This window comes from Pseudoxanthomonas sp. YR558 (assembly GCF_900116385.1).
Taxonomy (GTDB): Bacteria; Pseudomonadota; Gammaproteobacteria; order Xanthomonadales; family Xanthomonadaceae; genus Pseudoxanthomonas_A.
Window position 1 is genome coordinate 57,672 of sequence record NZ_FPCI01000001.1, and the last position, 115,343, is coordinate 173,014.

Here is a 115,343-nt window from a genome sequence, read left to right on the forward strand (position 1 = left end):
TGTTGAACAACGATCTCGAGACGCCGTACTCGGATCAGTTCTCCATCGGTATGCGTAACAGCATCGGCGAATGGAATACCTCCGCTACGCTGGCCTATATCCACAGCAAGGAAGGTTTCGTCTTCACGCTGGGCAACCGGTATCCCAACGGTGATTTCTTCCAGAACGGCAGCCAGCCGTGGGGTCACACGCCGCCGGGCTTCGGTGCGTTGATCATCGGCAACAACGGCATCGAGACGAAGACGACCCAGCTGCTGCTGTCCGCGGAGAAGCCCTATACCAAGGAGAGCGGTTGGGGCTTCACGGCCGCTTACACGTTCTCGCATGCGAAGGGCAACCGAGGCGGCGACGAGCATTACGCGTTCGATGCCGCGACGATCGAAGACTATCCGTTCATCGACCTCAAGGCCGTTCCGGAACATCGTCTGGTCATGACCGGTATCTACGATCTGCCTTGGAACATCACTGCCTCTGCCAAGGTGACGCTGTCTTCGGCGCCGCCGCTGAACGAGATCGTCGGGTTCTACAACTACGGTGCACCTAACACCGTGGTGCCGCGCCCGGTGGCGCTGGACGCGCCGCAGACCTTCGGTGTCAAGCAGCTCGACCTGTCGCTGTCCAAGGACATGTTCGTGACCGAGAACGTGACCGTACAGGTGCGGGCCGATCTGATGAACGCGCTGGATAACGACAACCTGAGCGGCTACAACATCAACTGGGGCGGCAACAACGTCTATAACCCGGTGGTGACGCAGCAGCTTTACGGTTCGCAGTTCACCCAGCCGCGTGCGTTGTTCCTGAGCGCTCGCGTCATCTGGTAACCGCACGTCCGTAGGCGACAAAGGACAAGACCCGCGCAGGCGGGTCTTGTCTTACACAGGATCAGATGCGTGGATTGGTGCGGGGCACTTGATTCAAGCCGTGACCGACCATGGGTGAAAGGCGCAACTAATGAGCGAACACGCGATCAAGACGGTCGTCATCGTCGGCGGCGGTACGGCGGGGTGGATGACCGCGGCGGCGCTGTCGAAGGTGTTGGGCGAAAGCTGCGACATCCGCCTGGTCGAGTCTGAAGCGATCGGCACCGTCGGCGTGGGCGAAGGAACGATTCCGCATATCCGACTGTTCAACAGTTTGCTCCAGATCGACGAAGCGGATTTCGTCCGCAAGACCCAGGGGACGTTCAAGCTCGGCGTTCAATTCAACAACTGGGGACGCATCGGCGAGACCTATGTCCACGGCTTCGGCAATGGCATCGGGCAGAGTGTGGGACTCCTGCCATTCCATCAGTTCTGGATCAAGGCGGCGCGCGCCGGCAAGGCCGAGGGTATCGGCAGCTACGTCCTGAGTTCACAGGCGGCTCCGCAAGGGAAGTTCATGGTGTCGGCCAATGACGTGCCGCAGACGTCGCCGCTGGCGAATATTGCGTACGCCTATCATTTTGACGCTGGTCTGTACGCGCGTTACCTGCGCTCTTATTCCGAATCGCGTGGGGTGAAACGGATCGAGGGTATCGTTACGCGCGTTGCCTTGGATGCGGAGTCCGGTCACGTCGATGCGATAGAACTGGACAGCGGCGAGACCATTCGTGGCGACCTGTTCGTGGACTGCTCTGGTTTCCGCGGTCTGCTCATCGAGGAGGCGCTTGGGACAGGTTACGTGTCCTTCAAGCATTGGCTGCCATGCGACCGCGCGCTGGCGGTGCCTTGCGAGAATGTCGGCCCTCCTACGCCTTACACGCGCGCGACCGCACGCGAGGCGGGCTGGCAATGGCGGATCCCTTTGCAGCATCGCACCGGCAATGGATATGTGTACTCCAGTGCGCACATAAGCGACGACGAGGCGGCCGCGACACTGTTGAAGAACCTGGACGGACGGGCGTTGGACGATCCGCGCCCGTTGCGCTTCGTCACGGGCAGGCGCAAAAGGTTCTGGAACAAGAACGTGGTCGCGATCGGATTGTCCAGTGGCTTCGTCGAGCCCCTGGAAGCGACCAGTATCTACTCGATCCAGTCGGGCATCATGCGGTTGCTCAGCCTGTTCCCGCGTGACGGCTTCAATCCGACACTGATTGATCGTTACAACGCGCAGATGGTGTTCGACTTCGAGCGCATCCGCGATTTCCTGATCCTGCACTATCACGCGACGCAGCGTGACGATACTGCGTTCTGGCGGCAATGCCGAGATATGCCGATCCCGCAGGAACTGGATGATGTCATTGCCCTGTTCCGCGACAGCGGCAGGTTCTACCGCAACGGCGAGGAAATGTTCGCCGAGATGAGCTGGGTGCAGGTGATGCTGGGGCAGGGGATCGTGCCGCAAAGCTATCACCCGCTCGTGGATCAGCTTTCGGATGAGGACCTGAGTGGTTTTGTGTCTGGCGTAGGTCGCGTAGTGGCCAACTGTGTCGACGCCATGCCCAGCCATCAAGCCTTCATCGACCGCTACTGCAAGGCGGCTCTGATGTGAACGCGCGCGGCGTTCCTCGCCGCGCTGAACATGAACCAGAGGGTTGAATATGGCTTCCCACCTATTTCGACCTCCAATGTAAACGATTACATTTCAAGACGATGACCAGTCCAGCCATTCGAGTCCCCAGAATTTCCAGCGTTGTCGCCCTGGTCTTGACCATGGCGATCGCCGCTTGCCAGAAAACCCCGGAGCCCGCGTCCAAGCCCGAGGCCAAGCCGGCGGCGCCCGCCGTCGCCGCCAAGCCCGAGCCGCCAGCCAAGCCGGAACTGCCGCCGCTATTCCGCGATATCGAGCGTCGTACGTTCCAGTTCTTCTGGGATACGACCAACGAAGTGAATGGACTGACGCCCGACCGTTATCCGTCGCGTCCCTTCGCCAGCATCGCCTCGGTCGGTTATGCGTTGACGGCGTATCCGATCGGCATCGAGAACGGCTGGGTCAGCCGCACCCAGGCAGTGGACCGCACGCTGACTACGCTGAAGTTCCTGCGCGACGTGCCGCAGGGCGCGCAGAAGGAAGGGCGGGGTGGCTACAAGGGGTTCTACTACCACTTCCTCGACATGGACACCGGCCAGCGCTTCAACAGCTGGGTCGAACTCTCCAGCGTGGACACGTCGTTGCTGATGATGGGCGTGCTATTCGCGCAGTCGTACTACGACCGCGATGACGCGCGCGAGAAAGAGATTCGCGAGATCGCCGATACGATCTACAAGCGCGTGGACTGGACGTTCCTGCAGAACAACAAGCCGCTGATCTCGATGGGCTGGTTCCCCGAAAGCGGCACCATCCCGCACGACTGGAAGGGCTACAACGAAGCCATGATGGTCTACGTGCTGGCGATGGCGTCGCCGACGCATCCGGTGGGCCAGGACGCATGGGAAGTCTGGACGCGCAGCTATGGCGAGTTGTGGGGTGTGTTCCAGGGACAGGAGTACCTGACCTTCGCGCCGCACTTCGGCCACCAGTACAGCCATGTCTGGATCGACTTCCGCGGCATCCAGGATGCCTACATGCGCGAACGCGGTATGGACTACTTCGAGAACAGCCGTCGCGCGACCTACGCCCAGCGTGCCTACGCCACCGAGAATCCGATGAAGTGGAAGGACTACGGCGAAAATGTCTGGGGCCTGACCGCCTCGGATGGTCCGCAGCAGACCTTGCAGGAATACCGCGGCGAACAGCGCCAGTTCCGCCACTACTCTGCGCGTGGCGCCGGCTTCCGCGAGAACTTCGACGACGGCACCATCGCGCCTACGGCGGCGATCGCCTCGCTGCCGTTCGCGCCCGAGATCGTGATTCCCGCCACTGAAGAGATGCATCGCCGCTACGGCGACTATCTCTACTCGAGCTACGGCTTCCTCGATTCGTTCAACCCGAGCTTCGACTACGACATCCCGCTGAAGACCGGTCGCATCGTGCCGGGCAAGGGCTGGGTGGCCAGCGACTACATCGGCATCGACCAGGGCCCGATCCTCGCGATGATCACGAATTACCGCAGCGAGTTCGTCTGGAACGTGATGAAGAAGAACCCGTACATCCGGGACGGTTTGAAGAAGGCCGGCTTCGAAGGCGGATGGCTGGATGCGAAGACCGAGCAGGCAGCGCAGACCGCGCCGACGGCGCCCACCGCGCCGCCGGATCTCGATGCGGCCGCCGCACGTGCGTTGGGCACCGCGGAATCGCGCGCGAACCAGGCCGCACAGCCCGAGGCGGCGCGTCCGCAGCAGCCAGAGTAAGCTGCACGCATGGTCGAGCGCGTGCCAGCGTCGTTCTCTCCAGCACGCATCAGGGCCGCCTTCGTTGGAAGGCGGGCCTTGATGCGCTGCTGTTCCCTGCTCGCGATCGTCGGCCTTGTCCTGACGTTGGCAGGCTGCACGCGCACGGAAGACACGCGCACCACGGTGCGCTTCTGGGTGATGGGTTACGAAGGCGAAGTGGTGGCGAAACTGCTGCCCGAGTTCGAGCGCCAGCACCCCGACATCCATGTCGACCTGCAGATCGTGCCGTGGCTGTCGGCGCACGAAAAATTGCTGACCGCCTTCGCGGGCGACTCGCTGCCCGACGTGTGCCCGATCGGCAACACATGGATCCCGGAGTTCGCCGCACTCGGTGCGCTGGATCCGCTGGACGACCAGATCGCCGCCACGCCCGGCTTCGATCAGGCGGATTTCTTCCCCGGTGTCTGGGACACCGGCGTGATCGACGGGCGCGCATACGCGGTGCCGTGGTATGTCGAGACCCGCCTGCCGTTCTACCGTCGCGACATACTCGCGAAAGCCGGGGTGAAGACGCTGCCCACCAGCTGGGCCGAGTGGCGTATCGCCTTGCGCAAGGTCAAGCAGGTGGCGGGCGAGGGCAACTACTCGATCCTGCTGCCGCTCAACGAATTCGAACCGCTGCTGAGCTTGGCCATCCAGCAGCCCGAGCCGCTGCTGCGCGACGGTGGCCGGTACGGCAATTTCCGCAGTGAAGGTTTCCGCCAGTCGCTCGGCTTCTACAAGGAGATGTTCGATCAGCAGTGGGCGCCGGTGGTGACCAACAACCAGATCTCGAACGTGTGGGACGAATTCGGCAAGGGCTTCTATTCGTTCTACATCTCCGGTCCCTGGAACATCGCCAAGTTCAAGGAGCGCCTGCCCGCCGCGCAGCAGGACGACTGGATGACCATGCCATTGCCCGGCCCGAACGGCCCTGGCGCCTCGCTCGCCAACGGCACCAGCTTCGTGGTGTTCAAGAACTCGCCGAACAAGGCCGCAGCCTGGAAGCTCATCGCCTGGCTGTCGTCGCCGCAGGTGCAGACCGAATTCCATGCGCTGACGGGCGATCTGCCGCCGCGCCGCTCTCCGTGGCTGACCCCGGCGCTGGCCGATGATCCCTACGCCAAGGCCTATCGCGAGCAGCTGGAACGCGCCGTGTCGACGCCCAAGGTGCCCGAGTGGGAGCGGATCGCCACGGAAATGCGGCTGGTCGGCGAGCAGGTGGCCAACGGGCGCCTGACGGTGGACCAGGCGGTCGAGGAACTGGATCGTCGCGCTGACCGCATCCTCGAGAAGCGTCGCTGGATGCTGGACCACGCCGACAAGGCAGGGGCCGCGCCATGAGGTCGACCCACGCGCTCGCAGGCTGGTTGTTCGCCGCGCCGGCATTGACCGTCATCGTCGTGTTCTTCGGCCTGCCGGTGCTGGCCGCATTCGTGCTGAGCCTGACCGACTTCGACATCTATGCGCTGGCCGACATCGGCAACCTGCGCTTCGTCGGCTTGGACAACTACGTCGGCCTGCTGCAGAACCCGTTGTTCTGGAAATCGCTGGGCAACACGGTCTACTTCGTCGTCGTCGGCGTTCCGCTGTCGGTCGCGGTGTCGCTCGGTGCAGCGCTGCTGCTGCATTCCAAGCTGGGACGCTTCAAGGGCTTCTTCCGCACCGCGTTCTTCGCGCCGGTGGTCACTACGGTCGTCGCGGTCGCGGTGATCTGGCGCTATCTCTTCCATACCAAGTACGGCCTGGTGAACTGGGGACTGTCGTGGGTGGGCATCGATCCGGTGGACTGGCTGGGCGATCCGACCTGGGCGATGCCGACCATCATCCTGTTCGCCGTGTGGAAGAACTTCGGCTACAACATGATCATCTTCCTCGCCGGCCTGCAGAGCATCCCCGAAGACCTCTACGAAGCCGCGCGCATCGACGGCGCTTCGCGCTGGGCGCAGTTCCGCCACGTGACCCTGCCGCAGTTGGGCCCGGTGCTGCTGCTGGTCGGCATCCTGACCATGGCCGGGTATTTCCAGTTGTTCGCCGAGCCCTACGTGATGACCCAAGGCGGGCCGCTGGAGAGCACCAAGAGCGTGCTCTACCTGATGTACGAAGAAGGCTTCAAGTGGTGGAACCTGGGCAATGCATCGGCGGTGGCGTTCCTGCTCTTCATCCTGATGACGGCCGTCACCAGCGGCCTGCTGTGGTTCGCGCGCAAGCGGGGCGTGGAATGAACCAGCGCCTCGCCTCGATCGTCGTCAACGGCTTGCTGGTCGCGCTGGCCGTCCTCAGCCTGGGTCCGCTGCTGTGGATGCTGTCGGTGTCCTTCATGCAGACCGGCGAAGCGGGGCACTTTCCGCCGCCGCTGTTGCCAGCGGCCCCCACGCTCGACAACTACCGCGACCTGTTCGTGCGCGCCGGGATGGGCCGCTACCTGATCAACAGCTTCATCGTCTCGACCAGCGTGATGCTGCTGTCGCTGCTGTTCAACACGATGGCGGGCTATGCGTTCGCCAAGTTGCGCTTCAAGGGCCGCGACAGCACCTTCCGCGCGCTGCTCGCCGCGCTCGTCATCCCCGCGCAGGTCGCGATGATGCCGTTGTTCCTGCTGCTCAAGCAGATGGGCCTGGTGAACACCTATGCCGGCGCCATCGTGCCCGGCATGGCGGCGATCTTCGGCATCTTCCTCGTGCGCCAGTACGCGCGCTCGATCCCCGACGAACTGCTCGAGGCCGCGCGCATCGACGGCGCCAGCGAGGCGCGCATCTTCTTCCAGATCGTGTTGCCGGGCCTGAAGCCGATCCTGGTGACGCTGGCGATCTTCAGCTTCCTCGGGGCTTGGAATGACTTCATGTGGCCGCTGATCGTCCTAAGCGACGACGCGCTGCAGACCCTTCCCGTGGCGCTGGCGGCGTTGTCGCGCGAGCACGTGATGGACTACGAACTGATGATGGCCGGCTCGGTCGTCACCATCCTGCCGGTGCTGCTGCTGTTCCTCGTGCTGCAGCGCTACTACATCCAGGGCTTGCTGCTGGGCAGCGTGAAGGGCTGAGCCCGTCGCGCTGTCGCCCTCCGACGGAGATCACAACATGGTGTCGACTTTCGCCCGCCTCACGGCCGGATGGACAGCGCTCGCGGCGGTCTGCGCCAGCGCCCACGCAGCTACGCCGGTACGCGTGCTGGATGCGTTCGATGACGCGTCCACGTGGCGCGTGGTCACCTCCAACCAGGTCAGCGGCGTGCTGCGGACCGTGGAGGGGGTCGACGGCAAGGCGATGTGCCTGGATTACGATTTCAACGGTGTGTCGGGCCATGCGGGCATCCAGCGCGACCTGGTGCTCGAGTATCCACAGAACTACCAGTTCGGCTTCCAGCTCCGTGGCGATTCGCCGCGCAACGACCTGCAGTTCAAGGTCATCGATGCCAGTGGGGACAACGTGTGGTGGGTCAACCGGCCGAAGTACGATTTCCCGACCGCATGGACGCCGGTGCGCTACAAGACGCGCCACATCGACAAGGCCTGGGGTCCCGATCCGGACCGCGTGCTGCGCAAGAGCGTCAAGCTCGAATACACCATCTACAACAATGTCGGCGGCAAGGGCTCGGTCTGCTTCGACCAGCTGACGTTCCAGCCGTTGCCTGTCGATGACGGCGCGCCGCTGACCGGCAAGGCGAGCGCGAACGTCGCGTTCCCGGCCGGTGCCGCGTCGCTGGCGGTGGATGGCAAACCCGATACCGCGTGGTCCGCGGACCTGCACGGCAACCAGGACCCGCAGCTGACGCTGGACCTGGGCAAGGTACGCGAGTTCGGCGGCCTGGTACTCGACTGGAAGGCGGGTCAACACGCCTCCGACTACCTCGTGCAGCTGTCCGACGATGGTGCGCGCTGGCGCGACGTACGCACGGTGGTCGACGGCAATGGCGGGCGCGACTACCTCGCGCTGCCGGAGTCCGAAGCGCGCTACGTGCGCATCGTGATCGGCGACGGCCCGGGCAATGCGTTCGCCCTCGCCGGGCTGGAGGTGAAGCCGCTGGCGTTCGCCGCGCATCCGAACGACGTGATCAAGGCGATGGCGGCCGATGCGCCGAAGGGCTGGTTCCCGCGCGGATTCAGCGGCGAACAGCCGTACTGGACCATCGTCGGCCTGGATGGCGGGCGCGAGCAGGGCCTGATCGGCGAAGACGGCGCGATCGAGATCGCGAAGGGCGGCATCAGCGTGGAGCCGTACGTGCAGGTGGACGGCCACTGGGTCGGCTGGTCCGACGTGCAGGCGGCGCAGTCGCTGCAGGACGGCTACCTGCCGATGCCGACGGTTACCTGGACGCATCCGTTGTTCTCGCTGTCCACCACGGCGTTCGCGGCCGGCGCGCCGGGCGATTCTCGCGTGGTCGCGCGCCATCGCCTGACCAACACCGGCACCACGCCGCGCGACTATGCGATCGCCCTCGCCGTGCAGCCGTGGCAGGTCAATCCGCCCAGCCAGTTCCTCAACACCACCGGCGGCTTCAGCCCAATCCAAGCCATCGCGCTGCGGGATGGGGTGGCGAGCGTGAACGGGCGCGACAGTCTGCGCTTCGCTACGCCGGATGCCGTGCTGGCGTCGCACTTCGATGAAGGCATGGTGCGCGAACGTATCGAAGACAGCGACGCATCGAAGGCGACCACCGCATCGGTCGACGGCGACGCGACGGGCCTGGCCTCCGGCGCGGTGCTTTACCGCTTCACGCTGGCGCCGGGCGAAAGCCGGGAGATCGACTGGGTCGCGCCGCTGGAAGGCGCGTTGCCGACACGCATCGATGCGGCGCGCGACCAGCAGGCGATGGCGGGCATCTGGCGAAAGAAGCTCGACGAAATGAAACTGCAGGTGCCGGCCGAAGGCCAGCCGGTCGCCGATACGCTGCGCACCGCGCTCGCGCACATGCTGATCTCTCGGATCGGGCCGCGCCTGCAGCCGGGCACGCGCTCGTACTCGCGCAGCTGGATCCGCGATGGCGCCATGATTTCCGAAGGCCTGCTGCGCCTGGGTCGTCCGGAAGTGGTGAAGGAGTACGTGGAGTGGTACGCGCCGTACCAGTTCAAGAACGGCAAGGTGCCGTGCTGCGTCGACGATCGCGGCAGCGATCCGGTGCCGGAGAACGACAGCCACGGCGAACTGATCTTCAACATCGCCGAGTACTACCGCTATACGGGCGACAAGGCGTTCCTGAAGGCGATGTGGCCGCACGTGCAGGGTGCGTTCGCCTACATGGAAGAACTGCGTCTCAGCGAGCGCACCGAGGCCAACCGCGCGGTCAACGCGGCGTTCTACGGAATGATGCCGGCGTCGATCAGTCACGAAGGCTACTCGGCCAAGCCGATGCATTCGTACTGGGACAACTTCTGGGCGCTGCGCGGCTACAAGGATGCCGTCGAAGTGGCCGAAGCGCTGGGCGAGGCGGGCGAAGCCAAGCGCATGGCCGCATCGCGCGACCAGTTCCGCGACGACCTCTACGCCTCGCTGCGTGCGGCCACCGAGCGCAACAAGATCGACTACCTGCCCGGGGCGGCCGAGATCGGCGACTTCGATCCGACCTCGACCACCATCGCGCTGGCACCGGGCGGTGAGCAGGGCAAGCTGCCGGCCGACCTGCTGGATAACACCTTCCAGCGCTACTGGCGCGAATTCGTGCAGCGCCGCGATGGCCAGCGCGAGTGGAAGGACTACACGCCGTACGAGTGGCGCAACGTGGCCGCGTTCGTGCGGCTGGGCTGGCGTGAACGGGCGTGGGAGGTGCTGGACTTCTTCTTCGACGATCGCGTGCCGCAGGCCTGGAACCAGTGGGCGGAAGTGGTGTCGCGCACGCCGCGCAAGCCGTTCTTCGTCGGCGATCTTCCGCATGCGTGGGTCGCGTCGGATTTCGTGCGCTCGGCGCTGGACATGTTCGCCTACACCCGCGAAGCCGACGACAGCCTCGTGTTGGCAGCGGGCGTGCCGGCGGCGTGGCTGGACGGCGAGGGCATCGCCATCGACGGGCTGCGCACGCCGAACGGCGTGCTCGGCTACCGGCTGCGAAAGACGGACGGGCAGCTCCAGCTCGACGTGAAGGCGGGCATGAAGCTGCCGGCCGGTGGGCTGGTGCTGCCGTGGCCGTACGCGAGCGAGCCGGGCGAAACCCGTATCAACGGCAAGCCGGCGCAGTGGAAGGACGGCGAGCTGCGCATCACCACGCTGCCCGCGAAGGTCAGCATCCGCGCGCGTTGAGCGCGCGGCGGATGGGGATAGAGTAGGCGCGGCTCCTGCTTGCGCCTCTCGCCATGACCGCCGATGACGCCCGAATGCCGCTCTGGCCGCTGCCGCTGCTGATCGCGCTGCTGTTCCTGGTCGCGGCGCATGCGGCCTACCTGCTGTCGATCCAGGCCGGGCATGTGCCGGCCTGCGTGCCGTATCTCGAGGGCTGCGTGTCGATCAGCCGCGCCGCCCGCCATGGCGACGGCAACCACATGTTCCGCCTGCTGGTGATCCCGTGCGCCGTGCTGCACGCGCTGGTCTGGTGGCTGGCCCGCCACTGGCTGCGCGGAGGCCGGCTGATGCTCGTGCTGGGCGTGATGTCGGCGATTGCGCTGGCGGTCTACGCCACTTTTCTCGGCACCGAAGGCGAGGCCTACCGCTTCCTGCGCCGCTACGGCATGGTGGTGTACTTCGGCTTCGGCTATCTCGCGCAACTGGCGCTGATGCGTCGCGCGTCGCGCATGCAGGCACTGCCAGCGAGCGTCATCGCGTGGATGTCGTGGATCGCCGCCGCGATGCTGGGGCTGGGCATCGCGAATGTCGTGGCGGGGCTGGCCGTCGCGGATCCCCTTGCGAAAGACCGCTGGGAAAACATCTTCGAGTGGTGGCTCGGCCTGCTGATGGTCGGCTGGTATGGCGTGTTGGCCTTCAGCTGGCGGCGACAGCGTGTCGCTGTGACGCTGTCGGCAAATACATAGCGTAATCCTTCGCCGAAAGGATGATGGGTCGCTAAGTGTTATCGATCCATAAGATGTGGCCAAAGCCGACGCGACGAATACCCTCCGAGAATTCCCAGCGGAAGCCGGGAACGAACGTGGCGACATCCTGCTTGGGGACCACGAAAACACAGGTCGCCTCACATGTTTCGCTTGGTGCTAGCCAGTCGATGTCGATGAAATCGATCTGCCCAAAGACGTAATAATCTCTGCCGGGTAGACGATGATTTGGACGTATACCGGAGCCAAATCCAGGTCGACCGAACATCGCGCTTTGATCGAGTGAAATTTCAGCGCGAAACGTCAGTGTCTCGTATGCGTTCTCTTCCATCTCGACGGCTAACACTTTGGCTGCCTCAGTCGCGCACACCTTTGACGATGGCGGCGGCCTTGGCCGAGCTGGCGGTGACCTTGTCCCACTCGCCGTTGTCGAGCCAGCCCTTCGGCACCATCCACGAACCGCCGATGCAGACGACGTTCGGCTGCGACAGGTAATCGGCCGCGGTGTCCTCGGTGATGCCGCCGGTGGGGCAGATCTTCAGCTCCGACAGCGGACCGGCCAGCCCCTTCAGCATCGCCAAGCCGCCGACAGCGGTGGCGGGGAACAGCTTGCAGACGCGGAAGCCACGGCCCATCAGCGACAGCAGTTCGGTCGGCGTCGCGGCGCCTGGCACCACCGGGATGTCGGCAGCGGCGAGCGCATCGGCGAGTGCCGGCGGGGTACCAGGCGTCACGAGGAAGTCCGCGCCCGCATCGATGGATTGCGTGATCTGTTCGGTCCTCAGCACGGTGCCCGCGCCGATCACGATGTCCGGCAGTTCCTTCTTCAGCATCGCCAGCGCCTCCATCGCCACCGGCGTGCGCAGCGTCAGCTCGATTGCCGGCAGCCCGCCTTTCAACAGGGCTTCGGAGACGCGACGCGCCTCGTCCAGCGTGTGCACGGTGACGACCGGCAGGATGCCGGCGGCGCGGAGGAGGGATTCGGCTTTCTGCTGGCGGGCTTCGATAGTCATGCGGAGAGAGTCGGGAAGAAGGAGGGCTCAGGCGTCTTTGGCTTCGTGCGGTGCGTCGGCGGCATGCGCAGCATCGCCCAGCTCGTACTCCGCATCGTATTCCCACGTGCCGTCATGGAAGGGCAGGCCGCAGGATACCGACATGCCGCCGCGGTCCGCCGGCGTCACCACGTCGCGATTGATCGCGAACAGGTTGCGGCCCAGGTCGAGCGCGGCCGGCGAGGTGTTGGGCGCGATCTCGCGCGATGCCCATTCGGTGGCGTCGACGAGCGCTTCGAGCGTGCCGGCTTCGGCATCGAGGCGGAGGATGTCGCCTTCGCGCAGCTTCGCGAGCGGGCCGCCGCGGGCGGCTTCCGGCGTCAGGTGGATGGCGGCGGGAATCTTGCCCGACGCGCCTGAGAGGCGACCATCGGTGACCAGCGCGACGCGGCGGCCCTGGTTCTGCAGCAGGCCCAGCAGCGGCGCCAGCGAATGCAGTTCCGGCATGCCGTTCGCGCGCGGGCCCTGGTATCGGACGACGGCGACGAAATCCTGCGGCAGCGCGCCCGCAGCATGCAGCTTGTTGAGCGCGCGAGGGTCGTCGACGACGACGGCCGGCGCTTCGATGAAGCGGTACTCCGGCTTCACGGCCGAGGTCTTGATCAGCGAGCGGCCGAGGTTGCCGCGCAGCAGGCGCAGGCCGCCCTGCGCTTCGAACGCGCGCGCGACCGGGCGCACCACGTCCTCGTCGGCGCTCTGCGCGATGCCGGGTGCATAGGCGAGGCCGCCGTCCTGCAAACGCGGCTCGTCGCAGAACGCGCGCATGCCGCCGGGCACGATCGTCGGCAGGTCGTGCATCAGGCCCGCGTCGAGCAGTTCGCGGAAGACGAACTGGGTGCCGCCGGCCGCGGCGAAACGGTTCACGTCGGCTTCGCCGTTGGGATAGACGCGCGCCAGCAGCGGCACGGTCTGTGCGATCAGGTCCATGTCGTCCCACGTCAGCACCACGCCGGCCGAACGCGCGACCGCGATCCAGTGGATCGTGTGGTTGGTGGAACCGCCGGTCGCCATCAGCGCCGCCATCGCGTTGACGATGGCGCGCTCGTCGATCAGTCGCCCGATCGGCCGGTAGTCGTCGCCCAGCGCGGTGATGCGCAGCGCGCGCTCGGCGGCGGAGCGGGTCAGCACGTCGCGCAGCGGCTGGTCGGGATTGACGAACGACGTGCCCGGCAATTGCAGGCCCATCGCTTCCAGCAGCACCTGGTTGGAATTCGCGGTGCCGTAGAACGTGCAGGTGCCGGCGGCGTGGTAGCTCGCGGCCTCCGCTTCGAGCAGTTCTTCGCGCGTGGCCTGGCCAGCGGCGTAGCGCTCGCGCACGGCGGCCTTTTCCTTGTTGGGAATGCCGGGCGTCATCGGGCCGGCCGGTACGAACACCGCGGGCAGATGGCCGAACGCCAGCGCGCCGATCAGCAGGCCGGGCACGATCTTGTCGCACACGCCGAGGTAGAGCGCGGCGTCGAACATGTCGTGGCTCAGCGAGATCGCCGTGGCCTGCGCGATGACGTCGCGCGAGAACAGCGACAGTTCCATCCCGGGACGGCCCTGGGTCACACCGTCGCACATGGCCGGCACGCCGCCGGCAACCTGCGCGGTGGCGCCGAGGTCGCGCGCGACTTGACGGATGATCTCGGGGTAATGCTCGAACGGCTGGTGCGCCGACAGCATGTCGTTGTAGGCGTTGATGATGCCGAGGTTGGGCGTGGCATCGGCGCGCAGGCGGCCCTTGTCGGTCGGTCCGCAGGCAGCGAACGCGTGCGCCAGGTTGCCGCAGCTCAGTCGCTCGCGCTGCGGACCTCCGTGGTGCGCGGCGTCGATGCCTTCAAGATAGACGCGGCGCAACGGGGCGCTGCGTTGGCGGATGCGTTCGGTGACTTCCTGGATGCGGGGGTGCAGGCTCATGGGCGTAGGGCTAGGCTGCAGATGTGGGAATTCTGCATGTCGTGGCGGAAAAGGTCGTGAGAAGCGCGCCGCACCCGGGGCTCCACGTGCGGAGCGGCAGGACGGAGGAAGACGGCGACGGCATGCTGCTTTCTACCGCCTTTGACGCAGGCGCGAAAGCGACCAAAGCCAGACCAGTCTTGATGCGCGCCGCTGCATCGTGCTGCGATGCAGCGCGCAAATGCGCGAAACCTCAGGCGCGCGCGGGTTGTCCCGAGCCGAACAACTCGACGGCGTACGCCGCCGCGCCGAGCAGGCCGGGACGCGGGTGCACGTTCGCGAGCGTCGGCACGCGGCCCATCGCCGGCGAGAACCGGCCCTTGTGTTCGAAGCGTTGGCGGAAGCCGGAATGCTGCAGCGACGGCAGCAGCTTTGGCACCAGTCCACCGGTGAGAAACACGCCATCCCATGCGCCGGTGGTGAGCACCAGATCGCCTGCGATCGCACCGAACACCGCGCAGAACACATCCAGCGTGCGCACGCAGCGCGGATCGCCGGCGGCGGCGCGCGCGGTGACGTCTTTCGGCTCCAGCGGACCACCCGGATCCTCGCCCGCGATTTCGCTGAGCGCGCGATACAGGTTGACCAGGCCGGGGCCGCAGATCAGGCGTTCGTTCGACACGCGGCCGAACTGTGCGGACAGGATTTCGAGGATGCGGATTTCTTCCGGCGTGCCGGGCGGAAAACTGACATGGCCGCCTTCGGTTTCCAGCGGGTAGGCGCGGCCGTCGCGGATCACCAGCGCGGCGACGCCCAGCCCGGTGCCGGGGCCGATGACGGCGTACGTGCGTGGCACCGACAGCGGTGCGGGGTTCCAGCGTGCGCCGCCAATGGCGACCACATCGCGCGGTGTCAGCAGCGACACGGCCATGGCCTGCGCGGCGAAATCGTTGACCAGCTTCAGGCCTTGGAAACCGAGCGCCTGGCGCGTGCGGTTCACCGAGATGACCCAGGGATGGTTGGTGATGCGGGCTTCGTCGCCATCGACGCGGCCGGCGACGGCGAACACCCCGTTCTGCGCAGTGGCGCCGGTCTCGTCGAGATAGTGCTGCGCGGCATCGGCAAGCGACGGGAAATCGGCCACCACGAACTCGCGCACGCTGTCGTCGAGCAACGGCACGTCGGCATGCGGATCGGCCAGCGCGAAGCGCGCATTGGTGCCGCCGATATCGGCGAGGAGGACGCGATCAGCGTTGCTCATGCGGGAAACATCCTGTTCGCTGCAGTGTGGCTTCCGAAACTGGTCCGCTGCATTCGCCTGGTCGATCCTGTGTTGCCGTGGAGTGGCCACGTCGCGTGGGCGGCGCATGATAGCGCGCACCTGCGCCGCGGGGATGTCGCGATGCTCGCGTATGCGACATGCGTATACGTATGCGCGATTCCGGCATACGCGGGAACGGGGGCGAGCGTGCGGGGCGAAGAAGAACGCATGGGCGGCAGGATGTGCGGTGGGGACTTCAGGACATCGGCGCCGAGGCCGCTTGCGCTGTGAAAACGGTTACATGGCAGAATAGCGCAACTTCCCCGCCCACGGAACGGGAAGCGAACACGTCGCCCGCGAGGGTGGCGGCTGCGACCGGGAGGGGCCCGGCGGCGGCAACCCAGTAGACGGGCGATGCCCGACCGGAGCAGTGATGGCCAGTGTCCAACTCGACCGCGTGCGCAAGGTGTACGACAACGGCCAAGTCGCCGTGCACGGGGCCAGTTTCGAGATCGCCGACGGCGAACTCATGGTGCTGGTGGGTCCGTCCGGCTGCGGCAAGTCGACGCTGCTGCGGATGATCGCCGGCCTCGAGGACATCACCGACGGCAACCTGATGATCGGCGGTCGCCGCGTGAACGACGTGGCCCCGAAGGACCGCGACATCGCGATGGTGTTCCAGAGTTATGCGCTGTACCCGCACATGACCGTGGCCGAGAACCTCGCCTTCGGACTGAAGCTTCGAGGCGTGGCGCGTGCGGAGATCGACCGGCGGGTCAACGCCGCGGCCGACACGCTCGGCATGACCCACATGCTGGGCAAGCTGCCGCGCGAGATGTCCGGCGGACAACGCCAGCGCGTTGCGCTGGGGCGTGCGCTGGTGCGTGAGCCGTCGGTGTTCTTGCTCGACGAACCGCTGTCGAACCTCGACGCCAAGCTGCGCCATTCCGTGCGCACCGAGATCGGGCGGCTGCATCGCCAGTTGGGCGCGACGATGGTCTACGTGACGCATGATCAGGTCGAAGCGATGACGCTGGGCCAGCGCATCGTGGTGTTGAAGGATGGCGAGATCCAGCAGATCGACACGCCGATGGCGCTGTACGACCGGCCCGCGAACCTGTTCGTCGCCGGCTTCCTGGGCAGCCCGGCGATGAACGTCCTGCAGGGCACGCTGCAGCAGGATGAAGGGTTGCGGTTGGTGCTCGACGGTGGTGCGGCCGTACCGCTGGGGCCGGCGCCGGTCTCCAGCGCGTGGCTCGGACGCCGCGTGGCGATGGGACTGCGACCCGAGCACCTGCAGCCAGCCGGTATCGGCAAGCCGGCGTTCGAAGCGCAGGTCGAGCTGATCGAGCCGGTGGGCAACGAGGTCTTCGTCAATCTGTCCTATGCCGGCCAGGCACTGGTTGCGCGCATGCCGCCGCAGCACCTGCCCGAACCCGGTCACGCACTGCGCGTCACGCTGGAGAATGCCGTGCCGCATTTCTTCGATCCGGACAGCGGCATGCGGCTGGGGTGAACGAAAAAGGGAGGCCGAAGCCTCCCTTTTCTTTTACACGGCCTCTTTGTCGTCAGCGGCGGCTGACGGTGTGGACGGCCTGTGCGACGTAGTCCAGGTTCTGCTGGTTCAGCGCGGCCACGCAGATGCGGCCCGTGCCGACGGCATAGATGCCGAACTCATCGCGGAGGCGATCGACCTGCGCCTTGCCCAGGCCGGAATACGAGAACATGCCCGCCTGCTGCTGGATGAAGGCGAACTCCGGCGCGCCCAGCGCCGCCAGCTTGTCGACCAGGCCGGCACGCAGGGCATGGATGCGCTCGCGCATGCCGCCGAGTTCGATCTCCCACAGCGCGCGCAGCTCCGGGCTGGCCAGCACGCCGGCCACCAGCGCGGCGCCGTGCGTGGACGGGCTGGAGTAGATCGTGCGGATGATGCGCTTGACCTGCGACTGCACCGCCTTGGCGGCGGTGGCATCGGGAGCGACCACCGACAACGCACCCACGCGCTCACCGTAGAGCGAGAACGACTTCGAGTACGAGTTGGCGACGACGAAACTGTCGATGCCGGCCTCGGCGATGATCCGCACGGCCGCGCCATCTTCGGCGATGCCCTTGTCGAAGCCCTGGTAGGCCATGTCGATGAAGGGGAACAGGCCGCGTTCTTTCAGCACGCCCGCCACCTGCTTCCACTGGTCGACCGTCAGGTCGGCGCCGGTGGGGTTGTGGCAGCACGCGTGCAGCAGTACGACGGTGCCCGGCTTGAGTTGGCCGAGGTCGGCGAGCAGGCCGGCGAAATCCAGGCCGTGGGTGGCCGCATCGAAGTAGGTGTAGTCGACGATGTCGAAGCCGGCGGCGCCGAATACCGCGCGATGGTTCTCCCAGCTCGGGTTGCTGATGGCCACGGTCGCGTGCGGCAGCAGCTTCTTCAGCAGGTCCGCGCCGACACGCAGCGCACCGCTGCCGCCGACGGTCTGGGTGGTGGCCACGCGGCCGGCGGCGACCAGGGCCGATTCCTTGCCGAAGACCAGCTCGCGGGTCGCCGCGTCGTAGGCGGCCAGGCCGTCGATCGGCAGGTAGCCGCGCGGTTTGGCGGCGGCGGCCAGCGCCTGTTCCACCTGGCGCACGCAGTCGAGCAGGGGGATGCGACCCTGTTCGTCGTAATAGATGCCGACGCCCAGGTTGACCTTCTGGGTACGCGGATCGGCGTTGTAGGCCTCGGTCAGCCCCAGGATGGGGTCGCCGGGCACCAGTTCGACGGATGCAAAAAGAGACACGGAATGTGGGCCGTTGGTGTGGGAGGGGGGAGGGGTGGAGCGGCCTGCGATGCTAACAGGCGCGGGCCTTTCCCGTACTTCCTGGCGGGGGCGGCGTACGGCGACCGGAGGCCCGGGCACGGCGTGGCGGGGGCCGCTATACTCATTCGTTGGTGCGCCGTTGGGCGTATTCGATTGCCATATGAATCAATAGATTGGCAATCAAAGCTGATCCCTTTACATACTTGCGGCAGCGCGTCGGCACGGTCCGGTCGCGATGCCCGGAAGACACCGCCGCATGCGCCTTTCCACCATCAAGCTGTCCGGTTTCAAATCGTTCGTCGATCCCACCGTGCTCCACCTGCCGACCAACATGACCGGCGTGGTCGGGCCGAACGGGTGCGGCAAGTCGAACATCATCGACGCGGTGCGCTGGGTCATGGGCGAGAGCTCGGCCAGCCGCCTGCGCGGCGATTCGCTGACCGACGTGATCTTCTCCGGCAGCTCCGCGCGCAAGCCGGTCAGCCAGGCGACCGTGGAACTGATCTTCGACAACAGCGACCACGCCATCAGCGGTGAGTTCGCGGCGTTCAACGAAATCTCGGTCAAGCGCCAGGTCAGCCGCGACGGCCAGAGCAACTACTACCTCAACGGCACCAAGTGCCGCCGCCGCGACATCACCGACCTGTTCCTCGGTACCGGCCTGGGCCCGCGCAGCTACTCGATCATCGAGCAGGGCATGATCAGCCAGATCATCGAGGCCCGCCCGGAAGACCTGCGCGTGTACCTGGAAGAAGCCGCCGGCATCTCCAAGTACAAGGAGCGCCGCAAGGAAACCGAGACCCGCATCCGCCACACCCGAGAGAACCTGGATCGCCTCAACGACCTGCGTGAGGAAATCGGCAAGCAGCTCGAGCACCTCAAGCGCCAGGCCAAGCAGGCCGAACAGTACAAGGCGCTGCAGGAAGAGCGCCGGGTGAAGGACGCCGAATGGAAAGCGCTCGAGTACCGCGGCCTGGACGGCAAGTTGCAGGGCCTGCGCGAGAAGCTGGCCCAGGAAGAAACCAAGCTGCAGCAGCTCATCGCCGAACAGCGCGAAGCCGAGCGCCTGCTGGAAACCGACCGCGTGCGTCGCGAGGAAGCCGCCGACGGCCTCAACAAGGCGCAGGGCGAGGTCTACCAGGTCGGCAGCACGCTGGCCCGCGTCGAACAGCAGATCCAGCACCAGCGGGACCTCGCCGAGCGCCTGAAGAAGGCGCGCGACGAAGCCCACAACGCCCTGCAGGAACTCGGCCAGCACATCAGCGGTGACGAAACCCGCCTGAACGTGCTCCGCGATTCGGTTGCCGATGCCGAACCGCAGCTCGAGCAGCTGCGCGAAGAAGACCTCATGCGCCAGGACGCCCTGCGCGAGGCCGAGACAGCATTGGCCGACTGGCAGCAGCGCTGGGAAACCCATAGCCGCGAGACGGCGGAAGCCTCACGCGCCGGCGACGTGGAACGCACCCGCGTCGATTACCTCGACCGCCAGGCCTTCGAGGCCGACCGCCGCCGCGAAGCGCTGGCGAACGAGCGCACCGGGCTGGATCTCGATGCACTGGCTAGCGCGTTCGAACAGCTGCAGCTGCAGCACGACACCCAGAAGGAATCGCTGGAGACGCTGACCGAGCAGGTCGAGACGCGCAAGCAGGGTGCCGCTGACGTGCAGGAGCAGCAGCGCGGCACGCAGACCGAATTGTCCGACGTGCGCAAGCGCGCGCAGGAAGCCCGCGGCCGCCTGTCCTCGCTGGAGACGCTGCAGCACGCCGCGCTCGGCCAGGAGCAGGGCGCGGCGATGAGCTGGCTGCAGGCGCGCGGCCTGGACAGCGCGGCGCGCGTGGGCGAGAAGCTCACCGTCGAGCCGGGCTGGGAGAACGCCGTGGAAGGCGCGCTGGGCCAGCTGATCGAAGGCGTGCTGGTCGATGCGCCCGAATCCCTGGTCGACGCGCTGGGCGAACTGGGCGAAGGCCGCATCGCGCTGGTGTCGGGCGAAGCGGGCGAGGTCGCCTTCTCGCCGACTTCGCTGGCCGCGAAAGTGCAGGGCCCGGCCGCGATCCGTCGCTTGCTGGCCCGCCTGCATGTCGCCGACGACCTTGCCGAGGCGCGTCGCCTGCAGGCGCAGCTGCCCGACGGTGATTCCGTCATCACTCGCAACGGCGAACGCCTGGGCAACGGCTGGGTGCGCGTGCTGCGCTCGGGCGCGGCCAAGCAGGGCGCGCTGCTGCGCGAGCGCGAGATCCAGTCGCTGCGCGGCGAGATCGAAACGCTGCAGGCCCGTGAAGCCGAACTCGAAGAGCGCCTGGCCAGCCTGCGCGACCAGTTGCTGGCCGCCGAGCAGCAGCGCGAAGACGCCCAGCGCACGCTGTACATCGCCCACCGCGGCGTGTCCGAACTGGCCGGCCAGTTGCAGAGCCAGCAGGGCCGCGTGGACGCCACCCGCACACGCATCGAACGCATCGACGGCGAGATCGCCCAACTCGTCGAAACCCTCGACGCCAGTCGCGAGCAGGCCCGCGAGGCCCGCGCGAAGCTGGAGGACGCCGTCGGCCGCATGGGCGATCTGGAGTCTGCCCGCCAGGCACTGGAAGGCGAGCGCCGCGAACGCGTCGACGCCCGCGACCAGGCCCGCGAAGCCGCGCGCACCTCGCGCGACACCGCGCATGCGCTGGCATTGACGCTGGAATCGCAGCGCGCCCAGATCGTCTCGCTGAGCCAGGCCCTGGACCGCATGGGCGGCCAGCGCGGCCAGCTGGATTCGCGCCTGGAAGAACTCACCCTGCAGTTGAACGAAGGCGATTCGCCGGTGCAGGAACTGGATGCCCAGCGCCAGGCCGCGCTGGAGCATCGCGTCACCGCCGACCGCCAACTGGCGGAAGCGCGCGCGCTGCTCGACGGCATCGACAACGAACTGCGCCAGTACGAACAGACCCGTCAGCAGCGCGATGAGCAGGCGCTGGCCCAGCGCGAGCGCATCTCGCAGCGCAAGCTCGACCAGCAGGCGCTCGCGCTGAAGGCCGAGCAGCTGTCCGAGGCGGTCGTGACCGGCGGCTTCGTGCTGGAAGACGTCGTCAACACGCTGCCGGAGGTCGCCGACATCCGCGAGTGGGAGCAGGCCGTCACCCAGATCGACGGCCGCATGCGCCGCCTGGAGCCGGTCAACCTGGCCGCCATCCACGAATACGGCGAAGCCAGCCAGCGCTCGGAGTACCTGGAGGCGCAGAACGCCGACCTGACCTCCGCGCTGGACACGCTGGAAGAAGCCATCCGCAAGATCGACCGCGAGACCCGCGGCCGCTTCAAGGACACCTTCGACCGCGTCAACGCCGGCGTGCAGCAGCTGTATCCGCGCTTGTTCGGCGGCGGCCACGCCTACCTGGAACTGACCGGCGAAGACCTGCTGGATACCGGTGTGTCGATCATGGCGCGCCCGCCGGGCAAGCGCGTGTCGAACATCTCGCTGCTGTCCGGCGGCGAGAAGGCGATGACCGCGGTGGCGCTGGTGTTCGCCATCTTCCAGCTCAACCCCGCGCCGTTCTGCCTGCTGGACGAGGTGGACGCGCCGCTGGACGAAGCCAACGTCGGCCGCTTCACCAACATGGTCAAGGAGATGAGCGAGAAGGTGCAGTTCCTGTTCGTGTCCCACAACAAGGCCACGATGGAAGCCGCACACCAGCTCAGTGGCGTTACCATGCGGGAACCCGGTGTCAGCCGCCTGGTGTCGGTGGACCTCGAAGAGGCCGCCCGCCTGGCCGGCGCCGCCTGACCCTGATCGATCCCAACCTGCCGGAGAATCCCCTGTGTCCGACATGGCCATGCTTCGTATCGGAATCCTCGTCGCCGGCGTCCTGCTGCTGGCGGCGATCTTCCTGTTCGGACGTCCCAAGAAGCCCAGCCAGGGCCGTCGCATCGAAACCACCGAGCGCGACACCGCGCGTGTAGAACCCAGCATCGCCGGCGACGACACCAGCGAGCAGGTGCAGGACTACAGCGGCGAACGCGTCAGCCAGCCGCAACTCGGCCTGGCCGGCGGCACGCCGGTCGCCGGCGTGGACAGCGACCTGGGCAGGCGCCCCAGCCAGGATTTCGACAAGATCGTCTCGCTCTACGTCGCCGCCAAGGCCGGCCACGTGCTGCGCGGCGAGGACATCGTGGTCGCCGCCGAGAAGACCGGCCTGACCTTCGGCCACATGAACGTATTCCACCGCCTGGTGGAAGGCCACCCCGAGCGCGGCCCGGTCTTCAGCATGGCCAACATCATGCAGCCGGGCAGTTTCGACATGGCCACCATCCGCGAGCTGGAAACCCCGGCCATCGCGTTCTTCCTCACCCTGCCGGCGCCGATGACCGCGCTGGAAGCGTGGGAAAAGCTGGTCCCCAATGTCGAGCGCATGGCCGAACTGCTGGGCGGCGTGGTCCTCGACGACAGCCGCAATACGCTCGGCCGCCAGCGCATCCAGCACATCCGCGAAGAACTCCGCGCGTACGACCGCCAGCACGAAGCGCCGCCGCTGACGAAGGCGCCGCGGTGGTGAGATCAAGGGTGGTTAGGCGATAGGCATTCTTATGGGGAGATTTGAATGCGATTACCGTTCTACGTCACGTTCTTCATACTGCTGAGTGCGTCCTTATTGTCTTACGCGAAGCCTCCTGTTTCTCAAGCGAGGGAGAGTGTTGTCGCTTCTCGTGTTGCGGCTTCGAGCTCGTCTCAGCAGCAAGATTTGCGCGAGCAGAATTTATTGCTTAAGCAGCAAGTAAAGCTTCTGGAAGACTCTCACGATTCAATCTTGGCAACGACCCACTGGGCGCTCGGTGGTGTGTTCACCATGGCCTTCCTCTTGGCGGGCTTCTCATGGTTGAACAACAACAAGCTTTATTCGGCGGACAAGCAGCGATTGAAGGAGGAATTGGAGGCCAATATAAGTAAGGCGATCGCAGATCTTCAGCTAAGTGAGCAGGATCAGCGAGGGAACTTGTTTTTGGCGGTCGATAAAAAACTTGAAGTTCAGAACGTTCGACTTGATGACAGTGTTTCAGCTATTCGGACGGTCATTGATGACTTTCGAAAGCAAGAGTCTGGCCGGCGAGATGAGTTGCTGAGATCCGTGGAGAGTCGAATTGAGTCTCTAATTGGTCGAACAAGTGGCGAAATATCAGAGGTCAGATCTCGTAATGAGGAGTTGAGATCTAGGATCGACTCTTTGAGTGAAAAGCTCGGAGCTCTTCAAGATGTTCTGAGTAGTAATTCATCAAGAATTGATAAGGAGCTGCAGCAGGGAGCAGCCATTGCTCGAGAGATTGAGGAGCATATATGGAAGTTGAAGAAAATCCCTTCGAACATCTTAATAACTCAGCTGCAGGGCTTGAGTGCGAGCCTTGCTGCTGATGATGAGTGGGGTGTGAAGAGAGTTCTGGCTCGAATGAAGTCTACGATCAATGATGAATTCGTTTCTTCTGGTCTTAAGATTCAAAAAAGGATGAAGGGTCTTTTCGAAGATTCCCTCGCACAAGCACAAAAGATTGTGGCTGTTGAGGCTTCCGAGGTTTTACAGCTAATACTGGATAATTTGGAAGAGGACGCAGAGCCCTAATGTGGGTGGTTGCGATATGCAGCACCGGAGTGCATAGGTTGGGGTGAGCGAAGCGAAGCCCAACGTCGCACGCATTGGTCAGGCGCCTGCATCGGATCGAGGTCGCGTGTTGGGGTTCGCTTCGCTCACCCCAACCTATGAGATCCTCGCCGGGCGCAATGCAGTGGAGTGCTTACGATGCCGCACCGCATCTTCACCACCTCTTTCGCCAGCGTGTATCCCATGTACGTGCAGAAGGCCGAACGCAAGGGTCGGACGAAGGCCGAGGTCGATGAGCTCATCCGCTGGCTGACCGGTTACGACCAGACCGGGCTCGAACGGCAGATCGACGAGAAAAAGGATTTCGAGACCTTCTTCGCCGAGGCCCCGCAACTCCATCCGCATGCCTCGCTCATCAAGGGCATGGTCTGCGGCGTCCGCGTGGAGGATGTGGGCGACCCGCTGATGCAGAAGATCCGCTACCTCGACAAACTGGTGGACGAGCTGGCGAAGGGGAAGGCAATGGCAAAGATCCTGCGGTAGGGCCTGGGGACATCTTCTTGGACACACTCACCCTCCTGCTGCCGGCGCTCTTCATCGCCGGGTTCATGCACCACATCGTCTTCTGGCTGCTCTTTTTCTTCGTCGTCAAGGTGCGGATCGCCGACAAGGCGCTCGTGGTCGATGAATCGCCGAGGTTCTCCTTCCTGTGGACGAAGTGGCCGCACGAGGAGATGCGGGCGTACCGGCGGAGCCTCAGCGATGAAGAGAAGAAGCGGTGGATCAACCGGTACCTCTGCAACGCGAATTTCCTTGGGCTGTTGCTGATGGTGCCTTTCCTGCTGGGCGTGTTGTTGATGGTCGTCGCCGGGGATTGAGCCGACGTCGGGCCCTTGGCCCACCCCCTCGCCATCCCGCACACTGCGTCCATGCCCCGCAATGTCCTCTTCATCTGCACCCAGAACCGCCTGCGCAGTCCGACGGCGGAGCAGGTGTTCGCCGACTGGCCGGGGATCGAGACCGCGTCGGCCGGGCTGGGCCATGAAGCCGGCACGCCGGTCTCACCGGAGGTGCTGGCGTGGGCGGACCTGATCTTCGTGATGGAGAAAGCCCATCGCAATCGCCTCGCGAAGCGGTTCCGCGCGCACCTCAACGGCAAGCGCGTGATCTGCCTGGACATCCCCGACGACTACGACTTCATGGATCCCGTGCTCATCCAACTGCTGAAGCAGAAGGTCACGCGGTTCCTGCCCGTGGGTTGACCATGCGGCCTTTGCCTTCAACCCCTTCAGGGAGGTCTCCCGTGGAGCGAACCATCAACAGTTCGTGGCGCGTGTTCTTGTTCCCATCCGCACTCATCAGCGTGTTTCCGGTCTTCCTGATGTACATCAACTGGGGAGATGCCGACGCCCGTCAGGCTCCCGTCATCGTGTCATTGATCTGGTTGTCGATCCTGATCCACGCCGGTCGTGGATGGGCGAGGGTCCGGGCAGCACACCGCGTTCAACCCATCCTGGTCACAGACAAGCAACAGATTCTTTCCCTGCTGAAGGGCCCCCGCCGAGCGAGGATGATCTGGTTCTCGGTGACGATGGCTGCCGCCATCGTTTCGGCAGTCGCTCTGGGAGTCACGGGGAGGGTGGGATGAGCGCGGGCGTTCCTGTCCCTCTGCGCCTCACCGACGTCCGCCCCTTCATCGGCAGCAAGGACTTCGACGTCTCCCGGTCCTTCTACGAGGCCCTCGGCTGGACGACGCACTACCTCGACGAGCAGCTCGCCCTGATGACGAACGGCGTGCACCGCTTCTATCTGCAGCGCTATTACCAGAAGGACTGGCTGGAGAACACGATGCTGCACATCACCGTGGCCGATGCCGCCGCGTGCCACACGCAGATCGCTGCGGTGTTGGCCGGCGGCGCGTTCGGCGAGGCCCGTGTCGCGCCGCCCAAGCACGAGGATTACGGTGCCTGGGTGACTTATGTATGGGACCCGGCGGGCGTGCTGCTGCACCTGGCGCAGTGGGACGAGGCATGACCCGCCCCCTGCAGACCTGGACCGGCAGCTGCCACTGCGGCGCGGTGCGCTTCGAGATCGACACCGACTTTCCCGAGCTGACGCAGTGCGACTGCTCGATCTGCCGCAAGAAGAACGCGCTGATGGTGAAGGTTCACGAAAGCGCCTTCCGCCTGCTGGCCGGCGCCGACGTGCTCGCCGACTACCAGTTCCACACGCACACTGCGCACCATCATTTCTGCAAGGTGTGCGGCATCTACCCGTTCCACCGCAAGCGGGTTACGCCGGACTACTACGGCATCAACGTCTATTGCCTGGACGGGTTCGATCCGGCCGGCATTCCGGTGAGGATGACGGTGGGCGCGGGCATGCCGTGACCGCCGGCCCGACATTGGGTGGCGGGCTGCTGTGACATTGAAGGTTGGGGATCGGACTCCGGACCCCATCGACGGCGCTCCAAGCTTCGCGCGCAAGGCTCGACATCCCAACGATGGGGCACGGGAGCTCCATCGATGGCAATCCGAAAACCATCGATCGCCCGCAAAGCCCCATCAATCACGTTCCGAGCTCCATCGATCGAGCTCCCCAGCCCCATCGATCACACGCCGAAAGCCATCGGTGGCATGCCCGAGCTCCAACGATCGCGTTCGGAAACCCATCGATGGCATTCCGAGCCCCATCGATCGCACTCGTAGCCCCAACGATGGGGCTCCTGAGCTCCATCGTTGGGATTCCGAGCCTTGCGGACGGTCCGGCGGCTGAAGGCACGCGATGCGTCGGAGGACAGGGACGGCCCTCGACCCGCCCGGCTTGCATCTCCCGTCACGGCCCGCGGCCTTAGAATTCACCTATGACGCCGCCGACCCCCGCTGCCCGCATCGCCGACCTCCGCCGCCAGCTGGAGGACGCCAACTACCGCTATCACGTGCTGGACGAGCCCAGCATCCCGGACGCCGAGTACGACCGCCTGCTGCGCGCGCTGGACGAACTGGAAGCAGCGCACCCCGAGCTGGTCACCGCCGATTCGCCCACCCAGCGCGTGGGCAATGCGCCGGCCGGCAAGTTCTCCGAGGTGCGCCACGCCATCCCGATGCTGTCGCTGGGCAATGCCTTCAGCGACGAGGAAGTGCAGGACTTCGTCCGCCGCATCGCCGACAAGCTCAAGCGCCCGGCGTTGCGCTTCTCGGCCGAACCCAAGCTCGACGGCCTAGCCATCAGCCTGCGCTACGAGAACGGCGCCTTCGTGCAGGGCGCGACGCGTGGCGATGGCGCCACCGGCGAGGACGTCACCCTCAACCTGCGCACCATCAAGGCCATCCCGCTGACGCTTCGTGGCACCGGCTGGCCTGCCGTGCTGGAAGTGCGCGGCGAGGTCTACATGCCGCGCGCGGACTTCGAGAAGTACAACGAGCACGCGCGCAAGCACGGTGGCAAGGTGCTGGCCAACCCGCGCAACGGCGCGGCTGGTTCGCTGCGCCAGCTCGACCCGCGCATCACCGCGCAGCGGCCGCTGGCGTTCTTCGCCTACGGCACCGGTCTGGTCGAGGGTGGCGAACTGCCGGATTCGCATTCGGCCACGCTGAAGCAACTGCGCGGCTGGGGGTTCCCGGTCAGCAGCCTCAGCGACGTGGTGGAAGGCGTGGACGGCCTGCTCGGTTACTACCAGCGCATCGGCGAAGCGCGCGACGGCCTGCCGTTCGACATCGATGGCGTGGTCTACAAGCTGGACGACGGGGAAGGGCAGCGCGAGATGGGCTTCGTCTCGCGCGCGCCGCGCTGGGCGATCGCGCACAAGTTCCCGGCGCAGGAACAGATGACGGTGCTGGAATCGATCGAGGTCAACGTCGGCCGCACCGGCGCGGTGACACCGTGGGCGCTGATGCAGCCGGTGCATGTCGGTGGCGTGACCGTCACCCGTGCCACCCTGCACAACGCCGACCAGGTGGCGCGCCTGGACGTGCGCAACGGCGACACGGTGATCGTGCGCCGCGCCGGCGACGTGATCCCGGAAGTGGTCGGCGTGGTGCCGGAGCGGCGTCCGGCCGGCACCGTGCCGTGGCAGATGCCTACCGAATGTCCGGTGTGCGGCTCTGAGATCGTCCGCGAGGAAGGCGAGGCCGTGTGGCGCTGCAGCGGTGAGCTGACCTGCCCGGCGCAGCGCAAGGAGTCGATCATCCACTTCGCCTCGCGCCGCGCGATGGACATCGAGGGCCTGGGCGAGCGCTTCGTCGAGGACCTCAGCGACCTCGACTTCGTGCAGAACGTGGCCGACCTCTACAAGCTGACCGTCGACGACCTGCTCGAGATGAAACGCCGCGTGGACGAGCGCGACGGCACCACCCCGCTCGCACTTACTAAGAGCGGGGTCAAGGCCGGCAAGGTGGCGACGAAGTGGGCCGAGAACCTGATCGAGGCCATCGACCGCAGCCGCCAGACCACGCTGGAGCGCTTCCTGTTCGGGCTGGGCATCCAGCACGTGGGCGAAAGCACGGCCAAGGCGTTGGCGCTGTGGTTCGGCGACCTGCAGCTGATCCGCCGGCTGCCGTGGCCGCTGTTCAAGCGCGTGCCCGACATCGGCGGGGAAGTGGCGCGTTCGCTGGGCCACTTCCTCGACCAGCCCGGCAACCAGCAGGCCATCGACGATCTGCTGGCGCGTGGCGTCGTCATCGGCGACACGCATCCGCCGTCGGGCAAGCTGCGCGCGACGCTGGACCTGGCGACGCTGCTGGTCGACCTGGAGATTCCCAAGGTCACCCGCGTGCGCGCCGAACAACTGGCCTCCGCGTTCCCGTCCGTGCCGGCGTTGCTTGATGCACCGGTGCACAACTTCGTCACCGCCGGCCTGCCCAGCGATTCGGCCAACGCCTTCGCCGCCTGGCTGGAGGACGAGGCCAACGCGCAGCTGCTGTCGCGCAGCGGCGCGGCACTGGAGACCTTGCTCGAGGTCACGCCCGAAGACGTCGCCACCGCCACGGGTCCGCTCGACGGCAAGACCGTCGTACTCACCGGAGGTCTTGCCGCGATGAGCCGCGACGAAGCCGGCGAGAAGCTCGAAGCACTCGGCGCCAAGGTCGCCGGCAGCGTGTCGAAGAAAACCCATCTGGTCGTGGCGGGCGAAGCTGCCGGCTCCAAGCTGGCCAAGGCGCAGGAGCTGGGCATCGAGATCTGGGACGAGGCGCAGCTGCTGGCGTTCCTGGCGCAGCACGGGAGCGGTGCGTGAGCCGCTGGCGACCGGGACCCGGCTGGAGCGAAGGCGTCGCCGGCCTCGACTGGGCACCGTCCGGCTCGCGCGATGCGTTGCGCCTGCGCGCCTGGGTCAACCGGCTGGTGCGCGAATTCTTCTTTGCGCGCGACGTGCTGGAAGTGGAAACGCCGATGATGTCGCGCGCGGGCAATACCGACGCCAACATCGCCTCGTTCACGCTTGAGTTCTCCGGCCGCACCGACGGCGCGTCGCGCACGCGCTGGCTGCGCACCTCGCCGGAGTTTCCGCTGAAGCGCCTGCTCGCCGCGGGCGTGGGCGACTGCTTCGAACTGGGGCGGGTGTTCCGCGATGGCGAGGCGGGCGGGCGGCACAACCCGGAGTTCACCATGCTCGAGTGGTACCGCGTGGGCTGGACGCTGGAACCGCTGATGGACGAGACGGTGGCGCTCGTGCAGGCGGCGTTGTCGATGATCGGGCGGGAGGCGACCGTATCGCGCGTGAGCTTCCGCGATCTGTACCGGCAGCACCTGGGCTTTGATCCGATGACGGCCGACCTGGATACCGTGCGCGACGCCGCGGCCGGCATCGCCATCGACGGCGAGGGCCTGACCCGCGACGACTGGTTGGACCTGCTGATGACGCACCGGCTGCAGCCGATGTTCGGCCGCGACGAGATCCGCGTGGTGCACGATTACCCGGCCAGTCAGTGCGCGCTGGCCAAGGTGGTGGAGCGCGACGGCGTGCCGGTGGCGGAGCGTTTCGAGCTCTACCTGGGCCCGCTGGAGCTGGCCAACGGCTACCACGAGCTCACCGATGCGGCGGAGCAGCGCCTGCGCTTCGAACGCGACGTGGCGACACGCAGCACGCGGGGCGAGGACGCGCCTGACATCGACGAAGGCCTGCTCGCCGCGCTGGCGCACGGCATGCCGGCCTGTGCGGGCGTCGCGCTCGGCGTGGACCGGCTGCTGATGGCGATGCTCGATACGCCGCGCATCGCGGACGTGGTTGCCTTCGATTTCGCGCGCGGCTGAAAGCCAGCCAAACACGCCACGCGCGTGGCTCGGACTGCAAACGATTACGTGGGCGCGCGTTCATGATCGCTGCGTAGATTGCGTTCCAACACCCACGAGGACGCACGCCATGGAACGCTCTCTGATCGCAACGCTGGTGCTGGGCACCGTCGCACTGTTCGGCGCCGTCGCGGCGAAGGCCGCACCGCAGTACGACGATCGCTATTACGGCAGCGGCCAGGTGGTGCGCTGCGACTCCAACGACAACCGCTACCGCGAGTGCCGCCTGGATACGCGTGGTAGCGTGCAGATCGTGCGGCAGGTTTCCAAGACGCGCTGCGAGGAAGGCCGCACCTGGGGCCGCACGCGCGACGGCGTGTGGGTCGACCGCGGCTGCCGCGCCGAGTTCGCCAGTGGTCGCAATGGGGGTGGTTACGGCAATGCCCAGCGCATCCGCTGCGAATCCAACGATGGCCGTTCGCGTACGTGCGCCATCAACGGCCGCGGCGACGTGCGCCTGGTCCGCCAGTTGTCCAAGGCGCGCTGCACCGAGGGCTACAGCTGGGGCCAGGACCGCAACGCGATCTGGGTGTCGCGCGGCTGCCGGGCCGAGTTCGAGGTGTACGGCCGCGGTAATGGCTGGAATGGCGGCGGCTGGAACAACGGCGGCTACGACAACGGGTACGGCAATGGCCAGACCTTCCGCTGCGAATCCGAGAAAGGCCGCACGCGCACCTGCGGCGTGGACGGCCGCGGTCGCGTGCAACTGGTCCGCCAGCTCTCCAATGCGGCCTGCATCGAAGGGCGCACCTGGGGCCAGGATGCCCGCGGCGTCTGGGTGACCGACGGCTGCCGCGCCGAGTTCCGCAGCTGGTGATTCCGCAGGTGTGAGGAGAGGCGGGGAGGGGCCGGTACAATGGCCCCATGACCGACCCCATCGATTACGCCCGCTACGACCGCATCCGTCCCATCCGCTGGACCGGGAGCGCGCTGGAACTGCTGGACCAGCGCAAGCTCCCGTTCGTGGTCGAGTACCTGAGCTGCACCACCAGCGACGAGGTGGCCGCGGCCATCCATGACCTGGCCGTGCGCGGTGCGCCGGCGATCGGCATCGCCGCCGCCTGGGGCGTGGTGCTGGCTTCCCGCGAGGTGATGGCCGCCACGCCGGCCGAGGCGATGGAGAAGCTGGAACCCGCCCTGCAGCGCCTCAACGCCGCCCGCCCCACGGCCGTGAACCTGGCCTGGGCGCTGGCCCGCATGCGCGCGGCGTTGAAGACCGCCGGCAGCGACTGGCGCGGCGTGCTGGAACTGGAAGCGCTGGCGATCGCCGAAGAAGACCTCGCCGCCAACCGCCACATGGGCGAGCTGGGCGCGGCGTTGATCGGCGAGGGCAGCGGCGTGCTGACCCACTGCAATACCGGCTCGCTGGCCACCGCTGGCTTCGGTACCGCACTGGGCGTGATCCGCGCCGGCGTGGCCCAGGGGCGCATCGGCAAGGTCTACGCCGGCGAGACCCGACCCTGGCAGCAGGGCGCGCGGCTGACAGCGTGGGAGCTGCAGCAGGACGGCATTCCCGCGACGCTGATCGCCGACTCGGCGGCCTCGCACCTGATGAAGACCGGGGCCGTGCAGTGGGTGGTGGTCGGTGCGGACCGCATCTGCGCCAACGGCGACACCGCCAACAAGATCGGCACCTACCAGCTGGCGATCGCCGCGCGCCACCACGGCGCGAAGTTCATGGTCGTGGCGCCGTCGTCCACGGTCGACATGGCCACGCCGAATGGCGACGCGATCCATATCGAAGAGCGCGACCCGGCCGAACTGCTGGGCATCGGCGGCACCCGCATCGTGGCCGAGGGCGTGGCCGCGTGGAATCCGGTGTTCGACGTCACCCCGGCCGCGCTGATCGACGCCATCGTCACCGAGAAGGGCGTGATCGAGCAGCCCGACGAAGCGCGCATGCGCGCGGCGTTCGGCGGATAGGGCTCGCCATGGGGGAAGGGCACGGGGAGCCTGAAAACGACGCAACGCGTCAGTCGGACGCGGCCCGGAGCCGCGCCCGATGAGGCGCCGGCGCCGTCGAAACCCTGCTGCGGCGGGCGCGAGCCCGCTGGCACGGGAGTTGCACCGCCTGGGTGACGTTGGCCAGGAATCGCGCATGCGCGCCCGCTCTCTTCCCGCTTCGCCCGTGGTAGCGCCCGGCATGCTGCGCAGTCTGCGTGGCCTGCTTGCGCGCGACTCCACGCGGGGCCTGAACGCAGCCGAGCGCGAAGACCTGACCCAGGCGCAGCTGCGCGCCACCCGTCCCATCGTCAGCGGTGTGCTGCTGTGCGGCGCGGTGCTGTTGGCGATCATCGCCGCATTCGAAGTGGTGGGCCTGACCCCGACGATCGGCTATCCGGCCTGGCTGCAGCTGGTGGTGGCGGGCGTGGTAGCCGCCTGCGCCGCCGGCGTGGCGCGCCTGACCCAATGGCAGCAGCGCCTGATCCTGACTTTGGTGGCGACACTGCTGACGGGCATCTTCATGAGCATGCCGCTCCCCGGCGCGACCGGGCAGCTCGCGCTGCGCACGGGTTTGTTCCAGTTGCTGCCGCTGGCGCTGATGGCGCTGATGGTGCGTCCGGTCTCGCTGCTGGCATTCGCGCTGCTGATCGTGGTGATGGCGCAGCTCCGCATCGTGCTGCACGGCGCGCCGGGCACGGGGAGTGCGCTGTACTGGCTGTACACGCTGACCACCATCGGGTTCGGCCTGGTGTTGGCCGGCTACCGCACCGACTTCGCCGTGTCGGCGTGGCAGATGCGCCGCCGCCTGGTGGAGCAGGCGCACACCGATGCATTGACCGGCCTGCTCAACCGCAACGGCTGGAGCGAGCGTGCCGATGCCGCGCATGCACGCGCCACTGCGGCTGGCGTGCCGGTGGCGTTGGTCGTGCTGGACATCGACTTCTTCAAGCACATCAACGACCGTCTGGGGCATGACGGTGGCGACGCTGTGCTGCAGCGGCTCGGAGCGATCATGCGCGCCCGCACCGGTGGAGACGAAGGTTGCGCCGCGCGCATCGGCGGCGAGGAGTTCGCCGTGTTGCTGGAGGGCGACGATGCGCTGTCCGCGCGCGCGTTCGCGGAGCGTGTGCGCGGCGAGTTCGGCAAGGAGCACGACGGTGTGGTCGCCACGCTGTCGGCCGGCATCGCCGAGCACGTGGCGGGCGAATCGCTGCGCGAACAGATGCGGCGCGCCGACCAGGCGCTGTACGAAGCGAAGCGCGAAGGGCGTGACCGCGTGTGCGTGGCACCACGTTCCTGAACGCCGAGGCTGAACGGTCGGCCTTCATTCCCAACATGACCATCCTGCGCTAGCATCCCTCGACGTTTCCGCGCGGGGACTGTCGGAGTCTCCCGCGCGTTCATCTGATGCCAGGGGACCATGAACGACGACCGCGCCCGCATGATGTGGGGAAAGTGGCGCCTGCCTTTGTTGGGGCTGGTGATCCTGTTGATCGTCGTCGGCCCGGTGATCCTGCTGCAGCAACTGGCGCGGTCCACGCAGAAGGCGGCGGACGAGGTCATCCATACGCACGAAGTCGAAGCCACCGTGCTCGGCCTGGCGCTGGATGTCCGCGAGATGGAAAGCTCGGCCATGCTGATCGCGCTGGGGGCGGACCACCCGCTTGCGCGCGCGCGACTGACGGCAGGCCGGACATCGCTACCTGAACGCTTCGAGTCGCTGGCGCGCCTGACCGCGGACAACCCCGAGCAGCTGGTGCGGGTGGGACGCCTGCGCGAGCTTGTCGATGCGCGCATCGAGGTGGTCGACCAGTTGCTGGAGGCGCCGGATGCGTATCGCGGATCGGTGGTGGCGCCGCTGGCGACCCGGTTCCCCATCCGCGGCCTGCTGAGCGAGATCCTCGCCGATGAGCGCGCGCTGCTGGAACGGCGCAGTACGGACGCCACACAACAGCGCCAGCGCATGGAGTGGATCCGGATGGCCGCGCTGGGGGCGCAGTTGTTGTTGCTCGCGCTGGTGGTGATGTCGCTGGGTCGCCAGATCGCGAAGCGTTTGAACGCCGAGAAAGAGACCGTTCGCGCAAGTCAGCGGGCGCTGGTGATGCTGGACACCGTGCGCGAGCCGATCGTGCTGCTGGACGGCGATCAGCACATCCAGATGCACAATATGGCCTTCGCGGAGCTGTACGGCATCGAGAAGGGGCGCGTGGTGGCCAGCCTGGACGACCTCGGCGACGCCTGGGGCGACAAGGTGATGCGCAAGCGGCTGGACGACGTGCTCGCGCGCGGGCGCGAGCTGTGGGATTACGAGCTCCAGCAGGACACCGCCGATGGCTTGCGCCGCACGGTGCTGCTCAATGCGCGACGCATGCCGTTGCCGGACAAGGACGATCACGCGGTACTGGTGACGGTCAGCGACATCTCGTTGCAGAAGACGGCCCAGCAGGAGATCGCCGCGCTGAACCGGCAGCTGGAGGGTAAGGTCGAGCAGGTGTCGGAAGTGAACCGCGAGCTGGAAGCTTTCAGCTATTCGGTGTCGCACGACCTGCGCGCGCCGCTGCGCCACGTGGCCGGCTTCTCGGACAAGCTGGGCCGGCACCTGGGCGAGGACATCGACGACAAGAGCCGCCATTACCTGTCCGTGATCGGCGATTCCGCGCGCCGCATGTCGCAGCTGATCGACGACCTGCTGGTGTACTCGCGCCTCGGACGCAGTGCACTGCGCCTGCAGGCGGTGGACATGCAGTCGCTGGTCGCCGAGGCGCGCGCGATGCTGGACGCCAACGAAGGCGACGGGCGCGCCGAACGGGTGGAGTGGCGGATCTCGCCGATGCCCATCGTGCTCGCCGACGACAATATGATGCGCCAGGTGTGGAGCAACCTGCTTGGCAACGCGATGAAGTACAGCAGCCAGCGCGACTGTGCCGTCATCGAGGTCGAGCACCGGAAGCAGGACGATGGCAGTCACCTTTTCAGCGTGCGCGACAATGGCGCCGGCTTCGACATGGCGTACGCCGGCAAGCTGTTCGGCGTGTTCCAGCGCCTGCACAAGGCCAGCGACTTCGCCGGTACCGGTATCGGTCTGGCCAGCGTGCGCCGCGTGTTGATGCGCCACGGTGGTCGCATCTGGGCCGAATCGGCGCCCGACCAGGGCGCGACCTTCTTCTTCACCCTTCCCGCGGCGCTCGATGCGCCATCTTCCAGAGAGAAAGACGCATGAGCGCCATCCGCACCATCCTGTTGGCCGAGGACAGCCTGGCCGACGCCGAAATGGCGATCGACGCCCTGCGCGAGGCCAACCTGGCCAATCCCATCGTGCACGTCGAGGACGGCGTGGAGGCGCTGGACTACCTGCTGCGCCGCGGTGCGCACGCCAACCGCGAGGAAGGCCTGCCGTCCGTGCTGCTGCTGGACATCAAGATGCCGCGCATGGACGGCCTCGAGGTGCTGAAGAACATCCGCAACCACGAGCAGCTCAAGCACCTGCCGGTGGTGATCCTGTCGTCCTCGCGCGAAGAGAGCGACCTGGCGCGCAGCTGGGACCTCGGCGTAAACGCCTACGTGGTGAAGCCGGTGGACATCGACCAGTTCTTCCAGGCGGTCAAGACGCTGGGCACGTTCTGGGCCGTTATCAACGAAACACCGGCGCAGGGCTGATCCATGCCGCGTACGGGAACACCGCTGGGGCGGGTGAGGATCCTCCTGGTCGAGGATTCCGAACTCGATGCCGAACTGCTCGTCGAGCAGTTGCAGGAGGCCGGGCTCGACGCCGAGTTCGTGCGCGTCGACGACGCGCCCAGCATGGCGGCGGCACTGGCGGGCGAACCGTTCGACCTGGTGGTGTCCGACATGGAGCTGCCGGGGTTTTCCGGCTATCAGGCCCTGGAGATCGTGCGCTCCCACGACGGGCGGCTGCCCTTCGTGTTCTTCTCCGGCACCATCGGCGAGGAAGCCGCCGTCAAGGCGCTGCAGGAAGGCGCCAGCGACTACGTACTCAAGCACAGTCCGGTGCGCCTGCCGTCGGCGGTGGCACGCGCCATCCGTGAAACCCGCCTTGAGCGCGAGCGCGAGTACGCGGAACGCGAACTGATGCGCTCGCAGCGGCTGGACTGCCTGGCGATGCTCGCGGCGGGGCTCAGCCACGACTTGCGCAACATCCTGCAGCCGCTGCTGATCGTGCCCGACCTGCTGTCCACCTACAGCGACGACCCGAAGATCCTGCGCCTGGGCGCGGTGATATCGGAAAGCGGCAAGCGCGGCCACGAGATGGCCGACTCGATGCTGTCCTTCGTCCGTGGCTCGCGCAAGGCGAGCGAGCGCATCGAAGTGGCGGCGTTGTTCCAGGCCGTCCAGCTGCTGCTGCAGGGCTCGCTGTCGAAGCGCGTGCGCCTGCTTATCGAGCCGCCGGAAGACGGGTTGCTGATCGAAGGCAACTACACCGAGTTCCAGCAGTGCCTGATCAACCTGTGCCTCAACGGCATTCAGGCGATGGCAGAGCAAGGGGGCATGCTGACGCTGTCGGCCCGTCGCGCGAGCGATGCGGACGGGCGCGACCATGTGGTGATCCGCGTGGCTGACGAGGGCAGCGGCATGGATGAGGCCACGCGCAGCCAGTTGTTCACCCCGTTCTTCACCACCAAGTCCAGCGGCACCGGTCTGGGCCTGATGTCGTGCAAGCGCATCGTCGAGTCGGTGCAGGGCCGGATCCAGGTCGAGAGTAGTGTGGGCCACGGGACGAGTTTCGAACTGTGGCTGCCTGCGGCGGCGTCGCTCGAATGGAGTGCTCCCGAAGGTGCCGTCTTCCACGACGGCGAAGGCCGTCGCATCCTGCTGGTCGATGGCGATGCCACGCGGCTTTCGCTGCTGGGCAACGCCTTGGCGGCGCAAGGCTACGACCCGATGATGGCGCCCGACGGTGCTGTCGCCCTGCAGCAGATCGCCCGCATCGGACTGCCGGCGTTGGCGATCCTGGACGACGACATCCTGTTGCTGTCGGCGGCGGACGTGCTGGCGGTATTGCAGGAGGCGGGCTTCGACGGTCCGGTGATCCGCCTGCGCGAACCCGGCACGCAGGAGGATCGCCACGATTGCGCGGCGGTGGTCACCAAGCCGGTGCAGATCCAGTCGCTGTTCGCCGCGCTCGAACACGCCCTCGGCCTGGGCGCCTGACCGGCGGTAGGTCGCGTCGCTTCAGACGTGGCCGACGGTGGCAGGTTTCAGCCGCTGCCACACGGCCCGCATGATCGGTTGTGCGCGGTACCAGCCGATCGGTGTGTCGGGGCAGTAGCGCTGCAGACGATCGCGCAGCGCCGGCGCGATCTCGTCGAACTCGCGCTGGTGATGCAATAGATACGCGTCGTAGCCCACCTTCAGACACTGCTCAAGATCACCGACCGTGGCGCCGACGACCTGGAAGGTGTCTTCGTTCAGACGTGTCTTCCAATATGCGAGCTCGGCATCGATATCGACGATCTGCGCGGTGGCGTGGGCGTTGCGGTGATGCAGACTGGCCATGGTGATCCCCGTGTCGTGAGGTGGTCTGACACGGCGAGTGTTGGATCGCCAGAGTGATGCTTAAGTGAAATAAAGAGCGTTTTAACCCGCATTTAACCGCGCGAGCGCGTTTTGATTCACCTTTGCATGCCTCGCGTGAATCTTATCGCTGGCGCATCGCCGCAGCCAAAATCGCGCGCTCGTCCATCAGGGCCGCTGGCGAGGGCGGGAACAGCGGTGGATCGTCTTCCAACGGTGCGTTGAGCCGTTCCCACACGCGTTCGATGACGGCCTGTGCGAGTGGCCAATCCAGCCGGACGCCGCGCACGATGCCCACGTGGTAGCGCGCAGGGAGGCTGGGTAGCAGTTCCTGCAGCGACTGCCGGTGCGAGAGCAGGTAGACGTCGTAAGCGAACTTCAGCGTGGGCACGTAGTGGCGGAACGGCGTGCCGGGCCGATGAAAGGGCTGACTGGCATAGGTGTCGGCCCAGAAAACCATTTCGGCGTGGATATCGATGACGGCACAGGGGGCGTGCGCGTCCGACCAGGCCGGGGCGATCGGTTGATGAAGGCATGACATGCGGTCCACTCCATGGCGCAAGGCCTGGCGGAGCATGGATCCGCTGGATGAAACACGGCTTACCGAGGCATGACAGCCGCGTTCCCGTCCCCGCCGCGCATCCGACAGCGCGACCCCCTGTGGCAACTTTCCCATCTGCGTCCTCACGGGCACGCAGTCCATGATCTGCCGGTTCTTGTTCTGGTTTTTCAGCCCCTGCAGACAGGAACACGGTGCGCCGCGCGCACGACGGCCAACCGTTCGTCGTCAAGTCACGTTAAGCATTCAATGCAAGCGGGCGGACGACGGTTCATGTTCGTCGAGCCAACGCCATGCTTCGCGCAGCAGCGTGCGCGCGATCGGCCAGTCCGGCCCGCTCTCGCCGCGAAGGCGCTCCCAGTGGTCTTCAAGTTCAAGTTCAGTGTCGAGATCCAGGTGCTGTCCGCCGTGATCCGCGTGGGAAGCCGCAGCGAAAGCGTAGGCCCGGCAGGCGTCTTCCCACGCGACGTCGGGGTGCAGCCGACGTCGGCGGCCGTAGTCGTAGGCCGTGAACGCGGCGAACGCGTCGTCGGCCCGATCGGGCGAACGGTAGGGTGTCTGGCGCAGGGTATCGAGCTGCTCGCGGTAGAGGTGTCGATTCATGGGCGGGCGCTTCCGGCGGGGGTGATGCCGTGGTAACCCGCCGCGCGTTACCGGTGGGTGACAAATCCCTTCAAACGCTGATCACAAAGCTGAGATGCGCCCGTTCGATCAGCCACTGCTCAGTCTCAGCGGTTGAGACGCACGCATCGTTTCATGGCGCGATCCCGCAACGAGATGCGCCATGCCCGCCCAGACCTCGCTCGTCCGCCATTACGCCCGCGATGCAGCGGTGTTGCCCGCGGAGCCTGGCGACGGCAACGCGCTGGCCGAGCGGCTGGCGGGCAAGTATCACGACCGCGTGACGGGGCGATTCGTCATTCCAGGACGCGAGGGACGCTACGAGGGACTGCCTGATGATCTTCCGCCGGCACTCGCCGCCGCACTACGCGCGCGTGGCATCGGCCGGCTGTATTCGCACCAGGCCGAGGCGTGGACGGCGGCGCAGGCGGGCAAGCACCTCGCGATCGTCACGCCGACCGCTTCGGGCAAGTCGCTGTGCTACACGATGCCGGTGGTGGCGTCGGCGCTCTCGCGCAAGGGCAAGGCGCTGTACCTCTTCCCGACCAAGGCGCTGGCGCAGGACCAGGTGGCCGAGTTGCTCGATCTCAGCCGCGCCGGCGATCTCGGCCTGAAGGCGTTCACTTTCGATGGCGATACACCGGGCGATGCACGCCAGGCGATTCGCCTGCACGGCGACATCGTGGTCAGCAATCCGGACATGCTGCATCAGGCCATCCTGCCGCACCACACGAAGTGGGCGCAGTTCTTCGAGAACCTGCGCTACGTGGTGATCGACGAGGTGCATACCTACCGCGGTGTGTTCGGCAGCCATGTCGCCAACGTGCTGCGTCGTCTCAAGCGCGTGTGCGCGTTCTACGGCGCAGACCCGCAGTTCATCCTGTGCTCGGCCACCATCGGCAATCCCAAGACGCATGCCGAGGCGTTGATGGAGGCCGATGTCGAAGCGATCACCGAATCCGGTGCGCCCACCGGCGACAAGCACGTGTTGCTGTGGAATCCGCCGGTGGTCAATCCCGATCTCGGCTTGCGCGCATCGGCGCGGTCGCAGAGCAACCGGATCGCGCGGGTGGCGATCAAGGCCGGGCTGAAGACGCTGGTGTTCGCGCAATCGCGCACGATGGTGGAGGTGCTGACGAAGTACCTGAAGGACGTGTTCGACCATGATCCGCGCAAGCCGGCGCGCATCCGTGCCTACCGCGGTGGCTATCTGCCCACCGAGCGACGGGAGGCCGAGCGTGCGATGCGCGACGGACGCGTGGACGGGATCGTGTCCACCTCCGCGCTGGAACTGGGCGTGGACATCGGCAGCCTGGATGCGGTGGTGCTGAACGGCTATCCGGGTTCGATCGCCGCGACCTGGCAGCGCTTCGGTCGTGCGGGTCGTCGCCAGCAGGCGTCGCTGGGCATTCTCGTGGCCAGTTCGCAGCCGCTGGACCAGTACGTGGTGCGGCACCCGGAGTTCTTCGCCGACAGCCCGCCCGAACATGCACGCATCGCGCCGGACCAGCCGATGATCCTGCTCGACCACATCCGCTGCGCCGCCTTCGAGCTGCCGTTCCTGGCCGGCGAGATGTACGGGCCCGTCGATCCGTCGCCATTCCTGCAGCTGCTGGATGAAGACAGTGTGGTCCATCGCGAGGGCGATCGTTACGAATGGATCGCCGACAGCTATCCGGCCAACGCGGTCAGCCTGCGCTCGGTGGCGGACGGCAATTTCGTTGTGGTCGACCGCACCGATGGGCGCCAGGTGATCATCGCAGAAGTGGATTTCAGTGCTGCGCCACTGACCCTGTACGAGGGCGCGATCCACATGGTGCAGTCCACGCCCTACCAGGTGGAACGGCTGGATTGGGAAGGCCGCAAGGCCTACGTCACCCGCACCCACGTGGACTACTACACCGACGCCATCGACTACACGAAATTGAAGGTGCTGGAGCGCTTCGATGGCGGCATCGCGGGGCAGGGCACCTGCCACCACGGCGAGGTGCATGTGGTGCGACGCGTCGCCGGCTATAAGAAGATCCGCTACTACACGCACGAGAACATCGGCTACGGGCCGGTGAACCTGCCGGACCAGGAGATGCACACCACCAGCCTGTGGTGGCAACTGCCGCCGCAGGTGCTGGAAACCTCGTTCGGATCGCGGCAGGAGGCGCTGGATGGCTTCCTTGGCGCGGCGCATGCGCTGCACATCGCCGCGACCGTCGCGGTGATGGCCGAGGGTCGCGACCTGCAGAAGGCGGTGGGCGATGGCGACGGCGCGTGGTTCGCGCTGCCGGATACGCAGGGCAGGGGGCAGTTGCGCGGTGGTGAAGGCCAGTTGCTGTCGCCGACGTCGGGGGATCGCTTCGTGCCGACGGTGTATCTGTACGACAACTATCCTGGCGGCATTGGCCTGAGTGAGCCGCTGTGGCGACGCCAGCAGGAGCTGGTGCGCCGCGCGGCGGACCTGGTGGACCGTTGCGACTGCAAGGCCGGTTGCCCCGCCTGCGTGGGCCCGGTGCTGGCCGCCGACGAAGACGCCGAGACCACGCCGCGTGCGCTCGCCAGGCGCGTGCTGCACCTGCTGGATGCTGCATGAGCATCAGTCTGGAGACCCTGCAGCGGCTGCGGCGGCAGGCAGGCCATGCGGCGGCGCCGGCACCGGTGGCGCGCATCGCGGAGTCGGTCCTCGAGCCCGAACCGATCGCGGCGTTGCGGCGCATGCTGGGTATCCGCGAGCGCGCGCGCCCGGCGCTGCCTGTGCCCGCGCGCGACCGCCACCTGCCGGGCACCGAAATCGCGCCGGGGCTGTTGCTGCTCGAAGACGTGCTTCCGTTCGACAACGTACCGGATGACGTGGACGGCACGTTCGCACGCACCGGCCCGTTGCCCACTGCCGGCATGCTGTTCTTCGATACCGAAACGACGGGGCTGTCCGGCGGTACCGGTACGCGTGCCTTCATGGTGGGCGCGTCGGATTTCGTGCCCGGCGGACTGCGCGTGCGTCAGCTGCTGATCACGCACCTATCGGCCGAGCCGGCGATGCTGCGCGAGTTCTCGCGCTGGCTGGGGGAAGATACGCGACTAGTCAGCTACAACGGCCGCTGCTACGACGCGCCCCTGCTGGCCACGCGTTACCGGCTGGCGCGGCAGGGCACGCCACTGGCCGGACTCGAACACCTGGACCTGCTGTTTCCCACGCGACGTCGGTATCGCGGCGTATGGGAGAACTGCCGCCTGGGCACCATCGAGCGCCATGCGCTCGGCATCGTCCGCGAAGACGATCTGCCGGGTTCGGAAGCGCCGGGCGCGTGGCTGCAGTACCTGCGGGGCGGCGATGCCGGATTGCTGCGACGCGTGCTGCTGCACAACTTCCAGGACGTGGTGACGCTGGCGCGGCTGCTGATGCATTTGTCGGCACCGGATGCCAGTGCGGCGGAAGAGGGAAGCGTGTTTACCTGCGCGTCTTCTTGACCGCGCAGGTAGGCAGGCGGATGCTGGCGCCGTCGGAGTCCACGAAGACGCACTGCCTGTCCGCCCTGCCACAGGAGCCGTCCCATGCACCGTTCCGTTGTCCTCTGCCTGCTGCTCGCCGGCGCATCGTCCACCGTCGCCGCAAAAGACGCGTTGCCGGCCGTCGATCGCTTCCACATCGGTGCGGGACGTTACTGGGCCGACCACGATCTGGACACGCGGTGGGATGCCAGCGACGGGTCGCTCGGCACCCATGTCAATTTCCAGCGCGATCTGGGATTCATGGACCGCCAGGATGCACTGACCTGGACCATCGGCGGCAGCCTGGGGGAAGAACGCCGGCATGCGTTCGAAGCGTTCGGCTACGACTACGACGATGACACGGTCCGCCTGTTGGACCGCACGCTGCTGATCGGCGACAACGCGTATCCGGTGGATGCGGCGTTCACCGGTCGCCTCGACCTGAAGATCACCGGCGTCTCGTACACCTGGTTCTTCCTGCAGAACGGGCGACGGGCCGCCGGTGTGGGCCTCGGCGCGATGCGGTACGACATCGAGGCCGACCTCGACGCCACGGCTACCGTGGCCGGATCCCCGGTGGCGTATGCGAACGATCTGTCCGAGGCGGAATGGGCGCCGATGTTGCGCGCCGAGTACGCACAGTCGCTCTCGGCGCATTGGCGCTGGGGCGCCTCGCTGGCGTACACGCGGAAGAACAGCGGTAACGTCACCGGCGACGCGCTGGATGCGCAAGTGGAACTGGAATACTTTCCCTGGGAGCATTTCGGCTTCTCGCTGCGCTACAACTACAACGACGTGGACCTCGATTTCGAGCGTTCCCGCTTCGACGGCAATCTCAACCTCAACAACCGCGGACCGCAGTTGCTGGGGAAGTTGCGCTTCTGACATGCCGCGCTGTCGGGGATCCACCGACAGCGGAGTGTGAAGCGCTGCGCACTACGCCACATCGCCGTTCAAGAAGCGGCAGGGGCGGCCGACATCCTTGCTAGATTTCATCCCGTCCGTGCCCCGCAACCGCGTGGCACGCATTGAACCTGCAAGAAAAAAGGGGCCGTGCCTTGCGCATTCTGTACGTTGGCGATACCGCCTGCCTGCCTGACGACCTGGCCGACTACATCGGCGACATGGGAGACGAATGGACCGTGGAGACGGTCGTCGACGGCAAATCGGCGATGTTCGCGGTCGCCAACGGGCCGGTCGACGTGGTGATGGTCGGCCCCGGCCTGCCGGACCTGCCGCCGGCGACGTTGCTGGGCCAGATCCGTACGCTGCGCCCTGAGACGATCCGCATCGCACTGCTGGAAGGCAGCGCCGACAGCCTGTCCGCACCGATCAAACTGATCGGCGTGGCGCACCGCTTCCTGCCGCTGCCGCTGTCGTCGGAAACAGTGCTGGAATCGATCCACAGCCTGGAAGAACTACGCGACCTGCTCGACAGCCCGCGCCTGCGCCGGGCGATCGGCCGCGTCGAACACCTGCCCTCGCCGCCGCATCTCTATTTCGCGCTGACGCGCGCGCTGGAAGAAGACGAAGGCACCGCCAACGACATCGCCACGCTGGTGGCCGGCGACCCGGCCATCGCGGCCAAGGTGTTGCAGCTGTGCAACTCGGCGTACTTCTCCAATGGCCGCTCGGTCACCGACCTGCGCGCCGCCGTGACGCGGCTCGGCCTAGGCACGTTGCGCGACCTGGTGCTGGCCAGCGAGGTGTTCTCGATGAAGACCACCTCCAGTGTCGACCGTGCCGCGCTGCAGAACCGTGCGCTGCTGGCCTCGCGCCTGGCGGCGAAGATCCTGCCGCGCACCAGTTCCGAACTCGGTGCCACCGCGGCGCTGCTGGCCGACATCGGCCTGCTGCTGCCGGGCGTGCGCGACGAGCGCGATACGCCGGCGAGCGAGGACGACGACCGCCCCGGCCACACCGAGGCGGGTGCCTACCTGCTCGGCCTGTGGGGCCTGCCAATGCCGATCGTCGAGGCGGTGGCGTTCCATCGCCAGCCGCAGCGCTCCAGCCTGCGCAGCTTCTGGGTGCCCGGTGCCGTGCACGTGGCCGGCGCGCTGGCCAGCAACGAGCCGGTCGACGAGAGCTACCTGAAGTCGCTGGGCGTGCTGGACCAGTTGCCCAACTGGCGCCAGATGGCCGAAACCCTGGTCGAGCGCGCCGAGGAACAGGCGGCCTGATCGCCCGACGGGCAGGGGTTCGCTAGCCGATACACGGCGCCCCTGCCAGTCTCGCCTTGTGCGACGGATGGGTGTACAAATGTACACCCATGAACCCCGTCGACCTGCCTCCCCAACGTGCCGCCGTCCTGGCCTTCCTGCGCCGCGAGCTGGCGGCCGGGCGCGCGCCCAGCCTGGCGGACATCGCCGGGGCCTTCGGCTTCGCCTCCCGCAATGCCGCGCAGAAGCATGTGCAGGCGCTGGTCGCCGACGGCCTGCTGGAACAGGCCCCGGGCCAGAAGCGCGGCCTGCGCCTGCCGGGCGGCATGGCCGACCTGCTGCCGTTGCCCGTGCTGGGCCGGGTGGCCGCCGGCCAGCCGATCGGCGCCGACATCGGCCTGGACGAGCAGGTGTGGCTGGACCGCCGGCTGTTCTCGCCGCAGCCCGATTACCTGCTGAAGGTGCAGGGCGATTCGATGATCGACGACGGCATCGTCGATGGCGACCTGGTCGGTGTGCACCGCACGCCGGAGGCGCGCGACGGCCAGACCGTCGTGGCCCGCATCGACGGCGAGCTGACCATCAAGCGCCTGCAGCGCGAGCGCCGGCGCATCCGCTTGTTGCCGCGCAATCCCGCGCACGCGCCGATCGAGGTGCAGCCGGGGCAGGACTTCGCCATCGAAGGCGTGTACTGCGGCCTGGTGCGCCGCGGTTGAGATGGGCGCCGTCGTCGCCCTCGACACGCTGTTGGCTGCGCGCACGCTGTGGCACGCGGGCCGCAGTGCGGCGATCGCCGCCGATGGCGAACCCACCGGCCATGCGGCGCTCGACGCGCTGCTGCCGCAAGGCGGCTGGCCACGCCGCGCCTTGACCGAACTGCTGCTGCCCGCCGACGGCGTGGGCGAACTGGCCTTGCTGTTGCCCACGCTGGCGCGGATGACCCAGGCGGGCAGTGCGGTAGCGGTGATCGCGCCGCCCTACGTGCCGTATGCGCCGGCCTGGCAGGCCGCGGGCGTGGACCTGGCGATGCTGGAGATCGTCGAAGCCGCGCCACGCGATGCGTTGTGGGCGTTCGAGCAATGCCTGCGCAGCGGTGCCTGCGCCGCCGTGCTGGGCTGGCCCACGCACGCCGACGGGCCTGCGCTGCGCCGGCTGCAGGTGGCGGCCGACAGTGGCGAATGCCTGGGCTTCGCACTGCGCGACCGTCGCCATGCGGCCAATCCCTCGGCGGCCGCGTTGCGCGTGGAAGCCACGCGCGATGCGCAGGGCGGTACGCAGTGGCAGGTACGCAAATGCCGGGGTGGGCCGGCGCCTGCGCAACCGTTCGCGCTGGTCGCGCATTGAGGCCCGCGCATGCTCTGGGCCTGTGTACTGCTGCCGCAGCTGGCGCTGGACGCCGTCCTCCGGCGTTTGCCTGACCCCGACGCGCCGCTGGCGCTGGTCGGCGGTGCCGTGCAGCTGCGTACCTTGCAGGCGGTGAATGCCGCTGCCGCGCAGGCGGGCCTGCGGGCCGGCATGCGATTGACCGCTGCGCACGCGTTGCTGCCCGAGTTCGCGATGGTCGAACACGATCCGCCAGCCGAAGCGCGCTGGCAGCGGTTCCTCGCCGCCTGGGCGTACCGCCACAGCTCGCTGGTCAGCGCACAGTGGCCGGGCTGCCTGGTGCTGGAGGTGCGCGCCAGCTTCCGTCTGCTGGGGCCCTGGCCGCGCATCGAGGCGCGGTTGCGTGAGGAACTCGGTCTGCTGGGTTTCCAGCATCGCCTCGCGCTGGCACCCACGCCGCGCGCGGCGCATGTGTTCGCCGGTCTGCGCGACGGATTGGCGGTGATGCAGCCGGCGGCGATGGCGGAGATGCTGGACCGCGTGCCGGTGCGCCGCGCGCGCCTGCCGGACGATGCCGGCGAACGCCTGCATCGCATGGGCATCCGCGACCTGCGCACACTGCGCGACCTGCCACGCGACAGCGTGCGCCGTCGTTTCGGCTTGCCGGTGCTCGACCACCTGGATCGCCTGTACGGCCAGGCCGACGATGCGCTGGCGTACTACGCGCCGCCGGACCACTTCGATGCGCGCATCGAACTCGGCTACGAAGTCGAGAGCCACATGGCACTGCTGTTCCCGCTGCGCAGGCTGATCGGCGATCTGTCCACCTACCTGTCGATCCGCGACGGCGGCGTGCAGCGTTTCGTCCTGCGGTTGGAGCACGAGGAAGGCCACACCGATGTCGAGGTGGGCCTGCTCGCCGCCGAACGCGAACCGGCGATGCTGTTCGAACTCACCCGCAACCGCCTGGAGCGCGTGCAGATCGCGCAGCCGGTGGTCGGCGTGCGCCTGCTGGCACGCGAGCTGCCGCCGTTCGTGCCGGCCGCGCGCGATCTGTTCGATACGCGACCGCAGCAGCAACTGCCGTGGCCGCAGTTGCGCGAACGCCTGCGCGCGCGCCTGGGCGACGAGGCGGTGCACCGCGTGGCACCGGCCGGCGATCCACGCCCGGAACGCGCGTGGCGACGCGTGCAGGGCGATGGCGGGCGCATCGAGCAGGCGCCGCTGCGTCCGCCACGCCCGACCTGGTTGCTGCCGCAGCCGGTGCCGCTGCGCGATCCGCACCCGCGCATCGTCTCCGGCCCGGAGCGGCTGGAGAGCGGCTGGTGGGACGGCGGGGACGCGCGCCGCGACTACTACGTGCTGGAGACCTCGCAGGGTCAGCGCGCCTGGGCGTTCGCGCCGCCGGGCGAGCAGGGCGGTTGGATGCTGCACGGGTGGTTCGCATGAGCCGCGACGAAGAGCGCGGCGATTACCCGGGCTCGCATGTGCCGCGCGCCTGGGAGACCGCGCATCGGCTGCGGGCGCATGCGGCGGCCAATGACGATGCGCCCACCGCCGACGGCCTGCCGGCCTATGCCGAACTGCACTGTCTGTCGGACTTCTCTTTCCTGCGTGGCGCCTCCAGTGCGGAGGACCTGTTCGTCCGCGCCAAGCATTGCGGCTACGACGCGCTGGCGATCACCGACGAATGCTCGTTGGCCGGCATCGTGCGCGGACTGGAAGCGTCGCGCGCCACCGGACTGAAGCTGATCGTCGGCAGCGAGTTCACGTTGAAGTGCGGCCTGAAGTGCGTGCTGCTGGTGGAAACCCTCGCCGGATACGTGCGCCTGTGCGAAGTGATCACCACGGCGCGCCGCGCGAGCCCCAAGGGCAGCTATGCATTGACCCGGCAGGACGTGGAGCGGGTACTGGGCGAAGGCGATCCGGAAACGGGCGGGTTGTTCGCGCTGTGGCTGCCGGCCCGCATGCCGGACGAAGCGCAGGGGCGATGGCTGCAACAGGTGTTCGGCGCGCGGGCGCACCTGGCGGTGGAGCTGCATCGGGAGCAGGACGATGCCGCACGTCTTCAGCAACTGCTCGATCTGTCGGCACGGTTGGCGATGCGGGCCGTCGCCGCCGGCGACGTGCACATGGACGTGCGCCGGCAGCGGGCGTTGCAGGACACGATGACGGCGATCCGCCACACGGTGCCACTGGCCGAGTGCGGCGGACACCTGTTCCGCAACGGCGAACGCCACCTGCGCTCGCGCCGGGCGTTGGGCAACATCCATCCGCATGCGTTGCTGGAAGGGGCGGCCGCGTTGGCGCGGCGTTGCACGTTCTCGATGGACGAAGTGCGCTATCGCTACCCGGCCGAACTGGTGCCGGACGGCCACACGCCGGCCAGTTGGCTGCGCGCGCTGACCGAGCGGGGCATGCGGGAACGCTGGAAGGATGGCGTGCCGCCCGCCATCGTCGCGCAGATCGACGAGGAGCTCGCGCTCATCGCCCGGTTGAAGTACGAAGCGTTCTTCCTGACGGTCGAGGACATCGTCCGCTTCGCCAGGTCGAAGGACATCCTGTGCCAGGGGCGCGGTTCCTCGGCCAATTCGGCGGTCTGTTTCGCGTTGGGCATCACCGTGGTGAATCCGGCCGAAAGCCGGCTGCTGATGGCGCGCTTCCTGTCCGAGGAACGCGGCGAACCGCCGGACATCGATGTCGATTTCGAACACGCGCGGCGCGAAGAAGTGCTGCAGTACGTCTACGCAAAGTATGGCCGCCGCCGTGCGGCGCTGGCCGCCACCGTCATCCGCTATCGCGGCAAGAGCGCGGTGCGCGACGTGGCCAAGGCCTTCGGCCTGCCACCGGACCAGATCGCGTTGCTTGCCGAATGCTTCGGCTGGGGCAATGGCGAGACGCCGATGGAGCAGCGCCTGCGGGAAGCCGGGTTCGATCCGGAGAATCCATTGATCCACCGCGTACTGGCGGTGACGACACAATTGCGCGGGCATCCGCGCCATCTCTCCCAGCATGTCGGCGGCTTCGTGATCAACGATGGACCGCTGTCCGAGGTCGTGCCGGTGGAGAACGCGGCAATGGACGACCGCACCATCATCCAGTGGGACAAGGACGACCTGGAGACGATGAAGTTGCTGAAGGTCGACTGCCTTGCACTGGGCATGCTGACCTGTATCAAGAAGGCCGTCGATCTGGTGACGCAGCATCGGGGCTACACGATCGACCTGGCCAGGTTGCCGCCGGGAGACAAGCGCACCTACACGATGATCCAGGCCGCCGACACGATCGGCGTGTTCCAGATCGAGTCGCGCGCGCAGATGAGCATGTTGCCGCGACTGAAGCCGAAGAATTTCTACGATCTGGTGATCGAGGTGGCCATCGTCCGTCCCGGCCCGATCCAGGGTGGCATGGTGCATCCGTATCTGCGGCGAAGGCAGAAGAAAGAAGCGGTGACGTATCCGTCCGAGGGCATCGAGGAGATCCTCGGCAACACACTGGGTATTCCGCTGTTCCAGGAACAGGTGATGGAACTGGTGATCCATGCCGGCTACACGCCCTCGGAAGCCGATGGCCTGCGTCGTTCCATGGCGGCGTGGGGCAGGGGCGGTGACATGACGCCGCATCGCGACAAGATCCGTCGGCTGATGGAGAAAAAGGACTATTCATCGGAATTCATCGACCAGATCTTCGAGCAGATCAAGGGGTTCGGTTCCTATGGATTCCCGCAGAGTCACGCGGCCTCCTTCGCCAAGCTGGTCTACATCAGCTGCTGGCTGAAGCGGCACGAACCGGCGGCGTTCGTCTGCGCACTGCTCAATGCGCAGCCGATGGGGTTCTATTCGGCCAGCCAGATCGTGCAGGACGCACGGCGGGGCCATTGGGCGGGACGGCCGCGTGTCGATGTCCGTCCCGTGGATGTGGCCTGCAGCGACTGGGACAACACCTTGGAGGGTGGCCGGATGCGCAGCGAGGCGGTTCGGAAAGGACAGGCCACCGTGCGGCTCGGCTTCCGCCAGGTCAGCGGGCTGTCGGAGACAGTGGGCAAGGCGATCATGGCCGCTCGCGCGCAGCGGCCCTTTGCCGACGTGCGCGATCTCTGCCTGCGTGCCAATCTCGACGAGAAGGCGCGCAGCGCGCTCGCCGAAGCCGGTGCGCTGCAGTCGCTCGCCGGCCATCGTCACGCGGCACGTTGGGCGGTGGCCGGCGTCGAACGCCAGCGACCACTGTTGCCGGGCAGTCCCGACGAGGACGACATCATGCTGCCTGCGCCTGGTCTGGTCGAAGATGTGCTGTCGGACTACCGCGTCACCGGACTGACATTGGGCACGCATCCGCTGGCTCTGCTGCGCGACCGCCTGCGCCGTGAGCGCGTGGTCGATTCGCGGCAGTTGCAGGATCTGCCGCACGGGCGCGGCGTGCACGTGGCCGGCATCGTCACCCAGCGCCAGCGGCCGGGCACCGCCAGCGGCGTCATCTTCGTGACGCTGGAAGACGAACATGGGGTGATCAACGTCGTGGTCTGGGCGCGTATCGCCGAGCGCCGGCGCAAGGCCCTGCTCGGTGCGCGTCTGCTGGGCGTACGCGGACGCTGGGAGCATGTGGATGGCGTCCGCCACCTGATCGCCGAGGACCTGCACGACTTCAGCCACCTGCTGGGCGAGCTGCAGACCAGCTCCCGCGACTTCCATTGAGGCGATGATGCGCGCACTCGCCACCCTCACCGACGACCTGTTCGCGCCCGCGATGGTGCAGCTGGTGGACGATGCCGAAGGCGGCGTCCGTTACTGGCCGGAGGTCATCGATCCGCTGACGGCTCGCGCTTGGTTCGACAGGCTGCGGGCGAGCGCGGCGTGGACGCACCTGCAGCGTCCGATGTACGACCGCATCGTCGACGTGCCGCGGTTGCTGGCTAACTACGCCGTGGACGCATTGCCGGACGAACTGCCGCTGGCCGCGCTGCTCGCCCGCGTGCAGGCGAAGGCGCCTGCGCCGTATTCGCGTATCGGCATGAACCTCTACCGCGACGGTCACGACAGCGTCGCCATGCATGGCGACAAACTGCATACCGTGGCGGCGGGCCATCCGATCACGCTGGTGTCGCTGGGCGCGCCACGGCGGATGCTGATCCGTGCCCGCGAAGGCCGTCGCGAGACGGTGGCGGTGGATCTGGCGCCGGGCAGCGTGCTGTCGATGAGCCATGCGTCGCAGAGCACCCATGAGCATGGCATTCCGAAGACGCGGCGCGCGCAGGGGCCGCGGATCAGCGTGGTGTTCCGCGTGCGGCCGGCATCGCCTGTGGGAACAGGTGTGGGAGCGACGTAAGTCGCGATGAGGCGTTACCGGTGGTCCATCGCGACTTACGTCGCTCCCACAAGAATCCCGTCTTCCAAAAAAACGCCGCGAGAGATCGCGGCGGGAGGGTCAAGGACTGCTTGAAAAGGGGCGTGCGCCGCCGTCAGCCCATCAGCTTGAACAGTGACAGCGACTGCATCTGCATGAAGACCGTCTGTGCGGCCTGCAGCGCGGTGTTCTCCATCTGGTAGCGGCCGATGGCTTCGGCCCAGTCCAGGTCGCGCAGGGTCGACAACGTGCCCTGCAGGGTCACGTTGTTGGCTTCGCGCAACGCCGCCGCATCGTCGATAGCGGATAGCTGCGCACCGCCGCTGGCGCGCGCATCGATCATCTTGCTCTGCGCAGTGGCGACGTCGCGCATCGCGGCCTGCAGGTTGTTCTGCATGGCGGCGCGCTGCGCGTCGGTGGTGGGGTTGGTGTCCAGCGTGGTGATCAACCCCTGCACCGTGCCGAAGATGTCGCGTGAGCCGGCCGGGCCGAGGGTGAAGCTGTCGCCGTTGGCCGGCTGCCCGTCGATCTTCATCTGCACGCCCGCGAAGGCGATGCTCTCGCCCTTGGCGTAGGTTCCGGATGCCACCGGATTTCCGCCACTGTCCAGCACCTGGTAGGTATCGCCGGCGCCGAAGCTGAGCGTGTACGTGCCGCCGGTCCACGCCGTGGAGTCGGTAACGCTGAAATCCATCAGCAGGCCGGTGCCGGTGTTACCCGCGGCGGCTTGGCCATCGATGCGGCCATCGCCGGTGCGCAGGCGCAGGAAGACTTCGCTGCCTGGCAAGGTATCGGCGACGAACATGTCCGGCGCCACTTCCACCTGACGCTGGGTCTGATCACCGCTGTAGATCACGCCGCCGCCGGAGATCGCGAACGGCGCGCTGCCGTCGCTGGTACCGCCGAACAGGTAGCGCCCGGCGCCATCGGTGCTGTTGGCCAGGTCGAGCAGGCCGGCGTAGATCGCTTTGAGTTCCGTGCTGATCGCCTTGCGGCTGTCTTCGCCCATCGCGGCGTTGTTAGCCTGGATGACGAGTTCGTTGACGCGCGCCATCGCATCGCCGACCTGGGTCAGCGCGTTCTCCTGCAGGCCCAGGCGGTTCTGCACGGCATTGGCGTTCATGCCGAAGCGTTCGAGTTCGGCCACGGCGCGGTCCAGGCCGACGGCCGTGCCGGCGGCCACGGGATCGTCCTTCGCGGTGACCAGGCGCTGGCCGCTGGCCAGCTGCTGCTGGGTGTGCGCCAGCTTCGCCTGCTTGGCCAGCATCGTCGTGATCGACTGCTGGTACATCATGCCGGTGGAGATGCGGTAGTTCATCGGCGGGTCGCGGCCAGGAGGGATTGGAAGAGCGTGTCGGCGGTGGCGATGATCTGCGACGCCGCCTGGTAGGCCTGTTGCAGCCGCATCAGGTCGGCGGCTTCTTCGTCCAGGTTCACGCCGGAAACCGCGTCGCGCGCGGCCTGCGCCTGGTCGTGGATGACCTGCTGCGCCTGCGCGGAGTAGTCCGCCTGTCGCGCCGCCGAACCGACCTGCGTGGTCAGTCCGCCGATCGCGCCGTTGAGGGTCAGCGTGCCGCCGTTGAGTACGCGCGCATCGTCCAAGTTGGACAGCAGCTTGGCGTTACCGTTGTCGCTGGAGTTGGCGCCGGTCGGACCCACGCTGAAGGTGTCGCCGGCGGCGGGCGCGCCGTCCAGCACCACGCTCCAGCCGTTGTAGGCGACGGTCTGGCCCGGCGTGTAGGCGAACGGGCCGGTGCCGTTGATCGTGTACTGGGTGGCGTCGATGAATTCGATGTCGACCGGGGCCAGCAGCCCCGCGTTCGCGGCATCGGTGACCTTCAGGCCGCTGAGCTTGCCGGTGCCGGTATTGGTCAGGTCGGTGGTCGCCTTCACCGGTGTGGCGGCGGCGATGCGGCTCGGATCGGTGATCGCCACGCTCAGGTTGCCCGCCGCGCCGGCAGTGGGCTGCAGCAGGAAGCGGTCATTGTTCGCCGGCGTGCCGGAGGCCAGCACGACTTCGATGCCGTTGACCACCAGCGGATCGGCGGCGGTGCCGGTGCCGGTCATCGGAATGCTGGCACCGGTATCCGGATGCGTCGCCACCCAACCCGTTCCGTCGAAGCGCAGCAGCACGTTCTGCGCATTCAGGCCGGCCACGCTGCCGACCGACGTGGTCAGGTTGGCGTTGCCGGTGTTGTTGGCGTTGGACGAGATGCGCGGCGCGGGCAGGGAGAAGAAATCCGCGCCCATCTGCCCGTACAGGTCCATGCCCGCGCGATGGCCTTCATTGAAAGTCTGCGCCAGCGAGGTGGCGACACGGCCGAGTTCGGCCATCGCCGGGTCCAGCACCGTGGTGCGGAACTCGACCAGGCCACCGATCTGTCCGCCCAGCGCGCGCTTGTCGAGCGTCACGCGCTGGCCATTGGTTTCCAGTGCGACCTGCAGGCGTTCCGGGCGATAGGGATCGGCCACGGTAACCAGCGTGCTGGCGGAGGTGCCGACCACCAGCGGCTGGCCGCCGGCGCTGAAGACATTGACCAGTCCACCGTCCTGGGTGATCGCGTTGCCGCCGGTGAAGCCGACGAGTTCGCTGATCAGCTGGTCGCGGCGATCCAGCAGGTCGCCCGACGGGCTGCTGCTGCCGCCGATCTGGCCATTGAGCTGGGCGATCTCCTTGGCCAGCCGGTTCACTTCGCCGGTGGCGGCGGTGAGGCCGGCGTTGACCTCGGTGTCCAGGCCGTCGAGGTGCTGGTCGATCTGGCGGAAGCGGGTGACCAGGGCATTCGCCTGCGCCAGCACGCTTTCGCGGTCGGCCGAGCCGGCGGCGTTGGACGACAGTGCGTTGACCGAATCGAAGAAGCTCGACCACGGCGCGCTGATGCCGGTGGCCTTCTCGGAAAACAGCTGGTCGAGCCGCGTGGACATCACCGACAGCTGCTGCAGGCGCGAGAGTTCGCCGCCGCTGTCAAGCAGGCGCGAGGTGGCCAGCGAATCGGCCATCCGGCGGACGTCGACGATCTGCACGCCGTTGCCCTGGTAGCCGTAACCGAAGTACGTGCCGTCGCGCGCCTCGAACTCGGTGCGCTGGCGCGAATAGCCCGGCGTGTTGATGTTGGCGACGTTGTGGCCGACGGTCGAGAGCGCCCGCTGGAAGGCGATCAGGGCGCTGCTGCCGGTGGCGAGTAGGTTCGACATGCGTTATCCCCAGGTCAGCGCCGCAGCGCGTTGCCGATGGCGTTGCCCACGGCGTTGCCGACCGGGCCGCCCACCGTGGTGCCGATCGTCGACAGCACCTTGCCCAGCGTGGGACCGTTGGCGATGGAGGCGATCTTGTTGGCGTAGGTCGGGTCGGTGGCGTAGCCGGCGCGCTGCAGGCCGCGGGCGAAGCCCACGATGTCCTTGCCCGCCGACAGTGCCTGCTGGTAGCGCGGGTTGTTCTTCAGCATCCGCACGTAGTCGGCGAAGCTCTCGGCGGGCGACGAATACGCGCGGAAATCCGCGGTCTCGGTGTGCTTCACGCCATTCGTGTATTCGTGGGTGGCGGTGCGGGCGCGCTCGCCCTTCCAGCCGGTGGCCTTGATGCCGAACAGGTTGTGCGCGCTGTCGCCGTCGCCGGTCTTGATCTGGCGCTTGCCCCAACCGGTTTCCAGTGCGGCCTGCGCGACCAGTGCGCGCGGGTCCACGCCGAGTTCCTTGGCGGCCTTCTGTGCATGCCCCCAGATCTCGGCCACGAAGCGTTCCGGCGTGTTGCGGGCGTACTGGGACGGGTCGGCCGAAGCGACCTGTTCGACCTCGTCGCAGGCCGCGTCGGGACGCACGGTGATGGTGTCGAACGTGATCGTCTCCGGCATCGCCGAAGCGCCCTGCGTGTCGCGGCTGCCGATGCCGCGACCCGCGATGGCGTCGAGCATCGAGTCGGCATCGGTGCCCGGCAGCAGGCGCTTGTAGGCCGACAGCGCCGTCGTGGCGGGCACGGCGGGCGTGGCCGCATCGGTGGCGCCCAGCTGGCGCGCGATCATTGGGGCGAGCCCCAGGCCACGCCCTTGCGACATCGCGGTGGCGATCTGCTGGTCGTACATGTCGCGGAAGACCTGGTTTTCGCCCGGGAACAGCGAATCGCCGAAGCCCGCCTCGCGCATGCACTTGATCATCATCTGCGCGAACTGGCCCTCGAGCTTGCGCGCGACGTCGTGGATGCGCGCGTTGTCGGCCTTCGCGCTGACGTCGGCCAGCGGCAGAGAGGGGGTGAGGGCGCTGAGCGGGGCACTGGCCATGTCAGATCACCTCGAGCTCCGCGCGCAAGGCGCCGGCCTGCTTCAGGGCTTCCAGGATCGCGATCAGGTCGCCGGGCGCGGCACCGACTTCGTTCACCGCGCGGACGATCTCGTCCAGCGAAGTGCCGCCCTCGAATTTGAACATGCGGTTGCCTTCCTGGCTGACCGACACGCTGGACTGCGGCGTCACCACGGTGGTGCCGCCACGCGAGAATTCGTTCGGCTGGCTGACGTTCGCCGATTCGGTGATGGTCACCGTCAGCGAACCGTGCGTGACCGCCGCCGGCATCACCTTCACCTGCGCGCCGATCACCACGGTGCCGGTGCGCGCGTTGACGATGACCTTGGCCGGCGCGCTGCCGGGAGTGAGCTCCAGGTTTTCGATCTGGGCGAGGAAATTCACCCGGCGCGAGATGTCGGCCGGTGCACGCACGGCAACGGTGACCGCATCCAGCGCGTAGGCATTGCCGGCGCCGAAGTTCTGTTCCAGCGCCGCGACCATGCGCGACACCGTGGTGAAGTCGGCGCGATGCAGGTTCAGCGTGATGGTGCCTTCGCCGCTGTCCAGCGCATTGGGGATCGCGCGCTCGACGGTGGCGCCATTCGGAATACGGCCCACGCTGGGCACGTTGACCGACACGCGCGAGCCGTCCTTGCCCTGCGCGCCGAAGCCGCCGACCACCAGGTTGCCCTGGGCGATCGCATAGACCTCGCCGTCGGCACCGCGCAGCGGGGCCATCAGCAGGCTGCCGCCGCGCAGCGACGTGGCGTTGCCGATCGAAGACACGGTGATGTCGATGGGCTGACCCGGCTTGGCGAAGGCGGGCAGATCGGCATGGATGGCGACCGCCGCGACGTTCTTCAGCTGTGGATTGACGTTGGCCGGGACGTTGACGCCCAACTCGCCCAACATGTTCTTCAGGCTCTGCACGGTGAAGGGCGCCTGGCTGGTGCGGTCGCCGGTGCCGTCGAGGCCGACGACCAGGCCGTAGCCGACCAGCGGATTGCTGCGCACGCCGCCGACCTGGGCAAGATCCTTGATGCGCTCGGCGCGCGCAGCCGGCGCCAGGCAGATCAGCACCAGGCCGATCCAGGCCAGCAGGCCCAGCAGCGTGTAGGTGTCGATCCGGCGCGACTTCTTCGCAGGTGCCGGTGCAGCGCGGTTGGCTTCGTTGGCGTCCATCACGATGCTCAGTTCGGGAAGATCGGAGAGTTGAAGAAGCGGCCCAGCCAGCCCATCGAATTAGACTGCGCGATCGCGCCGCGGCCGCCGTAGGCGATGCGTGCGTCGGCGACCTTGCCGGAGGAGATGCTGTTGTCCGGGTTGATGTCGGCCGGGCGGACGATGCCCTGGATCTGCACCATCTCGTCGCCCTGGTTCAGGCGCATGTTCTTCTGGCCCTGCACGACGAGGTTGCCGTTGGGCAGGCGCTGGATCACGGTGACCGTCACGCTGCCCTGCAGCTTGTTGCTCTGCGCGCTGTTGCCGGCGCCGCTGAAGCCGCGGTCGCCATTGATCGAGGCGCTGAGCAGGTCGCGCCCGTTGAGCGTGAGCGGGGCACCGGCGATGTTCGGTGCGGCCAGGCTGACTTCGCTTTGCTTGTCCACTGAAGTGGTGGCCGAGGTCTGCGCGGTGGTGTTCTCCACCAGGTTGATCGTCAGCAGGTCGCCCACGTCGCGCGCGCGACGGTCGGCGTACAGGTTCAGGCCGGGGCCCGCGCGATAGATCGAACCCGCGGTGGCCGGCGCCTGCGCGGCGACCACCGGCTGGATGGGCTGCATCGGTGCGTAGGGACGCACGTCGCCGTAATAGCGCGCGCAACCAGGCAACAGGACCAGGGCGCAGGCGAGGGTGGTGGCGGACGTGGAGCGCTTCATGGCGAGCCTCGAGGAAGAGAGCGTCAGGCGGATCAGACGTTGTTGTTGAGGTAACCGAGCATGGAGTCGGTGGTGGAGATGGCCTTGGCGTTCATTTCGTAGGCGCGCTGGGTTTCGATCATGCTCACCAGCTCTTCCACGACGTTGACGTTGGAGCCTTCCAGCGAGCCCTGCACGACGCTGCCGAGGCCGTTGAGGCCGGGCGTGCCGTTCTGCGCGGGGCCGGAGGCGGTGGTCTCGACGTAGAGGTTCTCGCCCTTGGCCTGCAGGCCCGACGGATTGACGAAGTCGGTGAGCGTCAGCGAGCCGATCTCCAGCGCCTGGGCCTGGCCGGCCATGGTCACGCTGATGGTGCCGTCGGCGCCGATGGTCATCGACTGCGCGCCTTCGGGCACCTGGATGCCGGGCTGCACGGGGTAGCCGCTGTTGGTGACCAGTTCGCCCTGGGCGTTGATCTGGAACGAGCCGTCGCGCGTGTACGCCGGCGAGCCGTCCGGCAGGAGCACTTCGAAGAAGCCGCGGCCGTTGACCATGACGTCCAGCGAGCGCCCGGTCTGTTGCGGGTTGCCCTGCTGGAAGTCCTTCGAGGTCGACACGACGCGCACGCCGGTGCCGAGCTGCAGGCCGGACGGTAGTTGGGTCTGGGAGGAGGTGGAGCCACCGGGCTGGCGGACCTGTTGGTACAGGAGGTCTTCGAAGCTGGCGCGGTCGCGCTTGAAGCCGGTGGTGTTGGTGTTCGCCAGGTTATTGGAAACCACGGACATGCGCGTCTGTTGCGCGTCCAGTCCGGTCTTGGCGACCCAGAGGGCTTGGTTCATGGCGTGGTTCCTCGCGGGTGAAGGGGTGGAACCGCGCGATACGGTTCCTCGCCCCCTCTCAGGCAAGTCCTGTGCCGAAACGGGTGTCGTAAGTCCGGCGCGGGCGCCGGGGTCTGTGCGGCGGAAAGATGGCGGGCGGTGGGGCCGGAGATCTTATTGATGGACTGGCATGGCGCCGCTGGCCGTGGGGGCCTTACTTTTCTTTGCTTGTGCAAAGAAAAGTAAGCAAAAGAAACACCCCCCGGCGGTCCGCCCGCCGCTGAGCGGCGGGTGCGCAGTCCCGGCGGGAATTTTCGGACGGGGCATCCTGCCCCGGCCGAAAACGGCGCACGTCCTGTGCGCCGCCCCTTTGGGGTTTTATCCGCCGTGACTGCCGGACCTTAAGGGGCCCCGAAAGCCGACACGGACAGATCCGGCGTGCACGCCTTTGACTTGTCTCTTCAGGGTCCCCATGAGGCACGGCGAGTGGGGCGGGTAAAACCCGAAGGGCGCCGGCATGGATGACGGCGTTTCCGTATGGCACATGGATGTGCCTTACGGAAATTCCCGGCCCGCTCGCGGACCCGGAGCGAAGCGCAGGGCGTGCCGCCTGGGGTGTGTTTCTTTGATTCTTTCTTTGCACAAGCAAAGAAAGAAGGCCTCCGCGGCGAGCGGCACCATGCTTGAGGCTAGTGAACGCATCCAATGAACGCATCCAGCGAGCGAACGTCGTACGCTCAGAATCTATGAGCGCATCGCGCTCATGGTGCTTGTTGATCAACCACCCAATCGCAGCAACTGGTTCGACGACTGCGCCATCTCGTCGCCCGTGCGGATCACCTTCACCTGCATCTCGAACTGGCGCTGCAACTGGATCATCTGCACCAGCGCACCGGCCGCGTCCACATTGCTGCCTTCCAGCACGCCCATCGTCAGACTGTTGCCGGTGGCGACCGGCAGCGCCGGTGCCTGCGGATCGGACGGACGCATCAGGCCATCACCACCGCGCGCCAACTGCGACTGCGCGGCTTCCACGATGCGCATGCGGCCGACGATCGCCATCGTCTGCGGGCCTTCGCCCTGCGGGATGATCGAGACCGTGCCGTCGGCGCCGATGTCGATCGACTGCGCCGGCGGCACCGCGATCGGGTTGCCGTTGTCGTCCAGCACCGCGCGGCCGCCGGCGGTGACCAGCTGGCCGTTCGGGGTGACGCTCAGCTCGCCGTTGCGCGTGTACGCCGTACCGCCGTCGGCGGCCTGCACGGCCATCCAGCGGTTCGGCTGGAGCGAGATGTCCAGCGAACGGCCAGTGACCATCTGCGAACCGGTGCGGCCGTCGAAGCCGGGATCGATCAACACCGCGTCCACGCGCGACGGGAATCCCTGGCCCTGGATCTTGTACGCCTCGGTGCCGGCCAACGCGGCCTTGAACCCCTTGGTGTCCACGTTGGCCAGGTTGTGCGACACGGTGCCCTGCGCCTGCAGCGAGGCGCGTGCACCGGTCATTGCGACATAGAGGGCCTTGTCCATGCGTCAGTCTCCGTCGGCGTGCGCCGCGTCAGCGGATGTTGATCACCGCCTGGGTGATCTGGTCCTGTGTCGAAAGCGCCTGCGAATTCGCCTGGAAGTTGCGCTGCGCCACGATCATGTTGACCAGCTGCTCGGTCAGGTCGACCGTCGAGGATTCGAGCGCGCCCGAGGCCACCTGGCCAAAGTCCGACGTACCCGGCGCACCGATGCGGGGATCGCCCGAAGCGTAGCTGTGCGTCCAGGTGTTGTTGCCCTGCGACACCAGGCCCTGCGGGTTGGAGAAGTTCGCCAGCGCGACCTGGCCGAGCGCGCGGTCTTCGCCGTTCGAATAGCGGGCGTAGACCACGCCGGTCTCCGACACGCTGAACTCGTTGAGCTTGCCGGTGGCGTAGCCGTCCTGGTTCTGGATGCGCTTGGAGAACTGCTCGCCGTACTGGGTGGTGCCGCTGATGTCGAGCGTCATGTTCAGCACGCCCGCGCCGGTGCTCGGCGTGAACGGCGCCAGTGCGACCTGGCCGTTGGCCGGCGCGGTCAGCGCGCCGTTGTTGTCGAACTGCACCGTGGTCGCCGCGCCCATCGAGGTGCCGTCCACGTAGACGTGCATGTTCCACTCGTTCGGGTTCGGCGTCTTCACGTAGTAGACGGTCTGCTGGTGCGCCACGCCCAGCGAGTCGTACACGGTGACCGAGGTGGTCTCGTTGTAGCTGGCGCTGTCCGCGGGCGAGAACGGCGTGATCGTCGGTTGCGCGGCGTTGCCGGGCAGGGTGACGCCCAACTCGACGTTGGTGGTCGGCGACGGCGGGCTGTCGGTGGTCAGCAGGCGCAGATCGGTCATGTTGCCGGTGTCGAAGCCCACGCCGTCGGCGCGCGGCGGGAACACCTGCAGGCGGTAGCCTTCCGGCGTGGTGACGTAGCCGTTGGGGTCGCGCTGGAAGTTGCCCGCGCGGGTGTAGACGTTGGTGCCGTTGTTGCTGACCGTGAAGAAGCCTTCGCGGTCGATCGCCATGTCCAGGTAACGACCGGTCTGGTTGATGTCGCCCTGCGAGAACTGCTGGGCCACGTTGGTCAGGCGCACGCCGGCGCCGATGCTGTTGCGGGTCAGGCCATAGCCGGTGGTGGAGAACACCTCGGCGAATTCCGCGCGCGACTCCTTGAAGCCGGTCGTGTTGACGTTGGCGATGTTGTGCGAAGTGACGTTGAGGTCGGCATTGGCCGCCCTCATGCCGGACAGCGAGCTGTTGAATGCCATGGAAGACTCCTTGCGGGGTACGGTGGGAGCGTGGGTGTCAGGTCGCCGACTTGCCGATGCGCAGCACGTAGTCGAGCGGGGCGGTGCCCAGGCCGGGCAGGTTGAGGTACAGCCCATCGGAGCCGATGGTCACGCTGTCGACGGTGGCGTCGACGTAGGTGTTGAGTGCGGTAGCGGTGCCGTCGGTGGCCGTGTGGGTAGCCTTGATCGAGTACTTGCCTTCGGGTGCGCGCTCGCCGTTGGCCTTCACGCCGTCCCAGGAGAACGCGGTCTCGCCCTTGCCGCTGGCGTCGACTTCAACCGTGTCCACCACCACGCCGCTGGCGTCGGTGATTTCGAAGGTCACCTTGCCGGCGCTCGGCGACATCACCAGGCCGCTGGCATTGCCGGTGGCGGGCAGCGCGACCGAGTCGGATGGCACCACGACGGAGTGGCCGACCAGCGACGCGCCCTTGAGCACCTGGTCGCCGGTCAGCGCGGCGGTGAAGCCGTTGACGGTGCCGTTGAGATCACTGATGCCCTGCACGGTGGAGAACTGCGCCAGCTGGGCGACGAACTCGCTGTTGGACAGCGGCTTCAATGGATCCTGGTTGGCCAACTGCTGGGTCATCAGCCGCATGAAGTCGGCCTGGCCCAGTGTGTCGGCCTTCTTCGCCGTGGTCGCCGTGCCGGTGGTGCCGGTGTTGATCGCGGCGAAGGGATCGCCGTTGACGGTGGTCATGTGCGTGTTCGCTCAGTCGTCGGGGCGTCAGCGGCCCATGGTCAGGGTGGCCAAGGCGAGTTCCTTGGCGGTGTTCAGCACTTCCACGCCGGCCTGGTAGCCGCGCGAGGCGGAGATCAGGTTGACCATCTGCGCCACCGGATCCACGTCCGGTGCATACACATAGCCATCGGCATCGGCCATCGGGTGGCCGGGCTCGTAGCGCTTGATCGGCGGCGCTTCGCTCTGGGTGATTTCCTTCACCTGCACCGAGGTCAGTGAGCCGTCCGCGTTGAGCGGGCGGGCCTGGAAGATCGGTTCGAGCGGCTTGTAGACCGCCTCGGGCGAAGATGCGATGGAGTCCGCGTTGGAGAGATTGCTGGCGATCGTGTTCAAGCGGACCGACTGCGCCTGCAGCGCGGAGCCGGCGACGTCGAAGATGGGCAGGTTGCTCATGGCGCGTCCCCTTACTGGCCGGTGATGGCGGTGAGCATCGTGCGCACCTTGGATTCGATGAAGCTCAGCGAGGCGCGGTATTCCAGCGCGGCACGGCCGTAGGCGGCGCGCTCGGTGTCGGCATCGACGGTGTTGCCGTCCAGGCTGGGCTGCACGCCGGCGCGCTCGAACACGCGTGGGCCGGCATCGAGCAGGGTGAGGTGCTGCTCGTGGGTGGTCTGCAGGGGCGAGGCCTTGGCGGCGGCTTGTTCCAGGGCGGCCTGGAAGTTGAGGTCCTTGGCCTTGAAGTTGGGCGTGTCCGCGTTGGACAGGTTGCTCGCGATCAGCTGCATGCGCTGCTCACGCAGCGGCAGCGCCGCGGCATGGACGCCCAGGTAATTGGAGATGGGATTGGACATGGCACCGCTCCGGCAGACCGTTGCCGGGGATGCTGCAAGGCGTGTGCCAGAACACGGTCGACGCCTCACCTGGCGTCTTGATGGCCCCCTTGGTAAGGGGGCGATTCGCGCCAGCGGCGCGAATGGGGGATCGGCAGCGTGCGGCGGGGCCCGGGATTCGTGTAGCGGATCCTGGGGGTCTTATCGCATCGCGATAAGACTATGCCGCCGCCATTTGCGCCGCGGCGACCTGGTTGAGGCGGAACAGCACGTGCTCGGCCAGCTCGTGCGGGCTGTACTTCGCCACGAAGGCGTTGGCACCCACGCGTTCGACCATGGCGTTGTTGAACACGCCCGACAGCGAGGTGTGCAGCAACACGTACAGGCCGGACAGGCCCGCGTGGCGCCGGATTTCCGTCGTCAGCGTGTACCCGTCCATGGCCGGCATCTCGATGTCGGAGATGACCATCGCATACCGCTCGGCCGGGTTCTCGCCGGCGGCATGCACCTGCAAGAGGTGGTCCAACGCCTGGCGGCCGTCGGAGAGCAGGGTGGCGGTGACACCCAGCTGCTCCAGTACGCTGCGGATCTGCGAGCGCGCCACGCGGGAATCGTCGACCACCAGCACCTGCATCGGCGGGGCATCCGGCGACAGCGCCATCTCGGGGGCGAGGGTGGCGTCCATGCGCGACTGGCAGATGTCGGCCAGCACGCTTTCCACGTCGATCACCTGGATCAGTTCGCCCTGGAAGCGCGTCACGGCGGTCAGGAAGCTGTTTTCCGCGCCCAACTCCGGCGGGGGATGGATGTCTTCCACCGCGATGTTGACGATGCGCTCCACGCCGCTGACCAGGAAGCCCTGGATGGAGCGGTTGAACTCGGTGACGACCAGGTAGTTCGGGGCGTTCTCGGGGCTGGGGTCGCGCTCGGGGTGGCGGATGCTCAGGCCGAGGTCCAGCACCGGCACGGAGCGGCCACGGACATCGGCGACGCCGACGAATTCCGCAGGCAGGCCGGGCAGCTGGAACAGGTCGGGCCGGCGCAGGACTTCCTGCACCTTGAAGACATTGACGCCAAAAAGCTGACGCCCGCCCAGGCGAAACAGCAGCAGGGCGAGGCGGTTGTGGCCGGCCAGGCGGGTGCGCTGGTCGATGCGGTTGAGCAGGTCCTGGGTCATGTCCAGCATATCGGCCGGGGGGTGGGGGTCTTGAGCGCAGGTGCCATCCGTGCGGCCTGGCATGGTGCCGCTCGCCGCGGGGGCCTTCTTGACCAGCCATTCGGCTGTTGAAGAGCGTTTCTTTGCTTGTGCAAAGAAAGAAGCAAAGAAACACACCCCAGGCGGCACGCCCTGCGCTTCGCTCCGGGTCCGCGAGCGGTCCGGGAATTTTCGTAAGGCACATCCTTGTGCCATACGAAAACGCCGCCCATCCGGGGCGGCGCCCTTCGGGTTTTACCCGGCCCACTCGCCGTGCCTCATGGGGGCCCTGAAGAGCCACGTCAAAGGCGTGCACTCCCTATCTGTCCGTGTCGGCTTTCGGGGCCCCTTAAGGTCCGGCAGTCACGGCGGGTAAAACCCGCAGGGCGGCGCACAGGACGTGCGCCGTTTTCGGCCGGGGCAGGATGCCCCGTCCGAAAATTCCCGCCGGGACTGCGCACCCGCCGCTCAGCGGCGGGCGGACCGCCGGGGTGTGTTTCTTTTGCTTACTTTTCTTTGCACAAGCAAAGAAAAGTAAGGCCTCCGCGGCCAGCGGCACCAAGCGTCCGTGCCACAAGGCGCATCGCTGCAAGCCCCGCGCAGCCTCCATGTTCTGGCACACCGCTTGCACGTGTTCCGCCGATGAACCGACGGAGCCCGCCCATGCTGCTGCGCCTCACCACCGCCCTGATCGGCGGACTGACCGCGTGCGCCGTCATGGCGGCGGATTTCCAGCCGGTCGACAGCATCAAGGCCGCAGCGCTCGGGGCGATGCCCGCCGGTGCCGAGGCCGAGGCCACGCTGGATCCCGCACTCCGCCTGCCGCGTTGCAGCGGGTCGCTGGTCGCGCGCGTGCAGGGCAGCAACAGCGTGGAGGTCAGCTGTCCCGACGGCTGGCGCCTGTTCGTACCCGTGCGCGTGCGTCGCAGCCAGACCGTACTGGTGTTGAGCCGTGGCATCGCGCCGGGCGAAACGATCACCGCCGACGCCTTTATTCCCGAAACCCGCGATGCCTCGCGCATCGTCGGCGCGGCCGTGGCCGATCCTGCCCAGGCCGTGGGCCGCGTTGCGCGCCGCACGTTGTCGGCCGGTGCCGTGCTGTCGGCGTCCGACCTGGTGGCGCTGCGCCTGATCCGCCGGGGCGACAACGTCGCGCTGGTATCCCGCCGTGGTGGGGTGGAAGTGCGCGTGGTCGGCAAGGCGCTGGGCGATGCCGGCGAGAACGAACGGGTGACCGTGGAAAACCTCTCATCCCGCCGCGTCGTGCAGGGCGTGGTGGGGCCGGGTGGCGACGTCTGGGTCAGCCGATGAAAAAAAGTTCGAATCGCCCCTCAAGTTGTCCGATAGGGGGCCGATACCGACGCTGGGTGGAAGAACCGGCGACAATCCGGCCTTCTACGGAACTGTGGAATCCGTCACTAAAGTTGGCGCTGCCACGGCCGATAACCTCGATGAACCCTGTTACAGGTGAACCAACATGAGCCAGAAAATCGAAGGCACTCCCCCCGCCGCCGTACGCAGCACCGGTCCCGTGGGCGGCCGTGTCGCCCCGGCGGGTGCCGACCGTTCGCAGGCGGTGGAAGCCAGCAGCGGCAGCGACAGCCTGCGCCTGACCGGTGAGGCCGCTAGCCTCCAGGCCGTGCAGCGCGAACTGTCGACCGCCCCGGCGATCGACCAGGCCCGCGTGCAGGCCGTGCGTGAAGCGCTGCAGTCCGGTACCTACCAGATCAATGCCGAGGCCATCGCCGACGGCATGCTTGGCCTGGAAGACCAACTGGGCGGTTGAACCGGATGAGCACTGCGCCCCTCCAGCGACTGTCCGCGGCCCTGGAAGAGGAGCGCCGCGCCATCGTCGAGCACGACGTGGAAGCGCTCGTGCGCTCCACGCAGGAGAAGCTCGATGCACTGCGCGCGCTGGAAGCCGCCGCCGCAGGCTTCGGCTTTCCCGCCGAACTGCAGGCGCGCTTGTCCGAGCTGGCCGAACTGAACCATGCCAACGGCATCCTGCTGGCGCGTCGCCGCCGCGAAGTGAACTGGGCCTTGCGCCACCTGGGCCGCAGCGAAAGCACCGGCGCCTACGACGCGCAGGGCCAGACCACGGCGGTCTCCGCGGTCCGTCCGCTGGCTGTCGCCTGAGCACCGTACCTCCGGTATCGCGAACTGCGACGCCGCAACTTGCCGGCTCCCCGGCACCGCACGATACTGGCCGCCCATCGCCGCCGCCGATCGCGACCGTGGCCACCGCACCAACTCCGCAACCTTCCGATGACACCTTCCCGCATGAGCGGGCGCCGCGCTTTGCCGACCTGATGGCCTTGGGCGAACTGATGGACGACGGCTATCTGTTGTGCCGTGGCGATGGCCGTCCGATGCATGCGAATGCGTCGGCACGCGCGCTGGTGCCGGAGCAGGGCGATGCGCTTGAGGCACTGGTAGCGCTGTTGCCGCCGGAGGCCATTCGTGTCGCCCGCGAAGAGGGGCGCTGGAACGGCGACCTGACCCTGGCCGACGGCCTGGTCCTACAGGTGCGCGCGTACTGCCACGATACCGGCGACGGGGGATACTCGCTGATCGTCTTCCACGACGTCAGCGAAGCGCATGCGCGCCAACAGGAACTGCAGCGCCGCCATGCGCAGCTCCGGCAGACCCTGGTGCGCCTGGCGGGCGCGCAGGAACAATTGGTGCAGTCCGAGAAGATGGCGTCCATCGGTCAGCTCGCCGCCGGCGTGGCGCACGAGATCAACAATCCGATCGGCTACGTGCATTCCAATCTCGGCTCGCTGCAGGAATACCTGCACAGCCTGTTCTCGCTGATCGAAGTGTACGAGCGCGCCCTGCGCCTGCCGGACCCGAAGGTGATGCTGCCCGAGATCCAGGAGATGCGGGACCGCTACGACATCGATTTCATCACTGGCGATCTGCCGCAGCTGATGTCCGAGTCGCGTGAGGGCATCGAGCGCGTCACCGCGATCGTGCGCAACCTCAAGGACTTCTCCTATTCCGGCCGCGACGACAGCTGGAAGTCGACCGACCTGCACGCGGGCCTGGATTCCACGATCAACATCATCTGGAACGAGCTGAAGTACAAGGTCACGCTGGAGAAGCACTACGCCAAGCTGCCGCTGGTGCAGTGCCGTCCCTCGGAGTTGAACCAGGTGTTCATGAACATCCTGCTCAATGCCAGCCACGCCATCGACGAGCGCGGCACCATCACCGTCAGCACCGGCGTGGAAGGGGACGAGGTGTGGATCGATGTGCAGGACAGTGGCCACGGCATCCCGGACGAGATCCTGCAGAAGATCTTCGACCCGTTCTTCACCACCAAGCCGGTCGGCAGCGGCACCGGCCTGGGCCTGTCGATTTCCTACGGCATCGTGAAGAAGCACAACGGCCGCATCGAGGCGCGCAACATCCCCGGTGCCGGCGCCTGCTTCCGCATCACCCTGCCGATCCGCCAGCCGACCGCCGACGCGGCGTGACGCCGTAGTCTAGAGGGTGGCGAAAAACGCGAGCTTCTTTGCCCGGGGCAACCGTTTGAGGTGCGCTTCCGCACGCGACGCCGCGCTGCGGTCGGGATATGCGCGGCTGGCCAGCAGCTGCACCGGTGGATTTGCCCGCGTGTACTTGGCGCCCGTGCCGGCCACGTGCGCGGCGTAGCGCGCATCGAGGCGATTGGTGATGCCCGCGTAATACGCGCCGTTGCGGCACTCCAGCAGGTACAGGCACCAGGCTGCCGCCTCAGGCATGGGCGCGGTGGTGCGGCTGGTTTTCGTGGGTGGTGAAGGCCTGGCGGATGTGTTCGCGCAGGTCGTCGTCGTTCCACGGTTTGGTCAGGAAGCGGTAGATCTCGCCGCGGTTGATCGCCTCGGTGACCGTGGCCAGGTCGGTGTAGCCCGACAGCACCAGGCGGACGGTATCCGGGTAGAGCATGCGCACGCGGCCGAGGAACTCAGTGCCGCTCATGTCGGACATGCGCTGGTCGGACAGGATCACCTGCACGTCGTTGGTCGCAAGCAGTTCGAAGGCATCGGTGACGTTGCTGGCGGCCAGGATGCGGTAGCCGTCGCGGCGGAACAGGCGCACCAGCGAGCGCAGGATGTTCTCTTCGTCGTCGAGCAGCAGCAGCGTGCGGTCGGGCTTGGTCGCCGCGAAGGCGTCGGCGCGCAGATAGCGTCGACGCAATACCGCGCCAGCGTCCTCGGCCGTCATCGGTTCACCGAACAGATGGCCCTGGAACATGTCGCACTGGTTGCGGCGCAGGAAGCCCAGCTGCATGTCGGTTTCCACGCCGTGCGCGATGACCTTCATGCCAAGCTGGTGGCCCATCGCGATGATGGCGCAGGTGATGGCGACCTCGCGGTTGCCCGACGGCACGCCCTTCACGAAGTTGCGGTCGATCTTGATCTTGTCCACCGAGAAGCGGACCAGCGAATCCAGGTTGGAATCACCCATGCCGAAATCGTCCAGGGTCAGGCGCACGCCTTCGCGATGTAGCTGAGCCAGGGTCCGGTGGACCAGGTTCATGTCCTTGGCCAGCGCGTTCTGACGGACTTCCAGCACGACCATCTGCGCGGGGATGCCAGCTTCCTGCAACGCTTCCAGCACTTCGGAGACGAAGCTGGGGCGCAGCAACTGCAGGGTGGAGACGTTGACCGCGATTTCGAAGTCATCGAAGCCCCAGTCGCGCCAGACGCGTGCCTGCTTGAACGCGTTGCGCAGCACCCAGTCGCCGATCTGCACGATCACGCCGAGCTTCTCGGCCACGTGCATGAAACGCTCGGGCACCAGCAGGCCGAGCGCCGGCGAATACCAGCGCAGCAGCGTTTCCATGCCGACCACACGGCCGTCGTGCGCGTTGATCTGCGGCTGGTAGAACAGGCGCAGCTCGTTGTGCTGGATCGCGTTGACGATCTGCCGCGCGATGATGCTGTCGCTGCGCGCGGTGATCGCGGCGCCGCGACGGTACAGACGCACCAGGTTCATGCCTTCGTGCTTGGCCTGTTCCATGGCGCTCTCGGCGCACTGGAGCAGGCTGGAGGCGTTGTCGGCGTGTTCCGGGCACAGCGCGATGCCCAGCGTGCCGGTCAGGAACAGCGTGTACGGCAGTACCGTCATCGGCAGTTCGATCTGCTCGCGCAGGAAGTCGCCGAAGCCCTCCGGCGCCAGCACGCCCGGCAATCGCGGCACGGCCACGATGAACTCGTCGCTGCCATGGCGCCAGGCCCGCGCATCGGGGCCGAGTGCGCGCTGCAGGCGGTCGCTGAGGATGGCGAGCGCTTCGTCGCCGACCTCGACACCCATGTTCTCGTTGATCGAGCGGAAGTGGTCGATGTCCAGGTACAGCAGCATCAGCGGCGTGCCGCCCGCGTTTGCCGCATCGATCATCCGCTGCAGGTCGGGTTCGCCGGCGCCGAGGCGCGGCAGGCGGGGCAGGTGGGCGTGCTCGGTGTTCACGCGGGATCGATGGGCGTCGCGGACGTGGGGCCATAGGGTAGGCGAAGTCGCCAGCGCGTGCCGCCTTCGCCGTCGAGGCGACCGCCGCCGGCGGCGGCCAGTGCCTGCCACAACGCGATGTCGGACGGTTCGCCCGCCGCGTCCTGCAAGGTCAGCGCGAAGCTGTCGCCTTCATCGTCCAGAGCGACGTGCATGGCGCCACTCGGATGCATCAGCGCCTGGCCGATCCGGAAAGCGATGAGTGCGATCCCGGCATCGGGCGCCTGCGGCAACGGATCGAGCCGGAACGCCACGATACCGGGCTCGAACCGCCGCTCGATCTCCGCGCGCAGCGCCGCGTCCAGGCCGATGGCGTCCAGCTGCGGCGGATGCAGCGTGGCGTGCAGGTCGCGGAGGATCGCCACCGTCTCGTCGCTGGCGCGGATGATCTCGTGCAGGTCCTCGGCACGCGTCGCGGCATCGTCCTCCGATTGCACCAGATGCGCGCCCATCTTGATCGCCGACAGCGCCTGGCCCACCTGGTTGTGGAGGGCGCGGCCGACGCGCGCACGTTCGGCTTCCTGCAGGCGGAACAACTGGAGCAGCAGCGCGGACGGCGGTGGCGTGGGCATCAGCGGACACGACGGGAAAGTCGCCGCAGTATGCCAGCCGTGCCGCGCGGGCATGCGAAACCCCGGTCCCGGAACGAGGACGGGGCGACCGCATCGCGATCGCCCCGTGGAGGTTCCAGCCGGATCGTGGCGCTGCGGTCAGAACAGCTCGACCGTGCCCGCGCCCATGTTCTGCTGCGCCACCGGCTTGTGCGGCGGACGCTCCCACTCCGTGCGCTGGTCGCGCAGGCGGTTGCCGATCAGGCGCAGCGCGCTGAGCAGCTCGTTGTCGGTCGCACCGCCGGAGCGATGCAGCAGCTCCTGCAGGGCCAGCGCTTCCTTGTTGATCGCGGTCAGGCGATCCAGGTGGGTCACCGCACTGCCCAGCGACTGGGTGGCGATGTCTTCGAACTGCAGCGAGCGGACCGCGTCGGCGACGCTGGCGTCGATGGCGTGGCCGCACATCGAGACTTCGCGCATGCCGTCGCCTAGCGAGGCGTTGATCGCGGCCACCTGGTTCAGCATGCCGGCGGCTTCGGAACGCGCCTCGCGGGAGCGGTCCAGGTCGCGGGAGGCCATGTTGGATACGGTGTCGCGCACCTTGGCGATGGATTCCTTCGAGCTGTGGGCCAGCTTGCGGATCTGCTCGTTGAAGGCGGTCGAGCGCTCGGACAGGTTGCGCACTTCGTCGGCGACCACCGCGAAACCGCGGCCTGCTTCACCGGCACGGGCGGCTTCGATGGCGGCGTTCAGCGCCAGCAGGTTGGTCTGGTCGGCGATCGACTTGACGTCTTCCAGCAACGAGAAGATGCCGTCCAGGTGCTGGGCCATGTCGTCGATGTGGTGCACCGTCGTGCCACTCTGGCCAGCGACCTGCTCCAGGGCTTCGACCAACTGTTCCATGCGCTGGCTGGCGTTCTGGGCGAAGCGCGCGACATCCACACCGGCGCGGTCGCCGTCGCCGTTGCGATCGATGATGCGGGAGATCGCCGTGCTCTGTTCCCGCGATTTGCGGTTCATGGCGTCGAAGCTGCCGCCCAGGCTGTTGACGGCCTCGCGGATCAGCTCGCGGGCGCGGTCGATCTCGTGGCGCGAGCCCTCGATCTCGTTGTTCACGAAGCGGCGCAGTTCGGTGAGCAGGGCGTCCTGCTCGCGGATGACGGTGGCGTGCTCCGGCGACACGACGTGGCTGTTCACCGCCGTCAGCCAGGCGAAGATCAGCCAGGCCAGCGTCAGCGACGTCAGTAGCGCCCATTGCAGGGCATTGGGCCAGTCGAAGCCGACCGACAATGGGAACAGCAGGGTCAGGATGAGGGGTGCCGCCAGACGAACCAGGATGCGCGAGTACATGGATGCTCTCTGATGAAGCTCACTGTGGAGTATCGGCCGTGGCCAACCGCTCTTTAGGCGAAAAAACCCCGGATTTCCTGGGTTCCGTGAAACTGTGATGACCGTGTGGACCGGGTCCGGCGGGCCCTGTCAGGCGATCTGCGCGGCCAGGTCGAGCAGGCGCTGGGCGATGCGTTCCAGCGGCACGGCTTCTTTCGCGGCACCGAGCCGCATGGCGGCGCCCGGCATGCCCCAGACCACGCTGCTGGCTTCGTCCTGGACCAGGGTCGGTGCACCGGCCTGGCTCATTTCGAGCAGGCCGCGCGCGCCGTCGTCGCCCATGCCGGTGAGGATGGCGCCGACCGCATTCCCTGCTGCGCTCTGCGCGACCGAGCGGAACAGCACGTCGACGGCGGGTTTATGGCGGTTCACCGCCGGACCGTCATCAATGCGGCAGCGCCAGCGGGCACCGTCGCGGATGACGCGCATGTGCTGACCGCCCGGCGGCAGGTAGGCGTGACCGGGCAGGATGGCCTCGCCATCGCTGGCTTCGCGTACGGCCATCGCCGAGTGCCGGTCAAGGCGTTCGGCAAAGGCGCGGCTGAATCCGGCGGGGATGTGTTGGGTCAGCACGATGGCGGGCGCGTCGGCCGGCATCTGCTCCAGCACCACGCGTAGCGCTTCGGTGCCGCCTGCGGAGGCGCCGATCGCGATCAGCCGGTCGGTGGTGCGGAAGCGCAGCGCCGGCGGCGCCGGCAGCGTCGCGTCCAGATCCACGCGCGGTGCGCTGGTACGGGCGAGCGGACGCACGCGGGCCTTCGACGCGGCCTTGACCTTGGCGATGATCTCCTCGCCGTACGCCTGCAAGCCGCTGGCGACATCGAGCTTGGGCTTGGAGACGAAATCCACCGCACCCAGGGCCAATGCCTGCAGCGTGGTGTCGGCGCCGCGCTCGGTCAACGAGGAAATCATTACCACCGGCATCGGACGCAGGCGCATGACGTTCTCGAGGAACGCCAGGCCGTCCATGCGCGGCATTTCAACGTCCAGCGTCATCACGTCGGGGTTGAGCCGCTTGATCTTGTCGCGGGCGAGCAGCGGATCGGCGGCGGAGCCGACGACCTCGATGCCGGGGTCGCGCGACAGGATTTCGGTCAGGATCTGGCGCACGACCGCCGAGTCATCGACGATCAGGACACGGCAGGGAGAGGTACTACTCATCAGAACAGCTCCACGCCTCCGGTGACGGGGGCCCTGGACAGGCGGGCACGGGCAGCCGACTCGGCGGCCAGCACCTCGGCATCGTGGGCGTGCGGCAACCGCTGCACGACCGCGCGCCCGGAATTGGGGAAGTACCAGACCTTGCGCGGATGGATCCCGCGCAGGTCTTCGGCGATGACGGGAATCCGTTCGGCATCGAGGTAGCGGCGGACGAACTCCGCGTTGCGCGTGCCTACGGGATTGCTGGTGAAGCCCTTCAGCACGTTGGCGCCGCCGAAGACCTTGGCTTCCAGCCGGTTGCGCGCGGCGCCGCGCTTGAGCAGGTCGTTGATCAGCAGTTCCATCGCATAGCTGCCGTAGCGCGCCGGCGCGCCGTCGCCGACGTTGCCGTCCGGCAGCAGGAAGTGGTTCATGCCGCCCAGCTTCAGCAGCGGGTCGCGGATGCAGGCGGCGACGCACGAGCCCAGCACGGTGACCAGGGCGGTGTCGTTGTCGATCACCAGATACTGGGTCGGCAACAGCTTGGCGGCTTCGGTCTTGAAGCGGGCATCGTGATAGCGCATCACGCTGCCTTCGGCGATCGCGGCGGCGGCGGCGCTCATGCGGCCTTTGTCGCGCGTCGGTACAGCGTGCGTCCGCAGGGCTGGATGATGTCCGCCGCGTGCAGGTAGTTCTCCGAGTGGCCCGTATACAGCATGCCGTCGTCGGCCAGATGCGGTACGAGCCGCGTCAGGATCGCGCGCTGGGTCGGCTTGTCGAAGTAGATCATCACGTTGCGGCAGAACACGGCGGTGAACGGGCCGGCGACCTCGTAACGCGACGACAACAGGTTCAATGGCTTGAACTCGATCAGCTGGCGCAGTGCCGGATGCACGCGGCAGAACCCTTCGTTGGGCCCGGTACCACGCTGGAAATAGCGCTTTTTCAGGCCCGCATCGAGGCTGGCGATGCGTTCGACGGGGTAGACACCGCGTTCGCCGGTCGCCAACACCTGGGTGTCGACATCGGTGGCGAGGATGCGGATCGGCGGGGTCAGGGTGCCGTACGCCTCGCACGCCGTGATCGCCATCGAGTACGGCTCTTCGCCGGTCGACGACGCGCATGACCACAGCTTGAGCGGACCGTCATGGACGCGGCGCTGGAGTTCTTCGTGCAGCCGTTCGAAATGATGCGGTTCGCGGTAGAACGAGGTGAGGTTGGTGGTCAGTGCGTTGGTGAACGCCTGCCACTCGTCGCCGCCATCACGTTCGAGCTGGTCCAGGTAATCCTTGAAGCTGCGCAGGCCCAGCGCACGCAGGCGTCGGGACAGGCGGCCGTAGACCATGTCGCGCTTGCCGTCGGCGAGGGCGATGCCGGCGCGCTGGCGAATCAGCTCGACGACGCGGCGGAAATCACGATCGTCGAACTCGAAGTCGCGCGCGGCGGTCGGCGCATCGCCTTCACGAAGGGGCGGGGTCGTCGTCCGTCGGGTCGTGGCAGCCGGGGGAGAGGGGCGGGTACTGACGGACATCGGGTTCTCGGGGCGGTAGGGCTAGGGCCGGTCCATGGCCGGTTCCCTGTCGCGAGGACAGAGAACCGGTACTGCTGGCCTGATGCGATGCAAGCGGTGTGCCTCAGAATTCCTGCCAGTCGTCGCCATCAGCCAGGGCGGGCTCCAGCGCCGCCTGGACGGGGCGGACGGCAGGCTTGACCGCGGCGACGGCCGGCTTGCTGGCGGCGGCGGGCTTGCCCGTGGACGGTGCCGTGGCGTGGTGCAGCTTGAAGACCGACACGGATTCGGACAGCACCAGCGCCTGCTCTTCCATCGAACGGGCGGCGGCGGAGGCTTCTTCCACCAGCGCAGCGTTCTGCTGGGTGGTTTCGTCCATCTGGGTGATGGTCTGGTTGACCTGTTCGATGCCGGCGCTCTGCTCCTGCGACGCGGCGGAGATCTCGGCCATGATGTCGGTCACGCGCTGCACGCTGGCGACGATCTCGCTCATCGTGGTACCGGCTTGGTTCACGAGCTTGGAACCATCGGAGACCTTGTCGACGGAGGTCTCGATCAGGCCCTTGATCTCCTTGGCGGCGTTCGCAGAACGCTGGGCCAGCGTGCGCACTTCCGAGGCGACCACGGCGAAGCCGCGACCTTGCTCACCGGCACGCGCCGCTTCCACCGCGGCGTTCAGCGCCAGGATGTTGGTCTGGAAGGCGATGCCGTCGATGACGGAGATGATGTCGGCGATCTTCTTCGACGAATGCTCGATGTCGCGCATCGTGGTGACGACCTTGCCGACGACTTCGCCACCCTGCGAGGCGACACCGGCGGCGCCGATGGCCAGCTGGTTGGCCTGGCGGGCCGATTCCGCGTTCTGGCGCACCGTGGAGGTCAGTTCCTCCATGGAAGCCGCGGTTTCTTCCAGATTGGCGGCCTGCTGCTCGGTACGGCGCGACAGGTCCGAGTTGCCCGACGCGATCTCGCCAGCGGCGGTATTGATCGAGGTAGAGGCATCCTGGATGCGGCCGACGATGTCGGTCAGCTGTGCGACCGTCGCGTTGGCGTCGTCGCGCATGGTGGCGAACACGCCGTGGAAGTCGCCTTCCATGCGGGCGGTGAGGTCGCCGCGGGCGATGGCTTGCAGCAGTTCGGAGACTTCGCCCAGGTTCTCGTCGGTCGTCTCCATCAGCTGGTTCAGGCCGTCGATCATTTCGCGGAAGTCGTACTGGTACTTGTCCACGTCGCCGCGCTGGGTGAAGTCGCCGGAGGCGGCGGACATGGCCAGGCGCTTGATCTCGGCATTGATCGCCGACAGGTTGGCCTTGGTGGCGTCCATCGTCTCGGTGAGGTTGGCCTTCTCGCCGGGCAGCTTCGGCATGTCCTGGCTCAGGTCGCCAACCGAGTAGCGCTGCATGATCTTCAGCGCGTCGCCGATGGCCTGCAGGTGCGAGGCCACCAAGGCGTTGGTGTCGCGCACCATGCGGCCGTACTCGCCCGGGAACTGGCTGTCGTCCATGCGGTAGCTGATCTGGCCTTCGTCGTGACGGGTGGCCATTTCGCTCTGCGCGGAGATGACCGACTGCACCTGCGTCTGCATGCGCTGCATCGCGGTGAGCAGCTGGCCCACTTCGTCCTGGCGACTGGTATCGATCTTGCCGTCGAGCTTGCCGGCGGACACATCGTTGGCCACACGCACGGCCTCGCCGACGGCGTTGGCGATCGCGCGGGCGAAGAACCAGGCCAGGGCCAGGCCGCCCACGATGCCCGCCAGCAGCATCACGATCATCAGCGTGCTGGAGGCAGTGAAGGTGCTGTCGGCGTCGGCGCTGGCGGTCTTGGCCTGCTGGTCGACGACATTGATGAGCGTGCTCAGCGCGGCCGTCGATTTGCGGTGCTGATCGCGGGTAGCGCCGATGAAGGTGTCGACCGCGTCGTCGGGCAGGCCCAGGTCAAGCATCTCCTGCACGTCGGCATAGGATTGCTGCGCGGCCTTCCATTCCTTGGTGAACGTATCGAACGCTTTCTTCTCTTCGGCGCTGACGATCAGCTTGGAGTAGTCCTTGATGGACTGCTCGATCTTCTTCTCGGTGGTTGCCGCAAGCGCCTTGGCTTCTGCCTTGACCGCATCGCTGGCGCGCACATGCTGCCGGTAGGAGTTGGTGCGGTACTCGCCCAGCATGCTCTGCAGGTCGCCCGCCGCCTTGACGCTGGGCAGGACGTTGCCGGTGACTTCTGTGGTGACGTGGTTCAACGAGTTCAGGCCGATGAAGGCCGTCACGCCCTGGACCAGCATCAGCGCCAGGACGACGCCGAAGGCCAGCATCATCTTCGTCGTCAGTTTGAAGTTCTTGATCCGCTGCATGGGATTCTTTTTCCTTTACCGGGGCGCATGCCGCGCCGCCATCAGATGCGACCAAGTCAGGGCGGGGCAGTACGCCCCGCCCGCGAAGCGGATCAGCGGATCGTGGCCAGCTTCAGGTTGGACGGCGAGTTGACGACGATTTCCGCGCGCGAGGCGTCGCGCTCGATCGTGCCGATCACGCAGACGTCCTTGCCTTCCAGTTCTTCCGGGGCAGGCTTGAACTTGGCCCGGGCGTCGCCCGGGATGCGCGCGGTGAAGGTGTGGCGCGGGAAGCTGCCGCCCATGTACAGGAACGTCGGGGTACCCTCGGTGTTCTCGGCGAAACGCGCCTTGCCGACCTTGCCGCACACCGTGCCACTCTTGCCGGTGAAGCGGGTGGCCATGTCCGCCGGGATCGCGTTGTCGACCTGTGACTGACTGTTCGCCGGGGAGGCCGGCATCAGCAGGGCGGCGCCGACAACGACGATGGAGAGGGTCAGGGCGGAAGCGATTTTCATGGTGGTGTCTCCGGAGGGACAGAAGGGAGGTAAGGGCTCAATGCCTGAGATCGGCGGAAATGCCGCGAACTTGAGAGCGCTGTGCGCCAGGTGCGGGCAGCGAACATTCGATTGAGAGGCACGTCACGTTTTTCGCGCGACGGCCGGGCTCAGGCCGCGGCGACGGGTTCCGGCGTGCCTTCGCGCGCGGCGGTGTACTGCTGCGTCACCAGCCACTGCTCAAGCGGGGCCGGCGGCAGCGGCGGGGAGAACAGATAGCCCTGCAGCACGGGGAAGCGCTGTTCGGTCAGGAAGCGGTGCTGCGATTCGGTTTCCACGCCCTCAGCGACCACCTTCATGCCCAGGCTTTCGCCGATGCGCAGGACGGACGTAGTGAGCGTGCGCGCGATGGCGCTGGTGTCGATGTCGCGGACGAAACTCTGGTCGAGCTTGAGTTCGCTGATCGGCAGGCGATGAAGATGGCTGAGACTCGAATAGCCGGTGCCGAAGTCGTCCAGCGACAGGCGCACGCCCAGCACGTAGATGGCTTCGATGTTCTCCAGCACATCCGGGTCCGGGTCCAGCATGACGCTCTCGGTGATCTCCAGCGTCAGGTGCTGCGGTTCCAGTCCGTGTTCGTCGAGCAGATCGGAGATCTGCAGGGACAGTTGCGGGTCGCGGAAATTGATGGCGGATACGTTGACCGAGACGCGCGGGATGTCCACCCCGCGCTGACGCCAGTCGGCCATCTGCACGCAGGCCTGACGCAACACCCACAGGCTGAGGTCGGCGATCAGGCCGCATTCCTCGGCGACCGGCACGAAGCGCGACGGCGGGATCACGCCGAGGTCGGGATGGTTCCACCGCAACAACGCCTCGACGCCGTACAACTGGCGACCGTCGCAACCACCGACCTGCGGCTGGTACTGGAGTTGCAGCTGGTCCAGGCGCAGGGCCTCGCGCAGCGCGGTTTCCAGCGAGACGCGTTCCTGCGCCAACCGGTTCATGTCCACGCTGAAGAAGCGGAAGCCACCGCCGCCATCGCTCTTGGCGCGGTACATCGCCATGTCGGCGTGGCGCACGAGCAGATCGATGTCGCGCCCGTCGTCGGGGAACATCGCCACGCCGATACTGGCGCTGGGATGCAGGGTCATCAGGCCGGCGGAGGTGGGTGCGGCCACGGCGCCCAGCAGGCGCTCGGCGACGCTGCCGGCTTGTTCGGCGCTGCACATCGGCAGTACCGCGACGAATTCGTCGCCGGCCTGGCGGCCGACGATGCTGACACCACCGAGTTCCTCGCTGAGGCGGGCCGCGATGTCGCGCAGCAGCCCGTCGCCGGCAGAATGGCCCTGTGCATCGTTCACCCGCTTGAAGCGGTCGAGGTCGATGAAGAGCACGGCGGCCGTGCCGTTGGCCTGGGCGACGTTGGCCAGGGCCTGTTCGGCCTTCGCGCTGAACATGATGCGATTCGGCAAGCCGGTCAGCGTGTCGTAGAACGCCAACTGGTGCACGCGCTCGTTGGTCTGCTCCCGCTCCAGCGTGAGCGAGCACAGGTGCAGGCAGGTGTCCGCCAGGCGCTCGTGCAATTCGTCCGGGCCACGGTTCTCGCGGTAGTAGAACGAAAGCGTGCCCAGCACGCGTCCGCTGCTGGACTTGATCGGATGCGTCCAGCAGGCGCGCAGGCCGAGCGGCGTGGTCAGGTGGCGGGTGTTGGCGCACAGCGGATCGCTGGCGATGTCCTTCACCAGCACGGTGCGCCCGCGCCACGCGGCGGCACCGCAGATGCCCGCGCGCGGACCGATCGACATGCCATCGATCTTGCGTGCCCAGGCCTCCGGAAGGCTGGGCGAGGCGAGGGCATGCATCAGCCCCTCGTTGTCGACCGTGATGATGGAGACCACCAGTTCCGGCGCGATGTGCTCCACCTCGCGGCAGATCAGCGTCATCACGTCGGCGACGCTCCATTCGTGCACCAGCGCATCCAGCACCTTGTTGTGCAACACCTGGTGCATCTTGGTCTGGGTGATGTCGCTGAGCACGCTCACCAGACCGAGCAGGGAGCCATCTTCGTCGTGCACGGGATTGATCGCGGCCGACAGCCACAACGGCCGGCCGGCCTTGGTATACAGCAGGACTTCGGTCTGCAGGCCCTCGCCGTCCGCCATCGCACGGCCGATGCGTTCGTCCAGCGTACCGTCGGTGTGGGGTCCGGAGAGTAGTTCCGCGGGCTTGATGCCCCGCAGTTCCTCCAGCCGGTAGCCGAGCATGCGGGTGAAGCCGCTGTTGACGTAGACGACCTCGCGTTCCGGGGAGCTGACGAAGATCGCGTTGTCGCTCTTGTCCACGACGATGGACAGCTGGCGCAGGCGCTCGAGCTGCCGTTGCTGGTCGCTGGTGTCGCGGACAAAGGCGGTGTGGAAGACCTGCTGGTCGACGACCATCTTCGACATCGAGACGGAACAGGCGCCCTCGCTACCGTCTGGGCGCCGGATCACCGCGTCGCGATGGCTGCCCATCAACTGCGCCAGCGTGGCCTCCGGAGCGGCACCGGTATCCACCTGCGGGCTGGAAAGCAGGCGCATGAAGGGCGTGCCGTGCACGTCTTCTCGACGGCACCGCCACAGCGCTTCGGCGGCCGGGTTGAACAGGACGATGCGATGGCGGCCGTCGATGACGAACGCGGCGTCCACCGACTGCTCCAGTACCTGCCACAGGCTGCCCTGCGGCGCTTCTGCGGGCGCCACGGGTCCATCACGCAACGATGTCAGCGACGTCAACGTACGACGGAGCATGGCAGGTCCTTGCGTGGGGGGCTGGCGTCAGCGGTGGCGGGGACTGCGACGATCATCGGGAGCTAGGGAAGAGTGCCTTCTGGTGACATATCGGCCGGGCGCGGCATTACTTGAAGGCGGTCACAAGACACCGGAGCGGCGTGGCAGGCCGCGACCGCCCCGATGGACTCAGAACTCCTGCCAGTCGCCATCGGCGAAGGCCGGTTCGGGCTTGCGCGGGGCGGGCTTGCGAGCTACGGCCTTGGGCGCGGCCGCCTTCGGTGCCATGGCCTCGGCGATGACGCGGCGGACCGGGGCATTCATCGTGGCCTGCAGCTTGAACACCGACACCGACTCGGTCAGCACCTGCGCCTGCTCTTCCATCGAACGCGCCGCGGCGGTGGCTTCCTCCACCAGCGCAGCGTTCTGCTGGGTGGTCTCGTCCATCTGGGTGATGGTCTGGTTGACCTGTTCGATGCCGGCGCTCTGTTCCTGCGAGGCGGCGGAAATCTCGGCCATGATGTCGGTCACGCGCTGCACCGAGGCCACGATCTCGCTCATGGTCGTGCCGGCCTGGTTCACCAGGGCCGAACCATCGGCGACCTTGTCCACCGAGGTCTCGATCAGGCCCTTGATCTCCTTGGCCGCATTGGCCGAACGCTGGGCCAACGTACGAACCTCGCTGGCGACCACCGCGAAGCCGCGGCCCTGTTCACCGGCGCGCGCCGCCTCCACCGCGGCGTTCAGCGCCAGGATGTTGGTCTGGAAGGCGATGCCGTCGATGACCGAGATGATCTCGGCGATCTTCTTGGAGGACTGCTCGATGTCGGTCATGGTGGAGACCACCTTGCCGACGACTTCGCCGCCCTGAGAGGCAACCGAGGCGGCACCGATGGCCAGCTGGTTGGCCTGGCGGGCCGACTCGGCGTTCTGGCGCACGGTGGAGGTCAGTTCCTCCATGGAAGCCGCGGTCTCTTCCAGGTTCGCGGCCTGTTGCTCGGTCCGACGCGAGAGGTCGGAGTTGCCCGACGCGATCTCGCCGGCGGCAGTGTTGATGCTCAGTGCCGCCATCTGGATGCCGCCGACGATCTCGGTCAACTGGGCCACGGTGGCGTTGGCGTCGTCGCGCATGGTGGCGAACACGCCATGGAAGTCGCCTTCCATCCGCGCGGTCAGGTCGCCGCGCGCGATGGCCTGCAGCAGTTCGGACACTTCGGCCAGGTTGCCATCGGTCGTCTTCATCAGCCCATTGAGGCCTTCCACCATGGCGCGGAAGTCGTACTGGTACTTCTCCACATCGCCACGCTGGGTGAAGTCACCGGACGCAGCCGCAGTCGACAGGCGCTTGATCTCACCGTTGATCGCCGACAGATTGGCCTTGCACATGTCCATGGCTTCTGTGATGACGGCCTTCTCACCGGGCAGGCGGTCCATGTCGATGGACAGGTCACCGACTGCATAACGGCGCATGACATTGACCGCGCTCATCTTCACGCCGATGTGCTGCGCCACCAGGGTGTTGGTGTCGCGCACCATGCGGCCGTAGTCGCCGGGGAAGTTCGTGTCGTCGATGCGGAAGCTGATCTGACCCTCGTCGTGGCGACGGGTCATTTCGGCCAGCGCGGCGATCAGCGAAACCACCTGCACCTGCATGCGCTGCATGGCAGAGAGCAACTGGCCCACTTCATCCTGGCGACTGGTGTCGATCTTGGCATCCAGGCGGCCGGCGGCCACGTCGTTGGCGACGCGCACTGCATCGGCGACCGGTCGCGCGATGGAGCGGCTGATGGTGAAGCCCAGCAACGATGCGAGTGCGAGCACCAGCACCAGGCCGCCGATCAGCGTGATCACGGTGCGCTCGTGCGCCTCGCGGGAGGCCTCGACGTTCTGGGACAGGTGGTCCACGTTGTATTGCGACAGCGTCTTCAGGTTGTCGAACAATTCGCGACGCAGCTTGCGCGAATCGCTGCCGGAAATCGCTTTGGCGGTGTCGAAGTCGTCGGCGGCGATCGCGGCGGCGATGCGGTCGTGGGCCTCGAAGTAGGCCGCGCGCGAAGATTCCACCTTCTTGTACAGCGCCAGTTCTTCGTCGGAGGACTCCGCCGGGATAGCGTTGTAGCCGGCTTCTTCCGCGTCGATCAGCGCGCGGGTGTCCTTCAGGCGCTTGTCGTAGTCGGCGAGCTCGGCCGCGTCGCCCTGCTTGCCCAGCTGCGCCTGCTCGAACGTGCGGAACTCGCCCAACTGCGCGCGCATCTCGCCGAGGTGCTGGACGGCGGGCATCCAGTTCTCGTTGACGTCGCGGATCTGCGCGTTGCCGTCATTGAGGCGCCACAGCGAGAAAGCACCCAACAGCAGGGTCAGCAGCGTGGTGGAAGCGAAGGCCAGCGCCAGCTTGCGGGCGATGGACAGGTTCTGGAACCAGGTCATCTTGGATCTCTCCGGTGGAACATCAAAGGCGTGCATGCGGCGGAAGTCGCGGGGACTTCCATGACGCCAGGCATCGATGCCTCACTCCCGTGCCTGCGCAGCGACATTGCGCTGTCTGCACGTGGAGTAACGGCGTATCGGGAGGGTTCTTTACGGCCGTTCGGCCGAAAGATAAGCGTGCTTACGAAACTGTCGCCGGCTCCCCGCGAAAACCGTGACCGGTGGCGCGGGGCAGGGGGGCGGAGCGGTCAGAACTGCAGCTGTGCGCGCAGCTCGAACACCGACGGATCGGCGGAAAAAGCGCCGCGCGTGGCGTCGGTTTTCACGTAATTCGCCTGGAACTTGAAGTACTGCGTCAGGTACCAGTTCGCGCCCAGCGTCCAATCGGACTGGCGGCCGCCGGCGATGCCGTCGTTGTCCAGGTCGATGCGGCTGTAGCGCGCCAGCAGCTCCACGGCGCCGTACTGGCCCTTGGGCTTCGGATTGGCGACATTGCCGCCGCTGTAACCGCGCGATTCGCCCGTGGCGAACCAGCTGCCAAACACGTACGCGCCGTCCGCCGAGTAGGACGGCAGGCCGAGATCGCGCGTGGTTTCCTGATGCAGGTACTCGCCCTGCACCGACCACGGACCATGGATCCACAGCGCTTCCAGGCCGGTGCGCTCGATGCGGTCCACGCGGGTCAGCGTGCCGGAATCCACCAGCCGGACCGCGGTCAGGGCGGCTTCCGGCTTGGCGCGCCATCGCACGCTCGGGTAGACGGTCACGCCGAGGCCGTTGACCTCGCTGTCCGGTCGTTCCTGCGAGGCGGCCAGGCCAAGGTGCAGCACATCGCCGGCGGCCTTGCGCGGTGTCCATGCCAGCCGCACGGCGGCGGTGTCGCCCTTGTTATTGCCCAGCAGGTCGGATTCGAAGAAGTAGCCGGCGTTGACCAGATAGCGGTCGCGTTCGAACGCCCAGTCGATACCGCTGCGGCGGTTCTCGTAGAACGCCTGCGTGGGCAGCGAGGCTTCCAGGAAGCTGACCGCGCGCGTGGCGGTGTTGCCTTCGAAGCCGAGCGGAACCTTCATCTGGCCGATGCGCACCTTGCCCAGGTCGCGGCCGAACAAGGCCTTGGTTTCCACGCGCAGCGCCACGTCGTTCCAGCTCTTGGCCTGGATGTCGTAGGTCACGCCGAGGTCGTACACGCCCTTGCGACGCAGGGTGAAGCCGAGTTCCTGCCGGCGCCAGGCATCGTCGTCTTCCAGCGCGGCGCCGTTGTAGCCTTCGCCGGAGAACTGGTTGAGGTCGTATTGGAGATTGCCGCCGAGGCTGAGTTCAGTGCCATCGGCGAAGCTGATCTTCGGCGGCCAGGCAGCGGCCTTGGTTGCGCCGTCCGCGGCATGCGCGGGTGCGTAGGTGGCCGCCAGGGCCAGTGCGAGCAGGGAAAGTGCGTACTTCATGCGGATACCGTAAGTGTAAAGGCGTGCGTCACCGTCGTCGCCGGGAGAAGGCGACGGGAGCGGTCACGCGGGGAAAGGGGTTCAGGCGGCCTGCTGCATCCGGCGCGTGCGCACCAGCCCGCCGATGTCGACGATCAGGGCGACGCGACCGTCGCCCAGGATGGTGGCGCCGGAGATGCCGTCGATGCGGCGGTAATTGTTCTCGAGATTCTTGACCACCACTTGCTGCTGGCCGATGAGTTCATCGACTTCCAGTGCAAGTTTCTGGCCATCGGCTTCGACCACGACGACGAGCGGGTCTTCGGCGCGCGCGTCGCCGTAGCGGTAGTACTCGTTGAGCGCGACCATCGGCAGGTACTCGCCACGCACGCGCAGCACGCGGCCGTCGCCGGCGACGGTGCGCACGTCCTCCGCCACCGGCTGCAGTGCTTCCAGCACGTAGCTCAGCGGCAGGATCAGGGTTTCGTCGCCCACCGACACCGCCATGCCATCGAGGATGGCCAACGTCAGCGGCAGTCGGATCACCACGCGCGTGCCCTGGCCGGCCGCGCTTTCGAGCTGCACTTCGCCGCCGAGGGCCTGGATGTTGCGGCGGACCACGTCCATGCCTACGCCACGGCCGGACAGGTCGGTGACGGCGTCGGCGGTGGAGAAGCCCGGCTGGAAGATCAGGTCCCAGACCTGGGAGTCGGTCGGGTTTTCCGGCACGGCGATGCCGCGTTCGGCCGCCTTGGCGAGGATGCGTTCGCGATTGAGACCGCGGCCGTCGTCGCTGACTTCGATGACGATGTGGCCGCCCTGGTGCGAGGCCGCCAGGGTGATCGTGCCGGTCTCGTCCTTGCCGGCCTGCGCGCGGACATCGGGCATTTCCAGGCCATGGTCGATCGAGTTGCGGACCAGATGCACCAGCGGGTCGGCGATGCGTTCGATCAGGCCCTTGTCCAGTTCCGTGCCTTCGCCGACGGTGCGCAGGCGCACCTGCTTGCCGAGGCGGGCGGACAGGTCGCGGACCAGGCGCGGGAAGCGGCGGAACACCGCGTCCACGGGCAGCATGCGCACGCCGATGACGGCTTCCTGCAGATCGCGCGTGTTGCGCTCCAGCAGGTCGAGGCCAGCGAACAGCCGTTCGCATTGGGCGGGGTCGAGCACGCCCGACACCTGCTTGAGCATGGCCTGGGTGATGACCAGTTCGCCGACCAGGTTGATCAGGCCGTCGATCTTGTCGACGCTGACGCGGATCGAGGTTTCGGCGGTGTCGTTGGCGGCGGCTTGCGCCGGAGCGGCACCGGCCTGCGCGGGGGCAGCGGCGCCGACCAGCTGCACAGGCGCTGCCGCGGCGGCTTCGACGGCGGCGACCGGGATGGCATCGCGTTGCATCGGCTGGATGTCCAGCTCGCAATCGTCGACGACCCACGCGAAGACATCGTCCACGGCGCTGCGCGGCACCTTGCCGATCAGGCCGAGGTCCCACGCGAGATAAGCTTCGAGTGGGTCGATCTGATCGAAGCCCGGCAAGCGTTCCAGCCGGCACGCGACTTCCAGCGGGCCGAGGTGTTCCAGTTCACGGATGATTCGCAGCGGATCGTTGCCGCTCATGAACAGCGATGGCGCCGGAGTGAAGCCGATCTTCCAGCCTTCGGGCGTTTCGTCGGCCTTCGGTGCGGCCGCAACCGCGACGGGGACGTCCTCGCCCGTCAGCACCGCGTTGAGGCGGTCCTTGATCGCCTGCACGGCGGCAGGATCGGCCGGCGTACCGTGTTCGGCTTCGGCGAGCAACGCGCGCAGCACGTCGACCGAGGCGAGCATCGCATCCACCGCGGGCGGGCTGACGGCGCGCTGGCCGGCGCGCAACTCGTCGAGCAGCGTTTCCAGCACGTGGGTCATGCCGGCGATCGCATCGAAGCCGAAGGTGGCCGAGCCGCCCTTGATCGAGTGGGCCGCACGGAAGATGGAATTGATCAGGTCGCCGTCACGGCTGCCTTGTTCCAGCGACAGCAGCCCCGCCTCCATGGCCTCGAGTCCTTCGCGGCTTTCCTCGAAGAACGTGGCGTGGAAGCGCTGCATGTCCATGTTCATTGCGACGGAGACCTGTGGCGGAAGACGGTGTACGGGGGAAGGGTGGGCGATCAGCCCAGGACTTTCTGGACGGTGGCGACCAGCTGTTCCGGATTGAACGGCTTGACCAGCCAGCCGGTCGCACCGGCGGCCTTGCCTTCGGCCTTCTTGTCGGCGGCCGATTCGGTGGTCAGCATCAGCATCGGCGTGAACTTGTAGTCCGGCAGGCCACGCAGCGCACGGATCAGCGAGATGCCGTCCATGTTCGGCATGTTCACGTCGGTGACGACGGCATTGAAGCGCTGGCCCTGCGCGCGCCCCAGCGCAACCTGGCCGTCTTCGGCCTCGTCCACGGAGAAACCCGCCGAGCTGAGGGCGAAGGCGACCATCTGTCGCATCGAGGCCGAATCGTCCACTACCAGAATGCGTGCGCTCATGCGGCGTTCTCCACTTGTTGCGTATTGATGTTGGTGTCGTCGGCGACCGGCAGGCCCAACTGGCGTCCCACGCCCAGCAGGCGCGCGGCGTCGCGGAAGCTCTGGCTGACCGCGCCGAAGTCGGTGGCCAGGCCCGCCTGCTGGCGCTGCCGCACGAAGCTGCACAGCACCTGCAGGCTGGCCGTGTGGATGCGCTGCACGGTGCCGGCATCCAGCACCAGCGGCGCCGCGTCGGCGACGTGCATGGCGAGATGCTGTTTGAGGTCGGTGGCGGCCTCGATACCGAGGTCGTCACCCAGGGGCACTGCGCTCATCGTGTCTCCGGAAGGGCGGCTCTAGAGCAGGTATCGGCGCGGGCCGATGGCTCTTTAGAGGTGCACGTGAATGTGTGACGCGCGTCGGACTGTCGCGGGGTGCGGTGCATGGGTCAGGTCAGCAGCTGCGAGGCGTCCAGCAGGATCACCGCGCGCTCGTTGAGGCGCGCCACGCCGCGGAACAGCGGGTTGGCGATGCGGCCCACGCGGGCGTTGTCCGGGGATTCGATCTGGTGGTCGCTGAGGTTGGCCACGTCCTCCACCGCGCTGACACGCAGGCCGAGGATCTCGCCATGTTCCTCGAGCACCACGATGCGGGTGGTCGCGTCGGGTTCGATCGCGCGGCGGCCGAGGTACAGGCCGAGGTCGATCACCGGCACCACCTGGCCGCGCAGGTTCATCACGCCGAGCATGTGCGGTGCGGCGCCGCGCAGCGGCAACAGGATGGCCGGCAGCACGACTTCCTGCACCTTGAGCAGCTCCAGCGCGTAGTGCTGCTGGTCGCAGCGCAGGCGCAGCCAGCGCGTCTTGCGTTCGGTCGCCCGGCGGCGTTGGCCGGTGTCGACCGGCGTCTGCAGGTACGGGTGGGTGGGGAGCGGCGGCAAGGCGCGTTGTATCGCAGGTGCGGCGGGCGCGACGGGTGCCGACGGCGGCTCCGCGACGGGCGCAGGCGAGGGGACGCGGGCCGTGGGCGCGGCCCCCCCGTGCAACTCATCGAGCAGGGCTTCGAACTCGTCGTCGGAAATCGCCTCGCTCGCCGGTGCGCGCGAAGGCGCGATGGCCAGCGCAGGGGCCGGCGTTTGCACGGGCGTCGCAGCGGGTGCGGCCGGCGCCTGCGGGACGCCATCGCCATGCAACTGGTCGAGCAGGGCTTCGAATTCGTCGTCGGTGATCAGGTCGGCTTCGGCGCCGGCGCGCACGGGCGCGACCGCCAGGACCGGTGCCGAGGGTGCGGCGGGAACGTCAGGCGCGATGACCGGCGCCTCGACCACCTCCGCCTCGGCCACGGGCGCGGGTTCGACGACCACGGCGGGCGGCGCTTCCGCCACCGGTGCCGGCGCAATGCCGACATCGCCGAGCAAGTCCTGCAGGTAATCGTCGAGGACGGCGGGCGTCGTCATGCGGCCTGCTCCGTGGCGCGCGCCTCAGTCAGCAGCAGCCAGTCCAGCGCGCGACGGTAGGCGGACAGGCCGCGGCCGGGATACTGCGCGGCCGGCGCGGAATGCGTCAGCGCTTCGACACTGCAGATGCGGGTGTCGTTGGGAATGGCGTCGTTCCAGACCGACTCGCCGTAGGTTTCCTGCATGGCCTTCAGCGTGTCGGCGCCGGTGCGCGTGCGCTTGTCGTGCAGCGTGGGCAGGATCGATACCGGCAGTGCGCGTCGGCGCGAGCGTTCGATCATCTCGCTGGTGCGGCACATGCCCTTCAGGCCGTGCAGTGCCAGCGGTTCGGTCTGGGTCGGAATGATGACGTGGTCGGCTGCGGCCAGCGCGTTGACCATCAGCAGGCCGAGCGTGGGCGGGCAGTCGAACAGCACGTAGTCGTACGCGGCGCCGCCGCGCGACAGCGCGTTCGACAGCGCCAGGCCCAGGCCGGGCTGGGTGGCGCTGCGGCGCTCCAGCGTGGCCAGCGGCGTTTGCGCGGCGACGAAGGCGAGGTTCTCGATCTCGGTGGCGCGCGCCAGGCGCGCCAGCTCGGGGGGATTCTCGTCGAACAGGTCCAGCACGCCGGCCGGCTGCGGATCGGCAGGCACGCCGAACGCGCGCGTCAGCGATGCATGAGGATCCAGGTCCACCAGCAGCACGCGATAGCCGCGCATCGCCAGCCCGCGCCCGAGGGCGAGGGTGGTGGTCGTCTTGCCAACACCGCCTTTCTGGTTGGCGATCGCCCACACGCGCATCACTGGACTCCTTCATGGACCTGGGGCGCCGGCGGCGCTCCGGGCATGGGCGTCGCGGCGTGCGTCGGCAACGGCGGCAGCGAGATCACTGACGGCGGGGCGACGGCTTCCTGCTGGGCATGCAATTCCGGTGCCGGAGCGCCGGGGCTCGCCAGGATGATCAGCAATACGCGGCGGTTGGCGTTGCGGCCCTCGATCGTCGCGTTGTCGGCGATGGGGCGGAACTCGCCGTAGCCGATCATCGCCAGCCGCTCCGGCGGGATTCCGTCGCGGACGAACAGGTGCACCACGCTGGCCGCGCGCGAGGACGACAGTTCCCAGTTGGAGGGGAATTGCGAGGTCCGGATCGGCCGGTCGTCGGTGTAGCCCTCCACGCGGACCGAGTTCGGCACATCGGCCAGCACCGCGCCCAGCTTGCCGACGGTCTCCTGCGCCTGCGGGTCGAGCGTCGCGGAGCCGGTGGCGAACAGGATGTCGCTGTTGATCTGCACTTCCAGCCACAGGGAGGAGCGCTTGATGGTGACCAGCTTCTCGTCGATCAGCGGCGCCAGCGCGCGCTCGAGGTCGTCGGCGATGCGCTTCAGCTCGCCCTGAGCGCTCTGCAGGCCCTTGGCGTCCAGCGACAGGTTCATCTGCGAGGCCATCGCCGCCAGCAGGGTGACGTTGGGCGACGGCGAAGGGGCCGACGGACCTTGCTTGGCACCGGACTTGATCGGCGAAGGACGGTCGAAGTCGGCGCCCTGCAACTGGTGGTTGCCCACCTGCACCGGGTTGATCGTGCGCGGGGCGCCGCCGAAGGCAGCGGTCAGCGCGTCGGCCATCACCCGGTACTTGCCTTCGTTGATCGTGGAGATGGCGTACATCACCACGAAGAAGGCGAGCAGCAGGGTCATGAGGTCGGCGTAGGGGATCGCCCAGGCCTCATGATTGGCGTGTTCCTCGTGCTTGTGCCGGCGTGCCATGGTCGCGCCGGCTCAGTGCAGGAAGCCGGCCAGCTTGGCCTCGATGTTGCGCGGGTTCTCGCCCTGCGCGATGGCGATCAGGCCTTCGATGATCATTTCCTGCTCGCGGCTGCGCCCGCCGATGACACTCTTGAGCTTGCTCGCGATGGGCAGGAAGAACAGGTTGGCCGAGGCGATGCCGTAGATCGTCGCGGTGAACGCGGCGGCGATGCCGTGGCCCAGCTTGCTGGGGTCGGCGAGGTTCTTCATCACGGCGATGAGGCCGAACACGGCGCCGATGATGCCCAGCGTGGGCGCGTAGATGCCCATGGCTTCGAACACCTTCGCGGCGGCGAGGTCCTGGTGCTCCTGGCCGTTGAGGTCGATCTCCATCATGTGCCGGATCGACTCCGGCTCCACGCCGTCCACCAGCATCTGCAGGCCCTTCTTCAGGAAGGGATCGTCCTGCTGGTTGACCAGCGGCTCCAGGCCCAGCAGCCCCTGCTTGCGGGCGATGTTGCTCCAGTCGACGATCTCGGCGATCAGCGCCTCACCGTCGTTGCCCGGCGGGCGGATCACCCAGCGCACGATGGCGACAGCGCGCTTGAACACCGGCGGCGGCGTGTGCACCAGGATCGCGGCGAGGGTGCCGAGGATCACGATGACGAACGCGGCCGACGACCACAGCGACGATAGGCCCGCACCCTTCAGGATGCTGCCACCGACCAGCGCGACCAGCGCGAGCAGGAGTCCGATGAGGCTGAAGATGTCCATGTAACGATCTATCGGCCCAATTCAGGTGGACTTGAGCTGGCGCGGGGGTGGGAGCGATGCAAGTCGCGACCGGGGTCACACCCGAATCTCTCTTGTGGGAGCGACGTAAGTCGCGAGCTCTTTCCTTCAGACATCGAGATTCGCCCGCACCGCGCCTGGCGGTCATCGCGACTTACGTCGCTCCCACAACAGCCTGCCGCGCTATGCCGTCGCGCGCAGGCCGTCCACGTCCAGGATCAGGGCCATGCGGCCGTCGCCGATCAGGGTGGCGCCGGCGTAGCCGGGCAGGCCGCGCACGGCGCGCGGCAGCGGCTTGATGACCACTTCCTCGCGGCCGCGCACCTGGTCGACGACCAGGCCGAAGCGCTGGTCGCCCATCTGCAACACCACGATGGTGAGCAGCGGTGCGGCGGTGGGTTCCACCTGCAGCCAGTCGCGCAGGTCGACCAGCGGCAGTGTGTGCGATTGGCGATCGAGCACGGCACGACCGTCGAACCAGCGCAGGCTGGCGGCGGGCGCGTGCAGCACTTCCATGACGCGTGCCAGCGGCAGGGCGTAGACCGGCTCGCCGGCCTGCACCAGCAGCGTGGGCAGGATCGCCAGCGTCAACGGCACGCGGATGACGAAGCGACTGCCGCGGCCCACGTCGGAATGGATGGTGATCTGGCCGCTGAGTTCGCGGATGCGCGACTGCACCACGTCCATGCCCACGCCGCGGCCGGAAATGTCGGTGACCTCGGCCTTGGTCGAGAAGCCGGGCAGGAAGATCAGCTGGAGGCATTCGTCGTGCGACAGGCGCGCGGCGGCCTCGGGATCGATCAGCCCCTTCTCCAGCGCCTTGACGCGCAGGCGTTCGGGATCGATGCCGGCGCCGTCGTCGCGGATCTCGATGGTGACGAAATCGCCTTCCTGCTGCGCCGACAGGCGCACGTGGCCCTGGCGCGGCTTGCCGCTGGCATCGCGCAGCGACGGCACTTCGATGCCGTGGTCGATGGCGTTGCGCACCAGGTGCACCAGCGGATCGGCCAAGGCTTCGACCAGGTTGCGATCGAGTTCGGTGTCGGCGCCGACCAGTTCCAGGTCGACTTCCTTCTGCAGTTGGCGGGCGACGTCGCGCGCCACCTTGGGGAAGCGCGAGAACACCTTGCCGACCGGCTGCATGCGCGTGCGCATCACCGCGTTCTGCAGGCGCGCCGTGGCGATATCGAGGCTGCTGACCGCGCGGTCGAGTTCCTCATCGCGGATGCGGGCGCGCAGGGTCTTCAGACGATTGCGTGAGAGCACCAGTTCGCCGACCAGGTTGACGATGGCGTCCAGCCGCTTGGTGTCCACGCGGATAGTCTGTTCCGCTTCGCCGCCGGCCTTCGCCGCCGGCTTGGCGGCCGGTGCGGGCTTGGGCGCGGCCGGTGCGGGGCGCGGTGTCGGTGTAGGCGCTGCGGCGGCGACCTGGGTGGGCGCGGCATCGCCGTGCAACTGGTCGAGCAACGCTTCGAATTCGTCGTCGCTGATCAGATCGCCAGCGGCCGGCGCGGTCGACATCGCGGCGGCAGCGGCGGGCGCCGGTGCGCTGCCGTGCACGTCGAACTGGTCGATCAACGCCTGCGGCGCGTGCGGCGGTTCTTCGCCGGCGCCGATTGCGTCCAGCATCTGCTGCAGATAATCCAGCGACTGCTGCGCGGCGTCGAAATGATGCGGCTCCAGCGCGGCCTGGCCCGCGCGGACCAGGCCGAGGGTTTCTTCCGCCGCGTGGCAGAGGTTGACCATGGCCTGGATGCCGAGGAAGCCGGCGCCGCCCTTGAGCGTGTGGAAGCCGCGGAACACGGCATTCAATTGTTCGCTGTCGGACGGGTCCTGTTCCAGGGTGACCAGCTGTTCGCCCAGGCGATCGAGGATTTCCTGCGCTTCGATCAGGAAGTCGGCGGCGATTTCGGGCGTGACGGCGGACATGGACGGGCGGTTACCGGAAGCGGTCGATCAGCGGGCGGGGTGGACCAGGCGAGGCGACGCGGCGCGGCGCGCGGTCAGGCGCCGGGCGATCACGTCGCAGGCCAGCAGCAGCCCGACGAACAGCAGGAGGAGCGGATGACGATGGACGGAACGGTGGCGCATGGCAGGTCTCCGGTTCCGCAGCGCCCGACGGTGGGCTACAGGCCCAGGCCGGAGAGCAGGTCGTCGGCGTCGTCCTGCGAGAACGCGTTGCGGTCAAGACCAGCAACGGCCGGACCGGCGAGTTCTGAAGTCTCTTTCTTCTCCGGCGGCGGCAGGCCGAGTGCACCGAAGCCCTCGTGCACCCGGCGGACGATGCCGGCGACACGGCGGATGATCTGGCCGGTGAGGTCCTGGTAGCTCTGCGCGAGCGCCATTTCCGACAGGCCCTTGCCGATGCTGTCCACCAGCGCAGCCTGTTCGGCCGACAAGGCGGTGCCCTTCAGCTGGGTGGCGTAGCCGCGGCACTGTTCGGCCAGGTCCAGCGTCTTGTGGCTGGCCTGTTCGGTCATCTCGACCACGTGGTCCAGGCGCGAGCAGGCGTCGTCCAGCTCACCGGCGTCGGTCGGGGGCAGTTCGCCCAGGGTCTGCGCCAGTTCGCGGGCGAGGCGACCCAAGCCCTGCATCATCGGCTGCGTACGCCAGGCGGCGATGGTGTCCAGTTCGCGGCGCCAGCCGGCTTCGTCGCCCTGTTCGAGGGCATCGAGCGCGTGCTGCAGCCGTTCCACCAGCGCGGCGCGCGCACCAGTGACGTCGGCGACGGCATTCATCAGGCGGCCGCTCCCAGGCGTTCGAAGATCTTGCCGAGCTTCTCTTCCAGCGTCTGCGCGGTGAACGGTTTGATGATGTAGCCATTCACGCCGTTCTGCGCGGCTTCGATGATCTGCTCGCGCTTGGCTTCGGCGGTGACCATCAGCACGGGCAGCGTCTTGAAGCGATCGTCGGCGCGGATCGCCTTCAGCAGCTCGATGCCGGTCATGCCGGGCATGTTCCAGTCGGTGACCACGAATTCGAAGCTGCCCTGCGACAGCGCGGTCAGCGCGCTGTTGCCGTCTTCGGCCTCGGCCGTGTTGGTATAGCCGAGGTCGTTGAGCAGGTTCTTGATGATGCGGCGCATGGTGGAGAAGTCGTCCACGATCAGGATGCGCATGTTCTTGTTGGCGGTCACATCGAACTCCAGTAAAGCGTGCCCGGTCAGGGGCGAGGGCAGGGCAGGGGCTGCACGCGGCGGCCTACCGGAGCTTTATCGGCAGGCCGCGGGGATTCTTCAGTCGTCGGTTTCCAGGCCGGCGTCGGCCTTCTCGAAGACCTGCAGGCGGCCGCGCAGGCGGACCATGGCCTGGCCGTGGATTTGGCAGACCCGCGACTCGCTGACGCCGAGCACCGCGCCGATTTCCTTCAGGTTGAGTTCCTTCTCGTAGTACATCGAGAGGACGAGCTGTTCGCGCTCCGGCAGGTGGCCGATGGCCTTGACCAACTGCTGGCGGAATTCGCTGCGCTCCAGGTTCTGCTGCGGCGACGGGCCGCCGGTACGCGCGGTGTTCGGCTCGCCGTGGTCGTCGATATGCGATTCCAGGCTCAGCACCTGGCCGCGCGCGGCGTCTTCCATCAGGCGCAGGTATTCCGGCAGCGGCATCTCCATCGCCGAGGCGACTTCGGTGGCGATGGCGGCGCGTCCGGTGCGCTGTTCGATCTCGCGCACGGTAGCGGCGGCCTGGCGCGCACGGCGATGCACCGAGCGAGGCACCCAATCGCCACGGCGGATCTCGTCGATCATCGAGCCGCGGATGCGGATCGAGGCATAGGTTTCGAACGATGCGCCCTGTTCGGCGTCGTAGCTGCGCGAGGCTTCGATCAGGCCGATCATGCCGGCCTGGATCAGGTCGTCGATCTCCACGCTGGCCGGCAGGCGTGCCGCCAGGTGATGGGCGATGCGGCGCACGAGGTCGGCATGCTGGGTGACGCAGTCGGTGGCGGCACTGCGCTGGACGGCGCGGTACTGGGCGGCGGCGGTGTTCATGCGGCCACCCCGCGCTGGATCAGGCGTTCGACGAAGAACTCCACGTTGCCGCGGGCGCCTTGCGGCGGCTGCCAGCGGGCGGCGACGCGGGCGATGTCGGTGATGGCGCGGGCGGATGGGCTGCCCGGGTACGCCTTCACGACGGCCTGCTGGCGCTGCACGGCGCGGCGCAGCCAGTCGTCCTGCGGCACGGCGCCCAGGTAATGCAGGGCGACGTCGCCGAGGAAGCGCTCGCAGACGCGGGCCAGCTTCTCGTACAGCTTCCGGCCCTCGTTGGGGTCGCGGACCATGTTGGCGATGACGTGCACGCGGTCCAGGCCGCGTTCGCGCGCCAGCACCTTGATCAGCGCGTAGGCGTCGGTGATCGACGCCGGTTCGTCGCAGACGACCACGACGGTGTCCTGCGCGGCCTGGCAGAAGGTCAGCACGCTGTCGGTGATGCCGGCGGCGGTGTCGACCACCATGACGTCGAGGGCGCGCTGCAGTTCGGAGAACACGTTGACCAGGCCGACGTGTTCGGCCGGCGTCAGTTCGGCCATGTGGCGGAAACCCGACGAAGCCGGCACCACCATCAGGCCTTCAGGCCCTTCCAGCAGCACATCCTCGAGCTGGCAGCGGCCGGCGACGAGATCGGCCAGGGTGAACTTCGGCGACAGGCCGAGCAGCACGTCCACGTTGGCCAGGCCCAGGTCGGCGTCCATTAGCAGCGTACGCTTGCCCATCTCGGCCAGCGAGATCGCCAGGTTCACGGAGACGTTGGTCTTGCCCACGCCGCCCTTGCCGCCGGTGATGGCGATGACGCGCACCGGATGGAACGCGGACGGGATCGGCGGGGTGCTGCGCGGATTGGTCTGCAGCAGGTGGTCAGGCGACATGGGTGGCCTCGGTCGAGCAGGGTTCGTCGGCTTCGCGGCGCAGCTGGTCCAGCCGCAGCACGAGGTGGGCGCTGTTGGCGCGGTGGAGGTCGTCGGGCACGCGCTGGCCGTCGGTCACCCAGGCCATCGGCAGCTGGTGGTCCACGACCACCGACAGCGCGGAGCCCAGGCGACCGGTTTCGTCGAGCTTGGTCAGCACCACGCCTTGCGGCTGCACGGTGCTGAAGCGGCGGACGACTTCGTCCAGGTCGGAGAAATGGGAGTTGGCCGGCAGGCAGAGCAGGGTCTGCACTTGGCCGGAAGCGCGCAGCCAGTTGAGCTGGCCGACCAGGTTGCGGTCGCGCTGGCCCAGGCCGGCGGTGTCGATCAGCACCAGCTTGTAGTCGCGCAGGCGTTCCAGCACCAACGCCAGGCTCTGCGCGCTGTCGGCTTCGTGCACCGCGATGCCGAGCTGGCGGCCGTAGCCGTGCAGCTGCTCGCGACCGCCGACACGCACGGTGTCGGTGGTGACCAGGGCGACGTCGCGTGCGTTGTGGCGCTGCGCGAAGCAGGCCGCCAGCTTGGCGATGGTGGTGGTCTTGCCGGCGCCGGTGGGGCCGACGAGGGCGATCACGCCACCGGCTTCCAGCGGGTCGATCTCGGTGACGGGCAACTTCTTCGACAGCAAGCCCAGCATCAGGCCGCGGCCACGATGGGCTTCGGTGTCGGCAGGAATCTGCAGGGCGATGTCGCGGGTGATGCCGGCGTCGAAGCCGTAATCCTCCATCAGTTCCATCGCCTGCATGCGCACCGGCGAACCGCGCAGGCGCTCGTCGGTGAGGCGGTGCATCTCGCGTTCGATCATTTCGCGCATCGCGGCCAGCTCGCCGCGCATGTGCACCAACTGTTCGTCGCTTTCGCGCGCATCGGCCGTCTCGTCGGTCACGACGGTGAGCGTCGGCACAGTGACGGCGGACGGGGCGGGGACGGCGGTCGCCGTGGTCGTGCGTGCGGCCGGCAAGGTGGCCACCTTCGGCGCGGGCGCCGGTTCCGGCAACGCGACGGGCGGTGCGATCGACGGCAGCAGGGCGTCCAGGTCCAGGGTGTCGTCGGCGTCCGTACGCACGGCGGTACGCGCACGCGGCACGATGGCGGGCTCGGCGATGGTGTCGTTGATCGGGGCGATGACCGGCGCCGGTTCGTTGGCGGGCGGTGCCGGCAGGCAGGCGGCCAGTTTGGAGGCGAAGGATTCGGGTTCGATCAGCTGCGGCGCGATCTCGCGCAACGGCTGGCTGGGGGTGAAGCGCGGCGGCGCTTCGTTGGCAGCCGTGACCGGCGTGGCGGCGAGGGGTGCCGCGGGCGTGCGCGGCGCGACGACCGTAGTTTCAGCGCGCACGGGGGTCGCCTGTGCGGCCGGTGCCTGTGCGGTCTGACGGCGCGCGAAGTAGCTGGCGGCGGCCTCGGCGGGCGACAGCGCCGGTGCGCTCGGTGCCGGTGCCGCGGCATTCGCGTCGGTGTTCGTGGCGCGGTTCGGTGCGGCCGGATCGAGCAGCGGATGCAGCGGTGCGGTGGCGTTGGCCGGGCGCATCGCGTCCAGGGTGTGCTTCACCAGCGCTTCGTCGTAGTTGCTGGCGGCGACGATCTCGACGCCGTCCTCGGTGACGCGGTTGGACAGGATCACCGCATCCGGGCCGTGTTCCTGGCGGACCAGGGCGAAGGCGGTGCGCATGTCGGGAGCGACGAAGCGTTTGATTTTCATGGCGTGCTATCCGGTTCGGTGTCGCGTCGGGTTCTGCTGCTCCCGGTCTCAGCTGATCGTGCCGACCAGCTTCAACCGCTTGTCTTCGGGAACCTCGCTGTAGGCCAGCACCGACAGCGAGGGGACGCTGTGGCGGACCAGTCGGGCGAGGGCGGCGCGGACCGTTCCCGGTACCAGCACCACCGCAGGCTCGCTGCGGGCTTCCTGCTTGGTCACCACGTCGGCGAGGCTCTGGTGCAGGCGTTCCGCCAGTCCCGGTTCCAGCGCCGCGCCGGTTCCCTGGGTGCTGTCCTGCAAGACGCGTTCCAGATTCGGCGCCAAGGTGTAGACGGGCAGCTCGGGGGTCATGCCGGAGATCTCCTGCACGATGAACCGCCCCAGCGAGGTGCGTACGGCGGCCGTGAGCGCGGCCGGATCGGCGTTCTGCGGCGCGAACTCCACCAGCGCCTCGACGATGCGGCGCAGCTGGCGGATCGGCACGCGCTCGATCAACAGGTTCTGCAGCACGCGCACCACGGTGGCCAGCGGCAGCGCCTTGGGCGTGAGGTCCTCGACCAGCTTCGGCGCGTTGCGGCCGAGCTGGGACAGCAGCTGCTGTACCTCCTCGTGGCCGAGCAGTTCCGGGGCGTGTTCGCGCACCAGGTGCGAAAGATGGGTGGCCATGACGGTGGCCGGATCGACCACGGTGTAGCCCAGCGATTCGGCCGTGGCCTTCTGGTGCGCCTGGATCCAGACCGCATCCAGGCCGAACGCCGGATCCTTGCCGGGAATGCCGTCGATGGCGCCGAAGGCGCCGCCCGGGTCCAGGGCCAGTTCGCGATCCGGGTGGATCTCCGCGGTGGCGACGGGCACGCCGTGCACCAGCAGGCGGTATCCGTTGGACGGCAGTTCCAGGTTGTCGCGGATGTGCACCGGCGGGATCAGGAAGCCGAGGTCCTGGGTCAGCTTCCGGCGCACCGCCTTAATGCGGGACATCAGCTCGCCACCCTGGTTCTTGTCGACCAGCGGGATCAGCCGGTAGCCGACTTCCAGGCCCAGCGGATCGACCGGGCGCAGTTCGTCCCAGGTCAGTTCGGCGTTGCGGTCGGGCGCGCCGGGCGCGGGCAGGGCGGCGATATCGCCGCCGGCGGCCTCGGGGCCTTCCTGGGTGCGCTTCCACATCTTCCAGGCCAGGTAGCCGAGGATTGCCGCCAGCGTCAAAAAGGCGACGTTGGGCATGCCCGGCACCAGGCCGACCAGGCCCAGCACGCCGGCGGCCACCGCCAGCGCCTTGTGCTGGCCGAAGGCCTGGCCCATCACCGCCTGGCCCATGTCTTCCGAGCGCGAGGCGCGGGTGACCAGCATGGCCACCGCCGAGGAGACCAGCAGGGCGGGCAGCTGGGCGACCAGGCCGTCGCCGATCGACAACAGCGTGTAGGTCGAGGCCGCTTCGGCGGCCGGCATGCCGTGCTGGAACATGCCCACGGCGAAACCGCCGACCAGGTTGATGAAGAGGATCAGGATGCCGGCGATGGCGTCGCCGCGGATGAACTTGTTGGCGCCGTCCATCGAGCCGTAGAAGTCGGCTTCCGCCCGGACTTCCTCGCGGCGGGCCTTGGCTTCCTCGCGGGTCAGGATGCCGGCGTTGAGGTCAGCGTCGATGGCCATCTGCTTGCCGGGCATCGCGTCCAGGATGAAGCGTGCCGAGACTTCGGCGATGCGGCCGGCACCCTTGGTGATGACCACGAAGTTGATGATGGTCAGGATGGCGAACACCACGATGCCGACCGCGTAGTTGCCGCCCACCACGAACTCGCCGAAGGCCGCGATGACCTTGCCGGCGGCCTCGTGGCCGTCTTGGCCGTTGAGCAGGATCACGCGGGTGGAAGCCACGTTCAGCGCCAGGCGCAGCATCGTGGTCATCAGCAGGATGATCGGGAAGATCGTGAAATCCAGCGGCCGCTTCACGTAGATCACGGCCAGCAGCACCACCAGCGAGATGGCGATGTTGAAGCTGAAAAGCGCATCCAGCACAGCCGGGGCCAGCGGCACGACGACCATGGCGAGCAGCGCCAGCACGACCAGGGGCGCACCCAGGCCGTTCTTCAGCATGTCCATCCAGCGCAGGCCGCCGGAGGCCGGTTGCGCGCTCATGCCTTGCCCCCGTGCTCATCCACGTCCACGGCGGGCATGTCCGGGTGGGGGGCGTCGCCCACGCGCCAGGCACGCAGCTGGTACACGTAGGACAGGATCTGGGCGACGGCGGCGTAGAGTCTCACGGGGATTTCTCGACCAAGCTGACCCTCGCGATACAAGGCGCGTGCCAAAGGCGGCGCCGAGACGATGGCGATACGGTGGGCGTCGGCGACTTCGCGTATGCGCAGGGCAAGTTCGTCCACGCCCTTGGCCACGACCCGAGGCGCGCCCATCTGGCCGGCCTCGTACTTCAGTGCGACCGCGTAGTGGGTCGGGTTGACCACGATCACGTCGGCGGTGGGGACGTCTTCCATCATCCGGCGCTGCGACAGCTGGTGCTGCATCTGGCGGATGCGGCCTTTCACTTCCGGGCTGCCTTCGCTTTCCTTCATCTCCTTGCGCAGCTCTTCGCGGGTCATCTTCAGCTTCCGCAGCCAGTTCCACTTCTGGTACGGCGCGTCGAGGGCGGCCAGCAGGATCAGGCCGCCGGTGGTGGCCAGCAGCAGGGTGCTGGTGAAGCCCAGGCCGCTGCGCACGGCCTGCTCCAGCGGCATCGTCAGCAGTTCGCGCAGGGGATTCAGGCCCATCTTCAGGCAGATGGCCGCGGCGCCGCCGATCAGGGCCACGCGCAGCAGCGACTTCAGCAGTTCCGCCACGCTCTCAGCGCCGTACAGGCGCTTGAGGCCGGCGGCCGGACTCAGCCGCTTGAAGTCGGGCATCAGCGCTTTCTGCGAGAACTGGAAGCCGCTCATCGCGATCGGCGCGGCCAGGCCGGCCAGCACACAGATGCCGGCCACCGGTGCGACCACCGCCAGCAGCTTGAGCAGGAGCAGGCCGACGTGGCCGAACAACTGGTCGGGGTGGCGCATCAACGCCGGGTCGGGGGTCAGCGCGATCTTCATCCAGCCCAGCGTGTTGCGGGCGAGCGAGGGCCCCATGGCGGTGATCGCCAGCACGCCCGCCCCGAATACCGCCGCCGTCGCCAGCTCGCGCGAGCGCGGGATGTTGCCCTGTTCCCGGGCTTCGCGGCGGCGTTTTTCGGTGGGAAGTTCTGTGCGTTCGCCGCTTTCGTCCTGCTCAGACATGGCGTGTTTCCGACGGGGTCGGGGCGATGGCTGCAAGTCCCGTTCCAGTCGGCGGGCGGGCGGCGACGTGGAATTGTCTAACGGCGCGTCGCGCGGCTAGCATGTAGGCATGCTGTTCCGCGCCCTCCGCCAACGCCGCTTCCTGCTTCGCCTGCCGGCGCTGGCACTGCTGTTGCTGGCGGTGCTGGCCAATCCGGTGCTGGCCTCGCTGGGCGACCTGCACGAGCTGGGCAGCGGCGGCGAGCATCTGCATGCGGTCAGCGACCACGACGACGCGGGTCCCGCCCACGGACATGCCGATGGCGACGACGGCGAGGGCGACCTGCTGCATGCGCTGATGCATGCGAGCCATTGCTGCGGCCACCTGACCGCCATCGTGCCGGCACCGCTCGCGCTGCCCGGCATGCCGCCCGCTTCCGCGGCGCCCATGGCCGACACCGTGCCGGTGCCTTCTCCGCAGCCGACTTCCCTGCTGCGTCCTCCGATCGTCGCGTGATGCCCGTGCCGGGCTGACGTTCCGTCGCCCAGCGTCCATCACCGACTTTCCGGAGATTTCCCATGTGGTTGCGATTGGCGGCGTTGGCCGCCTTCGCGATCGCGCCGTGCGTGCACGCGCAGGCGCCATCGCCCGCTGTTCCCCCTGATGTCCTCACGCTCGACGACGCCATCGCCCGCGTCGCCCGTCTCCATCCCGACCTGCGCGTGTTCGATGCTCGCCGTAGCGCGCTGCAGGCGGACTACGATGCTGCGTCACTGCGGCCGGCGCTGCGCGCGGGGCTGGAGATCGAGAACGCCCTCGGCAGCGGCGAAGCCCGCGCCTTCCGCCAGGCCGAGGCCACCCTGACCCTCGCCGGGGTGCTCGAACGTGGCGGCAAGCTGGATGCGCGCCGCACGCTGGCGCAGGCCCGCATCGATGCGCTCGCCCTGCAGCGCGAAACGCAGCGACTGGACCTGCTGGCGGACGTCGCCCGCCGGCACCTCGCCGTCGTGGCGGCGCGCGCCCAGAAGACCATCGCCATGCAAGATGTGGCGCAGCGCCAGCGCACCGTCGCCGGTGCGCGCCAACGGCTGCAGGCGGGTGCGTCGCCGGAATCCGTGGTGCTGACGGCGCAGGCCGCCCTGGCACGCGCCGAACTCGCACAAGCGCGCGCGGAACAGCAGGACGTCGCCGCGCGCCAGCATCTGGCCGCGTTGTGGGGCGAACGCGCACCGCGTTTCAACATCGCGCCCGCCGATCCGCTGGTCTTGCCCGACATCGCAAGTGCGGCGGACTTGGCGGCGCTGCTCGATGGCACGCCGGAACTGGCCCAGTTCGCCGACGAACGTCGCGTGCGTGAAGCGCGCGTGCGCCTCGCGCGCACCGCGGCAACGCCCGATGTGGATTGGCAGGTGGGCGTGCGTCGCATGCAGGACAGCGGCGACATGGCGCTGGTCGGCGGCGTGTCGTTGCCGTTGGGTGGTGCGCGTCGCGCCGCGCCGGAGATCCGGTCCGCCGAGGCCGACCTCGCGGCGCTGGAGATCGAGCGCGAATCGCGCGATATCGCGCTGTACTCGACCCTGGCTGATGCGCATGGTCGTTATCAAGTAGCGCAGCTCGATGTGCAGCGTACGCGGACCGACGTGCTGCCGCGCCTGTTGCGTGCCGAGCAGGCGGCCGAGCGCGCGTACCGCGCGGGCGCCATCAGCTACCTCGAATGGGCGCAGCTGCAATCCGAAACCACGGCGACGCGTCGCCAGCAACTGGACGCCGCGCTCGACGCGCAGGCGGCCCTGATCGAAATCCAGCGGCTCACCGGACAGGCGTTCGTCGCCGCCCCTGCCGCTTCACCGGAAGGAACGACCCCATGACCCTGCGACCCCTGATCGGCGCGCTCGCGCTTTCCCTGTTGCTGGTCGCCTGTGGCGGCAAGGACGACCACGCCGAAGAGGACCACGGCCACGAAGGTGGGGAACACGGCGCGGAAGAAGCCGCGCGCGGCGAACACGGCGGCCGGTTGCTGGCACAGGGCGGCGTCACCGTCGAACTCGCCATCGCTGAGAGCGGCACGCCGCCGACTTACCAGGCGTGGCTTTACCGCGAGGGCAAGCCGTTGCCGGCGACGGCGGGCACGGTCGAAGTCCGGCTCGTCCGCCTGGGCAACGTGCGCGAAACCCACACGCTCATGCCACAGGCCGATGGCAGCCTGTTGGCGAAGAGCGTGGTCGGCGAACCCCATTCCTTCGATGTCGAGGTGATTGCGACGGTGGATGGCAAGCCGCTGCGCTGGACCTACGACAGTTACGAGGGCCGCACCACCATTGCCGCGAAGATCGCGGAGGATTCAGGGGTCCGTGTCGCGCCCGTGCAGGCGGGCGTGATCGCCGACGAACACGAGGTGCAGGGCCTGCTGACGCCGGTGGAGGGCCGCGTGGCCAACATCGCCGCGCGTTTTCCCGGGCCTATCCGCCGGCTTTCCGTCAACGTGGGCGACCGCGTGCAGGCCGGGCAGGCGCTGGCAACGGTGGAAAGCAATCTCAGCCTGACGACGTACACCGTCACCACGCCGATATCCGGCGTGGTGCTGGCGCGCAACGCCACGGTGGGCGGCGTGGCCGGCGAGGGCGCCACGTTGTTCGAAGTGGCCGACCTGTCGTCGCTGTGGGTGGATCTGCACATCTTCGGCGCGGATGCCCAGCACATCGTGCCGGGCGTGCCGGTGACGGTGACGCGGCTCAGCGACGGCGCGACCGCGCAAACCACGCTGGAGCGGGTGCTACCCGGCACGGCCACCGCCAGCCAGAGCACGGTGGCGCGCGCAACGCTGGCGAACGCCGATGGCCTCTGGCGGCCCGGCTCGGCAGTGAAGGCGCGGATCACGGTGGAACAGCAGCCCGCCGCGCTCGTCGTGCCGGTGGCGGCGCTGCAAACGTTCCGCGACTGGGACGTCGTGTTCGTGCGCGTCGGCGACACGTACGAAATTCGTCCAGTCGAACTGGGCAAGCGCGATGCCGCGCGTGTCGAGGTGCTGTCCGGCCTCAAGGCGGGCGATCAGGTCGTGGTGGAGCAGAGCTATCTGGTGAAGGCGGACATCGAGAAATCGGGGGCCTCGCATGACCATTGAACCGACGCCCTTCGAACCGCGCGGAATGCTGGAACGCAGCCTGCGCTTCGCCATCGCGCACCGCTGGCTGATGCTGGCACTGACGATCGCACTGATCGCCGTCGGCAGCTGGAGTTTCAGCCGGCTGCCGATCGACGTCACGCCCGACATCACCAACGTGCAGGTGCAAGTCAACACCCAGGTGGACGGCTATTCGCCGCTGGAATCGGAACAGCGGGTGACATTCCCGATCGAGACGGTGCTGGCAGGCCTTCCTGGACTGGACTACACCCGTTCGATCTCGCGCTACGGACTCTCGCAGGTGACCGTGGTGTTCAAAGACGGCACCGACCTGTACTTCGCGCGCCAGCAGGTCGCCGAGCGCATACAGCAGGTGAAGTCCCAGTTGCCGGAGGGACTGGAGCCCGAAATGGGTCCCATCGCGACCGGCATGGGCGAGATCTTCATGTACACGGTGGAAGCGGAGGACAAAGCGCGCAAGGCGGATGGCACGCCGTACACCGCCACCGACCTGCGCACGCTGCAGGATTGGGTGGTGCGGCCGCAGTTGCGCAACGTGCCAGGCGTGACCGAGGTGAATACCATCGGCGGCTTCGCACGCCAGATCCACATCACGCCGGACCCGGCACAGCTGGTCGCGCTCGGTTTCACCCTGCACGACGTGGTCACGGCGGTTTCCACCAACAACCAGAACGTCGGCGCGGGTTACATCGAGCGCAATGGCCAGCAGTTCCTCGTGCGCGCGCCCGGACAGGTCGCCGATCTGGACGGCATCCGCGACATCGTGCTCGACCGGCGCGACGGCGTGCCGATCCGCGTGCGCGACGTGGCGCAGGTCGGCGAGGGTCCGGAGTTGCGCACCGGTGCGGCGACGATGGACGGCCGCGAAGTCGTGCTCGGCACCACCTTCATGCTGATCGGTGCCAACAGCCGCGAGGTGGCGCAGGCCACCGCGGCGCGCCTGGCCGAAGCCGGCCGCAGCCTGCCGGCAGGCGTACGCGCCGTGCCGGTGTACGACCGCACCTCGCTGGTCGACCGCACCATCCGCACCGTGGCGAAGAACCTGGTGGAAGGTGCGTTGTTGGTCATCGCCGTGTTGTTCCTGCTGTTGGGCAACGTGCGTGCGGCGCTCATCACCGCGGCGGTGATCCCGCTGGCGATGCTGTTCACGCTGACCGGCATGGTCCGGGGCGGTGTGTCCGGCAATCTGATGAGCCTGGGCGCGCTGGACTTCGGCCTGATCGTGGACGGCGCCGTCATCATCATCGAGAACTGCCTGCGTCGCTTCGGCGAGCTGCAGCACGCGCTCGGACGCGCGCTGACCGAGGAGGAACGCCTGGACGCGACGGCGTCCGCGACCGCCGAAGTCATCCGGCCCAGCCTGTTCGGCCTGGGCATCATCACCGCGGTCTACCTGCCGATCTTCGCGCTCACCGGCGTGGAGGGAAAGATGTTCCATCCGATGGCGATCACGGTCGTGCTGGCCCTGACCGGCGCGATGGTGCTGTCGCTTACGTTCGTGCCCGCCGCCATCGCGCTGTTCCTGCGCGGCAAAGTGCAGGAGAAGGACACGCGGTTGATGCAGTGGGCGCGTCGTGCCTATGCACCTGCGCTGGCGTGGGCGCTGCGCCGGCGCGTGCCCGTGGTCGCCGGCGCGTTGGCGACGGTGGTGCTGTGCGGCGTGCTGTCCACGCGCCTGGGTTCGGAGTTCGTGCCCAGCCTGGACGAAGGCGACATCGCGATGCACGCGATGCGCATTCCTGGTACCAGCCTGGACCAGGCCGTGCACATGCAATCCACGCTGGAAGCGCGGATCAAGCAGTTCCCCGAGGTGCATCGCGTGTTCGGCAAGCTCGGCACCGCCGAGGTGGCGACCGATCCGATGCCGCCCTCGGTCGCCGACACCTTCATCATGCTCAAGCCGCGCAACGAATGGCCGGATCCGCGCAAGACGAAGGCAGCGCTGGTGGCCGAGATCGAAACCGCGGTGAAGCAGATCCCAGGCAACAATTACGAGTTCACCCAGCCGATCCAGATGCGCATGAACGAGTTGATCTCCGGCGTGCGCGCGGACGTGGCGATCAAGGTCTACGGCGACGACCTGGATACGCTGGTCAAACTCGGCGAACAGGTCGAAGCGGTGGCGAAGGCCGTGGACGGCGCCGCCGATGTGCGGCTGGAGCAGGCAACGGGCTTGCCGTTGCTGACGATCACCCCGGACCGCCAGGCGCTGATCCGTTACGGCCTCAATCCCGGCGACGTGCAGCACACCGTCGCGACCGCTGTGGGCGGTGAAGTGGCCGGCCAGTTGTTCGAGGGCGATCGTCGCTTCGATATCGTCGTGCGACTGCCGGAAGCGTTGCGACAGGACCCAGCCGCACTGCACGACCTGCCGATCCCGTTGGGCGGCGATGGCAACCTGGACGAGTCCACCCGCACGCCGGGCTGGGATTCCGGCGCACCAGGAACGGTGCCGCTGCGCGAAGTCGCCACGATCGCGACCACGCTGGGCCCGAACCAGGTGAACCGCGAGAACGGCAAGCGCCGCGTGGTGGTCACCGCCAATGTGCGCGGTCGCGACCTGGGCGGGTTCGTCGCCGAACTGCAACAACGCATCGATGCCGAGGTCGAGGTGCCCGCCGGCTACTGGGTGGACTACGGCGGCACCTTTGAGCAGCTCATCTCCGCCGGTCAGCGACTGGGCGTGGTGGTGCCGGTCACCCTGGTCATCATTTTCGCGCTGCTGTTCTGGGCGTTCGGCTCGTGGAAGGATGCGGCGATCGTCTTCACCGGCGTACCGCTGGCGCTGACCGGCGGCGTGGTGGCGCTGGCGTTGCGCGGCATTCCGTTGTCGATCTCGGCGGGGGTGGGCTTCATCGCGCTCTCGGGGGTGGCGGTGCTCAATGGCCTGGTGATGATCGCCTTCATCCGCAAGCTGCGTGAGCAGGGCATGGCGCTCGATACCGCCGTCGTCGATGGCGCGCTGGGTCGTCTGCGTCCGGTGCTGATGACCGCGCTGGTGGCCTCGCTCGGTTTCCTGCCGATGGCGTTTAACGTGGGCGCGGGTTCGGAAGTGCAGCGCCCGCTGGCGACGGTGGTGATCGGCGGCATCGTGTCGTCCACGCTGCTGACCTTGCTGGTGCTGCCGGTGCTGTACCGATGGTGGCATCGCCGCGAGGAAGCGCGCGCCTGACGTCGCCTAGAAGAGGTCGTCCGCGATGACGTAGTTGTCGCGGCCGGCCGACTTCGCGCGGTACAGCGCGGCGTCAGCACGCGAGAACCAGTCGTGCCACGTCTTCTCCTGTTCGCGCAGCAGCGCCGAACCGAGCGAGATCGTGATGCGTCCGCCCGGTCCACGCAGCCCGCCGCGCACTGCTTTGCGCAGGCGCTCGGTGGCGGCTTCGAGGTCCGCGCTGGAGTCCACTTCCAGCAGGACGACGAATTCCTCGCCGCCGAACCGGAACACCTGGTCGTTGCGTCGCATCTCGAAACGCAGGATCGACGCAAGGTCGGCGATGGCGGCATCGCCGGCCGCATGGCCGTAGAGGTCGTTGACCTCCTTGAACTTGTCCAGGTCCAGCACGACCAGGCCGAAGCCGCGACCGCTGCGCTGGAACGCGTCGACCGCATCGGACAGCACGCGCTCCATGCTGCGCCGGTTCGGCAAGCCGGTCAGTGCGTCGAGCGCAGCGAGGCGTTCCAGGCGAGCGCGATCGTCTTGTGTCCTGGCCGCGAACACATGCGAGAAGCCGGTGACCAGGAGCGCGCTGATCAACACCGAGGCCGCATGCACGCCATCGTGGAAGAAGCCCGGTATCAGCTGCATCCCAAGGATCAGCGCGACATTGCAGCCCACCGCCAGCCAGCGGTGCGCGATGAAGAAGTTGGTCAACAGGACGAGGTAAGTCCAACTGAGCGCCGTGTGCCCGGTGACCAGGCAGGCGGCGAAGGTTGCCAGCGAGTTAAGAACGGCCAACGCATTCCCTGCACGGACGCTGTCGCCGGTGCGCCAGGCGTAGACCACCGGTAAGCACACGACGATGACGATGCCCAGGTCCAGCCATGCCATCGGCCACTGTCCGGTGAACGCACGGTAGGTGCCGAACGACGCGATGGTGACCGCCGTGATGGAACCCAACAGGACGATGATGTCCAGGCGGAAATCGCGGCGTTTCGGCTTCATCTCGAGGGCCGGATGCGGACGATGGGAGTCGGTGGATTCGTCGCTCAACGGGAACAGGATCGGTCGGCTGCGCCACCCCGGCGCCCGCGCAGTGTAGGCCTTGGCTCGAAGGCGGGAGTGATGCCGGTCACGCTTGCCGACGCCGCGCCGGGTCGATCTGCACGGACCTCTCACACAATGCCCAAGCCGTCATTGCGCATTCAGCCCGTCGCGCCAAGACTCTCGGCACCGCATCGGAGGAGACGGGACATGAAGGCATTGAAAACCGCTGTGATGGTGGCGTCGCTGGGTTTCGCGATGGCGTCAGCCATGCCGGCCACCGCGCAGACCGTGGGCTACAACATCCGCACAGGCGACGTCTGGGTGGATACGCGCCTGGGCGAAATCAACGATTACGGACGTCGTTACCGCGACCCGTTCGTGTCGGAAATGACCGGTTACTACGGCGCTCCGCGCTCGTTGGTGCTCGAACTGCTGGATCGCCGCGGCTGGGCACCGGCCGACGTGTACTTCGCCTGCGCCATCGCGCGCGCGCTCGGCATTCCCTGCCTGGACGTCGTGCACCGTTATGACCGCAACCCGGGCATTGGCTGGGGCAACCTCGCCAAGCAGATGGGTATCAAGCCGGGCTCGCGCGAGTTCCACGCGCTGAAGAACGGCGCCGTCGGCACCTACGATCGCTGGGGCTATCCGATCCGTGTCGACCAACGCGTCAGCGTGGACTGGTCCAAGCATGGTCCTGGCCACGGCAAGGGCGGCAACAACGGCAATAACGGCAATAACGGCAAGCCTGCGCAGGCGGGTCCCGCCAAGCAGGACCATTCGAGCCACGGACAGGGCAATAGTGGCAAGGGACCCGGCAACAGCAACAAGGGGAACAATGGCAAGGGCAATGGGAAAGGCAACGGACGCGACTGAGCGCTCCCTTTCCGGAACGACGAACGGCCTCCTCACGGAGGCCGTTTTCGTTTGTGGAGTCTTGTGCGCGCCACCACTGGGAGCGCGCGGGTGGGCCCGCGTCGCGTGAGCGTCGCGTGAAAGGGTTCTGGAACGAGGTGTCGCATAGTCCGCCCAACGACATCCGCCTGCGCCACCCGCAGGCGCGGGCCTGATCGCCCGGCTCCATCCCGACGCCGATTGCATAGCACCGTTGGAACAAGGAAGCCCCACCATGCCGTTCCCCAGAACCGACCGGCTTTCCTTCGCCATCGCAGGGTGGCTCGGCTGCACGGCCATGGCGGTGTCGTCCGCAGCATGGGGGGCGTGCGATACCCTCGCGCCCACTACCGGACAGCGCGTCGTCTGCGGCACATCCGCACCCAATCCCGCCACCGGCGGTGTGGTCGCGGCGCCTGACAGCCGTGATGTGGGCGTCACAGTTCTTTCTGGGAGCGCGCTCACGCCCGCCAGCGGGCCGGGTGTGCAGATTCGCGATGCGAGCCGGGTCGACAACCAAGGCACGATCGAACTCGCCGCCGGCAATGCCCTTGATGCGGTGTTCGCACAGGGCAGTGACAACGTGGTGACGAACACCGGCCGCATCGTGACCGCGGGTGGCACCTCAGACGGTATCCAGACCAACGGCAGCCGCAACCTGCTGTCGAACGCCGCCACCGGTACCATCACCACGACGGGTGCGAACGCTAACGGTCTGCTGTCATTGGGCGGCAGCGCTAACACCCTGGAGAACGCCGGCACCATCACCGTCGGCGGCACGGGAGCGAACGCGATCCAGGTCAACGGTGGCAGCGACAACATCGTGGTGAATCGCGGGACCTTGAGTGCGCTCGGTAGCGCCGGTCACGGCATCAGTGTCGCGGGTACGGGTTCGCGTGTGATCAACGAAGCGTCCGGACGCATCAGCAGCCAGTCGGGTCGCGGCGTGGTCATGATGAGCGGCGGAACGATGATCAACGACGGTCTGATCGAAGCGCTCGGCGGCGTGGGGGTCGTGTTCGCGGGAAGTGGAAACGGCACGCTAGTCAACCGCGGCACGATCCGCGGCACGGCGGGCGGCGTGGAGTTTGGCGCGGGTGCCGACCGTCTCGAGATGCTCGGCGGCGCGATTACCGGAAGCGTCATCCAGGGAGAAGGCAATGACGTGATCGTCATGGAGGCGGGGACGCTGCAGCAGGTCGACCAGGGTGGAGGAAGCGATCTGTTCGACATGCGCGGCGGCACGGTCACGGGTACGGTGCAGCAGGGCGGGGGCATCGATGATTTCGTGATGAGCGGTGGCCAGATAGGCGCCCTGCTGCAGGGCGATGCGCTGGACACATTCAGGATGACCGGCGGGCACATCGTCGGTGCCTTCGAGGATGGCGACCGCGCGGTGATGACGGGTGGCCGCATCGGTCGCGTCAACATGAAGTTGGACGACAACGTGTTCGAGATGTCGGGCGGGATCATCGACGGCAACCTGGTGACCGGCTTCGGCAACGACACCATCGTGCTTACCGACGGCTACATCGGCGGCAACATCAGCGTCAGTGGCGGCAACGACAGCGTGACGGTCAGTGGCGGCGTGGTGCGTGGCGAAGTCCGCGTGAGCACGGGCGACGACCGATTCGCCTGGGACGGCGGCGGCATCATCTACGGGGCGATCGACCTGGGTGAAGGCAACGACACCGCGGTGCTCCGCAGCCTGGGAAACGCGCACCTGGGCGCGATGCCATCGCTATCCGGTGGAACCGGCGTCGATGCGATCCAGTTCGACAACGTCACCACGGCCGGTGTAGCCCGCTACCAGGGCTGGGAGAACGTCGCCGCGCGCAACGACAGCCAACTGGTCTTCGATGGCGATCTGGTCCTGGGGGATGCGGGCAGCGGCACGGGCGAGTTGGATGTCGACGCCAGCAGCACATTGTTCGCGGGCGGCGGCGCGCATGCCGCACTGCGCGCCTTCACGGATGGCCAGATGGCGGGCCTGGTGAACGCAGGTCGCATCGATCTGACCAATGGCGCTTCGGGTGCGAGCGATACCTTCACCATCGTGGGCAATTACATCGGCCAGAATGCGGCGGTGTTCCTGCAGACGGTGCTCGGCGACGACACTTCCGCATCCGACCGCTTGATTCTGTCAGGTGGAACGGCGAGCGGTACGACCGGGTTGGAGATCGTCAACCTGGGCGGGCAGGGTGGGGTGACGCTGCTGGACGGCATTCTCGTCGTGCAGGCGTTGGCGGGAGCGAGTTCGACGGACACGGCCTTCGCGTTGTTCAGCCCGGTGGCCGCGGGCGCGTTCGAGTACTTCCTGTTCAAGGGCGGTATTTCCGACGGCAGCTCGGAAAACTGGTACCTGCGCTCGACGCTGGTCGCGCCGCCGACAGCACCGCCGCCCACGCCCGCACCCGCACCGGATCCCACCCAACCCGGCAGCGACGGTCCCGCGCCGCCGCCGCCGCCGCCGGTGATACCGCCACCACCTCCCTTACCGCCCGCCCCCCCTCCGCCACCGGAAGGCGTGGATGAGCCGAATCCGGAACAACCACCACCCGCACCGCCGGCGCCACCACCTGAGCCTCCGGATGTCGCACCTCCCGCGCCGCCGCCGCCGATCCCGCACGTGCCGGACGATCCGCCCTCGATTCCCGTGCCGTCGCAGTCGGATGCGCCAACACCGCCTGCACCGCCACGCCCGAATCCCGAGGCCGTGCCCGCGACGGGCTCCGTGATCCTGCTCTATCGCGTCGAAACGCCTACGTACGCCGTCGTGCCGCCGGTGGTCCACCAGCTCGCGATGGCATCGCTCGGCACCTTCCACGAGCGACTCGGGGGCCAGGTCTTGATGCGCAGCGAAGGCGGACTGAGCGCGGCCTGGGGCCGCGTGATCGGGCAGGATGTGGAGCAGACGTGGTCGGGCAGCGTCGACCCCACCTTCGACGGAACGTTATGGGGCGTGCAGGCGGGTGTCGACCTGCATGCACGCGAAACAGACGGTGGCCATCGCGACCATATCGGCCTGTTCCTAGGGCGCGTTCGCGCAGACGGCGACGTGCGCGGATTCGCGCTGGGTTGGCAGCATCTCGCCACCGGCACGGTGAAACTGGACGACACCCATCTCGGCCTGAGCTGGACGCGCGTCGGGCCAACTGGCGGTTATCTCGACGCGGTGCTGATGGCGAGCCGCTACGACGGCGACGCCACGTCCGTGCGCGGCGTGGGCGTGGACCTTGAGGGCGACGGGCTGACCGCTTCGCTCGAGGCGGGTTTGTCGTTCCGCTGGCGTAGGGATTCGCGTTGGACGCTGGAGCCGCAGTGGCAGGTGATCTGGCATCGGGCGGCGTTCGACGACCGGCACGATGCGTTCGCGCACGTGTCGATCGACACCGATGCTGCGCTCAGCAGTCGCTTCGGGCTACGGCTTGCGGGTGACTTCGTCGGCCAGCGAAGCCATTGGCAGCCCTACCTCAAGCTCAATGTGTGGCATGGCTTCGGTGGCGATGATCGGGTGCGGCTGGATGCCGACGAGATCACGACGGCGCAGCGTTACCGCGCGCTGGAACTGGGAGGCGGCGTAGCTGCACGCCTCGGCACGCATGTCAGCCTGTACTTCGCGCTCGATCACACGCGTGATGTCGGCAGTACGAAGGGGATGAAGCGCGCGTGGGAGGGCAGCCTGGGGCTGCGTGCCGACTGGTGAAGCCGCTGGCGGCCTCAGGCCGTCAGCGCTTCCAGCGTTTTGAATACCTGCGGGACGGCCATCGCCGGCGTGCCGCCGTTGACCGACACGGCGCGCAGGCCATGCTGGTAGCTCTGCCAGATCATGTCGTCGGCATGCTGGATGTCCACGCCGCGGAACTCACCGGCGGCCATGCCGCGACTGAGTTCGCTGCGCACGGGTTCGCGCATGCGGCGCAGTGCGGCATTCATTTCCGCTTCGACCGTCGGCGACCAGCGCGCAGAGACGCTCCACAGGGCGGGGAAGGCGATGAAATTGGCGGCATCCTCGCGCGCCATCCAGAAATAGAAATCCAGGATGCGTTGCGCATGCGTCGATCCCTGCGGCCGTTCCACCATCGGTGCCCGCCGCGCCGTGTAATCGCGGATCAGCAGGGTGGCGATGATGTCCGCCTTGGTTTCGAAGTGCAGGATGACGCCACGCGCGCTGAGTCCGGTCTCTTCACCCAAGTCCATCAGCGTGGTCTGGTCGAACCCCTTGGTGAAGAACAGGCGGCGTGCGGCGGCCAGGACGGCTTCCCGCGTCTCCTGGCTGGTGCGTCGCTTGTGCGTAGGGTTGGAACTCACAGGCATCCTCCGGTTTTGCGTGGGAAGGCGCTCCGACACCGGCGTGGGCATCGGCCCATTCCGTTCGCTGGCGTATGTTGCCCCTCCCACAGTCGCATTCTGCCCGGATTCATGCATTTATTGGAACAGGTTCCGCACATCCGCCGTGAAACGCGCACGTGCATGCCGTGAATCGGGTCCGCGGACACGTTTTCACACGGTAACAGGGATTTCGCTAGGCGCTGATTTGCCGCGCTGCGTCAAAAGACAGGTCGAAGACGCGCTGGACCGGTGGGCCCAGTTCGCCCGCCAGCAGGGCCAGCAGGAACAGGCCCAAGAGCAACGCCGTGGGGAGGCCGAGCTGGATCGGGTTGAGCGCGGGCGCGGCGCGTCCCAGCACGCCAAAGGCCAGGTTGACCGCGAGCATCGCCACCATCACCGGCAGGGCGAGCCCCAAGGCCGCGCGCAGGATGTGGGTGAACAGCATGGGCGCCACTTCCAGCATCTGTTGTACGTCGGGTAGTGCGCTGCCGATTGGCAGCGAGCGATAGCTGTCGACCAACAACGACACCATCGCCAGATGGCCGTTAAGCGTGAAGAAGATCAAACCGAAGGCGAGATAGAACCACTGTCCCACCACGCCGGAATTCACGCCGCGCAGCGGATCGGACATCTGCGCGAAGGCTAGGCCCGTACCTTGCGAAATGAGTTCGCCGGCGAGCGCGCCCGCCTCGAACGCCAGGCGCAGCATAAAGCCCATGCTGGCGCCGACGGCGAGTTCGCGTGCGACGTTGAGGACAGTGGACGCGTCGAAGGCAATGCGATCCGGCGTGCCGGGCAGCAACGGCGCGAGCGCCATCGCGAGCGCCCCGGCGATGATTACGCGCACGCGCACCGACACTGCGCGCGTGCCGATCAGCGGCGCGGCCATCAGCAGCGCGCCGGTGCGGAGCATCGTCCACAGGATGGCATTGATCATGCCGAAGGCCTGCTGGCCGTCGATCACCATCTGGGTGGCGGCATCCATCGCGTTGCGGCCGTCGTCAGCCGATCAGATGCGGCAAACGCTGGAACAGCGCCGTCGTGTACTCCACCAGCACGCCTAGAAGATAGCTGCCGGTGGCGAACAGGGCCGCCGTCAGCGCGATGGCCTTGGCGACGAAGGCGATGGTCGGTTCGTTGAGTTGCGTGGCCGCCTGGATCACGCCGACGACGACGCCGACGACCAGCACGACCAACAGCAGCGGGCCACCGACCCAGAGCGCGACTTCCAGGCCGCCGCGCAGTTCGGTGAGGGCGAGTTCGGGGCTCATGCCGGTCTCCTCAGACGCCGTTGAAGCTGGCGGCCAGCGAACCGACGATCAGCACCCAACCGTCGACCAGCACGAACAGCAGGATCTTGAACGGCGCGGACACCAGCATCGGCGAGAGCATCATCATGCCCATCGACATCAGCACGCTGGCAACCACGAGGTCGATGATCACGAACGGGATGAAGATCAGGAAGCCGATCTCGAAGGCCGTCTTCAGTTCGCTGGTGATGAACGAGGCAACGACGATGGGGAAGGGCACGTCCGCTGGGCTCGCGTAGGCGCCGTGGCCGGCCAGACCGGCGAAGGTCATCAGGTCGGTCTCGCGGACCTGCGCCAGCATGAAGTCGCGCAGCGGTCCGGTGGTCAGCGTCCAGGCGCTGGAGAAATCGATCTGGCCGTTGAGGTAGGGCGCCATGCCCTGGGCCCAGGCTTTTTCGCCCACGGGCATCATCACCAGCATGGTGAGGAACAGCGCCAGCCCGACCAGCACCTGGTTGGAAGGCGTCTGGCCGGTACCGAGCGCCTGCCGCAGCAGGCCAAGCACGATGATGATGCGGGTGAACGCGGTCATCGCCAGCAGCGCCGACGGGATCAGCGTGATCGCCGTCATCAGCAGCAGTGTCTGCAACGGCAGGCTGACCGTGTTGTCGCCTACCTGGCCGACGTTGACCTTCGGCAGAGCGGGCAGGGTCGGCGCCGTCGGTGCAGCGGGCGCGGCCGGGGTCGCGGCGGGAGCGGCAGCAGGCGGCTGCGCGGGCGCGGCCTGGGCCAGCGCAAGGACTGGCGCGCACAGCCACAGCAGGCAGATCAGGGAAAGGACGAAACGGCGCATCTCAGGTCTCTTTGCGCAGGCGCTTGGCCAGCAGCTCGGCGAAGTTGGGCATCGTCGGCGCGGGCGCGACGATCAGCGGTTCGGGCAGCGTATGCAGGGCGGTGATGCCGCCGGCACTCACGCCGATCAGCAGTTGTTCCTTGCCCACCTCGATCACCATCACGCGCTCCTTGGCGCCGACCGACAGCATCGACACCACGCGGAGCTGTTCGCTGGGACGGATGCCCAGGCCGGCACCCGGCAAACGCTTGAGCAGCCAGGCCAGGCCGAGGATCAGACCCAGCACCAAGATCAGGCCAACCAGCGCGCCGCCGATGCCGGGCGTGGAGGGCGCGTGCTGGCCGATCTTCTGGGCGGGCGCCGCGGCGGCGGCGAGAAGGGCGAAGGCGTGCATCGTCGGGCTCAGCGCAGGCGGCGGATGCGTTCGCTGGGGCTGACCACGTCGGTCAGGCGCACACCGAATCGGTCGTTAACCACGACGACTTCGCCATGCGCGATCAGCGTGCCGTTGACGAACACGTCCAGCGGTTCGCCGGCGCCGCGCTCCAGTTCCACCACCGAACCCTGGTTGAGCTGCAGCAGGTTGCGAATCGGCATGCGGGTGCGGCCGACTTCCAGCGACAACGTCACCGGCACGTCGAGGATGACGTCCAGGCTCATGTCGGGTTCGGCGGCGTGGGTCTCGGCCTGAGCGTCGTCGAGGGTCGCGAGGTCTTCGTTCTCGGGAATCATGGTGTGGCGTCCTGGAAAGCGAACGGGGTGAGGGCCTGGCGTGAAATCTGCGGTGCCTTGCCGCTGCCGGGCGGGTGCTTGGCGACGATCTTCACGGCGTTCTGGCCGTTGGAGATGCCGAATTCGCCGGTGAAGACCGGCACCTGCTCGACGCAGACCGGCACGGAACGGGGGAGATCGATCGGCAGGATGTCGCCGACCTTCAGCTGGGTGAGCTGGCGCAGGTTGATGCGCTTCTCGGCGAGCACGCTGGAGACGGTGACCTCCGCCTGGCGCAGCTGTTGGTGCATCGTCTCGCGGAAGCTGTCGTCGTCGTGGACGCGGTCGGACTGGATGCCGGCGTCCAGCAGTTCGCGGATCGGCTCGAGCATCGAGTACGGCAGGGTGACGTGCAGGTCGCCGCCGCCGCCGTCGAGTTCGACGTGGAAACGGCTCACGACCACGTACTCGCGAGGACTCACGATGTTGGCGAAGTGCGGATTGACCTCGCTGGTGATGTACTCGAAATCCACCGGCATCACCGGCGCCCAGGCATCGATCAGGTCGGTGAAGGTCTGCTTGAGCAGCAGCTGGATCACCCGCATCTCGGTCTGGGTGAACTCGCGGCCTTCGATCTTGGCCGGATAGCGGCCGTCGCCGCCGAAGAAGTTGTC

Annotated in this window: 99 protein-coding genes and 2 pseudogenes (2 of these 101 cut by a window edge); 45 read left to right on the forward strand and 56 right to left on the reverse strand. The window is 67.4% G+C overall.

The features are described from left to right. The 8 genes from BM365_RS00245 to BM365_RS00280 all read left to right on the forward strand — a co-directional run. Positions 1–821 carry the end of a TonB-dependent receptor gene (locus BM365_RS00245; RefSeq protein WP_093485536.1) on the forward strand. It extends 2,179 nt beyond the left edge of the window, so the window shows 821 of its 3,000 coding nt (coding positions 2,180–3,000); its start codon lies off the left edge, out of view; the stop codon is at positions 819–821. Between the two features lie 130 nt (positions 822–951). Then, positions 952–2,469 (forward strand): tryptophan halogenase family protein, encoded by a 1,518-nt coding sequence (locus tag BM365_RS00250; RefSeq protein WP_093485538.1) that lies wholly within the window; start codon positions 952–954, stop codon positions 2,467–2,469. Between the two features lie 161 nt (positions 2,470–2,630). Beyond that, complete coding sequence (locus BM365_RS00255; protein WP_343124169.1) at positions 2,631–4,208, forward strand: glucoamylase family protein; 1,578 nt, start codon at positions 2,631–2,633, stop codon at positions 4,206–4,208. An 81-nt stretch (positions 4,209–4,289) separates the two neighbouring features. Beyond that, positions 4,290–5,573, forward strand: a complete 1,284-nt coding sequence (locus BM365_RS00260; RefSeq protein ID WP_093485542.1) for a sugar ABC transporter substrate-binding protein — start codon at positions 4,290–4,292, stop codon at positions 5,571–5,573. Beyond that, positions 5,570–6,454 (forward strand): carbohydrate ABC transporter permease, encoded by an 885-nt coding sequence (locus tag BM365_RS00265; RefSeq protein ID WP_093485544.1) that lies wholly within the window; start codon positions 5,570–5,572, stop codon positions 6,452–6,454. The genes BM365_RS00260 and BM365_RS00265 overlap by 4 nt, the downstream gene beginning before the upstream one ends. Continuing rightward, complete coding sequence (locus BM365_RS00270) at positions 6,451–7,272, forward strand: carbohydrate ABC transporter permease (protein ID WP_093485546.1); 822 nt, start codon at positions 6,451–6,453, stop codon at positions 7,270–7,272. The genes BM365_RS00265 and BM365_RS00270 overlap by 4 nt, the downstream gene beginning before the upstream one ends. A gap of 37 nt (positions 7,273–7,309) precedes the next feature. Then, positions 7,310–10,462 (forward strand): discoidin domain-containing protein, encoded by a 3,153-nt coding sequence (locus tag BM365_RS00275; protein WP_093485548.1) that lies wholly within the window; start codon positions 7,310–7,312, stop codon positions 10,460–10,462. Positions 10,463–10,515: 53 nt separating this feature from the next. After that, entirely contained in the window at positions 10,516–11,187 is a 672-nt protein-coding gene (locus tag BM365_RS00280) for a hypothetical protein (protein ID WP_139227241.1), read from the forward strand. A gap of 31 nt (positions 11,188–11,218) precedes the next feature. Here the strand turns inward: BM365_RS00280 and BM365_RS17690 are convergent, their stop codons facing one another. From BM365_RS17690 to glk, 4 genes are all read right to left on the reverse strand, one after another. Further along, positions 11,219–11,536: a hypothetical protein gene (locus BM365_RS17690; RefSeq protein WP_139227243.1), complete on the reverse strand. Its 318-nt coding sequence runs from the start codon at positions 11,534–11,536 to the stop codon at positions 11,219–11,221. Between the two features lie 25 nt (positions 11,537–11,561). Next, entirely contained in the window at positions 11,562–12,218 is a 657-nt protein-coding gene (locus tag BM365_RS00285; protein WP_093485552.1) for a bifunctional 4-hydroxy-2-oxoglutarate aldolase/2-dehydro-3-deoxy-phosphogluconate aldolase, read from the reverse strand. A gap of 27 nt (positions 12,219–12,245) precedes the next feature. After that, positions 12,246–14,156, reverse strand: a complete 1,911-nt coding sequence (edd, locus tag BM365_RS00290) for a phosphogluconate dehydratase (protein WP_093485554.1) — start codon at positions 14,154–14,156, stop codon at positions 12,246–12,248. A 232-nt stretch (positions 14,157–14,388) separates the two neighbouring features. Next, the gene (gene glk / locus BM365_RS00295; RefSeq protein ID WP_093485556.1) at positions 14,389–15,396 is read right to left on the reverse strand and encodes a glucokinase; all 1,008 of its coding nucleotides are present in this window, start codon (positions 15,394–15,396) and stop codon (positions 14,389–14,391) included. A gap of 433 nt (positions 15,397–15,829) precedes the next feature. Here glk and ugpC point away from each other — a divergent pair, with 433 nt between their 5' ends. Further along, entirely contained in the window at positions 15,830–16,912 is a 1,083-nt protein-coding gene (ugpC, locus tag BM365_RS00300) for an ABC transporter ATP-binding protein (protein ID WP_093485558.1), read from the forward strand. A gap of 52 nt (positions 16,913–16,964) precedes the next feature. Here the strand turns inward: ugpC and BM365_RS00305 are convergent, their stop codons facing one another. Continuing rightward, positions 16,965–18,167 (reverse strand): amino acid aminotransferase, encoded by a 1,203-nt coding sequence (locus BM365_RS00305; protein ID WP_093485560.1) that lies wholly within the window; start codon positions 18,165–18,167, stop codon positions 16,965–16,967. Positions 18,168–18,444: 277 nt separating this feature from the next. On the opposite strand from BM365_RS00305, the gene smc reads away from it, so the two are divergent. The 17 genes from smc (at position 18,445) to BM365_RS00390 (ending at position 37,153) form a co-directional block, all read left to right on the forward strand. Next, positions 18,445–21,948: a chromosome segregation protein SMC gene (smc, locus tag BM365_RS00310; RefSeq protein ID WP_093485562.1), complete on the forward strand. Its 3,504-nt coding sequence runs from the start codon at positions 18,445–18,447 to the stop codon at positions 21,946–21,948. 34 nt (positions 21,949–21,982) lie between these two features. Next, positions 21,983–22,717, forward strand: coding sequence for a cell division protein ZipA (gene zipA, locus BM365_RS00315; protein ID WP_093485564.1), 735 nt, complete (start codon positions 21,983–21,985; stop codon positions 22,715–22,717). Positions 22,718–22,762: 45 nt separating this feature from the next. Beyond that, positions 22,763–23,773, forward strand: coding sequence for a hypothetical protein (locus BM365_RS00320; RefSeq protein WP_093485566.1), 1,011 nt, complete (start codon positions 22,763–22,765; stop codon positions 23,771–23,773). 177 nt (positions 23,774–23,950) lie between these two features. Continuing rightward, on the forward strand, positions 23,951–24,295 hold the full coding sequence (locus BM365_RS00325) for a DUF2200 domain-containing protein (protein ID WP_093485567.1): 345 nt from the start codon (positions 23,951–23,953) through the stop codon (positions 24,293–24,295). Positions 24,296–24,312: 17 nt separating this feature from the next. Continuing rightward, positions 24,313–24,630: a hypothetical protein gene (locus BM365_RS00330; RefSeq protein ID WP_093485569.1), complete on the forward strand. Its 318-nt coding sequence runs from the start codon at positions 24,313–24,315 to the stop codon at positions 24,628–24,630. A gap of 51 nt (positions 24,631–24,681) precedes the next feature. Beyond that, complete coding sequence (locus tag BM365_RS00335) at positions 24,682–25,014, forward strand: low molecular weight protein tyrosine phosphatase family protein (protein ID WP_093485571.1); 333 nt, start codon at positions 24,682–24,684, stop codon at positions 25,012–25,014. Positions 25,015–25,055: 41 nt separating this feature from the next. Beyond that, complete coding sequence (locus BM365_RS00340; RefSeq protein WP_139227245.1) at positions 25,056–25,400, forward strand: hypothetical protein; 345 nt, start codon at positions 25,056–25,058, stop codon at positions 25,398–25,400. After that, a complete protein-coding gene (locus BM365_RS00345; RefSeq protein ID WP_093485575.1) occupies positions 25,397–25,786 on the forward strand; it encodes a VOC family protein in 390 nt (129 codons plus the stop codon). Before BM365_RS00340 ends, BM365_RS00345 begins: the two co-directional genes overlap by 4 nt. Further along, entirely contained in the window at positions 25,783–26,142 is a 360-nt protein-coding gene (locus BM365_RS00350; RefSeq protein ID WP_175502022.1) for a GFA family protein, read from the forward strand. The genes BM365_RS00345 and BM365_RS00350 overlap by 4 nt, the downstream gene beginning before the upstream one ends. A gap of 473 nt (positions 26,143–26,615) precedes the next feature. Then, positions 26,616–28,985 (forward strand): NAD-dependent DNA ligase LigA, encoded by a 2,370-nt coding sequence (gene ligA / locus BM365_RS00355; protein WP_093485577.1) that lies wholly within the window; start codon positions 26,616–26,618, stop codon positions 28,983–28,985. Then, entirely contained in the window at positions 28,982–30,001 is a 1,020-nt protein-coding gene (gene epmA, locus BM365_RS00360) for an EF-P lysine aminoacylase EpmA (protein WP_093485579.1), read from the forward strand. The genes ligA and epmA overlap by 4 nt, the downstream gene beginning before the upstream one ends. Positions 30,002–30,110: 109 nt before the next feature. Then, positions 30,111–30,857, forward strand: coding sequence for a DUF3011 domain-containing protein (locus BM365_RS00365; protein WP_093485581.1), 747 nt, complete (start codon positions 30,111–30,113; stop codon positions 30,855–30,857). A 47-nt stretch (positions 30,858–30,904) separates the two neighbouring features. Next, positions 30,905–31,963, forward strand: coding sequence for an S-methyl-5-thioribose-1-phosphate isomerase (gene mtnA, locus BM365_RS00370; protein ID WP_093485583.1), 1,059 nt, complete (start codon positions 30,905–30,907; stop codon positions 31,961–31,963). A gap of 175 nt (positions 31,964–32,138) precedes the next feature. Continuing rightward, positions 32,139–33,284: a GGDEF domain-containing protein gene (locus tag BM365_RS00375; protein ID WP_158253510.1), complete on the forward strand. Its 1,146-nt coding sequence runs from the start codon at positions 32,139–32,141 to the stop codon at positions 33,282–33,284. Positions 33,285–33,404: 120 nt separating this feature from the next. Beyond that, complete coding sequence (locus tag BM365_RS00380; protein WP_093485587.1) at positions 33,405–35,204, forward strand: sensor histidine kinase; 1,800 nt, start codon at positions 33,405–33,407, stop codon at positions 35,202–35,204. Further along, a complete protein-coding gene (locus BM365_RS00385) occupies positions 35,201–35,641 on the forward strand; it encodes a response regulator (RefSeq protein ID WP_093485589.1) in 441 nt (146 codons plus the stop codon). The genes BM365_RS00380 and BM365_RS00385 overlap by 4 nt, the downstream gene beginning before the upstream one ends. Before the next feature lie 3 nt (positions 35,642–35,644). Next, positions 35,645–37,153 carry an ATP-binding protein gene (locus BM365_RS00390; RefSeq protein WP_093485591.1) on the forward strand — a complete coding sequence of 503 codons (1,509 nt, stop codon included), beginning with the start codon at positions 35,645–35,647 and terminating at the stop codon, positions 37,151–37,153. Between the two features lie 21 nt (positions 37,154–37,174). Here BM365_RS00390 and BM365_RS00395 read toward each other — a convergent pair whose 3' ends face one another. The 3 genes from BM365_RS00395 to BM365_RS00405 form a co-directional block, all read right to left on the reverse strand. Continuing rightward, positions 37,175–37,498, reverse strand: a complete 324-nt coding sequence (locus tag BM365_RS00395; protein WP_093485593.1) for a hypothetical protein — start codon at positions 37,496–37,498, stop codon at positions 37,175–37,177. A 142-nt stretch (positions 37,499–37,640) separates the two neighbouring features. After that, complete coding sequence (locus BM365_RS00400; RefSeq protein WP_139227247.1) at positions 37,641–38,057, reverse strand: hypothetical protein; 417 nt, start codon at positions 38,055–38,057, stop codon at positions 37,641–37,643. 264 nt (positions 38,058–38,321) lie between these two features. Next, positions 38,322–38,678, reverse strand: coding sequence for a hypothetical protein (locus BM365_RS00405; RefSeq protein ID WP_093485597.1), 357 nt, complete (start codon positions 38,676–38,678; stop codon positions 38,322–38,324). A 181-nt stretch (positions 38,679–38,859) separates the two neighbouring features. On the opposite strand from BM365_RS00405, the gene BM365_RS00410 reads away from it, so the two are divergent. From BM365_RS00410 to BM365_RS00450, 9 genes are all read left to right on the forward strand, one after another. Then, positions 38,860–41,280 (forward strand): DEAD/DEAH box helicase, encoded by a 2,421-nt coding sequence (locus tag BM365_RS00410; protein WP_093485599.1) that lies wholly within the window; start codon positions 38,860–38,862, stop codon positions 41,278–41,280. Continuing rightward, positions 41,277–42,155, forward strand: a complete 879-nt coding sequence (locus BM365_RS00415) for a ribonuclease H-like domain-containing protein (protein ID WP_093485601.1) — start codon at positions 41,277–41,279, stop codon at positions 42,153–42,155. Before BM365_RS00410 ends, BM365_RS00415 begins: the two co-directional genes overlap by 4 nt. 84 nt (positions 42,156–42,239) lie before the next feature. Next, positions 42,240–43,061: a hypothetical protein gene (locus BM365_RS00420; RefSeq protein ID WP_104367919.1), complete on the forward strand. Its 822-nt coding sequence runs from the start codon at positions 42,240–42,242 to the stop codon at positions 43,059–43,061. Between the two features lie 173 nt (positions 43,062–43,234). Then, complete coding sequence (locus BM365_RS00425; RefSeq protein WP_093485605.1) at positions 43,235–44,356, forward strand: HDOD domain-containing protein; 1,122 nt, start codon at positions 43,235–43,237, stop codon at positions 44,354–44,356. A gap of 89 nt (positions 44,357–44,445) precedes the next feature. Further along, on the forward strand, positions 44,446–45,051 hold the full coding sequence (lexA, locus tag BM365_RS00430) for a transcriptional repressor LexA (protein WP_093485607.1): 606 nt from the start codon (positions 44,446–44,448) through the stop codon (positions 45,049–45,051). Position 45,052: 1 nt separating this feature from the next. Continuing rightward, a complete protein-coding gene (gene imuA, locus BM365_RS00435; protein WP_093485609.1) occupies positions 45,053–45,679 on the forward strand; it encodes a translesion DNA synthesis-associated protein ImuA in 627 nt (208 codons plus the stop codon). 9 nt (positions 45,680–45,688) lie between these two features. Continuing rightward, positions 45,689–47,107: a Y-family DNA polymerase gene (locus BM365_RS00440; RefSeq protein WP_093485611.1), complete on the forward strand. Its 1,419-nt coding sequence runs from the start codon at positions 45,689–45,691 to the stop codon at positions 47,105–47,107. Beyond that, a complete protein-coding gene (locus tag BM365_RS00445; RefSeq protein WP_093485613.1) occupies positions 47,104–50,349 on the forward strand; it encodes an error-prone DNA polymerase in 3,246 nt (1,081 codons plus the stop codon). The genes BM365_RS00440 and BM365_RS00445 overlap by 4 nt, the downstream gene beginning before the upstream one ends. A 7-nt stretch (positions 50,350–50,356) precedes the next feature. Then, positions 50,357–50,980 carry an alpha-ketoglutarate-dependent dioxygenase AlkB gene (locus BM365_RS00450; RefSeq protein WP_093489333.1) on the forward strand — a complete coding sequence of 208 codons (624 nt, stop codon included), beginning with the start codon at positions 50,357–50,359 and terminating at the stop codon, positions 50,978–50,980. A 133-nt stretch (positions 50,981–51,113) separates the two neighbouring features. Here BM365_RS00450 and flgL read toward each other — a convergent pair whose 3' ends face one another. From flgL to BM365_RS00510, 12 genes are all read right to left on the reverse strand, one after another. Further along, a complete protein-coding gene (flgL, locus tag BM365_RS00455) occupies positions 51,114–52,316 on the reverse strand; it encodes a flagellar hook-associated protein FlgL (protein ID WP_093485615.1) in 1,203 nt (400 codons plus the stop codon). Next, complete coding sequence (gene flgK / locus BM365_RS00460) at positions 52,313–54,193, reverse strand: flagellar hook-associated protein FlgK (RefSeq protein ID WP_093485617.1); 1,881 nt, start codon at positions 54,191–54,193, stop codon at positions 52,313–52,315. Before flgK ends, flgL begins: the two co-directional genes overlap by 4 nt. Positions 54,194–54,207: 14 nt before the next feature. Then, positions 54,208–55,272 carry a flagellar assembly peptidoglycan hydrolase FlgJ gene (gene flgJ / locus BM365_RS00465; protein ID WP_093485619.1) on the reverse strand — a complete coding sequence of 355 codons (1,065 nt, stop codon included), beginning with the start codon at positions 55,270–55,272 and terminating at the stop codon, positions 54,208–54,210. Between the two features lies 1 nt (position 55,273). Continuing rightward, positions 55,274–56,455 (reverse strand): flagellar basal body P-ring protein FlgI, encoded by a 1,182-nt coding sequence (locus tag BM365_RS00470; RefSeq protein WP_093485621.1) that lies wholly within the window; start codon positions 56,453–56,455, stop codon positions 55,274–55,276. Between the two features lie 8 nt (positions 56,456–56,463). Beyond that, positions 56,464–57,150 carry a flagellar basal body L-ring protein FlgH gene (flgH, locus tag BM365_RS00475; protein WP_093485623.1) on the reverse strand — a complete coding sequence of 229 codons (687 nt, stop codon included), beginning with the start codon at positions 57,148–57,150 and terminating at the stop codon, positions 56,464–56,466. A 32-nt stretch (positions 57,151–57,182) separates the two neighbouring features. Further along, positions 57,183–57,968, reverse strand: a complete 786-nt coding sequence (gene flgG, locus BM365_RS00480) for a flagellar basal-body rod protein FlgG (RefSeq protein WP_093485625.1) — start codon at positions 57,966–57,968, stop codon at positions 57,183–57,185. Positions 57,969–58,724: 756 nt separating this feature from the next. Continuing rightward, on the reverse strand, positions 58,725–59,477 hold the full coding sequence (locus BM365_RS00485; RefSeq protein ID WP_093485627.1) for a flagellar basal body rod protein FlgF: 753 nt from the start codon (positions 59,475–59,477) through the stop codon (positions 58,725–58,727). 28 nt (positions 59,478–59,505) lie between these two features. Next, on the reverse strand, positions 59,506–60,726 hold the full coding sequence (gene flgE, locus BM365_RS00490; RefSeq protein WP_093485629.1) for a flagellar hook protein FlgE: 1,221 nt from the start codon (positions 60,724–60,726) through the stop codon (positions 59,506–59,508). 37 nt (positions 60,727–60,763) lie between these two features. Next, complete coding sequence (locus tag BM365_RS00495) at positions 60,764–61,447, reverse strand: flagellar hook capping FlgD N-terminal domain-containing protein (protein ID WP_093485631.1); 684 nt, start codon at positions 61,445–61,447, stop codon at positions 60,764–60,766. 27 nt (positions 61,448–61,474) lie between these two features. Beyond that, the gene (flgC, locus tag BM365_RS00500) at positions 61,475–61,882 is read right to left on the reverse strand and encodes a flagellar basal body rod protein FlgC (protein WP_093485633.1); all 408 of its coding nucleotides are present in this window, start codon (positions 61,880–61,882) and stop codon (positions 61,475–61,477) included. A gap of 11 nt (positions 61,883–61,893) precedes the next feature. After that, positions 61,894–62,280: a flagellar basal body rod protein FlgB gene (flgB, locus tag BM365_RS00505; protein ID WP_056881041.1), complete on the reverse strand. Its 387-nt coding sequence runs from the start codon at positions 62,278–62,280 to the stop codon at positions 61,894–61,896. A 199-nt stretch (positions 62,281–62,479) separates the two neighbouring features. Continuing rightward, complete coding sequence (locus BM365_RS00510; RefSeq protein WP_093489335.1) at positions 62,480–63,436, reverse strand: chemotaxis protein; 957 nt, start codon at positions 63,434–63,436, stop codon at positions 62,480–62,482. A gap of 681 nt (positions 63,437–64,117) precedes the next feature. On the opposite strand from BM365_RS00510, the gene flgA reads away from it, so the two are divergent. The 4 genes from flgA (at position 64,118) to BM365_RS00530 (ending at position 66,933) form a co-directional block, all read left to right on the forward strand. Further along, positions 64,118–64,765 carry a flagellar basal body P-ring formation chaperone FlgA gene (gene flgA / locus BM365_RS00515; RefSeq protein WP_093485635.1) on the forward strand — a complete coding sequence of 216 codons (648 nt, stop codon included), beginning with the start codon at positions 64,118–64,120 and terminating at the stop codon, positions 64,763–64,765. Between the two features lie 166 nt (positions 64,766–64,931). Continuing rightward, entirely contained in the window at positions 64,932–65,240 is a 309-nt protein-coding gene (flgM, locus tag BM365_RS00520; protein ID WP_093485637.1) for a flagellar biosynthesis anti-sigma factor FlgM, read from the forward strand. Between the two features lie 5 nt (positions 65,241–65,245). After that, positions 65,246–65,590, forward strand: coding sequence for a flagellar protein FlgN (locus BM365_RS00525; protein ID WP_093485639.1), 345 nt, complete (start codon positions 65,246–65,248; stop codon positions 65,588–65,590). 173 nt (positions 65,591–65,763) lie between these two features. Next, positions 65,764–66,933 carry an ATP-binding protein gene (locus tag BM365_RS00530; RefSeq protein WP_093485641.1) on the forward strand — a complete coding sequence of 390 codons (1,170 nt, stop codon included), beginning with the start codon at positions 65,764–65,766 and terminating at the stop codon, positions 66,931–66,933. A 9-nt stretch (positions 66,934–66,942) separates the two neighbouring features. Here BM365_RS00530 and BM365_RS00535 read toward each other — a convergent pair whose 3' ends face one another. The 28 genes and pseudogenes from BM365_RS00535 to flhB form a co-directional block, all read right to left on the reverse strand. Continuing rightward, complete coding sequence (locus tag BM365_RS00535; RefSeq protein ID WP_093485643.1) at positions 66,943–67,200, reverse strand: GIY-YIG nuclease family protein; 258 nt, start codon at positions 67,198–67,200, stop codon at positions 66,943–66,945. Then, positions 67,193–68,839 carry an EAL domain-containing protein gene (locus BM365_RS00540; RefSeq protein WP_093489337.1) on the reverse strand — a complete coding sequence of 549 codons (1,647 nt, stop codon included), beginning with the start codon at positions 68,837–68,839 and terminating at the stop codon, positions 67,193–67,195. The genes BM365_RS00535 and BM365_RS00540 overlap by 8 nt, the downstream gene beginning before the upstream one ends. A 65-nt stretch (positions 68,840–68,904) precedes the next feature. Further along, entirely contained in the window at positions 68,905–69,519 is a 615-nt protein-coding gene (locus tag BM365_RS00545; protein ID WP_158253511.1) for a sensor histidine kinase, read from the reverse strand. A 138-nt stretch (positions 69,520–69,657) separates the two neighbouring features. Then, on the reverse strand, positions 69,658–70,848 hold the full coding sequence (locus tag BM365_RS00550; RefSeq protein ID WP_093303005.1) for a methyl-accepting chemotaxis protein: 1,191 nt from the start codon (positions 70,846–70,848) through the stop codon (positions 69,658–69,660). Between the two features lie 129 nt (positions 70,849–70,977). Beyond that, entirely contained in the window at positions 70,978–72,048 is a 1,071-nt protein-coding gene (locus BM365_RS00555; protein WP_093485647.1) for a protein-glutamate methylesterase/protein-glutamine glutaminase, read from the reverse strand. After that, on the reverse strand, positions 72,048–72,650 hold the full coding sequence (gene cheD, locus BM365_RS00560) for a chemoreceptor glutamine deamidase CheD (RefSeq protein ID WP_093485649.1): 603 nt from the start codon (positions 72,648–72,650) through the stop codon (positions 72,048–72,050). Before cheD ends, BM365_RS00555 begins: the two co-directional genes overlap by 1 nt. Continuing rightward, positions 72,647–73,558: a CheR family methyltransferase gene (locus BM365_RS00565; protein ID WP_093485651.1), complete on the reverse strand. Its 912-nt coding sequence runs from the start codon at positions 73,556–73,558 to the stop codon at positions 72,647–72,649. Before BM365_RS00565 ends, cheD begins: the two co-directional genes overlap by 4 nt. Before the next feature lie 103 nt (positions 73,559–73,661). Further along, on the reverse strand, positions 73,662–75,887 hold the full coding sequence (locus BM365_RS00570) for a methyl-accepting chemotaxis protein (RefSeq protein WP_093485653.1): 2,226 nt from the start codon (positions 75,885–75,887) through the stop codon (positions 73,662–73,664). Positions 75,888–75,979: 92 nt separating this feature from the next. Continuing rightward, a complete protein-coding gene (locus BM365_RS00575; RefSeq protein WP_175502023.1) occupies positions 75,980–76,384 on the reverse strand; it encodes a hypothetical protein in 405 nt (134 codons plus the stop codon). Between the two features lie 149 nt (positions 76,385–76,533). After that, positions 76,534–79,155 (reverse strand): EAL domain-containing protein, encoded by a 2,622-nt coding sequence (locus BM365_RS00580; protein ID WP_093485655.1) that lies wholly within the window; start codon positions 79,153–79,155, stop codon positions 76,534–76,536. A 168-nt stretch (positions 79,156–79,323) separates the two neighbouring features. Next, on the reverse strand, positions 79,324–81,561 hold the full coding sequence (locus BM365_RS00585) for a methyl-accepting chemotaxis protein (RefSeq protein WP_093485657.1): 2,238 nt from the start codon (positions 81,559–81,561) through the stop codon (positions 79,324–79,326). Between the two features lie 248 nt (positions 81,562–81,809). Beyond that, positions 81,810–83,003 (reverse strand): OprO/OprP family phosphate-selective porin, encoded by a 1,194-nt coding sequence (locus BM365_RS00590; protein ID WP_093485659.1) that lies wholly within the window; start codon positions 83,001–83,003, stop codon positions 81,810–81,812. Between the two features lie 81 nt (positions 83,004–83,084). Further along, positions 83,085–85,079, reverse strand: coding sequence for a chemotaxis protein CheA (locus BM365_RS00595; protein ID WP_093485661.1), 1,995 nt, complete (start codon positions 85,077–85,079; stop codon positions 83,085–83,087). A gap of 50 nt (positions 85,080–85,129) precedes the next feature. After that, positions 85,130–85,495, reverse strand: coding sequence for a response regulator (locus tag BM365_RS00600; RefSeq protein WP_056878962.1), 366 nt, complete (start codon positions 85,493–85,495; stop codon positions 85,130–85,132). Next, the gene (locus BM365_RS00605) at positions 85,492–85,809 is read right to left on the reverse strand and encodes an STAS domain-containing protein (protein WP_093485663.1); all 318 of its coding nucleotides are present in this window, start codon (positions 85,807–85,809) and stop codon (positions 85,492–85,494) included. Before BM365_RS00605 ends, BM365_RS00600 begins: the two co-directional genes overlap by 4 nt. 113 nt (positions 85,810–85,922) lie before the next feature. Continuing rightward, positions 85,923–86,930, reverse strand: coding sequence for a chemotaxis protein CheW (locus tag BM365_RS00610; RefSeq protein ID WP_093485665.1), 1,008 nt, complete (start codon positions 86,928–86,930; stop codon positions 85,923–85,925). Further along, a complete protein-coding gene (locus tag BM365_RS00615) occupies positions 86,927–87,709 on the reverse strand; it encodes a ParA family protein (RefSeq protein WP_093485667.1) in 783 nt (260 codons plus the stop codon). The genes BM365_RS00610 and BM365_RS00615 overlap by 4 nt, the downstream gene beginning before the upstream one ends. Next, on the reverse strand, positions 87,709–88,671 hold the full coding sequence (gene motD / locus BM365_RS00620; protein WP_093485669.1) for a flagellar motor protein MotD: 963 nt from the start codon (positions 88,669–88,671) through the stop codon (positions 87,709–87,711). The genes BM365_RS00615 and motD overlap by 1 nt, the downstream gene beginning before the upstream one ends. 12 nt (positions 88,672–88,683) lie before the next feature. Further along, complete coding sequence (locus BM365_RS00625) at positions 88,684–89,424, reverse strand: flagellar motor protein (RefSeq protein WP_093485671.1); 741 nt, start codon at positions 89,422–89,424, stop codon at positions 88,684–88,686. Between the two features lie 201 nt (positions 89,425–89,625). Further along, entirely contained in the window at positions 89,626–91,371 is a 1,746-nt protein-coding gene (locus BM365_RS00630; protein ID WP_093485673.1) for a chemotaxis protein CheA, read from the reverse strand. 27 nt (positions 91,372–91,398) lie between these two features. Then, positions 91,399–91,533 carry a hypothetical protein gene (locus BM365_RS18230; protein ID WP_255412345.1) on the reverse strand — a complete coding sequence of 45 codons (135 nt, stop codon included), beginning with the start codon at positions 91,531–91,533 and terminating at the stop codon, positions 91,399–91,401. Positions 91,534–91,568: 35 nt separating this feature from the next. Beyond that, positions 91,569–92,180, reverse strand: coding sequence for a protein phosphatase CheZ (locus BM365_RS00635; RefSeq protein ID WP_093485675.1), 612 nt, complete (start codon positions 92,178–92,180; stop codon positions 91,569–91,571). Then, positions 92,180–92,560, reverse strand: coding sequence for a chemotaxis response regulator CheY (cheY, locus tag BM365_RS00640; RefSeq protein ID WP_056879027.1), 381 nt, complete (start codon positions 92,558–92,560; stop codon positions 92,180–92,182). The genes BM365_RS00635 and cheY overlap by 1 nt, the downstream gene beginning before the upstream one ends. A 117-nt stretch (positions 92,561–92,677) precedes the next feature. Further along, positions 92,678–93,430, reverse strand: coding sequence for an RNA polymerase sigma factor FliA (locus BM365_RS00645; RefSeq protein ID WP_093485677.1), 753 nt, complete (start codon positions 93,428–93,430; stop codon positions 92,678–92,680). Further along, a pseudogene (locus BM365_RS00650) lies at positions 93,427–94,239 on the reverse strand (MinD/ParA family protein); the annotation flags it as partial. The gene BM365_RS00645 and the pseudogene BM365_RS00650, both read right to left, overlap by 4 nt. A gap of 55 nt (positions 94,240–94,294) precedes the next feature. Next, positions 94,295–96,043 (reverse strand): flagellar biosynthesis GTPase FlhF, encoded by a 1,749-nt coding sequence (gene flhF, locus BM365_RS00655; protein ID WP_093485679.1) that lies wholly within the window; start codon positions 96,041–96,043, stop codon positions 94,295–94,297. A gap of 48 nt (positions 96,044–96,091) precedes the next feature. Further along, positions 96,092–98,176, reverse strand: a complete 2,085-nt coding sequence (gene flhA, locus BM365_RS00660; RefSeq protein WP_093485681.1) for a flagellar biosynthesis protein FlhA — start codon at positions 98,174–98,176, stop codon at positions 96,092–96,094. Then, positions 98,173–99,303: a flagellar biosynthesis protein FlhB gene (gene flhB, locus BM365_RS00665; RefSeq protein ID WP_093485683.1), complete on the reverse strand. Its 1,131-nt coding sequence runs from the start codon at positions 99,301–99,303 to the stop codon at positions 98,173–98,175. Before flhB ends, flhA begins: the two co-directional genes overlap by 4 nt. 109 nt (positions 99,304–99,412) lie before the next feature. On the opposite strand from flhB, the gene BM365_RS00670 reads away from it, so the two are divergent. The 4 genes from BM365_RS00670 (at position 99,413) to BM365_RS00685 (ending at position 105,597) form a co-directional block, all read left to right on the forward strand. Beyond that, positions 99,413–99,799 (forward strand): hypothetical protein, encoded by a 387-nt coding sequence (locus tag BM365_RS00670; protein ID WP_093485685.1) that lies wholly within the window; start codon positions 99,413–99,415, stop codon positions 99,797–99,799. 62 nt (positions 99,800–99,861) lie between these two features. Beyond that, a complete protein-coding gene (locus BM365_RS00675; RefSeq protein ID WP_093485687.1) occupies positions 99,862–101,151 on the forward strand; it encodes a TolC family protein in 1,290 nt (429 codons plus the stop codon). Next, complete coding sequence (locus tag BM365_RS00680; protein ID WP_093485689.1) at positions 101,148–102,404, forward strand: efflux RND transporter periplasmic adaptor subunit; 1,257 nt, start codon at positions 101,148–101,150, stop codon at positions 102,402–102,404. Before BM365_RS00675 ends, BM365_RS00680 begins: the two co-directional genes overlap by 4 nt. A gap of 25 nt (positions 102,405–102,429) precedes the next feature. Then, entirely contained in the window at positions 102,430–105,597 is a 3,168-nt protein-coding gene (locus BM365_RS00685) for an efflux RND transporter permease subunit (protein WP_093489341.1), read from the forward strand. 6 nt (positions 105,598–105,603) lie between these two features. Here the strand turns inward: BM365_RS00685 and BM365_RS00690 are convergent, their stop codons facing one another. Beyond that, complete coding sequence (locus tag BM365_RS00690; RefSeq protein ID WP_093489343.1) at positions 105,604–106,587, reverse strand: GGDEF domain-containing protein; 984 nt, start codon at positions 106,585–106,587, stop codon at positions 105,604–105,606. A gap of 249 nt (positions 106,588–106,836) precedes the next feature. On the opposite strand from BM365_RS00690, the gene BM365_RS00695 reads away from it, so the two are divergent. Both BM365_RS00695 and BM365_RS18275 read left to right on the forward strand, forming a co-directional pair. Next, positions 106,837–107,505 carry a hypothetical protein gene (locus tag BM365_RS00695; protein ID WP_093485691.1) on the forward strand — a complete coding sequence of 223 codons (669 nt, stop codon included), beginning with the start codon at positions 106,837–106,839 and terminating at the stop codon, positions 107,503–107,505. Positions 107,506–107,758: 253 nt separating this feature from the next. Continuing rightward, positions 107,759–111,229 carry an autotransporter family protein gene (locus BM365_RS18275; RefSeq protein WP_199186262.1) on the forward strand — a complete coding sequence of 1,157 codons (3,471 nt, stop codon included), beginning with the start codon at positions 107,759–107,761 and terminating at the stop codon, positions 111,227–111,229. A gap of 14 nt (positions 111,230–111,243) precedes the next feature. Here BM365_RS18275 and BM365_RS00705 read toward each other — a convergent pair whose 3' ends face one another. The 7 genes and pseudogenes from BM365_RS00705 to fliM all read right to left on the reverse strand — a co-directional run. Further along, positions 111,244–111,834 (reverse strand): TetR/AcrR family transcriptional regulator, encoded by a 591-nt coding sequence (locus tag BM365_RS00705; protein ID WP_158253513.1) that lies wholly within the window; start codon positions 111,832–111,834, stop codon positions 111,244–111,246. Between the two features lie 214 nt (positions 111,835–112,048). Further along, positions 112,049–112,840 (reverse strand): flagellar biosynthetic protein FliR, encoded by a 792-nt coding sequence (gene fliR, locus BM365_RS00710; RefSeq protein ID WP_093485695.1) that lies wholly within the window; start codon positions 112,838–112,840, stop codon positions 112,049–112,051. A gap of 16 nt (positions 112,841–112,856) precedes the next feature. Next, positions 112,857–113,126, reverse strand: coding sequence for a flagellar biosynthetic protein FliQ (locus BM365_RS00715; protein ID WP_093302879.1), 270 nt, complete (start codon positions 113,124–113,126; stop codon positions 112,857–112,859). 10 nt (positions 113,127–113,136) lie between these two features. Continuing rightward, positions 113,137–113,958, reverse strand: a complete 822-nt coding sequence (fliP, locus tag BM365_RS00720) for a flagellar type III secretion system pore protein FliP (RefSeq protein ID WP_093485697.1) — start codon at positions 113,956–113,958, stop codon at positions 113,137–113,139. 1 nt (position 113,959) lies between these two features. After that, positions 113,960–114,352 (reverse strand): flagellar biosynthetic protein FliO, encoded by a 393-nt coding sequence (gene fliO, locus BM365_RS00725; RefSeq protein WP_093485699.1) that lies wholly within the window; start codon positions 114,350–114,352, stop codon positions 113,960–113,962. Positions 114,353–114,360: 8 nt separating this feature from the next. Then, a pseudogene (gene fliN, locus BM365_RS00730) lies at positions 114,361–114,621 on the reverse strand (flagellar motor switch protein FliN); the annotation flags it as partial. Between the two features lie 65 nt (positions 114,622–114,686). Next, positions 114,687–115,343 carry the 3' portion of a flagellar motor switch protein FliM gene (gene fliM, locus BM365_RS00735; protein ID WP_093485701.1) on the reverse strand. Its footprint extends 381 nt past the window's final position, so the window shows 657 of its 1,038 coding nt (coding positions 382–1,038); the start codon falls outside the window, past its right edge; its stop codon occupies positions 114,687–114,689.

Coding starts and splice junctions, on each gene's coding strand:
- BM365_RS00350 (WP_175502022.1), top strand. CDS start 25,783: ATGACCCGCCCCCTGCAGACCTGGACCGGCAGCTGCCACTGCGGCGCG.
- flgL (WP_093485615.1), bottom strand. CDS start 52,316: ATGAACTACCGCATCTCCACCGGCATGATGTACCAGCAGTCGATCACG.
- flgE (WP_093485629.1), bottom strand. CDS start 60,726: ATGGCATTCAACAGCTCGCTGTCCGGCATGAGGGCGGCCAATGCCGAC.
- BM365_RS00600 (WP_056878962.1), bottom strand. CDS start 85,495: ATGAGCGCACGCATTCTGGTAGTGGACGATTCGGCCTCGATGCGACAG.
- BM365_RS00645 (WP_093485677.1), bottom strand. CDS start 93,430: ATGAACACCGCCGCCGCCCAGTACCGCGCCGTCCAGCGCAGTGCCGCC.
- flhF (WP_093485679.1), bottom strand. CDS start 96,043: ATGAAAATCAAACGCTTCGTCGCTCCCGACATGCGCACCGCCTTCGCC.
- BM365_RS00610 (WP_093485665.1), bottom strand. CDS start 86,930: ATGACGACGCCCGCCGTCCTCGACGATTACCTGCAGGACTTGCTCGGC.
- BM365_RS00345 (WP_093485575.1), top strand. CDS start 25,397: ATGAGCGCGGGCGTTCCTGTCCCTCTGCGCCTCACCGACGTCCGCCCC.
- BM365_RS00535 (WP_093485643.1), bottom strand. CDS start 67,200: ATGCCTGAGGCGGCAGCCTGGTGCCTGTACCTGCTGGAGTGCCGCAAC.
- BM365_RS00375 (WP_158253510.1), top strand. CDS start 32,139: ATGCGCGCCCGCTCTCTTCCCGCTTCGCCCGTGGTAGCGCCCGGCATG.
- fliP (WP_093485697.1), bottom strand. CDS start 113,958: ATGCGCCGTTTCGTCCTTTCCCTGATCTGCCTGCTGTGGCTGTGCGCG.
- BM365_RS00470 (WP_093485621.1), bottom strand. CDS start 56,455: ATGGACGCCAACGAAGCCAACCGCGCTGCACCGGCACCTGCGAAGAAG.
- BM365_RS00445 (WP_093485613.1), top strand. CDS start 47,104: ATGAGCCGCGACGAAGAGCGCGGCGATTACCCGGGCTCGCATGTGCCG.
- flgG (WP_093485625.1), bottom strand. CDS start 57,968: ATGAACCAAGCCCTCTGGGTCGCCAAGACCGGACTGGACGCGCAACAG.
- flgJ (WP_093485619.1), bottom strand. CDS start 55,272: ATGGCCAGTGCCCCGCTCAGCGCCCTCACCCCCTCTCTGCCGCTGGCC.
- BM365_RS00565 (WP_093485651.1), bottom strand. CDS start 73,558: ATGTCCGTCAGTACCCGCCCCTCTCCCCCGGCTGCCACGACCCGACGG.
- BM365_RS00615 (WP_093485667.1), bottom strand. CDS start 87,709: ATGCGCGTGTGGGCGATCGCCAACCAGAAAGGCGGTGTTGGCAAGACG.
- BM365_RS00605 (WP_093485663.1), bottom strand. CDS start 85,809: ATGAGCGCAGTGCCCCTGGGTGACGACCTCGGTATCGAGGCCGCCACC.
- BM365_RS00450 (WP_093489333.1), top strand. CDS start 50,357: ATGCGCGCACTCGCCACCCTCACCGACGACCTGTTCGCGCCCGCGATG.
- BM365_RS00320 (WP_093485566.1), top strand. CDS start 22,763: ATGCGATTACCGTTCTACGTCACGTTCTTCATACTGCTGAGTGCGTCC.
- BM365_RS00255 (WP_343124169.1), top strand. CDS start 2,631: ATGGCGATCGCCGCTTGCCAGAAAACCCCGGAGCCCGCGTCCAAGCCC.
- flgC (WP_093485633.1), bottom strand. CDS start 61,882: ATGAGCAACCTGCCCATCTTCGACGTCGCCGGCTCCGCGCTGCAGGCG.
- BM365_RS00440 (WP_093485611.1), top strand. CDS start 45,689: ATGCTCTGGGCCTGTGTACTGCTGCCGCAGCTGGCGCTGGACGCCGTC.
- BM365_RS00325 (WP_093485567.1), top strand. CDS start 23,951: ATGCCGCACCGCATCTTCACCACCTCTTTCGCCAGCGTGTATCCCATG.
- BM365_RS00550 (WP_093303005.1), bottom strand. CDS start 70,848: ATGTACTCGCGCATCCTGGTTCGTCTGGCGGCACCCCTCATCCTGACC.
- BM365_RS00415 (WP_093485601.1), top strand. CDS start 41,277: ATGAGCATCAGTCTGGAGACCCTGCAGCGGCTGCGGCGGCAGGCAGGC.
- BM365_RS00280 (WP_139227241.1), top strand. CDS start 10,516: ATGACCGCCGATGACGCCCGAATGCCGCTCTGGCCGCTGCCGCTGCTG.
- BM365_RS00380 (WP_093485587.1), top strand. CDS start 33,405: ATGAACGACGACCGCGCCCGCATGATGTGGGGAAAGTGGCGCCTGCCT.
- BM365_RS00405 (WP_093485597.1), bottom strand. CDS start 38,678: ATGAATCGACACCTCTACCGCGAGCAGCTCGATACCCTGCGCCAGACA.
- mtnA (WP_093485583.1), top strand. CDS start 30,905: ATGACCGACCCCATCGATTACGCCCGCTACGACCGCATCCGTCCCATC.
- BM365_RS00580 (WP_093485655.1), bottom strand. CDS start 79,155: ATGCTCCGTCGTACGTTGACGTCGCTGACATCGTTGCGTGATGGACCC.
- flhB (WP_093485683.1), bottom strand. CDS start 99,303: ATGTCTGAGCAGGACGAAAGCGGCGAACGCACAGAACTTCCCACCGAA.
- motD (WP_093485669.1), bottom strand. CDS start 88,671: ATGGCACGCCGGCACAAGCACGAGGAACACGCCAATCATGAGGCCTGG.
- ligA (WP_093485577.1), top strand. CDS start 26,616: ATGACGCCGCCGACCCCCGCTGCCCGCATCGCCGACCTCCGCCGCCAG.
- BM365_RS00575 (WP_175502023.1), bottom strand. CDS start 76,384: ATGAAAATCGCTTCCGCCCTGACCCTCTCCATCGTCGTTGTCGGCGCC.
- BM365_RS00335 (WP_093485571.1), top strand. CDS start 24,682: ATGCCCCGCAATGTCCTCTTCATCTGCACCCAGAACCGCCTGCGCAGT.
- BM365_RS00365 (WP_093485581.1), top strand. CDS start 30,111: ATGGAACGCTCTCTGATCGCAACGCTGGTGCTGGGCACCGTCGCACTG.
- BM365_RS00525 (WP_093485639.1), top strand. CDS start 65,246: ATGAGCACTGCGCCCCTCCAGCGACTGTCCGCGGCCCTGGAAGAGGAG.
- BM365_RS00715 (WP_093302879.1), bottom strand. CDS start 113,126: ATGAGCCCCGAACTCGCCCTCACCGAACTGCGCGGCGGCCTGGAAGTC.
- BM365_RS00265 (WP_093485544.1), top strand. CDS start 5,570: ATGAGGTCGACCCACGCGCTCGCAGGCTGGTTGTTCGCCGCGCCGGCA.
- BM365_RS00275 (WP_093485548.1), top strand. CDS start 7,310: ATGGTGTCGACTTTCGCCCGCCTCACGGCCGGATGGACAGCGCTCGCG.
- glk (WP_093485556.1), bottom strand. CDS start 15,396: ATGAGCAACGCTGATCGCGTCCTCCTCGCCGATATCGGCGGCACCAAT.
- BM365_RS00410 (WP_093485599.1), top strand. CDS start 38,860: ATGCCCGCCCAGACCTCGCTCGTCCGCCATTACGCCCGCGATGCAGCG.
- cheY (WP_056879027.1), bottom strand. CDS start 92,560: ATGCGCATCCTGATCGTGGACGACTTCTCCACCATGCGCCGCATCATC.
- BM365_RS00585 (WP_093485657.1), bottom strand. CDS start 81,561: ATGACCTGGTTCCAGAACCTGTCCATCGCCCGCAAGCTGGCGCTGGCC.
- BM365_RS00510 (WP_093489335.1), bottom strand. CDS start 63,436: ATGACCCAGGACCTGCTCAACCGCATCGACCAGCGCACCCGCCTGGCC.
- flhA (WP_093485681.1), bottom strand. CDS start 98,176: ATGAGCGCGCAACCGGCCTCCGGCGGCCTGCGCTGGATGGACATGCTG.
- flgA (WP_093485635.1), top strand. CDS start 64,118: ATGCTGCTGCGCCTCACCACCGCCCTGATCGGCGGACTGACCGCGTGC.
- BM365_RS00625 (WP_093485671.1), bottom strand. CDS start 89,424: ATGGACATCTTCAGCCTCATCGGACTCCTGCTCGCGCTGGTCGCGCTG.
- cheD (WP_093485649.1), bottom strand. CDS start 72,650: ATGAGCGCCGCCGCCGCCGCGATCGCCGAAGGCAGCGTGATGCGCTAT.
- lexA (WP_093485607.1), top strand. CDS start 44,446: ATGAACCCCGTCGACCTGCCTCCCCAACGTGCCGCCGTCCTGGCCTTC.
- BM365_RS00670 (WP_093485685.1), top strand. CDS start 99,413: ATGCTGTTCCGCGCCCTCCGCCAACGCCGCTTCCTGCTTCGCCTGCCG.
- BM365_RS17690 (WP_139227243.1), bottom strand. CDS start 11,536: ATGGAAGAGAACGCATACGAGACACTGACGTTTCGCGCTGAAATTTCA.
- BM365_RS00420 (WP_104367919.1), top strand. CDS start 42,240: ATGCACCGTTCCGTTGTCCTCTGCCTGCTGCTCGCCGGCGCATCGTCC.
- BM365_RS00540 (WP_093489337.1), bottom strand. CDS start 68,839: ATGATCGATGCGGCAAACGCGGGCGGCACGCCGCTGATGCTGCTGTAC.
- BM365_RS00270 (WP_093485546.1), top strand. CDS start 6,451: ATGAACCAGCGCCTCGCCTCGATCGTCGTCAACGGCTTGCTGGTCGCG.
- BM365_RS00385 (WP_093485589.1), top strand. CDS start 35,201: ATGAGCGCCATCCGCACCATCCTGTTGGCCGAGGACAGCCTGGCCGAC.
- BM365_RS00690 (WP_093489343.1), bottom strand. CDS start 106,587: ATGAAGCCGAAACGCCGCGATTTCCGCCTGGACATCATCGTCCTGTTG.
- flgB (WP_056881041.1), bottom strand. CDS start 62,280: ATGTCCAATCCCATCTCCAATTACCTGGGCGTCCATGCCGCGGCGCTG.
- BM365_RS00250 (WP_093485538.1), top strand. CDS start 952: ATGAGCGAACACGCGATCAAGACGGTCGTCATCGTCGGCGGCGGTACG.
- BM365_RS00555 (WP_093485647.1), bottom strand. CDS start 72,048: ATGAGTAGTACCTCTCCCTGCCGTGTCCTGATCGTCGATGACTCGGCG.
- BM365_RS18230 (WP_255412345.1), bottom strand. CDS start 91,533: ATGCGCCACCGTTCCGTCCATCGTCATCCGCTCCTCCTGCTGTTCGTC.
- BM365_RS00495 (WP_093485631.1), bottom strand. CDS start 61,447: ATGACCACCGTCAACGGCGATCCCTTCGCCGCGATCAACACCGGCACC.
- BM365_RS00570 (WP_093485653.1), bottom strand. CDS start 75,887: ATGCAGCGGATCAAGAACTTCAAACTGACGACGAAGATGATGCTGGCC.
- BM365_RS00635 (WP_093485675.1), bottom strand. CDS start 92,180: ATGAATGCCGTCGCCGACGTCACTGGTGCGCGCGCCGCGCTGGTGGAA.
- fliO (WP_093485699.1), bottom strand. CDS start 114,352: ATGCACGCCTTCGCCCTTCTCGCCGCCGCCGCGGCGCCCGCCCAGAAG.
- BM365_RS00630 (WP_093485673.1), bottom strand. CDS start 91,371: ATGTCCGCCGTCACGCCCGAAATCGCCGCCGACTTCCTGATCGAAGCG.
- BM365_RS00680 (WP_093485689.1), top strand. CDS start 101,148: ATGACCCTGCGACCCCTGATCGGCGCGCTCGCGCTTTCCCTGTTGCTG.
- flgK (WP_093485617.1), bottom strand. CDS start 54,193: ATGTCGAACCTACTCGCCACCGGCAGCAGCGCCCTGATCGCCTTCCAG.
- BM365_RS00395 (WP_093485593.1), bottom strand. CDS start 37,498: ATGGCCAGTCTGCATCACCGCAACGCCCACGCCACCGCGCAGATCGTC.
- BM365_RS00285 (WP_093485552.1), bottom strand. CDS start 12,218: ATGACTATCGAAGCCCGCCAGCAGAAAGCCGAATCCCTCCTCCGCGCC.
- flgM (WP_093485637.1), top strand. CDS start 64,932: ATGAGCCAGAAAATCGAAGGCACTCCCCCCGCCGCCGTACGCAGCACC.
- edd (WP_093485554.1), bottom strand. CDS start 14,156: ATGAGCCTGCACCCCCGCATCCAGGAAGTCACCGAACGCATCCGCCAA.
- BM365_RS00400 (WP_139227247.1), bottom strand. CDS start 38,057: ATGTCATGCCTTCATCAACCGATCGCCCCGGCCTGGTCGGACGCGCAC.
- ugpC (WP_093485558.1), top strand. CDS start 15,830: ATGGCCAGTGTCCAACTCGACCGCGTGCGCAAGGTGTACGACAACGGC.
- BM365_RS00675 (WP_093485687.1), top strand. CDS start 99,862: ATGTGGTTGCGATTGGCGGCGTTGGCCGCCTTCGCGATCGCGCCGTGC.
- BM365_RS00685 (WP_093489341.1), top strand. CDS start 102,430: ATGCTGGAACGCAGCCTGCGCTTCGCCATCGCGCACCGCTGGCTGATG.
- BM365_RS00545 (WP_158253511.1), bottom strand. CDS start 69,519: ATGCCCACGCCACCGCCGTCCGCGCTGCTGCTCCAGTTGTTCCGCCTG.
- BM365_RS00590 (WP_093485659.1), bottom strand. CDS start 83,003: ATGAAGTACGCACTTTCCCTGCTCGCACTGGCCCTGGCGGCCACCTAC.
- BM365_RS00260 (WP_093485542.1), top strand. CDS start 4,290: ATGCGCTGCTGTTCCCTGCTCGCGATCGTCGGCCTTGTCCTGACGTTG.
- BM365_RS00595 (WP_093485661.1), bottom strand. CDS start 85,079: ATGAACATGGACATGCAGCGCTTCCACGCCACGTTCTTCGAGGAAAGC.
- BM365_RS00485 (WP_093485627.1), bottom strand. CDS start 59,477: ATGGACAAGGCCCTCTATGTCGCAATGACCGGTGCACGCGCCTCGCTG.
- flgH (WP_093485623.1), bottom strand. CDS start 57,150: ATGAAGCGCTCCACGTCCGCCACCACCCTCGCCTGCGCCCTGGTCCTG.
- BM365_RS00695 (WP_093485691.1), top strand. CDS start 106,837: ATGAAGGCATTGAAAACCGCTGTGATGGTGGCGTCGCTGGGTTTCGCG.
- BM365_RS18275 (WP_199186262.1), top strand. CDS start 107,759: ATGCCGTTCCCCAGAACCGACCGGCTTTCCTTCGCCATCGCAGGGTGG.
- BM365_RS00390 (WP_093485591.1), top strand. CDS start 35,645: ATGCCGCGTACGGGAACACCGCTGGGGCGGGTGAGGATCCTCCTGGTC.
- imuA (WP_093485609.1), top strand. CDS start 45,053: ATGGGCGCCGTCGTCGCCCTCGACACGCTGTTGGCTGCGCGCACGCTG.
- smc (WP_093485562.1), top strand. CDS start 18,445: ATGCGCCTTTCCACCATCAAGCTGTCCGGTTTCAAATCGTTCGTCGAT.
- fliR (WP_093485695.1), bottom strand. CDS start 112,840: ATGGATGCCGCCACCCAGATGGTGATCGACGGCCAGCAGGCCTTCGGC.
- BM365_RS00530 (WP_093485641.1), top strand. CDS start 65,764: ATGGCCTTGGGCGAACTGATGGACGACGGCTATCTGTTGTGCCGTGGC.